The 115,343-nt window shown below is 50.9% G+C and carries 105 protein-coding genes, 1 tRNA gene and 6 pseudogenes (2 of these 112 cut by a window edge); 70 read left to right on the top strand and 42 right to left on the bottom strand.

Annotation, left to right across the window (positions count from 1 at the left end; genetic code table 11):
* From ubiH to HC231_RS21165, 12 genes and pseudogenes are all read left to right on the top strand, one after another.
* Positions 1-315, top strand: the 3' portion of a protein-coding gene (ubiH, locus tag HC231_RS21110) for a 2-octaprenyl-6-methoxyphenyl hydroxylase (RefSeq protein ID WP_208228629.1). Its footprint begins 864 nt before the window's first position; 315 of the gene's 1,179 nt are visible here — the last part of the coding sequence; its start codon lies off the left edge, out of view; its stop codon occupies positions 313-315.
* 28 nt (positions 316-343) lie between these two features.
* Complete coding sequence (ubiI, locus tag HC231_RS21115) at positions 344-1,555, top strand: FAD-dependent 2-octaprenylphenol hydroxylase (RefSeq protein WP_208228630.1); 1,212 nt, start codon at positions 344-346, stop codon at positions 1,553-1,555.
* 310 nt (positions 1,556-1,865) lie between these two features.
* On the top strand, positions 1,866-2,726 hold the full coding sequence (locus HC231_RS21120; RefSeq protein WP_208228631.1) for a YPO3983 family protein: 861 nt from the start codon (positions 1,866-1,868) through the stop codon (positions 2,724-2,726).
* Complete coding sequence (locus tag HC231_RS21125) at positions 2,723-3,193, top strand: DUF943 family protein (RefSeq protein ID WP_208228632.1); 471 nt, start codon at positions 2,723-2,725, stop codon at positions 3,191-3,193. Before HC231_RS21120 ends, HC231_RS21125 begins: the two co-directional genes overlap by 4 nt.
* A gap of 146 nt (positions 3,194-3,339) precedes the next feature.
* Complete coding sequence (locus HC231_RS21130) at positions 3,340-3,810, top strand: DUF943 family protein (RefSeq protein WP_246494598.1); 471 nt, start codon at positions 3,340-3,342, stop codon at positions 3,808-3,810.
* A gap of 146 nt (positions 3,811-3,956) precedes the next feature.
* On the top strand, positions 3,957-4,424 hold the full coding sequence (locus tag HC231_RS21135) for a DUF943 family protein (protein ID WP_208228634.1): 468 nt from the start codon (positions 3,957-3,959) through the stop codon (positions 4,422-4,424).
* 145 nt (positions 4,425-4,569) lie between these two features.
* Positions 4,570-5,037 carry a DUF943 family protein gene (locus HC231_RS21140; protein ID WP_246494600.1) on the top strand — a complete coding sequence of 156 codons (468 nt, stop codon included), beginning with the start codon at positions 4,570-4,572 and terminating at the stop codon, positions 5,035-5,037.
* 141 nt (positions 5,038-5,178) lie between these two features.
* Positions 5,179-5,634 carry a DUF943 family protein gene (locus HC231_RS21145; RefSeq protein WP_246494601.1) on the top strand — a complete coding sequence of 152 codons (456 nt, stop codon included), beginning with the start codon at positions 5,179-5,181 and terminating at the stop codon, positions 5,632-5,634.
* A gap of 78 nt (positions 5,635-5,712) precedes the next feature.
* Complete coding sequence (locus HC231_RS21150) at positions 5,713-6,183, top strand: DUF943 family protein (protein ID WP_246494602.1); 471 nt, start codon at positions 5,713-5,715, stop codon at positions 6,181-6,183.
* Positions 6,184-6,321: 138 nt separating this feature from the next.
* Positions 6,322-6,480, top strand: a pseudogene (locus HC231_RS21155) (FAD-dependent 2-octaprenylphenol hydroxylase); the annotation flags it as partial.
* Positions 6,481-6,744: 264 nt separating this feature from the next.
* Positions 6,745-7,053, top strand: coding sequence for an isochorismate lyase (locus tag HC231_RS21160; RefSeq protein WP_208228638.1), 309 nt, complete (start codon positions 6,745-6,747; stop codon positions 7,051-7,053).
* Positions 7,054-7,187: 134 nt separating this feature from the next.
* Complete coding sequence (locus HC231_RS21165) at positions 7,188-8,315, top strand: isochorismate synthase (RefSeq protein ID WP_208228639.1); 1,128 nt, start codon at positions 7,188-7,190, stop codon at positions 8,313-8,315.
* 109 nt (positions 8,316-8,424) lie between these two features.
* Here HC231_RS21165 and HC231_RS21170 read toward each other — a convergent pair whose 3' ends face one another.
* From HC231_RS21170 to mdtJ, 3 genes are all read right to left on the bottom strand, one after another.
* Positions 8,425-9,462, bottom strand: coding sequence for an NADP-dependent oxidoreductase (locus HC231_RS21170; protein ID WP_208228640.1), 1,038 nt, complete (start codon positions 9,460-9,462; stop codon positions 8,425-8,427).
* A gap of 189 nt (positions 9,463-9,651) precedes the next feature.
* Positions 9,652-9,981 carry a multidrug/spermidine efflux SMR transporter subunit MdtI gene (mdtI, locus tag HC231_RS21175; protein ID WP_208228641.1) on the bottom strand — a complete coding sequence of 110 codons (330 nt, stop codon included), beginning with the start codon at positions 9,979-9,981 and terminating at the stop codon, positions 9,652-9,654.
* A complete protein-coding gene (gene mdtJ, locus HC231_RS21180; RefSeq protein WP_208228642.1) occupies positions 9,968-10,321 on the bottom strand; it encodes a multidrug/spermidine efflux SMR transporter subunit MdtJ in 354 nt (117 codons plus the stop codon). Before mdtJ ends, mdtI begins: the two co-directional genes overlap by 14 nt.
* 646 nt (positions 10,322-10,967) lie before the next feature.
* Between mdtJ and HC231_RS21185 the strand changes: the two genes are divergently transcribed.
* The 6 genes from HC231_RS21185 (at position 10,968) to HC231_RS21210 (ending at position 18,862) form a co-directional block, all read left to right on the top strand.
* Positions 10,968-12,293, top strand: coding sequence for an APC family permease (locus tag HC231_RS21185; RefSeq protein ID WP_208228643.1), 1,326 nt, complete (start codon positions 10,968-10,970; stop codon positions 12,291-12,293).
* Positions 12,294-12,985: 692 nt separating this feature from the next.
* Positions 12,986-13,528, top strand: a complete 543-nt coding sequence (locus HC231_RS21190; protein WP_208228644.1) for a YagU family protein — start codon at positions 12,986-12,988, stop codon at positions 13,526-13,528.
* Positions 13,529-13,746: 218 nt separating this feature from the next.
* Complete coding sequence (locus HC231_RS21195) at positions 13,747-15,375, top strand: ABC transporter substrate-binding protein (protein ID WP_208228645.1); 1,629 nt, start codon at positions 13,747-13,749, stop codon at positions 15,373-15,375.
* Positions 15,353-16,315: an ABC transporter permease gene (locus HC231_RS21200; RefSeq protein ID WP_208228646.1), complete on the top strand. Its 963-nt coding sequence runs from the start codon at positions 15,353-15,355 to the stop codon at positions 16,313-16,315. The genes HC231_RS21195 and HC231_RS21200 overlap by 23 nt, the downstream gene beginning before the upstream one ends.
* A complete protein-coding gene (locus HC231_RS21205; RefSeq protein ID WP_208228647.1) occupies positions 16,305-17,171 on the top strand; it encodes an ABC transporter permease in 867 nt (288 codons plus the stop codon). Before HC231_RS21200 ends, HC231_RS21205 begins: the two co-directional genes overlap by 11 nt.
* Positions 17,168-18,862, top strand: a complete 1,695-nt coding sequence (locus HC231_RS21210; protein ID WP_208228648.1) for a dipeptide ABC transporter ATP-binding protein — start codon at positions 17,168-17,170, stop codon at positions 18,860-18,862. The genes HC231_RS21205 and HC231_RS21210 overlap by 4 nt, the downstream gene beginning before the upstream one ends.
* Positions 18,863-18,933: 71 nt before the next feature.
* Here HC231_RS21210 and HC231_RS21215 read toward each other — a convergent pair whose 3' ends face one another.
* From HC231_RS21215 to nikA, 5 genes are all read right to left on the bottom strand, one after another.
* Complete coding sequence (locus HC231_RS21215; protein WP_208228649.1) at positions 18,934-19,713, bottom strand: ABC transporter ATP-binding protein; 780 nt, start codon at positions 19,711-19,713, stop codon at positions 18,934-18,936.
* Positions 19,697-20,557, bottom strand: coding sequence for an ABC transporter ATP-binding protein (locus HC231_RS21220; RefSeq protein ID WP_208228650.1), 861 nt, complete (start codon positions 20,555-20,557; stop codon positions 19,697-19,699). The genes HC231_RS21215 and HC231_RS21220 overlap by 17 nt, the downstream gene beginning before the upstream one ends.
* A complete protein-coding gene (gene opp1C / locus HC231_RS21225; protein ID WP_208228651.1) occupies positions 20,557-21,384 on the bottom strand; it encodes a nickel/cobalt ABC transporter permease in 828 nt (275 codons plus the stop codon). Before opp1C ends, HC231_RS21220 begins: the two co-directional genes overlap by 1 nt.
* Before the next feature lies 1 nt (position 21,385).
* A complete protein-coding gene (gene opp1B, locus HC231_RS21230; RefSeq protein ID WP_208228652.1) occupies positions 21,386-22,318 on the bottom strand; it encodes a nickel/cobalt ABC transporter permease in 933 nt (310 codons plus the stop codon).
* A 134-nt stretch (positions 22,319-22,452) separates the two neighbouring features.
* Positions 22,453-24,054 (bottom strand): nickel ABC transporter substrate-binding protein, encoded by a 1,602-nt coding sequence (gene nikA, locus HC231_RS21235; RefSeq protein ID WP_208228653.1) that lies wholly within the window; start codon positions 24,052-24,054, stop codon positions 22,453-22,455.
* 1,091 nt (positions 24,055-25,145) lie between these two features.
* Here nikA and mgtA point away from each other — a divergent pair.
* Positions 25,146-27,854: a magnesium-translocating P-type ATPase gene (gene mgtA / locus HC231_RS21240; RefSeq protein ID WP_208228654.1), complete on the top strand. Its 2,709-nt coding sequence runs from the start codon at positions 25,146-25,148 to the stop codon at positions 27,852-27,854.
* 56 nt (positions 27,855-27,910) lie between these two features.
* Here mgtA and HC231_RS21245 read toward each other — a convergent pair whose 3' ends face one another.
* The 3 genes from HC231_RS21245 to HC231_RS21255 all read right to left on the bottom strand — a co-directional run bounded on the left by HC231_RS21245 (position 27,911) and on the right by HC231_RS21255 (position 31,665).
* Positions 27,911-28,441: an O-acetyl-ADP-ribose deacetylase gene (locus HC231_RS21245; protein WP_246494603.1), complete on the bottom strand. Its 531-nt coding sequence runs from the start codon at positions 28,439-28,441 to the stop codon at positions 27,911-27,913.
* Positions 28,442-28,819: 378 nt separating this feature from the next.
* Positions 28,820-30,433 carry a methyl-accepting chemotaxis protein gene (locus tag HC231_RS21250; protein ID WP_208228655.1) on the bottom strand — a complete coding sequence of 538 codons (1,614 nt, stop codon included), beginning with the start codon at positions 30,431-30,433 and terminating at the stop codon, positions 28,820-28,822.
* Between the two features lie 164 nt (positions 30,434-30,597).
* Positions 30,598-31,665 (bottom strand): alpha/beta fold hydrolase, encoded by a 1,068-nt coding sequence (locus HC231_RS21255; RefSeq protein ID WP_208228656.1) that lies wholly within the window; start codon positions 31,663-31,665, stop codon positions 30,598-30,600.
* A gap of 419 nt (positions 31,666-32,084) precedes the next feature.
* Here HC231_RS21255 and HC231_RS21260 point away from each other — a divergent pair, with 419 nt between their 5' ends.
* Positions 32,085-32,588, top strand: a complete 504-nt coding sequence (locus tag HC231_RS21260; protein WP_208228657.1) for a GNAT family N-acetyltransferase — start codon at positions 32,085-32,087, stop codon at positions 32,586-32,588.
* A 98-nt stretch (positions 32,589-32,686) separates the two neighbouring features.
* Here HC231_RS21260 and rraB read toward each other — a convergent pair whose 3' ends face one another.
* On the bottom strand, positions 32,687-33,112 hold the full coding sequence (rraB, locus tag HC231_RS21265; RefSeq protein WP_208228658.1) for a ribonuclease E inhibitor RraB: 426 nt from the start codon (positions 33,110-33,112) through the stop codon (positions 32,687-32,689).
* Positions 33,113-33,274: 162 nt separating this feature from the next.
* On the opposite strand from rraB, the gene argF reads away from it, so the two are divergent.
* A complete protein-coding gene (gene argF / locus HC231_RS21270) occupies positions 33,275-34,282 on the top strand; it encodes an ornithine carbamoyltransferase (RefSeq protein ID WP_208228659.1) in 1,008 nt (335 codons plus the stop codon).
* Between the two features lie 78 nt (positions 34,283-34,360).
* Here argF and HC231_RS21275 read toward each other — a convergent pair whose 3' ends face one another.
* On the bottom strand, positions 34,361-34,828 hold the full coding sequence (locus HC231_RS21275; protein WP_208228660.1) for a NanQ anomerase/TabA/YiaL family protein: 468 nt from the start codon (positions 34,826-34,828) through the stop codon (positions 34,361-34,363).
* A gap of 169 nt (positions 34,829-34,997) precedes the next feature.
* On the opposite strand from HC231_RS21275, the gene HC231_RS21280 reads away from it, so the two are divergent.
* The 8 genes from HC231_RS21280 to HC231_RS21315 all read left to right on the top strand — a co-directional run bounded on the left by HC231_RS21280 (position 34,998) and on the right by HC231_RS21315 (position 41,655).
* The gene (locus HC231_RS21280; RefSeq protein WP_208228661.1) at positions 34,998-35,345 is read left to right on the top strand and encodes a hypothetical protein; all 348 of its coding nucleotides are present in this window, start codon (positions 34,998-35,000) and stop codon (positions 35,343-35,345) included.
* A gap of 2 nt (positions 35,346-35,347) precedes the next feature.
* Positions 35,348-36,283, top strand: a complete 936-nt coding sequence (gene pyrB, locus HC231_RS21285; RefSeq protein WP_208228662.1) for an aspartate carbamoyltransferase — start codon at positions 35,348-35,350, stop codon at positions 36,281-36,283.
* A 17-nt stretch (positions 36,284-36,300) separates the two neighbouring features.
* Positions 36,301-36,765, top strand: coding sequence for an aspartate carbamoyltransferase regulatory subunit (gene pyrI / locus HC231_RS21290; RefSeq protein ID WP_208228663.1), 465 nt, complete (start codon positions 36,301-36,303; stop codon positions 36,763-36,765).
* 255 nt (positions 36,766-37,020) lie between these two features.
* Entirely contained in the window at positions 37,021-37,407 is a 387-nt protein-coding gene (ridA, locus tag HC231_RS21295; RefSeq protein ID WP_208228664.1) for a Rid family detoxifying hydrolase, read from the top strand.
* Between the two features lie 308 nt (positions 37,408-37,715).
* Positions 37,716-39,155: a circularly permuted type 2 ATP-grasp protein gene (locus tag HC231_RS21300; RefSeq protein ID WP_208228665.1), complete on the top strand. Its 1,440-nt coding sequence runs from the start codon at positions 37,716-37,718 to the stop codon at positions 39,153-39,155.
* Complete coding sequence (locus HC231_RS21305) at positions 39,149-40,078, top strand: alpha-E domain-containing protein (protein ID WP_208228666.1); 930 nt, start codon at positions 39,149-39,151, stop codon at positions 40,076-40,078. The genes HC231_RS21300 and HC231_RS21305 overlap by 7 nt, the downstream gene beginning before the upstream one ends.
* Complete coding sequence (locus HC231_RS21310) at positions 40,075-40,899, top strand: transglutaminase family protein (protein WP_208228667.1); 825 nt, start codon at positions 40,075-40,077, stop codon at positions 40,897-40,899. Before HC231_RS21305 ends, HC231_RS21310 begins: the two co-directional genes overlap by 4 nt.
* Positions 40,900-40,920: 21 nt before the next feature.
* On the top strand, positions 40,921-41,655 hold the full coding sequence (locus HC231_RS21315; protein ID WP_208228668.1) for a proteasome-type protease: 735 nt from the start codon (positions 40,921-40,923) through the stop codon (positions 41,653-41,655).
* 46 nt (positions 41,656-41,701) lie between these two features.
* Here HC231_RS21315 and HC231_RS21320 read toward each other — a convergent pair whose 3' ends face one another.
* From HC231_RS21320 to HC231_RS21345, 6 genes are read right to left on the bottom strand one after another with little or no spacing between them, the layout of a single operon-like run.
* The gene (locus HC231_RS21320) at positions 41,702-42,682 is read right to left on the bottom strand and encodes an ABC transporter ATP-binding protein (protein WP_208228669.1); all 981 of its coding nucleotides are present in this window, start codon (positions 42,680-42,682) and stop codon (positions 41,702-41,704) included.
* Complete coding sequence (locus HC231_RS21325; RefSeq protein ID WP_208228670.1) at positions 42,679-43,722, bottom strand: ABC transporter ATP-binding protein; 1,044 nt, start codon at positions 43,720-43,722, stop codon at positions 42,679-42,681. Before HC231_RS21325 ends, HC231_RS21320 begins: the two co-directional genes overlap by 4 nt.
* A gap of 4 nt (positions 43,723-43,726) precedes the next feature.
* Complete coding sequence (locus HC231_RS21330) at positions 43,727-44,896, bottom strand: M20 family metallopeptidase (RefSeq protein WP_208228671.1); 1,170 nt, start codon at positions 44,894-44,896, stop codon at positions 43,727-43,729.
* An 8-nt stretch (positions 44,897-44,904) separates the two neighbouring features.
* On the bottom strand, positions 44,905-45,735 hold the full coding sequence (locus tag HC231_RS21335; RefSeq protein ID WP_208228672.1) for an ABC transporter permease: 831 nt from the start codon (positions 45,733-45,735) through the stop codon (positions 44,905-44,907).
* Positions 45,735-46,697 carry an ABC transporter permease gene (locus HC231_RS21340; protein WP_208228673.1) on the bottom strand — a complete coding sequence of 321 codons (963 nt, stop codon included), beginning with the start codon at positions 46,695-46,697 and terminating at the stop codon, positions 45,735-45,737. The genes HC231_RS21335 and HC231_RS21340 overlap by 1 nt, the downstream gene beginning before the upstream one ends.
* A gap of 14 nt (positions 46,698-46,711) precedes the next feature.
* On the bottom strand, positions 46,712-48,097 hold the full coding sequence (locus HC231_RS21345; protein ID WP_246494605.1) for an ABC transporter substrate-binding protein: 1,386 nt from the start codon (positions 48,095-48,097) through the stop codon (positions 46,712-46,714).
* 1,178 nt (positions 48,098-49,275) lie between these two features.
* Here HC231_RS21345 and nrdD point away from each other — a divergent pair.
* Together nrdD and nrdG are read left to right on the top strand one after the other, a co-directional pair.
* Complete coding sequence (gene nrdD, locus HC231_RS21350; RefSeq protein WP_208228675.1) at positions 49,276-51,414, top strand: anaerobic ribonucleoside-triphosphate reductase; 2,139 nt, start codon at positions 49,276-49,278, stop codon at positions 51,412-51,414.
* Between the two features lie 185 nt (positions 51,415-51,599).
* The gene (nrdG, locus tag HC231_RS21355) at positions 51,600-52,064 is read left to right on the top strand and encodes an anaerobic ribonucleoside-triphosphate reductase-activating protein (protein WP_208228676.1); all 465 of its coding nucleotides are present in this window, start codon (positions 51,600-51,602) and stop codon (positions 52,062-52,064) included.
* An 8-nt stretch (positions 52,065-52,072) separates the two neighbouring features.
* Here the strand turns inward: nrdG and HC231_RS21360 are convergent, their stop codons facing one another.
* The 3 genes from HC231_RS21360 to HC231_RS21370 all read right to left on the bottom strand — a co-directional run bounded on the left by HC231_RS21360 (position 52,073) and on the right by HC231_RS21370 (position 55,570).
* On the bottom strand, positions 52,073-52,726 hold the full coding sequence (locus HC231_RS21360; RefSeq protein ID WP_208228677.1) for an NAD(P)H-binding protein: 654 nt from the start codon (positions 52,724-52,726) through the stop codon (positions 52,073-52,075).
* A 27-nt stretch (positions 52,727-52,753) separates the two neighbouring features.
* Positions 52,754-53,185 (bottom strand): YhbP family protein, encoded by a 432-nt coding sequence (locus HC231_RS21365; protein WP_208228678.1) that lies wholly within the window; start codon positions 53,183-53,185, stop codon positions 52,754-52,756.
* Between the two features lie 75 nt (positions 53,186-53,260).
* The gene (locus tag HC231_RS21370) at positions 53,261-55,570 is read right to left on the bottom strand and encodes a YgiQ family radical SAM protein (RefSeq protein WP_246494607.1); all 2,310 of its coding nucleotides are present in this window, start codon (positions 55,568-55,570) and stop codon (positions 53,261-53,263) included.
* A gap of 391 nt (positions 55,571-55,961) precedes the next feature.
* Here HC231_RS21370 and HC231_RS24195 point away from each other — a divergent pair, with 391 nt between their 5' ends.
* Positions 55,962-56,093 carry a hypothetical protein gene (locus HC231_RS24195; protein ID WP_281397356.1) on the top strand — a complete coding sequence of 44 codons (132 nt, stop codon included), beginning with the start codon at positions 55,962-55,964 and terminating at the stop codon, positions 56,091-56,093.
* A gap of 33 nt (positions 56,094-56,126) precedes the next feature.
* Here the strand turns inward: HC231_RS24195 and HC231_RS21375 are convergent, their stop codons facing one another.
* Complete coding sequence (locus HC231_RS21375; protein WP_246494609.1) at positions 56,127-56,807, bottom strand: bactofilin family protein; 681 nt, start codon at positions 56,805-56,807, stop codon at positions 56,127-56,129.
* Between the two features lie 395 nt (positions 56,808-57,202).
* On the opposite strand from HC231_RS21375, the gene HC231_RS21380 reads away from it, so the two are divergent.
* From HC231_RS21380 to HC231_RS21400, 5 genes are all read left to right on the top strand, one after another.
* Complete coding sequence (locus HC231_RS21380; RefSeq protein WP_208228679.1) at positions 57,203-58,138, top strand: aminoimidazole riboside kinase; 936 nt, start codon at positions 57,203-57,205, stop codon at positions 58,136-58,138.
* 193 nt (positions 58,139-58,331) lie between these two features.
* Positions 58,332-59,891 (top strand): carbohydrate porin, encoded by a 1,560-nt coding sequence (locus HC231_RS21385; RefSeq protein ID WP_208228680.1) that lies wholly within the window; start codon positions 58,332-58,334, stop codon positions 59,889-59,891.
* Positions 59,892-59,975: 84 nt separating this feature from the next.
* Positions 59,976-61,346 (top strand): sucrose-specific PTS transporter subunit IIBC, encoded by a 1,371-nt coding sequence (locus HC231_RS21390; RefSeq protein WP_208228681.1) that lies wholly within the window; start codon positions 59,976-59,978, stop codon positions 61,344-61,346.
* Positions 61,346-62,755 carry a glycoside hydrolase family 32 protein gene (locus HC231_RS21395; protein WP_208228682.1) on the top strand — a complete coding sequence of 470 codons (1,410 nt, stop codon included), beginning with the start codon at positions 61,346-61,348 and terminating at the stop codon, positions 62,753-62,755. Before HC231_RS21390 ends, HC231_RS21395 begins: the two co-directional genes overlap by 1 nt.
* Before the next feature lie 34 nt (positions 62,756-62,789).
* Positions 62,790-63,809, top strand: coding sequence for a substrate-binding domain-containing protein (locus tag HC231_RS21400; RefSeq protein ID WP_208228683.1), 1,020 nt, complete (start codon positions 62,790-62,792; stop codon positions 63,807-63,809).
* 171 nt (positions 63,810-63,980) lie between these two features.
* Here HC231_RS21400 and exbD read toward each other — a convergent pair whose 3' ends face one another.
* Together exbD and exbB are read right to left on the bottom strand one after the other, a co-directional pair.
* Positions 63,981-64,403 (bottom strand): TonB system transport protein ExbD, encoded by a 423-nt coding sequence (gene exbD / locus HC231_RS21405; RefSeq protein WP_208228684.1) that lies wholly within the window; start codon positions 64,401-64,403, stop codon positions 63,981-63,983.
* Between the two features lie 3 nt (positions 64,404-64,406).
* Complete coding sequence (exbB, locus tag HC231_RS21410; RefSeq protein ID WP_208231463.1) at positions 64,407-65,138, bottom strand: tol-pal system-associated acyl-CoA thioesterase; 732 nt, start codon at positions 65,136-65,138, stop codon at positions 64,407-64,409.
* Positions 65,139-66,298: 1,160 nt separating this feature from the next.
* Here exbB and HC231_RS21415 point away from each other — a divergent pair.
* The 3 genes from HC231_RS21415 to HC231_RS21425 all read left to right on the top strand — a co-directional run bounded on the left by HC231_RS21415 (position 66,299) and on the right by HC231_RS21425 (position 69,161).
* Positions 66,299-67,279: a TRAP transporter substrate-binding protein gene (locus tag HC231_RS21415; protein WP_208228685.1), complete on the top strand. Its 981-nt coding sequence runs from the start codon at positions 66,299-66,301 to the stop codon at positions 67,277-67,279.
* 69 nt (positions 67,280-67,348) lie between these two features.
* Positions 67,349-67,855 carry a TRAP transporter small permease gene (locus HC231_RS21420; protein ID WP_208228686.1) on the top strand — a complete coding sequence of 169 codons (507 nt, stop codon included), beginning with the start codon at positions 67,349-67,351 and terminating at the stop codon, positions 67,853-67,855.
* Between the two features lie 13 nt (positions 67,856-67,868).
* Entirely contained in the window at positions 67,869-69,161 is a 1,293-nt protein-coding gene (locus HC231_RS21425) for a TRAP transporter large permease (protein WP_208228687.1), read from the top strand.
* A gap of 127 nt (positions 69,162-69,288) precedes the next feature.
* Here HC231_RS21425 and HC231_RS21430 read toward each other — a convergent pair whose 3' ends face one another.
* The 3 genes from HC231_RS21430 to pepA all read right to left on the bottom strand — a co-directional run bounded on the left by HC231_RS21430 (position 69,289) and on the right by pepA (position 74,195).
* Positions 69,289-72,144 carry a valine--tRNA ligase gene (locus HC231_RS21430; RefSeq protein WP_208228688.1) on the bottom strand — a complete coding sequence of 952 codons (2,856 nt, stop codon included), beginning with the start codon at positions 72,142-72,144 and terminating at the stop codon, positions 69,289-69,291.
* A 12-nt stretch (positions 72,145-72,156) separates the two neighbouring features.
* On the bottom strand, positions 72,157-72,606 hold the full coding sequence (locus tag HC231_RS21435; RefSeq protein ID WP_208228689.1) for a DNA polymerase III subunit chi: 450 nt from the start codon (positions 72,604-72,606) through the stop codon (positions 72,157-72,159).
* Positions 72,607-72,683: 77 nt separating this feature from the next.
* A complete protein-coding gene (gene pepA / locus HC231_RS21440) occupies positions 72,684-74,195 on the bottom strand; it encodes a leucyl aminopeptidase (protein WP_208228690.1) in 1,512 nt (503 codons plus the stop codon).
* Between the two features lie 282 nt (positions 74,196-74,477).
* On the opposite strand from pepA, the gene lptF reads away from it, so the two are divergent.
* From lptF to HC231_RS21485, 9 genes are all read left to right on the top strand, one after another.
* On the top strand, positions 74,478-75,578 hold the full coding sequence (gene lptF, locus HC231_RS21445) for an LPS export ABC transporter permease LptF (protein ID WP_208228691.1): 1,101 nt from the start codon (positions 74,478-74,480) through the stop codon (positions 75,576-75,578).
* On the top strand, positions 75,578-76,648 hold the full coding sequence (lptG, locus tag HC231_RS21450) for an LPS export ABC transporter permease LptG (RefSeq protein WP_208228692.1): 1,071 nt from the start codon (positions 75,578-75,580) through the stop codon (positions 76,646-76,648). The genes lptF and lptG overlap by 1 nt, the downstream gene beginning before the upstream one ends.
* Positions 76,649-76,858: 210 nt before the next feature.
* Positions 76,859-76,943, top strand: a tRNA-Leu gene (locus HC231_RS21455).
* 200 nt (positions 76,944-77,143) lie between these two features.
* A complete protein-coding gene (locus HC231_RS21460) occupies positions 77,144-78,403 on the top strand; it encodes a tyrosine-type recombinase/integrase (RefSeq protein WP_208228693.1) in 1,260 nt (419 codons plus the stop codon).
* Between the two features lie 136 nt (positions 78,404-78,539).
* Positions 78,540-81,320: a type I restriction endonuclease subunit R gene (locus HC231_RS21465; protein ID WP_208228694.1), complete on the top strand. Its 2,781-nt coding sequence runs from the start codon at positions 78,540-78,542 to the stop codon at positions 81,318-81,320.
* Positions 81,317-83,044, top strand: a complete 1,728-nt coding sequence (locus HC231_RS21470) for a restriction endonuclease subunit S (RefSeq protein ID WP_208228695.1) — start codon at positions 81,317-81,319, stop codon at positions 83,042-83,044. The genes HC231_RS21465 and HC231_RS21470 overlap by 4 nt, the downstream gene beginning before the upstream one ends.
* Positions 83,045-83,047: 3 nt before the next feature.
* Complete coding sequence (locus tag HC231_RS21475; RefSeq protein WP_208228696.1) at positions 83,048-84,778, top strand: AAA family ATPase; 1,731 nt, start codon at positions 83,048-83,050, stop codon at positions 84,776-84,778.
* A complete protein-coding gene (locus HC231_RS21480) occupies positions 84,775-85,578 on the top strand; it encodes an HNH endonuclease family protein (protein ID WP_208228697.1) in 804 nt (267 codons plus the stop codon). Before HC231_RS21475 ends, HC231_RS21480 begins: the two co-directional genes overlap by 4 nt.
* Position 85,579: 1 nt before the next feature.
* On the top strand, positions 85,580-87,100 hold the full coding sequence (locus tag HC231_RS21485) for a class I SAM-dependent DNA methyltransferase (protein WP_208228698.1): 1,521 nt from the start codon (positions 85,580-85,582) through the stop codon (positions 87,098-87,100).
* A gap of 161 nt (positions 87,101-87,261) precedes the next feature.
* Here the strand turns inward: HC231_RS21485 and HC231_RS21490 are convergent, their stop codons facing one another.
* From HC231_RS21490 to HC231_RS21505, 4 genes are all read right to left on the bottom strand, one after another.
* Complete coding sequence (locus HC231_RS21490) at positions 87,262-88,284, bottom strand: YagK/YfjJ domain-containing protein (RefSeq protein ID WP_208228699.1); 1,023 nt, start codon at positions 88,282-88,284, stop codon at positions 87,262-87,264.
* Positions 88,285-88,485: 201 nt separating this feature from the next.
* Positions 88,486-88,752 carry a helix-turn-helix transcriptional regulator gene (locus HC231_RS21495; protein WP_343073007.1) on the bottom strand — a complete coding sequence of 89 codons (267 nt, stop codon included), beginning with the start codon at positions 88,750-88,752 and terminating at the stop codon, positions 88,486-88,488.
* 325 nt (positions 88,753-89,077) lie between these two features.
* A complete protein-coding gene (locus HC231_RS21500; RefSeq protein ID WP_208228701.1) occupies positions 89,078-90,022 on the bottom strand; it encodes a DUF6387 family protein in 945 nt (314 codons plus the stop codon).
* Positions 90,023-90,770: 748 nt separating this feature from the next.
* Positions 90,771-92,228 carry a YfjI family protein gene (locus tag HC231_RS21505; RefSeq protein ID WP_208228702.1) on the bottom strand — a complete coding sequence of 486 codons (1,458 nt, stop codon included), beginning with the start codon at positions 92,226-92,228 and terminating at the stop codon, positions 90,771-90,773.
* Positions 92,229-92,618: 390 nt separating this feature from the next.
* Between HC231_RS21505 and HC231_RS21510 the strand changes: the two genes are divergently transcribed.
* From HC231_RS21510 to HC231_RS21570, 13 genes and pseudogenes are all read left to right on the top strand, one after another.
* Positions 92,619-93,350 carry a YaaW family protein gene (locus HC231_RS21510; RefSeq protein ID WP_208231464.1) on the top strand — a complete coding sequence of 244 codons (732 nt, stop codon included), beginning with the start codon at positions 92,619-92,621 and terminating at the stop codon, positions 93,348-93,350.
* Between the two features lie 54 nt (positions 93,351-93,404).
* Positions 93,405-94,082, top strand: coding sequence for a helix-turn-helix transcriptional regulator (locus HC231_RS21515; RefSeq protein ID WP_208228703.1), 678 nt, complete (start codon positions 93,405-93,407; stop codon positions 94,080-94,082).
* Between the two features lie 97 nt (positions 94,083-94,179).
* Positions 94,180-94,545, top strand: a complete 366-nt coding sequence (locus tag HC231_RS21520; protein WP_208228704.1) for a hypothetical protein — start codon at positions 94,180-94,182, stop codon at positions 94,543-94,545.
* A gap of 42 nt (positions 94,546-94,587) precedes the next feature.
* A complete protein-coding gene (locus HC231_RS21525; RefSeq protein WP_116162565.1) occupies positions 94,588-94,995 on the top strand; it encodes a hypothetical protein in 408 nt (135 codons plus the stop codon).
* A 327-nt stretch (positions 94,996-95,322) separates the two neighbouring features.
* The gene (locus HC231_RS21530; protein WP_208228705.1) at positions 95,323-96,144 is read left to right on the top strand and encodes a DUF932 domain-containing protein; all 822 of its coding nucleotides are present in this window, start codon (positions 95,323-95,325) and stop codon (positions 96,142-96,144) included.
* 52 nt (positions 96,145-96,196) lie between these two features.
* Complete coding sequence (gene radC / locus HC231_RS21535; protein WP_208228706.1) at positions 96,197-96,670, top strand: RadC family protein; 474 nt, start codon at positions 96,197-96,199, stop codon at positions 96,668-96,670.
* Between the two features lie 39 nt (positions 96,671-96,709).
* Positions 96,710-97,045, top strand: a complete 336-nt coding sequence (locus HC231_RS21540) for a type IV toxin-antitoxin system YeeU family antitoxin (RefSeq protein WP_208228707.1) — start codon at positions 96,710-96,712, stop codon at positions 97,043-97,045.
* Between the two features lie 69 nt (positions 97,046-97,114).
* Positions 97,115-97,435 carry a TA system toxin CbtA family protein gene (locus tag HC231_RS21545; protein WP_130640181.1) on the top strand — a complete coding sequence of 107 codons (321 nt, stop codon included), beginning with the start codon at positions 97,115-97,117 and terminating at the stop codon, positions 97,433-97,435.
* A gap of 117 nt (positions 97,436-97,552) precedes the next feature.
* Positions 97,553-98,386, top strand: coding sequence for a DUF4942 domain-containing protein (locus HC231_RS21550; RefSeq protein ID WP_208228708.1), 834 nt, complete (start codon positions 97,553-97,555; stop codon positions 98,384-98,386).
* A gap of 109 nt (positions 98,387-98,495) precedes the next feature.
* Entirely contained in the window at positions 98,496-98,744 is a 249-nt protein-coding gene (locus tag HC231_RS21555; protein WP_208228709.1) for a CopG family ribbon-helix-helix protein, read from the top strand.
* Between the two features lie 3 nt (positions 98,745-98,747).
* Positions 98,748-99,023 (top strand): type II toxin-antitoxin system RelE/ParE family toxin, encoded by a 276-nt coding sequence (locus HC231_RS21560; RefSeq protein WP_208228710.1) that lies wholly within the window; start codon positions 98,748-98,750, stop codon positions 99,021-99,023.
* Between the two features lie 127 nt (positions 99,024-99,150).
* Positions 99,151-100,068, top strand: coding sequence for a hypothetical protein (locus HC231_RS21565; protein ID WP_208228711.1), 918 nt, complete (start codon positions 99,151-99,153; stop codon positions 100,066-100,068).
* Between the two features lie 232 nt (positions 100,069-100,300).
* Positions 100,301-101,096 (top strand): annotated as a pseudogene (locus HC231_RS21570) (helix-turn-helix transcriptional regulator).
* A gap of 608 nt (positions 101,097-101,704) precedes the next feature.
* On the opposite strand, the gene HC231_RS21575 reads toward HC231_RS21570, so the two are convergent.
* From HC231_RS21575 to HC231_RS24085, 5 genes and pseudogenes are all read right to left on the bottom strand, one after another.
* Positions 101,705-102,175 carry a hypothetical protein gene (locus HC231_RS21575; protein WP_343073008.1) on the bottom strand — a complete coding sequence of 157 codons (471 nt, stop codon included), beginning with the start codon at positions 102,173-102,175 and terminating at the stop codon, positions 101,705-101,707.
* 88 nt (positions 102,176-102,263) lie between these two features.
* Positions 102,264-102,643 (bottom strand): annotated as a pseudogene (locus HC231_RS21580) (transposase); the annotation flags it as partial.
* A gap of 324 nt (positions 102,644-102,967) precedes the next feature.
* Positions 102,968-104,609 (bottom strand): annotated as a pseudogene (locus tag HC231_RS24080) (class I SAM-dependent methyltransferase).
* 10 nt (positions 104,610-104,619) lie between these two features.
* Positions 104,620-104,877: a YjhX family toxin gene (locus tag HC231_RS21595; RefSeq protein ID WP_208228714.1), complete on the bottom strand. Its 258-nt coding sequence runs from the start codon at positions 104,875-104,877 to the stop codon at positions 104,620-104,622.
* 303 nt (positions 104,878-105,180) lie between these two features.
* A pseudogene (locus HC231_RS24085) lies at positions 105,181-105,313 on the bottom strand (DUF1349 domain-containing protein); the annotation flags it as partial.
* Positions 105,314-105,972: 659 nt separating this feature from the next.
* On the opposite strand from HC231_RS24085, the gene attM reads away from it, so the two are divergent.
* The 4 genes from attM (at position 105,973) to HC231_RS21615 (ending at position 108,596) form a co-directional block, all read left to right on the top strand.
* On the top strand, positions 105,973-106,764 hold the full coding sequence (gene attM, locus HC231_RS21600; RefSeq protein WP_208228715.1) for an AttM family quorum-quenching N-acyl homoserine lactonase: 792 nt from the start codon (positions 105,973-105,975) through the stop codon (positions 106,762-106,764).
* Positions 106,765-107,088: 324 nt separating this feature from the next.
* Positions 107,089-107,502 carry a CidA/LrgA family protein gene (locus HC231_RS21605; protein ID WP_208228716.1) on the top strand — a complete coding sequence of 138 codons (414 nt, stop codon included), beginning with the start codon at positions 107,089-107,091 and terminating at the stop codon, positions 107,500-107,502.
* Positions 107,495-108,187 (top strand): CidB/LrgB family autolysis modulator, encoded by a 693-nt coding sequence (locus tag HC231_RS21610; protein ID WP_208228717.1) that lies wholly within the window; start codon positions 107,495-107,497, stop codon positions 108,185-108,187. Before HC231_RS21605 ends, HC231_RS21610 begins: the two co-directional genes overlap by 8 nt.
* Before the next feature lie 43 nt (positions 108,188-108,230).
* Positions 108,231-108,596, top strand: coding sequence for a hypothetical protein (locus tag HC231_RS21615; RefSeq protein WP_208228718.1), 366 nt, complete (start codon positions 108,231-108,233; stop codon positions 108,594-108,596).
* Between the two features lie 36 nt (positions 108,597-108,632).
* On the opposite strand, the gene HC231_RS21620 is transcribed toward HC231_RS21615, so the two are convergent.
* Positions 108,633-109,397: a helix-turn-helix domain-containing protein gene (locus HC231_RS21620; protein WP_246494615.1), complete on the bottom strand. Its 765-nt coding sequence runs from the start codon at positions 109,395-109,397 to the stop codon at positions 108,633-108,635.
* Positions 109,398-109,554: 157 nt separating this feature from the next.
* Here HC231_RS21620 and cfa point away from each other — a divergent pair, with 157 nt between their 5' ends.
* Positions 109,555-110,703, top strand: a complete 1,149-nt coding sequence (gene cfa / locus HC231_RS21625) for a cyclopropane fatty acyl phospholipid synthase (RefSeq protein WP_208228719.1) — start codon at positions 109,555-109,557, stop codon at positions 110,701-110,703.
* A 33-nt stretch (positions 110,704-110,736) separates the two neighbouring features.
* Here cfa and HC231_RS21630 read toward each other — a convergent pair whose 3' ends face one another.
* Positions 110,737-111,840 carry a DUF1615 domain-containing protein gene (locus HC231_RS21630; protein WP_208228720.1) on the bottom strand — a complete coding sequence of 368 codons (1,104 nt, stop codon included), beginning with the start codon at positions 111,838-111,840 and terminating at the stop codon, positions 110,737-110,739.
* Between the two features lie 71 nt (positions 111,841-111,911).
* Here HC231_RS21630 and HC231_RS21635 point away from each other — a divergent pair.
* Positions 111,912-112,145 (top strand): annotated as a pseudogene (locus tag HC231_RS21635) (IS1 family transposase); the annotation flags it as partial.
* 22 nt (positions 112,146-112,167) lie between these two features.
* Here HC231_RS21635 and HC231_RS21640 read toward each other — a convergent pair.
* From HC231_RS21640 to fos, 3 genes are all read right to left on the bottom strand, one after another.
* On the bottom strand, positions 112,168-112,458 hold the full coding sequence (locus tag HC231_RS21640; RefSeq protein WP_208228722.1) for a contact-dependent growth inhibition system immunity protein: 291 nt from the start codon (positions 112,456-112,458) through the stop codon (positions 112,168-112,170).
* Between the two features lie 7 nt (positions 112,459-112,465).
* Positions 112,466-112,669 carry an RNase A-like domain-containing protein gene (locus HC231_RS21645; protein ID WP_246494617.1) on the bottom strand — a complete coding sequence of 68 codons (204 nt, stop codon included), beginning with the start codon at positions 112,667-112,669 and terminating at the stop codon, positions 112,466-112,468.
* A gap of 102 nt (positions 112,670-112,771) precedes the next feature.
* Entirely contained in the window at positions 112,772-113,194 is a 423-nt protein-coding gene (fos, locus tag HC231_RS21650) for a fosfomycin resistance glutathione transferase (protein WP_208228723.1), read from the bottom strand.
* A gap of 191 nt (positions 113,195-113,385) precedes the next feature.
* Between fos and HC231_RS21655 the strand changes: the two genes are divergently transcribed.
* Together HC231_RS21655 and HC231_RS21660 are read left to right on the top strand one after the other, a co-directional pair.
* The gene (locus tag HC231_RS21655; RefSeq protein WP_208228724.1) at positions 113,386-114,636 is read left to right on the top strand and encodes a hypothetical protein; all 1,251 of its coding nucleotides are present in this window, start codon (positions 113,386-113,388) and stop codon (positions 114,634-114,636) included.
* 229 nt (positions 114,637-114,865) lie between these two features.
* Positions 114,866-115,343 carry the start of a LysR family transcriptional regulator gene (locus HC231_RS21660; protein ID WP_208228725.1) on the top strand. It continues 518 nt past the right edge of the window, so only the first 478 of its 996 coding nucleotides appear in the window; it begins with the start codon at positions 114,866-114,868; the stop codon falls past the right edge of the window.

Here is a 115,343-nt window from a genome sequence, read left to right on the forward strand (position 1 = left end):
CAGACGCTGCATCCGATTGCCGGACAGGGATTCAATCTGGGGCTGCGCGATGTGATGTCGCTGGCGGAAACCATCGTCGATGCGGTGAACAAGCGGCAGGATCCGGGCGGTTATGCGGTACTTAGCCGTTACCAGCAGCGCCGACAGCCCGATCAGCAAACCACCGTGGCGATCACCGATGGCCTGGTCCGATTGTTCGCCAACCGCTATACCGCATTAGAAATCGGACGCAATCTGGGCCTGATGACCATGAATAATCTGCCGCTGCTACGCGATGCGTTGGCCCGCCGTACGCTAGGCTGGGTGGAACGTTAATTGAGTTCGCTAACAGGAAAATAGGTATATGCAATCATTCGACGTGGTTATTGCCGGTGGCGGCATGGTCGGTCTGGCGCTGGCCTGCGGCCTTGCAGGCAGCGGCCTGCGTATCGCCGTATTGGAACAGCGGCCGGAGGAATCCCGCCCGCTGGGCAAAGAACATGCGCTGCGGGTGTCGGCCATCAACGCCGCCAGCGAATGCCTGCTCCGTCATCTCGGCGTCTGGGAAAGCCTGGCGGCGCAGCGCGTCAGTCCCTATAACGAAATGCAGGTTTGGGATAAAGACAGCTTTGGCAAAATCAGCTTTAGCGGAGAAGAGTTCGGCTTCGCCCATTTGGGCCACATCATTGAAAACCCGGTGATTCAGCAAGCGTTATGGCAGCGGGCTTCGCAACTGAGCGATATTACCCTGCTGGCTCCCGCCGCGTTAAAGCAGGTCGCCTGGGGGGAAAACGAAGCCTTTATCACCCTGCAGGATGGCGGCATGTTAACCGCCCGTCTGGTCGTCGGGGCGGATGGCGCGCACTCCTGGCTGCGCCAGCATGCCGATATTCCCCTAACCTTCTGGGATTACGGTCATCATGCATTGGTCGCCACGATTCGAACGGAATCGCCGCATCAGTCGGTTGCGCGCCAGGTCTTTCACGGCGACGGCATTCTCGCTTTTCTGCCGCTCGACGATCCGCACCTCTGTTCGATCGTCTGGTCGCTGCCGCCTAATCAGGCGCAGACCATGCTGACATTGCCCGCCAGTGAATTTAACCGGCGGTTGGCCGTCGCGTTCGATACCCGGCTGGGGCGGTGCGAACTGGAAAGCGAACGGCAGCTTTTCCCATTGATGGGCCGCTATGCCCGCAGCTTTGCCGGCCATCGTCTGGCGCTGATCGGCGATGCCGCCCACACCATCCACCCGCTGGCGGGTCAGGGCGTCAATCTTGGTTTTATGGATGTGGCGGAATTGATTGCCGAGTTAAAACGCCTGCAATCGCAGGGCAAGGATATCGGTCAGCATCTCTACCTGCGGCGTTATGAGCGCAAGCGTAAACACAGCGCCGCCGTTATGCTCGCCAGTATGCAGGGATTCCGTGAACTGTTCGATGGCGATAATCCGGCCAAAAAGCTGTTGCGCGATGTAGGTCTGCTGCTGGCGGACAACCTGCCCGGCGTCAAACCGACGCTGGTGCGTCAGGCAATGGGATTAAACGACCTCCCCGAATGGCTGGAGAAAGGGGAATAGATCTCTGGGGGCCGGTCATCTTTGGAACGGAGGCATCCTGAATACCGGTTTTCAGCCCGCCAGCCCCGGCAATATTGTAAGCACGACGATGAATACGAGCGGATTATCAGGCCGAAGACGAGCATCAGCAGGAAAATGTTGCAGGGAAATCCAGCCCGTCGGGCTTGTGCATGTTCTGATTGCTTGTACCGGTAATGACGCTGCTGTACGTAGAGGGTAAACTGCGCGGGTGATTATTGTTTGACACGGAAGGAAGAGATGGCCCGCGCGGCGATGGCTCTTCACACATGGGTAAAAGGATTTACGAATAATGACTGAATCGACGATAAGACCTGTCGCGTTGCATTTTCCTCATCGCGTTTTTGAAAGCCAGAATAAAATGGATGACTATCAGGCGCCGGACATGCGCTATGGCGACCATAGCGAATCCACCCTCAAAAATATCTTCAGCCTCACGGACGTTTCTACGCGGGTTGATCCCTATACGCGGGCCGAGCTCAACCATCTCCAATGGACTTACCTGTATGAACTGGGCAGAAGGCCAAATATCAAACATCTCACCACCGACGAATGCCTGAACCACCTGTTCGCCGAATTTCACGATCTCGCATGGCCTTTCGCCATACACGGCCCGTACTCGCCCCTGATCCATCAGATGATCGACCATATGCGGTACGGCTACGGCGCGACCTTTCGCAGCCCGCTGCTTGATCAGGCGCTGAGAGAACAGCTTGTCGGCGATTTGTCGGAATACAGCACATTACTCAATATCAAGGAGTCTCTCCGTGAAAATATTGACTGGAAAAACAAACTGCTTCCGGCAGCGACGGAAATTGAAATCAAAAAAGCGATCATGAAAAGTAAATTGCCGAAGTTTAACAGACCGATTGACAGCGTAAACGGTATGGGCATCACCGTTCATGATATCTGGTCTGCCCATATCACCCTGAAATCTCTGCATATTGACGATAGCGACTTCCGGGCGGTGATCCACTACCGGGTACAGGACCATTTCGGGCTGGATGACGCGGATATTTTGAAGTGGGCATTTCGCCAGTTTCGTTTCTTTCGCATCTGGTTTGTTCTGCAACACTACGGCCCGCTGGCACAGCGGCCATTTATCAGCGAGATGGAAACCGAGGTGGAAATTAGCGATACGAGGGGTATATGAAGATTTTATCGAAAAAGCGTGTGATTGCCGCTTTGGCCGTGCTGGCCGCCGTCTACGGCATTATCTGGCTTTCCCGGCCGGTAAAAATCGTGGCTATTCATCAAATGCAGCATTTCAGCGATGTGTTGGTGCTGAACTTTCCGCTGACCAACAAGGGAAAGATCGACTGGTGGCTGAAGAATAAGGAAATGCTGCAAGAGAAATACGCTATCCCCAAACGCTCGTCTTATGGTTCTTTCAATATCACTTTCTGGGACTTTGGCGAGGGTTACAAGGAAAATGAATACGACCGTCTGTGCTTTGAGGATATGCAGACAGAGAAAAACTGCATTGAAAAACAACTTCTTTTTTCCATAAATGATAATGGCGCGGGTAGTATCACGCTCAGAACATCTAATCAACGGTATAGACTGCAACCGGATGGAGAGATCGTCCCTTATGAATCCCGCGTGCATATAGTCAGATGAATGTCGGCATAAGAGATGATGAGCGCCGCCAGTAGAAAAGGCGGTCCAGACTGGCATTGCACTGCAGGGCGTCTTGTCTGCCGCTACGCCCCACTGGCAAACCGGCCGTTTATCACCGAGATGGAAATTACCAGGGAATGGGCGTAATGAATATTTTATCGAAAAAGCGTGTGATTGCCGTTTTGGCCGTGCTGGCCGCCGTCTACGGCATTATCTGGCTTTCCCGGCCGGTGAAGATTGTGGCGATTCATCAACGCAGTGATTTCAGCCATGTGCTGGTGCTGAACTTTCCGCTGACCAATCGGGGCAAAATCGACTGGTGGTTGAAGAATAGGGAAATGCTGCAAGAGAAATACGCTATCCCCAAACGCTCGTCTTATGGTTCTTTCAATATCACTTTCTGGGACTTTGGCGAGGGTTACAAGGAAAATGAATACGACCGTCTGTGCTTTGAGGATATGCAGACAGAGAAAAACTGCATTGAAAAACAACTTCTTTTTTCCATAAATGATAATGGCGCGGGTAGTATCACGCTCAGGACATCTAATCAACGGTATAGACTGCAACCGGATGGAGAGATCGTCCCTTATGAATCCCGCGTGCATATAGTTAGATGAATGTCGGCATAAGAGATGATGAGCGCCGCCAGTAGAAAAGGCGGTCCAGACTGGCATCGCACTGCAGGGCGTCTTGTCTGCCGCTACGCCCCACTGGCAAACCGGCCGTTTATCACCGAGATGGAAATTACCAGGGAATGGGCGTAATGAATATTTTATCGAAGCGTGTGATTACCGTTTTGACCGTGTTGGCCGCCGTCTACGGCATTATCTGGCTTTCCCGGCCGGTGAAGATTGTAGCGGTTCATCAAATGCAGCATTTCAGCGATGTGTTGGTGCTGAACTTTCCGCTGACCAACCGGGGAAAAATCGACTGGTGGTTGAAGAATAGGGAAATGCTGCAAGAGAAATACGCTATCCCCAAACGCTCGTCTTATGGCTCCTTCAGCATCACCTTTTGGGACTTCGGCGAAGGCTATAAAGAAGCGGGTAAATACGATCGCCGATGCTTTGAGGATATGCAGACAGAGAAAAATTGCATTGAAAAACCGCCTCTTTTCTCTGTAGACGATAATGGCAGAGGCGATATTACACTTAAAACATCTAGCCAATTGTATGAACAACAACCGGACGGATATATCGTCCCTTATGAATCTCATATGGAAGTCAAATGAACGTCGGCATAAGAGATGACGAGCGCCGCCAGTAGAAAAAGGCGGTGCCTGGCATTGCTCGTCCGGGCAATCTTATCTGACGTTATGGCCCGCTGACAAACCGGCCGTTTATCACCGAGATGGAAATTACCAGGGAATGGGCGTAATGAATATTTTATCGAAAAAGCATGTGGCTGCTGTTTTGGCCGTGCTGGCCGTCATTTACGGTATTATCTGGCTTTTCCGGCCGGTAAAAATCGTGGCGATTCATCAACACAACGATTCCAGCTATGTGCTGGTGCTGAACTTTCCGCTGACCAGCCGGGGAAAGATCGACTGGTGGCTGAAGAATAGGGAAATGCTGCAAGAGAAATACGCCATCCCCAAACGCTCGTCTTATGGCTCCTTCACTATCGCCTTCTTGGATTTCAGCGAAGGTTATAAGGAAAGTGAATACGACCGTCTGTGTTTTGAGGATATGCCGTCAGAGAAAAACTGCATTGAAAAACAGCTTGTTTTCTCTGTAGATGACAATGGAAAAGGGTTTGTTTTTATCCAAACGCTCAATGGAACCTACGAACAACTGCCGGATGGAGAGATCGTTCCTTATGAATTTCACATAGAAGTCAGATGAATGCCGACATAAGGAAAGACGCTTGCCGCCAGTAGGAAAAAGCGGAGACTGGCATTGTGCGGCTGGATGTCTTGTTGACGTTATGGCCCGCTGACAAACCGCTGTTTATCACCGAGTTGGAAATTACCAGGGATGGGCGTAATGAAGATTTTATCGAAAAAGCGTGTGATTGCCGTTTTGGCCGTGCTGGCCGTCGTCTACGGTATTATCTGGCTTTCCCGACCGGTGAAGATTGTGGCGGTTCATCAAATGCAGCATTTCAGCGATGTGTTGGTGCTGAACTTTCCGCTGACCAACAAGGGAAAGATCGACTGGTGGCTGAAGAATAGGGAAATGCTGCAAGAGAAATACGCTATCCCCAAACGCTCGTCTTATGGCTCCTTCAGCATCACCTTTTGGGACTTCGGCGAAGGATATAAAGAAGCGGGTAAATACGATCGCCGATGCTTTGAGGATATGCCGACAGAGAAAAATTGCGTTGAAAAACCGCTTCTTTTCTCTGTCGATGACAATGGAAAAGGCAGCATCATGCTCAGGACATCTAGTCAACGGTATAGACTGCAACCGGACGGGGAGATTGTTCCTTATTGGAATTAAGATGGATGTCAGCATAAGGAATAATGCTGGCAAACCGGCCGTTTATCACCGCGAAAGGAATTACCAGGGATGGGCGTAATGAAGATTTTATCGAAAAAGCGTGTGATTGCCGTTTTGGCCGTGCTGGCCGCCGTCTACGGTATTATCTGGCTTTCCCGACCGGTGAAGATTGTGGCGGTTCATCGAATGCAGCATTTCAGCGATGTGTTGGTACTGAACTTTCCGCTGACCAATCGGGGCAAAATCGACTGGTGGCTGAAGAATAGGGAAATGCTGCAAGAGAAATACGCCATCCCCAAACGCTCGTCTTATGGCTCCTTCAGCATCACCTTTTGGGACTTCGGCGAGGGTTACAAGGAAAATGAATACGACCGTCTGTGCTTTGAGGATATGCCGGCAGAGAAAAACTGCATTGAGAAACAACTTCTTTTTTCCATAAATGACAATGGCGCGGGTAGTATCACGCTCAGAACATCTAATCAACGGTATAGACTGCAACCGGATGGAGAGATCGTCCCTTATGAATCCCGCGTGCATATAGTCAGATGAATGTCGGCATAAGAGATGATGAGCGCCGCCAGTAGAAAAGCAGTCCAGACTGGCATCGCACTGCAGGGCGTCTTGTCTGCCGCTACGCCCCACTGACAAACCGGCCGTTTATCACCGAGATGGAAATTACCAGGGATGGGGGTAAATGAACTGTTCGATGGCGATAATCCGGCCAAAAAGCTGTTGCGCGATGTAGGTCTGCTGCCGGCGGACAACCTGCCCGGCGTCAAACCGACGCTGGTGCGTCAGGCAATGGGGCTAAATGACCTCCCCGAATGGCTGGATGAACATCACTAACGCCGATACAAGCCGGGCGCCCACGATCGGCGTTGACCAAGGGTAAAGGCTTATAGAAAAGCGGCCAGAATACGCTAAAAAATAAAATGGGCTATTATAAAAAGATGAGGGAAAATCAACTCATATTTATTAGTAGGTTATAAAAAAGAGAGCGTATTTATTAATAAAATCAAGCAAATTAATTTATTAAATGGTTATCTAAATTCATTTTATATCAATATATTTATTTCATAGTAACAAACGTCACTAAAAAGGAGCATTATCATGCTGAGTCCTAATGAATGCCGCAACCTGCAAGACGTAAGGGAAGGTATTGATACGATAGACAAACAGATCTTTTCGCTTTTTCTTCAACGTCTGGAGTATGTTTATGCCGCCAGCCAATTCAAACCCGACGAAGCCAGTATCGCGGCACCGGACCGCGTGACGGCGATGCTTGATGAGCGCAGGCGATGGGCGAGAAAACAGCAGGCTAATGAAGACTTCATTACCTCACTGTATGAACATATTATTTATACCTATATTAGGGAGCAAACTGAATTTTGGCGCAAAAAAAACAATAAAACGGCATAGATAATATTTAATTATACATAAAAAACATTAGCTATTTTATGTAGTAAACATTCCTGGGGATTAAATGGTGCGGGTATAGACGACACCGAAATAACAAACTTTATTTCAGTTGTTTACCAAGAAAGGAATGCCATATGGAAAGCCCCTTTAAACATGATAGCTTTTTATTCTCCTCGGTGTTTCACAGCCTTTATACCGAAGGTATATTTAAAACCATTACCCAATCCGCGACCAGCCCAGCCGAGCTTTGTCGTATATTAACTCACGAGTTCGAACAGGCGCGCCTTGCCGGTATCACGCAACCGATTGTGGTAGGGGCAATCCCTTTTGATACGCGCCAGCCTTCTTCATTATATATTCCGCGAGCCAGCCATTTTTTATCACGAGAGGCATTTCGGCAAAAACTGCTCAAGATACAAAGGACTCCGCTGTTGATCACCGAACGTCAGCCCCTGCCGGATAAGGATCATTTTCTCGCTATGGTGGAAAAGGCGGTAAAGAAGATTCGTCAGGGAACGTTGCAAAAGATCGTCTTGTCACGTACGCAGTCAATAAGAACCGAACATCCGATCGAAACCATCGCGCTGCTGTCCACGCTGGCCGAGCAAAACCCAGACGGCTATCATTTCCGTTTGCCGCTGACGGAAAATCGTTATCTGTTCGGCGCCAGTCCTGAACTGTTGCTGCGGCAGGAAAAACGCACCATCGCCACCACCCCGCTGGCGGGCACGATCAAACGCGATGCGGATGCACAGCAAGATAGGGATAATTGCGATCGGTTGCTCGCCTCTGATAAGGATCGGCACGAACATCGTCTGGTTATCGAAGATATTCGCCAGAGACTGTCGGGCTACTGCGCCAAACTCGATATTCCGCAAACGCCCACGTTGCTGCCGACGCCCCAGGTTTGGCATCTGGCTAGTCCGATTACCGGCCAGCTAAAAGCGGACAACGTCCATCCTCTGTTTCTCGCCTGTCTGTTGCACCCCACGCCGGCGCTATGCGGCCTACCAATGGAAAAGGCCCGCAGCCTGATTAGTGAATTGGAGCCATTTGAACGAGGCGTATTTGGCGGCATCGTCGGCTGGAGCGACGCGGAAGGAAACGGGGAATGGGTTGTCGCCATTCGCTGCGGCGTCAGCCAGCATAACGCCGTGCGATTGTACGCCGGGGCTGGGATCGTCGCTGATTCTGAACCCGCGGCCGAATGGCGGGAAACGGAAGCCAAAATGCGCACGATGCTGGCTGCACTGGACCAGTAATCTAATCACACCTAACGCCTGAAAGCGTAAAGTTCCCTAACACGGCACAACGCCGGCCTGACCGCCCCCCCCCCGTTATTCGCCTGGCAAAACGGGGGGGATTAAAGCTTTATGCATCCGGCCCGACGCGCACGACCAGCTTGCCGAAATTGCGTCCCTGCAGCAGCCCGATAAACGCCGCCACGGCATTTTCCAACCCTTCCACCACATCTTCCCGGTATTTTATTTTGCCTTCGGCCAGCCAGGGGTTAATGGCTTTACTGAACTCATCGAAGCGGTGCCCGTAGTCATCGAAAATAATGAATCCCTGCATGCGGATACGCTTTTTCAGGATAGTTCCCATCAGCAGCGGCAGACGATCCGGCCCATCGGGCAGGCTGGTGGCATTGTAGCTGGCAACCAGTCCGCAGACCGGAATTCGGGCCGACGTATTCAACAATGGCAACACCGCGTCGAACACCTTCCCTCCCACGTTTTCATAGTAGATATCAATCCCATCGGGGCAGGCGGCCTTAAGCCGATCGGCAAAATCCGCCGCGCGGTGATCGAGGCAGACATCGAAACCCAGCTCGTCGACCGCATAGCGGCATTTCTCCTCCCCTCCGGCGACCCCCACCACGCGGCAACCCTTCAGTTTGGCGATCTGACCGACCGTCGCGCCTACCGGCCCTGTCGCCGCCGCGACGACCAGCGTCTCCCCGGACTTAGGCTGACCAATATCCAGCAGCCCCATATAGGCGGTAAAACCCGGCATGCCCAGCACGCCGAGCGCATAAGACGGATTTGCGGGCGCTGCTCCCAGGTTGGTTAATCCGCTGCCATCGGAAACGGCGTAATCCTGCCATCCGTTGTAGGACAACACCCAGTCCCCTACGTGATAATCCGCATGTTTCGAGGCGACAACCCTACAGACGGTCGATCCGACCATCACCGCGCCAACCTCGACCGGCTTGGCGTAGGACGGCGCATCGCTCATGCGACCACGCATATAGGGATCGAGCGAAAGGAAGACCGTGCGCAACAGCGCCTCGCCCTCTTTTACTTCAGGGATCGGCTGTTGCTCCAGGCGGAAATTATCATGCGAGGGAACGCCGTGCGGGCGTGAAGCCAGCACAATCCGGCGATTGTTTTGAACTGTTTGCGACATGACGACTATCCTCTGCAATAAGCGGATAAACAGGAGGCTGGCCGGTCAGCGCCGCGGCATCTTGCACATGACAACAGGAGAAAAGCATCCGGCATCGGCAACCAGCCTTAAGGACTTAATCATAGACTATGCGCCGATAGTTGAGTTCCTCTGATACCCGCGCAGGCGGCAGAGGAACAACCACCGCGATCAGGCAAATTTAATCAGCGTCATGCCGATCAGCAAAAGCAAAATGCCAAGCCAGCCCGTCGGGGTCAGACGCTGGTTATACATAACCCAGCCGGCGATCAGGGTCGCGAGAATGCCGAATCCGCCCCACAGCGCATAGGCGACCGCCAGATCGATGCCTCTTACCGCCTGGCTCAACGCGGCGAACGCGCCCAACACGCACAGTAAAGAAAAAATTCCCAGTTTACGGCGGCGAAACCCATCGGACTGTTTAAGCAGAATATTGGCCAGAATTTCCAGCATAATCGCCAGCGCTAAAAACAGCGCATGCGTCATATTAAAGGGCTGCATGCGCCGCCTCCCGCACGTTCTTGCGCACGCCGGCTTTTACCAACGCCACGCCGAGGATCAGCGTCGCCATTCCGCCGACTTTCAGTGCGGAAAGCGACTCGTCAAACAGCAACACGCTGAACAGCGTAATAAACAGAATGCCGAACGCTTCCCATAGCGCATAGGCAACGCCCAGCGCCACGCGTTTGACCACCAGCGACAGCAGCAGATAAGAGAAAGTAATGGCTATCATCATAATGACATAGCCCGTAATGCCGCCATAAAGGCTGGCGTATTTCATTGACAACGTACCAATAACCTCGGCGCCGATCGCCAGGCCAAGAAGAATCCAGGTAAGCATGATGCTCTCCGCAAACAACAGAAAACGGATACGCGACGTCCCGCATACGGCGGAAGACGGTATTCAACAGATTGAAAATAGGGGCGATTGCCCATTTGCGAAGAAAGGCGCTAAAGCTGGCCGGTCCAGGTATATTGGCTGGAAATGATCAGGGGAAAGAACAATAAAAAGGACGAGCTGTTAACAGTTCGTTGATTGGCTAACATGTTTTTTGCCTGGTCAAAGCGTTTTATTTTGACCTGCGGCACCTCTGGCAGTGTTTTCGATGGCGATATTTCTACCATGACGGATGATCGTTTGCAAATCCGCTTATCTTTTATTGCATAAGAAAAAATTGACACTTTCCCTTCATGCTGCCGCCGTTAATCCCGTATTACAGGAAATTATCTTCATACTGTGGATTGGATAGATTAATTTTACTTACCTGGGTTCTTTTTTGGTGCGCCCCAATGGGAAATTGCCATATATGAGTGCAGGTCTTCAACGGGCAACGTCAAGATTACTTTTCTAAATAAAAAAATTTTTTCACTCCTAACCAACTGTTATTCCGAAAACTTATCGCCAAGCAAAAATTTTAGAACGGTTATCTGGCATGAGCTTTGCTGCGATTGTTTCAGCGCCCCCAACCATGGCATAAGGATAATATATGGTGATGAAAACAATCAGCAGTTCAAAACTCTGTCTATGGCAGGTCGTAATCATCGGGATTGCCTATATGACCCCCATGACGGTGTTCGATACATTCGGCATTGTTTCCGGCATCACCGAAGGCAGAGTTCCACTCGCGTACCTGATTGCACTGATTGCCATACTGCTTACCGCGCTCAGCTATGGAAGAATGGTTCGGGCATTTCCCGAAGCCGGTTCCGCTTATACCTATACCCGCAAGACCTGCGGCAATAGCGCCGGTTTTATGGTCGGCTGGTCTTCGCTGCTGGACTACATGCTCCTGCCGATGATTAATTCATTACTGGCCGGCATCTACCTCAGATCGCTATTCCCTGCGTTTCCTCCCTGGATATGGATCGTCGGCTTCACCGCGCTGGTTACTTTCATCAACTGCCGTAATATCAAATTGCTGGCGAATCTGAATTTCCTACTCGTCGGCGCGCCCGTGGTTCTGATGGGCGTGTTCATCTATCTGGTGATTCAGGGCGTCAGCCATCAATCAGGCGTCGATGCCGTCTGGACGCTAAAACCGCTGATGAATGGCGACGGCAGCATTATTCCCCTCATCAGCGGCGCCGCCGTTCTGTGTTTCTCTTTCCTCGGTTTTGACGCCGTCACCACCTTATCCAATGACAGCCACGAGCCGCGCAAGACGATCCCGCGCGCCGTTTTTCTTACCGCGTTGCTTGGCGGTGTGATATTTTTCACCGCCGCCTGGTTTATTCAGCTCTATTTCCCCACTAACGCGCAGTTTAAAAATCCATCCGAAGCGATGCCGGAAATTGTGCTTTACGTCGGCGGCGCTTTTTTCCAGTCCGTCTTCCTGGTCGCCATTTTGGTTAATACGCTGGCTTCCGCGCTGGCGTCACACGCCAGCGCTTCGCGCCTGCTGCACATCATGGGCCGCGACGGCATTTTCCCCGGATCGTTTTTCAGTTATCTGCACCCGCGCTTCGGCAGCCCGGTATATTGCGTGCTGTTTGTCGGCGGGTTATCGATGAGCGCCGTCTTTTTCGGCCTGGATACGGCCGTATCGCTGATAAGTTTCGGCGCGCTGGTGGCGTTTACCGCGGTGAATTTCTCCGTAATCGCCCTGTATGCCATTAGAGAAAGAAAATTGGCTACCTGGAAAGATAAATTATTCAACCTGGTTCTGCCGTTGATGGGGATGGGAACGATTGGCTTTATGTGGGTCAATCTGGACAAAGACTCCATGGTACTTGGCCTGATTTGGGCGGTTCTTGGCGTAAGCTGGCTCGCCTGGTCCCGGCTTACCAAAAGGGAAGTGGTCTTTTCATCATGAGGGAAATGAGGGAAGCGCGCTGCAATCTGAGGCGGAGCCGGATGATAAAAATCAGCCGGTTTTAAATCAGCAATGCTAAATATGCGAACCACAGCACGGTTATTACATCTTTTGATCAAATAGTATAAATGTATGCAGCAAATATTCCGCATGATTGCCGGTGTATTAGTTTTTTCTATTAACGCCGGTAAATCGACAATAAATAGTGCATAGATCTATTCGGTTTACATAGCAGAATTATTATCTTAAACAGTTATATTATTAATAAAATCGCTCTTCTTTCCCTTCTATATAAAAACAAATTTACATAAATATACATTTTGAAATGTTATATTATCGAAACCTTAACCAATAGATTAATTATTACTCACCCCCTGTGCGTTAAGAGCGTTAATATAAAATCGATCATAATTACCGATAGGTGTAATATCCTGACTGAATAAGACGTTATCCCGCCAGATTGCAGGATGCATGGATAAAACCAATCCAGCGCCTTGCAAAAACGGGTTGAAAACAAGTGATTCGAGCATTCGGGAAAAGCCAGCTTTGCCCTGTCTATCGGAATCGGCGCTTATTCATTTTTAGATAGTGTTCTATTATTAGCTCATCAGTGTGATGTTTAGATCTGACTTAATTCCGAACAGGATTTGTACGGAATTAACCTGTTACCAGGTTATTTAGGAGAGAATAAAATGCAGTTACGCACCACAAAAGAAAAAATCCTGATGGCGATACTTATCGGGATAATTGCGGGCCTGGTTTGCGCCCTCGCTAAATTTGGCTGGGAGATACCATTTCCACCAAGAACACCGGCTCGTGATTTGACCAATCCGCCGCAGGAATTATTACAACAGCTTGGTATGTCTTTTGAAATGTCTCATATTACCTACATATTTAATGGTAATGCGAGACCAATCATGAGCTTTATCATGCACTTTGGTTTCTCTATCACCTTTTCCGTGCTTTATTGCATTATCGCCGAGTTTAATCCGAAAATTAAACTTTGGCAGGGCGCTTTTTACGGTCTGGTTCTGCACATTGTATTCCACATTTTCCTGCTGCCGCTGTTCGGCACCGTTCCAGCGCCGTGGGATCAACCGTTCGCCGAACACTTCTCCGAACTGTTCGGTCATATGTTCTGCTTCTGGCTGGTGGAAATCGTCCGCCGCGATCTGCGTAACCGCATCACACATGCGCCGGATCCGGAAGTCACCGCAGCCGAAGCCGCTCGTTAATTTGCCCGCATCGCATCACCAGGCCACCTCCACAGGTGGCTTTTTTCCCCGTACAGCATCCCGTTCCGTTTCTTCCTTATACCGCCGGTAACGCTTTCCGGTGTTATATATCTTTTTGGCATTAAAAAGTATTTTTTGTACTTTTACACCCTTACTTCAACTCTCCTAAAGTTACAGCAATATTAAGTTGGGCTAATGTAAATTCAAGGAATTAGGGAATGGAAAAAAAATCATCGGCCATGTGGTTTCCGTCGGCCAAACTCCTCTCCGTAAGCGCTTTATCACTGCTTTTTTCCTTAACCCCCAGCGCATGGAGCGCAGAGAATAGCGAGCAACCTGTTCAGGGCGGCGTACTCAACGTCGGGCTGGGCAGCGATACGCCGATCATCGATCCACACATCACCGCCTATGGCGTAACGGCCCTAATCGCCCGCAACGTGGTGGATTCGCTGGTCGGCCAGGCTGAGGATAACAGCTTCACCCCTTGGCTGGCCGAGCGCTGGGAAATCAACGACGACAATACGTCCTACACCTTCCATCTGCGCAAAGACGTTACCTTCAGCGACGGCACCAAGCTGGATGCCGAAGCGGTAAAATATAACTTAGAGCGTATTCTCGACCCGAAAACCACCTCCAGCTACGCCAAATCGCTGCTGGGGCCGATCGATAAGATCACCACCCCCGACGCCAACACGGTCGTGATTCATTACGCATCGCCGTTTGCGCCGCTGTTACAAGGTTTAAGTCTGCCGTATCTGGGCATTCAGTCGCCGACCTATCTGAAAAAGACGCCGAACACCAGTAACACCGTGGTGGGCTCCGGCCCCTTTATTCTCGACTCCTTTGTCAAAGGCAGCGGCAGCAAGCTGAGCAAACGCGCGGATTACAACTGGGGACCGGGCTACGCGAAACATACCGGCCCGGCGTATCTGGACGGCCTCACCTTTAAATATCTGCCGGAAGCCTCCGTCAGGTTAGGCGCGTTGGCCAGCGGCCAGATTCAGGCCATTGACGCCGTTCCGCCCGCGAATTTTCCCTCGGTGAAAAAGAATCCGCGTCTGGACGTGCTCACCTATGAAAACCCAGGCGTCAACCGCGTGCTCTACCTGAATACGACGAAAGGGCCGTTCCAGGACATCAAGGTTCGCCAGGCGTTCCAGAGCGCGGCGGATACCGCGACGGCGGTGAAAGTCGCCTATTTCGGCACGCTGAAAGCAGCGGATAACGTTGTCGGTCCGGCAACGCTTTATTACGACCCGACGGTAAAATCGCGCTGGGGATTCGACCTGCAAAAAGCCAATCAGCTGTTGGATAGCGCCGGCTGGAATAACAAGGACAGCGAGGGCTACCGTCTTAAAGACGGCAAACGCCTGACGGTCACTTTCGTCTACGCCACGACCAACGTCGAAGCCGCGGACGTCACGCTATTCCAGGCGATTCAGTATCAGGTCAAACAGGCCGGATTCGAGCTGAAGCTCGCCCCGCTGGATGTGGGCGAGTTCACCACCCGAACCAATGCCAATGACTATGATATCGCCTCCAATTTCTTCGTCCGCGCCGAGCCGGATATTCTGCGCACGGTGTTTGATTCCGCCTACGCGCCGCCCAACGGCAACAACTTCGCGCGGATCAGCGCGCTGGACGAGAAGCTGAGAAAAGCGGTGGGCGCCGGCGACGCCGAACGTAAACAGCTCTATACCGACATTCAGCGTGAAATTATCGATCAGGCCTATGTTCTCCCCGTCTATATTCCCGCTTACCAGCTTGGCCTATCGAAGCAGGTACAGGGAATAAGCTGGGCGACCAACGCAAAACCGAACTTCTATGATGTCTGGATTAAACGTTAATCTGGCGGGATACGGTAAACGTCTGTTAACTATTCTGGCCGTGCTCTGGGGCGCGGCCACCTTGACGTTTATCGCCGTCAAACTCATTCCCGGCGATCCCATCGCCATTCTCAGCGGCGGCGACAACGTGGTGGACGATGCTTACCGCACGGCGCTGGCCCAGCAATTCGGCCTCGACCAGCCGCTATGGATGCAATACCTGCGCTATTGCGCCCAGGCATTGCAGGGCGATTTCGGCATCAGCTACCAGTATCGGCAGCCGGTGCTGCAGGTTATCGCCGATGCCATGCGCGAAACGCTGCCGCTGGCGCTCGGCGGGGTGACGCTGGCGATGACGCTGGCCATTTCCAGCGCGCTGATCACCGCGGGACGCAACCACCGTCTGCGGCGGCTGAGCTCCTGGCTGGAACTCACGCTGCTCAGCACGCCGGTATACTGGATCGGCATCGTACTGCTGAGCATTTTCAGTTTTCATCTGCAATGGTTCCCGGTGACAGGCAACGACGGCCTGATTTCGCTGGTGCTGCCGGTGATCACGCTCAGCCTGCCGCTGGCGGCACTACTGAGCCAAGTGCTGCGGGATGGCCTGGAAGAAGCGCTGTCCCAACCGTTCGCCCTCACCGTGCGCACCCGCGGGGTGAGCGAAACCTGGCTGCGCATTCGCCACGCGCTGCGCCATGCGGCGCTGGCGGCGTCAACGCTGACCGGCACGCTGCTGGCCGGCGTGCTGGCCGGTTCGGTATTGACCGAAACGGTCTTCGGACGCGCCGGTATCGGGCAAATTACGCTGCACGCCATCGAAACCCGCGATATGCCGCTGGTATTGGGCATCGTTATGCTGTCCGCCTTCTTGTTTGTGGTGATCAACCTGCTGGTCGATGCCCTCTACCTGATTATCGATCCCCGCTTGCGAAAAAAGGCCAACATTCATGAGCAGTGATCCCATGATACTTCCCCGAACGCCTCGACGCGCCGCGTACCGCAACCCATGGCTGGCGCTCCCGACCCTGTTGCCGGCGGCCATTGTAGCGCTGTTGGTGTTGGCGGTGTTTTTCCCCTCGCTGTTTACCAGCCGTACCGCCGATGAAATGGATATGGCGGCGATCCTTCAGCCCCCCGATCGGGCACACTGGTTTGGCACCGATCCGCTGGGGCGGGATGTCTTTTCCCGGGTGATCCACGGCACCTCGCTGTCGCTGAGCATCGGCGTCGGTGCCATGTTGATCGCCTGTCTGGGCGGCATGCTGTTCGGCACGCTGTCAGTGCTGGCGCCGGCGCCGGTACGCGCGGTGCTGGTGCGTCTGTTGGATATTATGCTGTCCTTTCCCGATCTGCTGCTGGCGCTGCTGGTGATCGCGGTTCTGGGGCGCGGGCCGGAAAACACGCTACTGGCGGTAGGACTGGCCGGGATCGCCGGCTATGCGCGGCTGGTGAGATCGCAGGTGCTTCAGGTCCGGCTTTCGGGCTACGTGGAGCACGCTACCGCGCTGGGGGAACACCCGCTGTACATCGTCGCCCGGCATATCATCCCCAATACCCTGCGCCCGCTGCTGATCGTGGCGACCATCGGCGTCGGCCACGCGATCCTGTCCGCGTCCGCGCTAAGTTTCCTTGGATTAGGCGTGGTTCCCCCCACTGCCGAATGGGGCGCGCTGCTGGCCGACGGCCGCAACTTCCTGGATATCGCGCCTTGGGTCAGCCTGTTCCCGGCCACCGTGGTGGCGCTTTCCGTCATTGCCATCACCCTGTTGGGGCGGCGTTTACAAACTATTCTGGCGAAAGGCGGCGCATCATGAACCATCGCAACGCGAGTCACCCCGACACAAACTCCGCCGTCCAGCCGCTGCTGAACGTACAAGGGCTGAGCGTCACGTTTCCCGGCGGCGAACAGGGGCCGGTGGAGTCGGTAAAAAATCTCACGTTTCAGGTTAACCCCGGAGAAATTCTGGCGCTGGTCGGCGAATCGGGATCGGGGAAATCCGTCACCGCCCGCTCGCTGGTCGGGCTGGCGGGCGAACACGCCGATGTCAGCGCCGGCGCTATCGATCTGCGGCGTCATGACGGCAGCCGCTGCGATCTGCGCTACCTGACCGATCGCGACTGGCGGCATATCCGCGGCCGCGAGATTGGCTTTATTTTGCAGGATGCGCTGGTATCCCTCGATCCGCTGCGCAAGATCGGACAGGAGATCGCCGAACCGCTCCTCACTCACCGCCTGCTGCCGCGCGCTGAGGTTGCCGGCCGGGTCGCCGAGCTGCTGACGCGGGCGGGCATTCCCGATCCGGTCAACCGCGCGGCCCAATACCCGCATGAGCTTTCCGGCGGCTTACGCCAGCGGGCGCTTATTGCCTCCGCGCTGGCGGGCGGCCCGCAGTTATTGATCGCCGATGAGCCTACCACCGCGTTGGACGCCACCGTGCAACAACAGGTGCTGAAGGTGTTTAGCGAGCTGGCGCAGGCCGGACACGGAGTGTTGCTGATCACCCACGATCTGGCGGTCGTTTCCCAGGTGGCGGATCGCGTGATCGTGATGCAGAAAGGGGCGCTGGTGGAGAGCGGTACGGTCGAACAGGTGCTTGCGGCGCCCGAACATCCCTACACCCGCCGGTTGCTGGCCGCGATCCCGACCGCCGCAACGCGCGGGAAGTGGCTGGCGGGCGATAATCCGCTGCGCGAAATTCCGGCGGGCATCTTGTCATCGGTGCTCTCCGGCGACCGAAAGTTACCGGACGTCGCTCTGAAAGCAGAACGGGTATCCGTTGCCTTCACCCGTCCCGACGGCAGCCGAATGGATGCGGTCAAACAGGTATCGTTGCAGGTGGGACGCGGGGAAACCCTGGGAATCGTCGGCGAATCCGGTTCGGGAAAAACCACGCTGGGGAAAATTATTCTGGCATTGCAAAAGCCGGATCGCGGCGAGGTCTTGCTATCGGATCATCCCTGGAGTTCATTGCCGGAACGCGAGCGCCGGCCGTTGCGCGCCCGGATTCAAACCATTACGCAAGATCCGCTCGGTTCGTTCGATCCTCAATTCACCGTGGAGAAGATCCTGCGCCAGCCGCTGCGGTTACGCCGCGATCTCAGCCCGGCGGATCAACAGCAGCGGATCCTGACCCTGCTCACGCTGGTCGGGCTGACGCCCGATCTGCTGTCCCGGCGGCCGACCGCGCTTTCCGGCGGCCAGCGGCAACGCGTGTCGATCGCTCAGGCGCTGGCCTCCGAGCCGGATATTCTGATTTGTGATGAACCGGTGTCGGCGCTGGACGTGACCACGCAGGCCCAGGTGCTGGATTTGCTGGTGGCGCTACAGCGTCAGCTACGGCTTTCCATGCTGTTTATCTCGCACGATCTCGGCGTGGTGCAGCACATGAGCCACCGTATCGCGGTGATGAAAGACGGGGAAATCGTTGAAACCGGCGAGGTAGAGCAGATATTCAGCCAGCCGCAACATCCTTATACCCGGCTGCTGCTATCGACCATACACTAGCCGGCCGCTGGCGCGATCCCCGGAACAAAGGCGTTTCGGGGATCGCGCAGGGAAGCGCCGGCCGACGCGGATTAAAACGCCATTACCGCCTGTAAAAGATTACGGGCATAAGGATGCCGAACCTGCCCCAGCGCCGCCATGTCATCAACCCGTTCGATGATACTGCCTTGTTGGAGGAAAATAACCCGCTGACACAAATAGGTTATCGCCGTCAGATCGTGGCTGATAAACAGGTAGGTCAGGCCCAGTTGCTGACGCAGGTCGGCCAGCAAATCCAGGATCTGAACCTGCACGGTTACATCCAGCGCGCTGACCGCCTCATCCAGCACCATGAAATCAGGCTTGCCGGCGATGGCTCTGGCGATGCAGACCCGCTGCATCTGTCCGCCGCTGAGCTGATGGGGAAAACGCTCGTACACATCGTCCGTCAGCCCGACCTGTTCCAGCAGCGCGATAACCTGCCGCCGCACGTCATCGCGCCGGGTCATGCCCTGCACCAATAGTGGTTCAGACACAATGCTCGACACGTTCATAAAGGGATTGGCGGACGAGGTATAATCCTGAAAAACCGCGCTGACCCGCGCCGCTCTTTTACGCCGCGGCCGACAGAAGCGCGAGGGCGCATACAATGGCTGACCGGCTAACCTGACCTGCCCGCTTTTCGGCGCCTCCAGCCCCAGCAGAATACGCCCCAGAGTGCTTTTGCCGCTGCCGCTCTCGCCGATAATGCCCAGACACTCTCCCGCCCTAACGCTGAACGACACGCCATGCAGCACGGGTATCCATTTGCCGTCATCATCCTGGGAACGGTAGCTGTGATGGATATCGCTTACTTCAACCAACGCGCTCACTGACTGCCTCCCGGCTCTGCCCTTGATCCTCATCCTGCGGCATATTGACCAACGTCTGATAGCGCCGCTGCAACGCCTGGCGCGACGCCACCAGATAGCGGGTATGCGGGTGCTGAGGCTGACGCAGCACCTGCTGCGCGTCGCCTTGCTCCACCGCCCGCCCCTGGTGCATCACCACGACCCGATCGGCAATACGATTCACCACGCCGAAATCGTGCGAGATAAAAATCATGGTGGTGCCAAGACGTTCCCGGATCGCGCGGAATTCCTGCATGATGTCGAACTGCGTGACCGAATCAAGCGCGGTGGTCGGCTCATCGGCAATCAACAGCTTCGGCTCCAGCGCCAACGCGATGGCGATCATGATCCGTTGCAGCATGCCGCCGCTAATCTGGCTGGGATACTTATCGAATAGCCGAGCGGCGTCACGCAGCCGGACCAGCCGCATCATCTCCAGCGCCAGCTCGCGCGCATCCCCCTTGCCCAACGCCAAATGCGCGCGAAATGTCTCCACCATCTGGCTGCCGAGCGTTTGCAAAGGATCGAACGCGCTCATCGGATGCTGCAGGATGATGCCGATGGTTTTTCCCCGCAGACGACGCATCGCCTCCGGCGTCTGCGCCAATAGATCCGTACCATTCAACCAGGCCTGTCCTGACTGGGTAAACTGCTCGCCCAGCAACCCCATGAGGGCGCGGCAGGTCAGACTTTTACCGCTGCCGCTTTCGCCGACAATCCCGAGGCAGGCGTGGCGTGGCAGTGAAAAAGAGATGTCATGCAACAGACGTTTGCCGCCGGACACCAGCCCGACCTGCAAATTTTCTACCCGTAATAGATCGCTCATCAATGAGACTCCCGAGGGTCCAGCGCATCGCGCAAACAGTCGCCCAGCAGATTAAATGCCGCCACCACAATCAGGATCGCCAGCCCCGGCGCCAGCATTTGCGTCGGATGGCTCATCATCACTTTCTGCGCTTCGCTTAACATGGTGCCCCACTCCGCCGTCGGCGCTTGTACGCCAAGCCCGAGAAATGACAGCGCGGAGATATTCAGGATCACCCAGCCGGTGTCCAGCGTCGCCAGCACCACGATTTCCGATAACGTATTCGGCAGCAGATGGCGCCGCAGAATGAACCACAGCGGCGTACCGCTGGCGCGTGAGAACAGGATATAGCTTTTTTGGCTATGTTTGATAACGATCCCTCGTATCATGCGGGTATACCACGCCCATTTCACCAGAATATTGGCCAGGATCACGTTAAAGATCCCGACGCCGAGGATCCCGACAATCGCCAGGATCATGATCTGGCTGGGAAACGACAGCATGATGTCGCAACAGCGCATCATGACTTCATCCAGCCGGCCGCGAAAATAGCCGGATAGGAAACCAAAGATGCTGCCGATCATAATGGTGACGGCCATCGTCAGCAGCGCCAGAAAAAGCGTGGTCTGAACGCCGAACATCAAACGCGACAACATACAGCGCCCCAGATGGTCGGACCCCAACGGGAAGCGCGCGCTAAAGTCGGCATATTTACGCGCGATGTTGATTTTATTGGGATCGTTGGGCGCCAGCCAGGGCGCGAAAATACCGATCAACACCACCGTCACGATGGTGAACAAGCAGAGCAACGCAATTTTATCGCGCAGCAGTTTTTGATAAAACAGCATATTATCCCTCTTGCCGTAGAGCAGGATCCATCCAGCGCTGAATGATATCGACCAGCAGATTGCAGATCACAAACAGCACGCCCATCATCAGGATATAAGCCTGAATAACCGGATAATCGCGATTAAAAATCGACGAGATGCAGAGTCGGCCCACGCCCGGCCAGGCAAAGATATTTTCGATAATCACCGTTCCTGCCAGCAGTTGCGGAATACTCATCCCCAGTGCGGTAATACTGCTGTGCAGCGAGTTTTTCAGCACATGGCGCAGAATAATGCTTTTTTCAGCCAGTCCGCGCGCCCGCGCATAATAGACATAATATTGCTGCATATTTTCCAGCATATTATTACGAATCAGCCGGATATAAACGGCGATGTAAACCATGGACAGCGTGACCGCAGGCAGAATGAGATGTGAGAACGTGCCGCTGCCGCTGGTCGGCAGCAAGTCCCACGACAGGGCAAACCACCAGATCAGCAACAAGCCGAGCCAATAACTGGGCATCGCCGTGCCGAGGAACACCAACGCGCGGATCAGACGGTCAAAAAAGCTGTCTTTATAGACCGCGCTCAGTACCCCCAATGACACGCTGACGCACAGGATAATCATCAGCGACAATGCGGCAAGCGCCAGCGTCGCCGGTAAACAGCGGGCAAGCTCATCCAGCACCAGACGGTTATTAATGTAGGAATAGCCGAAGTCCAGCCGCACCACATCAAACAGCCAATAGAAGTAACGGATTAGGAAGGGACGATCCAACCCCAGTTGCCGGCGCATCTCGGCGATAGCCTCTGGCGTCGGGGTAATTTCATTCACCCGTAAGGCGACTTCCGCCGGGTCGGCGGGCACCAGATTCAATAGTAAAAAAGAGAAGAATGAAATCCCCAGCAAAATCGGTAATGTCAGCAACAGACGACGATAGAAATATTTTTTCACGCGGCAACCTATAATCTTGCAGGCAGAGTGATAAAAAACCCAAAGACATCCGTCATCTTCTTCCCAATTTGCAATCATCTCGCCAGGGCTTCCGTTGACGGATATATCAGGTTCGTCAGATAGCTTGGCGCCGGTTAATCGCGGTACATGCGATCAAACGGGATCTCAAATTGAGATGGATTGAAATCCACGCCTTTCAGGCTATTCACATAGACTGCCCGGTTACGTTCATAGGTCAGCGGAATATAAACCGCTTCATCATGCAGCGTGGTCAGCACGTAACGATATAATTCCTGTCGTTGTTGCTCATCCGTGGTCACCATCGCTTGTAAGATGCTGTCATCGATTTGCTTTTTCTGCGTCAGACCTTGCTGAGCGCCATAGTCGCCGTATGCCGGAAGTTTCATGGCCGCCAGGAACGATTGAGGATCGTAGGGGGTACCCCAGGAGATGTTAAACACGATATCGAATTTACCGGCTTTCATACGGTCGCGATAAGCCTGTTCTTCTTCGCCATAGGGTTTGAGCTCGATACCCAACTCGGCGAATTCGCTTTGCAGATATTCGGAAATAACTTTCTGCGAAGCGGTATTGTTATCGTAATAAATGCCGATGGAGAGCGGCTTGCCGTCTTTCTGACGCCAGGCCTGACCGTCTTTTCGCACCCAGCCCGCTTCGTCCAGCAGTTTTGCCGCCTGGTCCGGATCGTACGCATAAGGCTTCAGGCCGATATTGCTATACGGCACGTTTTTAGCCAGCAGCGTATCCGCCGGGACTTCGCTGCCGTTGAAGATACCTTCCGCAATGTCGGCTTTATTCACCGCGTGTTGCAACGCCTGCCGTACACGCACATCCTTCAGGTTTTCCGACTGAGTATTAATCAGCAGCATGCGGGTCGATATCAGATCGGAAAGCCGTGTAGTAAAACGCGGATCCTTGCTCAATTGTGCGAAGGCATCGGCGTCAATCATGTTTTTACCATAAATCAGCTCGATTTCGCCTTTCTTCAACGCCAGCAAACGCGTCTGATTATCCGGTATTACCTTCATCACCACGCGTTCCAGCCTGGGCTTCTCGCCCCAATAGTTCGGGTTGAGCGTAAACACCGCATACTTATCGGTTTTATGCTCGCTCATCACATACGGGCCAGTGCCGATGTAAGCGTTCACGCCTTGTTTCGTCCCGCCATCTTTCATCGCCGCCGGAGAAATAAAACGCATCGGCCGGGTGACCGCCAGTTCAATGAGGAAAGGATAGTAGGGCTCTTTCAGGGTAAAACGCAGCCGGTGTTCATCCAGCGCGTCCACCTTATCGATGACGCGCACCATCTCCAGCCAGCCGTGACGTTCCCGGTTCGCCAGTACCGCATCAATATTCAGCTTCGCCGCCGGCGCGTTAAACGGTACGCCGTCGCTGAATTTCACGCCGTCCCGCAGCGTGAAAGTGTATATTTTGCCATCCGCGGAGACGTCCCATTTTTCCGCCAGCCAGGGTTGGATCCCTTGCGAGGTCACTTTCACTAGTGATTCGAACAACATGTTCTGGGCCCAAATCTCGCCGGAGTATATGTGCGGATTGAGATCGCGGGTATCGCGGAAATTAGCAAATGTTAAAGACTGAGGCTCTTGAGCGGTAACCGGAGTGGCAAACAAAGGGGAAAGACAGAACAACAGGGAGGTAATGAGTCGGGAAGATTTGCTTTTTCCATCATGCATAGCTGACTTTAATTCAGACATAGTAATAATCCATTTACCAAATAAGCGCCGAAGCGCGGAAACAATGTATGTAAAACCGTCCATATCCAGACAGTGGAAAATGATACTTATTATCATTTTAAAAACCATGATTTTGCGCAGAAATTTTGTACGGAAATCGCGTCGGCCGCAGATTAAGCTCCCACCCGCTACCGGACTTATCTCCTGCCGCGCTCACGGCCAGGCAGCGCTGAGAAAATCCCGTCGCCAAGCCTTTGCGAAACGTTGAGGGTCGGTTTAGAAAACCGGGTTTACAAAATAATTTTACATGGATATAGTTCTGCCAGTTTTTTAGCGGAGAACCCTCTTGGACATACCAGGTTTTCGAACCCAAAGCCGTTTGCAAAATCCATCGGATTTGCAAACCAAATAACGGGCAAGCTAACACATCTCTTCTGATTTGTTGCTTGCCAAAAACTGGCGGGCAGCATCACTCCTTTTTTCGGGCTGTTGCATCCCCTGAATAATGCGGCGCCATTGCGGCGCAACAGCGGTCGCTGATATTGCGCCCGGTGTTTTCCAGCAAAAAAATACCGGCTCTCTCACTGAGCCGGCCACTATCCACTATACCCAATAGCTTTCGAGTTGCAGGAAGGCGGCAAGAGCGTGACAAATTCGTCGGGAACGAATTTGACCAGCCAACGGCTGGCCTCCGGTGAGAGACAGGATGTCTCTCATTAATCCCGATGAGCTTACTCAAGTCAGTGATTCGGGTGACAAATCTGCCTGAAGCAGATTTGAACGCCGCTTGCGGCGGCCCCGGAGGGGTGAGGCCCAGGGATGGGCCGAGTAATTAAACGCAGCCAACGCACCTGCGACTTGAAAGATGAAGGGTATAAACACGCGCTCACCCTGGCGGTGATAAGGAGACAACATGGACGAGCACCCCAGATTATCCGATAAATCGCGTCGGTCGGAATAACAGGCACCGTCTTTTCTAAGCCCTTTTCTGTTCGCCTCTTTTCCGTCCGCTACGCCTCATCATTTTCAATCCGCCTTTACGTCCCTTTATCCAGGGATGCGCGCCCGTGCGCGGCGGACAGACAAAAAATCAGCATGACAGAGATGATCAAATGACTGAAATGATCAATCAAACGGCAAACCGCCGTCATCAACCGAAAGCGGCGGCCGCATTCGCCATCGCCCGCGAAGCGCAAAACAGCCTCGATCAAACGCTGGCCAATATGAACACTAATCTTCATGGCCTGACTAATGACGATGTCGCCGATCGCCAACAAACCTACGGCGAAAACCGGGTGGCGCATGAAAAAGCGCCGCATGCGCTGGTGCAGTTGATATCCGCTTTCAATAACCCGTTCATTTACGTTCTGATGGCGCTGGCCGCCATCAGCTTTGTTACCGATTACTGGCTGCCTAAGCAGCGGGGAGAGGAGACGGAACTGACCGGCGTCATCATCATTTTGGTGATGGTGAGCCTGAGCGGTATGCTGCGTTTCTGGCAGGAATTTCGCACCAACAAGGCGGCGGAAGCCCTGAAATCAATGGTGCGAACCACCGTGACCGTACTGCGCCGGACGACGGAAAACGCCTCGCCGGTACTCCAGGAAATCCCGCTCCAGCGGCTGGTGCCGGGCGATATCCTGTTTCTTTCCGCTGGCGATATGATCCCGGCCGACGTGCGCCTGATAGAATCGCGCGATCTGTTCGTTAGTCAGGCGGTTTTGACCGGGGAATCGCTGCCGATTGAAAAATATGATGTTTTTAGCAATATCCACGCTAAATCCAGCCAACCGGAAAGCGTTGGCGAACATGACTTGCTGTCGCTATCCAGCATTTGTCTGATGGGCACTAGCGTCTCCAGCGGTACGGCGACCGCCGTGGTAGTCGCTACCGGCAACCAGACCTATTTTGGTTCGTTGGCCAAATCCATTGTCGGCACCCGCTCCCAGACGGCGTTCGACCGTGGCGTAAACAGCGTAAGCTGGCTGCTGATCCGCTTTATGGTGGTGATGGTGCCGGTGGTGCTGTTGATTAACGGCTTTACCAAAGGCGACTGGATGGAGGCTGGCCTGTTCGCGCTGGCCGTCGCCGTGGGATTAACCCCGGAAATGCTGCCGATGATTGTTTCATCCAATCTGGCAAAGGGCGCTATCGCCATGGCGCGGCGCAAGGTGGTGGTCAAACGTCTGAACGCCATCCAGAACTTCGGCGCGATGGATGTACTCTGCACTGACAAAACCGGCACCTTAACGCAGGATCGCATCATTCTTGAGCATCACCTTAACATCCACGGTCACAACGACGAGGAGGTGTTGCAGCTCGCCTGGCTCAACAGCGCCTACCAAAGCGGTATGAAAAACCTGATGGATAACGCGGTTATCTATTTCGGGCGCGATAAACCGGCGATCGCCGCACTGGGGCGCTATCGTAAAATCGACGAACTGCCGTTTGATTTTATCCGCCGCCGCCTGTCCATCGTGGTAGCGGATGAAAACAACCGTCAGCGCCTGATCTGTAAAGGCGCGGTGGAAGAAATGCTGGCCATTGCCACGCATGTGTCTGAAAACGGGCAGCGGTTTGAACTGGATGAATCCCGCCGCGCGGCCTTGCTGGCGCTGGCGGAAAATTACAACCAGCAGGGTTTCCGCGTCCTGATGATCGGCGTTCGTGAGTTCGGCGTCGTTGGCGGCACGCTGCCGCTAAACGCCGACGATGAGCGCGACCTGGTGATCCACGGTCTGCTGACCTTCCTCGATCCGCCGAAGGAAAGCGCCGCTTCCGCGATCCGCGCGCTGCATGAAAACGGCGTAGCCGTTAAGGTGCTGACCGGAGATAACCCGATTATCACCAGTAAAATCTGCCGTGACGTCGGCTTGGAACCGGGCGAACCGCTAACAGGGGCGGAGATCGAAACGCTGAGCGACCAACAGTTATCCATATTGGTGGAACAACGCACGGTGTTTTCCCGGCTGACGCCGCTGCAAAAATCCCGCGTGCTGAAAGCCTTGCAGGGCAACGATCACACCGTGGGTTTTCTCGGCGACGGCATCAACGATGCGCCGGCGCTGCGCGATGCCGATATCGGTATTTCTGTGGATACCGGCACCGATATCGCCAAAGAATCGGCCGACATCATCCTGTTGGAGAAGAACCTGATGGTGCTGGAGGAAGGCGTTATCAAAGGGCGCGAAACCTTCGGCAATATCATCAAATATCTGAACATGACCGCCAGCTCTAATTTCGGCAACGTGTTCTCGGTGTTGGTCGCCAGCGCGTTTATCCCGTTCCTGCCGATGCTGGCGATTCATCTGCTGATTCAAAACCTGATGTACGATATCTCCCAGCTGTCGCTGCCGTGGGACAAAATGGACAAAGAGTTTTTGCGTAAACCGCGCAAGTGGGACGCCAAAAACATCGGCCGCTTCATGTTATGGATTGGACCGACCTCGTCTATTTTCGACATCACCACCTATGCGCTGATGTGGTTCGTGTTCGCCGCCAATAGCGTGGAGCATCAGGCGCTGTTCCAGTCCGGCTGGTTTATTGAAGGGTTGCTGTCGCAAACGCTGGTGGTGCACATGCTGCGCACCCAGAAAATTCCCTTTATCCAGAGCACGGCGGCGCTTCCGGTAATGCTGATGACCGGCCTGGTGATGGCGTTGGGAATTTATATCCCCTTCTCGCCGCTGGGTACGCTGGTCGGGCTACAGCCACTGCCGTGGGAATATTTCCCCTGGCTGGCGGCGACGCTGATTGGCTACTGCACCGTCGCGCAGCTGGTGAAGCGCGCCTATATCCGCCGCTTCGGCCAGTGGTTCTAACCACATGCAATGGCGGGCATCACCTTGCCCGCCAGTAAAGAGCACGATTGCCTTTCTTAATACTCATTCATTTTCAGCAGATTAAAATAGATATCGTAGTTATCCTGTTCAAAACACACTAAATTAACCATTTCTATATCATTGTTTTTATGTAAACAGTCAGTAATCACCGTTAGTACGATCTTGGCAGCCGACGCTTTGGGGAATCGATAAATCCCGGTGCTGATATTGGGGAAAGAGACGGTTTTAATATGATATTCATCAATCAATTTGAAACAGCTGATATACGCCTTCCTTAGCAATTCAGCTTCCTGATGATTGCCATCGCTCCAGTGAGGCCCGACCGTATGTATTACATAATCAGCAGGTAAATTGCCGGCGGTTGTTATTACCGCATCACCAACTTTACAACCGCCTTGCCGATTTTTTATTTCTCGACACGCATCCAAAATCGCAGGCCCGCCGGCACGATGTATCGCACCGTCCACCCCGCCGCCGCCAAGCAAAGATGAATTAGCCGCATTGACAATCGCCTCCACGGGTATCTTTGTGATATCACCTTGTAATAACCGTATCCTGTTAATCATTAGTAAAAACCTTCAAAAACGTTTTCATTGATTTTCTCTGTCCCTCCGGCATCGTTTCCGTCAGCAGTTTGCGCGCGGCGTACTGTTGGTCATTCGGTTAACGAATAAAAGGCAGTTTTATACATGCATTATTACATCTTAAGCCTATGTCGATATATCAAGATAATTAACGTTCTCTTCTTAATAATCTTTTCAACATTCTAGTAAATAACCAAGAGCACATTGACCTGCTGGCAAAGAGGATGCGCGGCGAGGCTCCGAAAGAGCCGAGTAATGAGGAAGGCCAACGCGCCCACAACGTGAAGGATGAGGGGATAGCGCCTGTTTTCGCTATCGGGATGACCTTATCGAAAACAGGCGATGGGGCGATGTTAAGACTTAGCGGGCATCAACCAACGCGAGATTGTGACGCAACTCCGATACCGGAGCTTCCATCTTTTCTCTCTCAATCTGGAAACGGGTCACGGACTGTTGCAAGTTGACGACCTGTTCTTGCAGAGAACTGGCGGATGTCGCGACTTCCGATACCAGCGTCGCATTCTGCTGGGTCGCCGTATCCATTTGATTGATGGCGATATTAATCTGCGAAATGCCCCGGCTTTGCTCACCGGAAGCCAGCATGATCTCATCCATGATATCCACCACTTTTTTCACGTCGGTCAGGACTTCATCCATGGTATTACCGGCCACCTCAACCAACCCGGCGCCTTTCTCAATCCGGCTGAGAGAAGCATCAATCATCGTGCCGATCTCTTTCGCCGCCGTCGCGCTGCGTTGGGCCAGCGTTCTCACTTCGGACGCCACCACGGCGAACCCTTTACCGTACTGGCCGGCCCGGGCGGACTCCACCGCCGCATTCAGCGCCAGCAGGTTAGTCTGGAAAGCAATGCCGTCAATCACGCCGACAATGTCGGAAATCTTGGCGGAGCTCTGTTTGATCGAGCGCATGGTATCAACCACTTCCGACACGACATTACCGCCGCGGGACGCGGAATCAGAGGCTTTTTGCGCCAGGTCATTGGCTTTGCGGGTGTTGTCCTCGTTGTTTTTCACCGTCGCCATGATCTGTTCCATGCTCGATGCGGTTTCATCCAATGAAGCGGCCTGTTGCTCCGTACGGCTGGAGAGATCGATATTTCCCGATGCGATCTCTTCCACCCCGATGCCGATCGCGTCCGTCCCATTGCGCACCACCAGCACCATATTTTCCAGCCCATCGCGCATGCGCTGAACCGCCGAAAACAGCTGGGCGATTTCATTTTTCCCGTGGATATCGATTTTGGCCCGCAGATCGCCTTCGGCAATACGGTCAAAAACCGCAATCGCCTGATTCAGCGGCTTCACCACCAGGTTAGTCATAATGGACCAGGCCAGCGCCGCCAGCAGCACGGCGCAGGCAATAGCGCCATACAAAATGACCGTCATGCTTTTAACGCGATCGTTAGAGTCATCGTAGGCGGTATCAATGCTCTGCAGTTTGTAGCTCACCAGCGCTTTGGACGATTTATCGAATGCGGCGTAAAGCACCGTGGACTTGCCCGCGCGTTGGCGATACTCATCCAGGTTTCCAGCCTCAAGCGCGGCGACGCCGGGCTCGATAAAGTCTTTCATCAAGGTATCGCGATTCGTGGCCATCTCTGAAGAAATGACTTTTTCCTGCTCGGATTGCGGATACGTCAGGTATTGCTGCCATTTTCCATTGGCGCCGTTAATTTTGTCTTTAGCCCGCCCCAACGCTACCTTGGCCGCATCGGTGTTACCGCTTCCCATCAGCGATTCATACAGACGTAAATCCAGCCGGGCGCGCAGCAACAACTCAGAACTTTCGTTCAGTGCGACCAGCCCAGGCAGAACTTCTTTATCGACCTGACCAAATGATTTATTTCCCGACTGAAGAGCAACTAATCCTAAGACACCGACAAAAAGCAATAATGCGGCTAATGAAAAAACCATAATACTAAGTGCGGTACGGATCTTTATCTTACGAAACATAAATTATCCCTATTGCCTGATAAAAGAAAGAGGATGAACATTGCCCCTCGGCGGAGCCATTTAGTTATTCACACACATAACCGCAATAAAAATAAAGGGGGAGATTCAAAAGAATAATGACCGGTAGAAAAATTTCCATACCGGTCAATAATAATTATTTATTGTTATTTCTGAGGCGGATTATTTTCTAAAAAATCTTTCAGCTTATCTTTATAAAACTTTGCTGACATCATCGTACCATGTCCGCTGGTTTCTTTACTGGCAGGAATCAGAATTACCTCAGCCCGTTTTATTTTTTTCAGCTCATTATCCAGTATTCCTGTTTCAACAGGATTACGTTCATCATCTTCAGAATTAATAACCAAAACTGGGGCTTTAATTTTTCCTAATGCCGGCTCCGCATTATAATTAGCGGACGAACCCCAAATATAAATAAAGTCATTCGCATCGCTGGTTAGCGGAGCGGCCAGGCGTTCTGCCACCAGCTTATCGGCTTGAGCCCGGGTCGGCGCTTTATTCTGATATGCCAGCGTCCCGCCGGTGGTGGCGATGCTGAACATAATGCCGGCCGTCTTCAGCGCCGGCGGTTGCTGCGTGTAATTACCATTATTCCACGCCGGATCGTTTTTGATGGATTCAATTAATATACGCCGCATCATCCAGTTACGACCGGATAATTCATTCGGTAATGATGCCATCGGCACCAGCGCATCCATCATATCTGGATGTTTTTCACCCCATATCCACGTTTGCATACCGCCCATGGAATAACCCATTACCAGACGCAAATGTTTAATGCCCATTCCCTCTTTTAACAAACGATATTGCGCTTCCACCATATCGTTATAATCATATTGAGGGAATTTCATTCGTAATCCATCGGATGGTTTGGATGATTTTCCAGACCCAATACTTTCGGGCATAATAATAAAGTATTTACTGCTATCCAGCGCCTGGCCGGGACCAAATAACTCTCCGCCGAAACCGTTCGCTAATAACGCTTTAATCGGTTGATTGGTTCCATGCAGTAATAAAACGGCGGGTTTGTTGCGATCGCCGATGGTGTAATAGTGAATGCGGAGATTCTTAAGTTTCTCTCCATTATTGAACGTGAACTCGGGAACAATCCAGTCGGCCTCCTGGGGAGACGGGAAATTAGCCTCTGCGTGCGTTAAGAGTGATACCATTAACAGAAATACACCCATCAGCCCTGATACTATACGGTTATCCATAAAAACAACTCTTTGGCAATCATGGAATATGAGAACACTGATGTTAATGTTTTTTAGGAAAAATCCCAATAACGTAAGCACGCTAATAATGAAAAAACTATTATTATCCGGTATTTTTATTTATGACAAAATTTTATACAGCCAGTTTGTAATAGCATGAGATCTCTGACATTCATACCTCGTTCTTTTGTCCGAACATCCGCGCCGACAGCCTGACATATAACGCCCCATTTTATGCAACGCCGCGCAGCCGGCTCACAATCGTCCCGCGTCAGTTTACCAGCGCATCGCCAATATCCGCGATGGTTAACCTGCCCCCAACAACAGTAATCGGCCATTGCATCAATTTGGGATTAAATGGTATTACAATCCGCCAATAGCGATTCGATTCTCAATACCGTAAAACAAGAGCGAAGACCATGAAAACCGCCATTCCCGCCAACTATTTTATTCGTCCTATTACGGCACCAGACAATGCCGCTATTGCCGGCGTTATCCGCCGCGTTTCCGCAGAGTTCAATTTAACGGCGGATAAAGGCTACACCGTATCCGATCCCAATCTGGACAGTCTGTTTGAGCTGTACAATCAGCCGGATAGCGCCTATTGGGTACTTGAATATCAGGGGGAAGTCGTAGGCGGCGGCGGCATCGCGCCGCTGGTGGGCGGCGATGAAGATGTGTGTGAACTACAAAAAATGTATTTTTTACCCGTGCTGCGCGGCAAAGGCTTAGCCAGACAGCTAGCCTTACAGGCGCTGGACTTTGCCCGCCAGCGCGGCTTTCGCCGTTGCTATCTGGAAACCACCAGTCATTTAACCAGCGCCATCCGTTTGTACCAGTCATTAGGGTTTGAACACATCCCCTACGCCATGGGCAATACCCGTCACACCGATTGTGAAGTGACCATGCTGAAAATGTTGTAGCCCGCATCCCTTTTCACTAAAAAGCGGAGTAAAAGGCAGGCGGCGAAGCAGGCCGTGAGGTTATCGCCGTCACGGCCAAGGAGGCGGGAACTTAATAATTAATGACGTTTTCCGTCGTCATCTTCGTCATAAAAGTCTTCGTCGCTTCCTTCTTCGTCCGCTTCGCCATCGGGATCTTCAAAGTAGGTGCCCCAACCGTCGTAATTCACGCCATAGCGTTCAGCCAGCGTCACCATCTGTTCGACCTGGGCGTCGATCAATTCGGCGTTCAGCGCCACCTCGCTGATGGCGTCGCAGCACATCAGTAAAATGCCGTCTTCCACCTCAAGCTCTTCCGCATCCGTCACTTCATAGCCCAGTTTGAATGCCTCTACCGCAACTTTTTCCAGCACCTCAAACTTCTCGGCCGAGAAATGGTGCTCAATGGTATAGAGCGCATCCGGATCGCTGCCATCATCCAGCAATTCTTCGATGATCAGCCGTGTCTCTTCACGTTGTTCTTCCAGCAATTCGCGGTTTGCCATGCCTCATTCCTCATTAACCGACGTAATATTTCATCATTCTCCCACAGCCCTGCGACCGTCTCCACCATAAAGTTTGCCTCCGGCACTTGAAATTGAATAATTACACATATAAAGTGAATTTTAATTCAAACATCGAGGATGAGCAGCGTGGAGATATGCGTTATGAAATCATTTTATAAGCGCCATTTTTTAAGATTAATGGATTTTACGCCGGTAGAAATCGCCAATCTTTTGGCCCTATCAGCGAAACTGAAAGCCGATAAAAAAAGCGGAAAAGAGATCCGCCATCTGCAAGGTAAGAACATCGCACTCATCTTCGAAAAAGATTCGACCCGGACTCGCTGCTCTTTCGAAGTTGCTGCATACGACCAAGGGGCGCAGGTGACCTACCTGGCGCCGAGCGGAAGCCAAATCGGCCACAAAGAATCCATCAAGGATACGGCGCGCGTTTTGGGAAGAATGTACGACGGCATTCAGTACCGCGGCTACGGTCAGCAGATTGTTGAAACGCTGGCGCAGTATTCCGGCGTCCCGGTCTGGAACGGCCTGACGGATGAGTTTCATCCGACGCAGCTGCTGGCGGATTTGCTGACGATGCAGGAGCATTCACCGGCTAAGCCGCTGTCAGACATAAAGATGGCCTACGTGGGCGACGCGCGTAACAATATGGGCAACACCATGCTGGAAGCTGCCGCCTTGACCGGTCTGGATTTACGTCTGGTCGCGCCCAAAGCCTGCTGGCCGGAAGCAGGACTGGTGGCGGAATGCCAGGCCGCAGCCAAACAAACGGGCGGCGGCATCACCCTGACGGAAGATATTGCTGAAGGCGTAGCCGGCGTCGACTACATCTATACCGACGTATGGGTCTCCATGGGCGAACCCAAAGAGGCCTGGCAGGAACGTATCGCCCTGCTGAAACCTTATCAGGTGAACATGGCGATGATCGCCGCTACCGGTAATCCTCAGGTGAAATTCCTGCATTGCCTGCCGGCGTTTCATGATGACCAAACCACGCTCGGCAAACAGATGGCGGAACAGTATGGGCTGCATGGCGGAATGGAAGTCACGGATGAAGTGTTTGAATCCGCGCACAGCATCGTGTTCGATCAGGCGGAAAACCGGATGCACACCATCAAAGCGGTGATGGTGGCGACGCTAAGTCAGGATTAATCAGGCCGTTGATGCCATCTTCCAGTCATTCCCGCGCCGGCGGGAATGACGAACGGAGTCGGCGGAGATGAAAACGGATTACCGCACCAATGCCGCGTCAATCTTCACCACGGCTTTGCGCACGTGGGCCGGTTCGCCGACCGCGCACAGCGGCTTGTGAACATCTCCGGGGAAAAAGACCACAAAATCGCCTTCCTGCATTACCAGCTGCTTTTCCTGCTCGCCTGAAGGTAAAAAGGCGATATCTTTATCCGCCAGCCAGTCAACGTCGGGGGCGCCCGCCGGAAGATTGCTGAACGTCATCCCTTCCACGCCCGACAGCACAATCTGAATATCCAGGTATTTTGCGTGATACTCGGCGCGGCGCTTTTCCAGCGCTTCGGTGCTATCGTTGGAAATCAGTACGAACGCGTTATTGCCATCAATATCATACTTACCCAGCGGCGTATCCGCCGTTATGTTCTGCTTAACGTATTCAATCGCTTCACGCAGTTTCGCGGGCAGATAAGGAACCAGCTCAAGATGATGGATATTGCCAGTGATCATGATTACCCCTGATTAAAATGAAATGCTGTTTTAACTGACTTTATACGCTTCAATCCGCAGGCTCGCCAGCCTGTTATTCTGAAAAGATGACTTACGTCGTCCCTTATATTTTGCAATCAATCGCTAGCCTCTCCTGCCGCAAGTGATATTCATCCCGCAATCGATTGCCATGCGTAAAAAACCAAGTTTTCCGCTTGAATTAGCGTCATCGGCGCGTATAATTTCCGACAATTTGCCGGGAGGAGTCATGCGCTGCTGCATAAAAAAATCCGCTGTTTATGGTTACCAACCACAACTGCCGTCCGGCAGCCGGCAGGCGTTTTCCTTTCCGTTGCTTGTTCTATCGTTGATAAAAAAGCCCCTCGTTGAGGGGCTTTTTTTTGTGGCCAGCCATCCCTGGCGGCCCCCCTTCAGGCCGTCGCTATGCGGCGTCAAAAACTTCTCCTGGAAGTTTTTTGCCTGTCATTTGTTGCGAATATCTGTATATCTGGCGTCTAACCGTTGGGAGAAAATATAAAAATGGTCAATCCGCTTTATCAAAAACATGTCATTTCAATTAACGACCTCAGCCGAGAGGATCTGGAACTGGCATTGCAGGTTGCCGCCAGTCTGAAAGCGAATCCCCAACCCGAGTTGTTGAAACACAAAGTCATCGCCAGCTGTTTCTTCGAAGCCTCAACGCGCACGCGCCTGTCTTTTGAAACGGCGATGCATCGCCTGGGCGCCTCCGTCGTTGGCTTCGCCGACAGCAGCAATACCTCGCTGGGCAAAAAAGGCGAAACGCTGGCCGATACCATCTCGGTCATCAGCCAGTATGTGGATGCGATCGTTATGCGTCATCCGCAGGAGGGGGCATCCCGTCTCGCCACCGAATTTTCCGGCGGCATTCCGGTGCTCAACGCCGGCGACGGCGCCAATCAGCATCCGACGCAAACGCTGCTCGATCTGTTTACCATTCAGGAAACGCAGGGCCGCCTGAGCAATATCAATATCGCCATGGTCGGCGACCTGAAATACGGACGCACCGTGCACTCGCTCACCCAGGCGCTGGCGAAATTCGAGGGCAACCGTTTCTACTATATCGCCCCGGATGCGCTGGCGATGCCCGATTACATTCTGAAAATGCTGGAAGAAAAAAATATTCCCTACAGCCTGCACAGCAGCATTGAAGAAGTGGTTTCCGATCTGGATATCCTGTACATGACGCGGGTGCAGAAAGAGCGTCTGGATCCGTCCGAATATATCAACATTAAGTCTCAGTTCATTCTGCGCGCCGCCGATTTGCACAGCGCACGCGCTAATTTGAAGGTGCTGCATCCGCTGCCGCGCATTGATGAAATCACCATTGATGTAGATAAAACGCCATACGCTTACTACTTCCAACAGGCGGGAAATGGTATTTACGCCCGTCAGGCGCTGCTGGCGATGGTACTGAATCGCGAACTGGTTCTGTGAGAGAAAGAGGAATAGTCATGACTCACGATAATAAATTACAGGTGGAAGCCATCAAGCGTGGCACGGTTATCGACCACATTCCCGCACAGGTGGGCTTTAAGCTGCTGACGTTATTCAAGCTGACCGCAACAGACCAGCGCATCACCATCGGCCTGAATCTGCCCTCCAACCAGCTTGGCCGCAAGGATCTGATCAAGATTGAAAATGTGTTTCTGACCGAGCAGCAGGCGAACCAACTGGCAATTTATGCGCCGCAGGCCACGGTGAATCAGATCGACGACTACAATGTCGTGCGTAAGCTGGTGCCGACGCTGCCCGATCATATCGACGATGTATTAGCCTGCCCGAACAGCAACTGCATCAGCCGCAAAGAGCCGGTATCATCATCATTCAGCGTCAAGCTGCGTGAAGGAGAAGTACAGTTGAAGTGCAAATACTGCGAAAAAGAATTTGAGCGTCAGGCGGTATTGCAGGATCGTTAAACCTCGCAGGTTACGGGATGAACCGGCGTTTTTCTGCGGTTTGTCCCGCTCACGGCCATTGCCTCATCCGGCGCTTTTTTGAATAATGGCACATTCGCGTTTTTGATAAACAATACCTATATCCAATAGATTTCAAGGTGCAGGAAGGCGGCAATCGAACGAGTCCCAGGAGCTTACACCAGTAAGTGACTGGGGCAAGAGAGATCAGCCAACACGCCTGCAACTTGAAAGATGAAGGGTATACGAGGAGATTCTATGTCACGCACCATTAGCACCGAACACGCTCCGGCAGCCATCGGCCCTTACGTACAGGGTGTCGATCTTGGCAGCATGATCATCACTTCCGGTCAGATTCCGGTAAACCCGAAAACCGGTCTGGTTGAGGACGACATTACGGCACAGGCGCGCCAGTCTCTGGATAACGTCAAGGCCATTGTGGAAGCCGCCGGCCTGAAAGTTTCCGATATCGTAAAAACGACGGTTTTCGTTAAAGACCTGAACGATTTCACCACCGTTAACGCCGCCTATGAAGCCTTCTTTACCGAACATAAAGCGCCGTTCCCGGCTCGTTCCTGCGTCGAAGTCGCCCGCCTGCCTAAAGATGTAAAAATCGAAATTGAAGCGATTGCGGTACGCCGCTAAGCCCCATTATTGGGCGTAATGTCAAAAGACGCACCATTTAGTGGCGTCTTGTTGATGGCGGGTCATTTTTTGCCCGCCACGCCGCAGACCGTCGCGCAGCCTTTTTGAGAACCATTCTCAGCGTTTCCCCCTCCGACCGCTCCCTGCGCTTTCCCCGCCATCCCCCAATATTGTGCATCCACATAAAACTACGCACCATGAAAGTGCAAAAGAATGCGCAAAACCATAACATTTTCGGTTTTTTTTAATATGGCGCATTTTATGCATCATCCCATTATCACTTTTCAGCGTGATGCCAGAGGATGACAATGATAAAAATGACGCTTCCAACGCCGTCTTACTATGACGAGATGCTTTCCGCAGAAGGCGAACAACGCAAACACTACAACTCCTATTGGCAATGGCTGCAACAGACCGATCAACAGGCTATCAGACAGAAAAAGGAACAGGCCGAACTGCTGTTTCACCGCGTAGGGATCACCTTCAACGTCTATGGCGAAGAAGGCGGCACCGAACGTTTAATTCCCTTCGACAGCGTGCCGCGCATTATTCCCGCCCATGAATGGCGCCAGCTCGATCGCGGTATCCGCCAGCGCGTTCAGGCGTTGAATGCCTTTCTGTACGACATCTACCATCAACAACATATTCTTAAAGCCGGCATTATTCCCAGCGAGCAGGTGCTGGCGAACGAGCAATATCAGCCCTGCATGCAGGGAGTGAATTTACACAACGATATTTACGCCCATATCACCGGTATCGATATGGTGCGCAACAAAGACGGCAACTATTACGTCCTGGAAGATAACCTGCGCACGCCTTCCGGGGTTTCCTATATGCTGGAAAACCGCAAAATGATGATGCGGCTCTATCCGGATCTTTTCGCCAGCCAGCACATCGCCCCCGTTGAACGCTATCCCAGCTATCTGCTGCAAACCCTGCGAGAAAGCACGCTGGTTGATGACCCGACCGTAGTGGTGATGACGCCGGGACGATTCAACAGCGCCTATTTCGAGCACAGTTTTCTGGCTCAACAGATGGGCGTCGAGCTGGTGGAAAGCGCCGATCTGTTCGTTAAAGAAGGCGCGGTCTATATGCGCACCACCGAAGGCCCGTGTCAGGTGGACGTGATCTATCGCCGGGTGGACGACGCCTTCCTCGATCCGCTGGCATTCCGCGCCGATTCCATGCTGGGCGTTCCGGGGCTGTTGTCGGTATACCGCGCCGGCGGCGTGGTGCTGGCCAATGCCATCGGCACCGGCGTTGCGGATGATAAGTCCATCTACCCTTACGTACCGGAGATGATCCGCTTCTATCTCTCCGAAGAACCCATTCTGGGCAATATTCCGACCTGGCAGTGCCGCGATCCGAAGGCGCTCAGCTACGTGCTCGGCCGCCTGGACAGCATGGTGGTGAAAGAAGTTCACGGCGCTGGCGGATACGGCATGCTGGTCGGCCCGCGGGCGAGCCGCCAGGAGATCGACGATTTCCGCCAGCGCCTGTTGGCCAATCCGCACAATTACATCGCCCAGGAAACGCTGGCGTTGTCCACCTGCCCGACCTTTGTGGAGGACGGACTGGCTCCCCGCCATATCGATTTACGCCCGTTCGCGCTGTCGGGAGAAGAGATCCGCCTGATACCCGGCGGTCTAACCCGCGTCGCATTAACGGAAGGTTCACTGGTGGTCAACTCATCGCAAGGCGGTGGCACCAAAGATACCTGGGTCATGGAGGAGGATGAACAATGTTAAGCCGCACAGCCAGCGAACTCTATTGGATGGCCCGTTACCTGGAACGGGCGGAAAGCCTCGCGCGCGTTCTGGATGTGACATACAAGCTATCCATGATGCCGCGTCACAGCCAGCAGTTGCGCGATTTGGCGCTGCCGCTGAACCTAACCTATACGCATGAGTTGTTCCAGGAACGTTACGCCCGCTTCTCCATGAACAACCTGCTGAATTTCTTTGCGCTGGACAGCCAGAACCCCAGCAGTATCTATAGTTGCATCGAAATGGCCTGGAACAATGCCCACGCGGTGCGCGGCAGCCTCTCTTCCGAAGTCTGGGAATGCATCAACGCCACCCGGATTGATATCCGTAACCTGCGCGGTCAGGGCGTGGATAAAATCGGCATCGACGCCTTTTTTGACTGGGTCAAGGAACGCGCCCACCTGTTCCGGGGCGCGATGTTCGGCACTCTGCTGCGCGGCGATGCGCAGAGTTTTATTCGCCTCGGCACGCTGATCGAACGCGCCGACGCCACCGCGCAGTTGCTTAATCTGAAAACTCAGCAGTTGAATAGCGATTCGGATCCGGTACGCGAATATTATCGTCTGGATACGCTGCTGCGGGCAGTCAGCGCGCGGGAAGCCTATCACTCCATCTATCGTCAGCCGATCAGCCGCGAAACCGTCACCGAACTGCTGGTATTGCGCGCGGACGTTCCCCGTTCGCTGCACGCCTGTCTGGACGATCTGGTACAACAGCTGGAAGCGATTGGCAGCCAGCGGGCCAAGGTTCCCCACCGTCTTGCCCATCTGCTGCACGTGGAGCTGCGCTTCAGCACACTTGACGACATCATGGAAGAAGGGCTTGATACCTATCTGAATCATTTCCTAAGTAAAATCAATGAACTGGCTGACAGTATCCGTCACACCTATCTGGAGGCGCTATGAAACTTACCATTAATCACCTGACGCATTATCGCTATGATGAGGAAGTGAAATTCAGCACCCAGTATCTGCGCCTGACGCCGCAAAGTTCAGCCCGTCAACAGATTCACGAATGGAAACTAACGCTGCCGGCCTCAGCGGTGGCCACAACCGATGCCTACGGCAACATTTTGCATGTGTTGACCCTTGATGCGCCGCATCATGACATTACCATTCACGCTCAAGGCGTAGTGGAAATCGCCGATAACGCCGATGAACTTTACCAAGGCGGCGAAACGAACGCGCTGTCGCCGCTGGTATTCCTGCGCACCACGCCGCTGACGGAAGCCGATGGCAATATCCGCGAATTTGCAAAGCGTTATTACCGGCCGCAGGCTCCCGAAGAAAGCCTGAAGGCGCTGATGACGGAATTGCGGTTGAAAATGCCGTATACTCCCGGCGCCACGCAGGTGCAGGACACCGCCGCGGAAGCGTTCGCCATGCAAAAAGGGGTTTGTCAGGACCATACTCACGTTTTTCTGGCCTGCTGCCGCAGCCTGAATATTCCCGCCCGCTATGTCAGCGGCTATGTATACAGCGAGGATACGCAGCACGTGGCTATGCACGCCTGGGCCGAGGCGTGGCTGGATAATCGCTGGCAAGGTTTTGATATTACGAATGATACTTGTCAGCTCAATCAGCATTTGCTGTTGGCGGTCGGTATGGATTATCTTGATGCCTGCCCGGTACGCGGCACGCGCCTCGGCGGCGGATGTGAAGAGATGTTTTCGGAGGCTGAAGTACGCCTGTTTGAACGACAGCAACAGGTACAGCAGCAACAGTAAATTTTTAACAAGAAGGTACTTATGACGTACTGTGTGGCCATGCGTCTGTCTGACGGTTTAGTGTTTGCTTCGGATTCCCGCACCAATGCTGGCGTCGATCATATATCGACTTTTAAAAAACTTCATGTTTTTCATGATGATCAACATGTTCTAGTGATCCAGTCCGCCGGCAATCTGGCTACAACGCAAAGTATCATCAGCCTGCTCAGCGCCCGCATTGAGGCGCAGGAAACGCCGAACCTGTTGCAAACGAGCTCAATGTACGACGCCGCCATGCTGGTGGGAGAAACGATACGCGAAGTCATCTACCGCGACAGCCAGTCGCAGCAGAGCGGCAGCAACACCAATTTCGGCTGCAACCTGATCCTTGGCGGCCAGATCAGCGGAGAAGCCCCCAGGCTGTTCCATGTTTACCCTGAAGGCAACTTCATCGAAGCCACCAGCGACACGCCCTATTTCCAAATCGGCGAAAGCAAGTACGGCAAACCAATTATCGATCGGGTGCTAAGCATGGACACGCCGCTCGAACAGGCCATGTGCTGCGCGCTGATCTCCATTGATTCCACCCTGCGCAGCAACCTGTCGGTGGGCTTGCCGCTGGACGTGATGATTTACCGCGCGGACAGCTTTGACGCCAGCGAGCAGCAGCGCATCACCGAGCATGACGACTACTTCATCAAAATCCGCAGGGCGTGGTCGGAAGGGCTGCTGAATACCTTTCGCCAACTGCCGCCTTTCCCGGTGGAAGAACGCTAGGAAAAACCAGGCGTATCATTGCGGGCGCCCGATACCGGGCGCATGGCTACGCGCCGTAAAGGTGACAGGCGACCTGCCGTCCGTCGTCGAACACGATATCCGGTACGGGTTGATGGCAGCGCGGCGAGGCCCGATCGCAGCGGGAATAGAATGCGCATCCGGCGCTGCCTGACGGCAAGGCCGCGGCTTCACCGACCTGACTCACCCGTAGCGTTTTTTTCTCAAAGGGCGTCGCCGCCGGTATCGCCGAAAACAGCAGCCGGGTATAGGGATGCTTCGGCTCCCGGTAAATGGCGTCGCAATCGCCCATCTCCACGATCCTTCCCAGATACATCACGGCGATGCGGTCGCTAATGTAACGCACCACGCTCAAATCATGCGATACAAACAGATAGGTCAGCTCCAGCTCGGCCTGTAACCTTTTTAGCAGATTCAGGATCTGGGCCTGAATGGACACATCCAGGGCGGATACCGACTCATCGCAGATGATAATCTCCGGCCGCAGCGCAATCGCCCTCGCGATGTTCAAGCGCTGACGCTGACCGCCGCTGAATTCATGCGGATATTTTTTCATCGCGCTCTCATCCAGACCAATCAATGCCAGCAGCTCCACTACCGCCTGATGCACTTCCCGAACCGACAGTTTCTGGTTATGGATGATGAAAGGTTCGGACAAAATGGTTTTCACATTATGCCGCGGGTTCAGCGATGAAAAGGGATCCTGAAACACCATTTGCAGATTGCGCGTCAGCCGCTTGCGTTCCTGTTTGTCCGCCTGCTGAATATCCCGTCCGTGAAACCGGACATGCCCGCCGCTGGGCTGCAACAGCCCGATAATCATGCGGGCGGTGGTGGATTTGCCGCAACCCGACTCCCCGACTATCCCCAGCGTTTCGCCCCGGTAAAGAGTGAAGGAGACATTGTCGACCGCCCTGACTTCGTGCCCGCCTTTACCGAACAACGGCGTATTGCGGGAACGAAAAACCTTCTTTAAACCTTCTACTTCAAGGATTTTCTCAGCGCTCATTGCTCCTCCGTTCCAACCAGGAAACAGGCTACCAGGTGATCGTTATACCGTTCGCTGATGCGTGGACTTAGGGAAAACCGCGCCATCCCATCCTCGGGCCACTCACGGCCGCGCGCCAACGGAGTCAGCCTCGGCATACTCTCGCGACAGCGAGGCATGGCCTGATTGCAACGGGCGGAGAACTGGCATCCGCCCGAGCGGCGGGTCAGATCCGGCGGATTTCCTTCGATGGGGGTTAACATCCGCCCGACCCGCTCCAGCGTGGGCCGGGAATTCATCAGCCCCAGGGTGTAAGGATGACGAGGTTGGGTAAACAGCGACTCCACGCGGGTATACTCGACGCAGCCCCCGGCATACATCACCAGAACCTGTTGGCACAGCTCCGCCACCACGCCCAGATCGTGGGTGATCATGATAATGGTGATCCCCAACCGCTCATTCAGCTCGCGCAGCAGCGCCAGGATCTGGGCCTGGATCGTTACATCCACCGCCGTGGTCGGCTCATCGGCAATCAACAAACGCGGATGAGTGCTTAACGCCATCGCAATCATCACCCGCTGACACATACCGCCGCTCAGCTCATGGGGATACTGCTTCATACGCCGTTCCGGTTCGGTCATCTTAACCTGCCGCAATAGCGCCAGCGCCTGCTGAAAGGCCTCGGCTTTGGGGATCTTTTTATGCGCCAGGATCGTTTCCGTCAGCTGATCGCCGATGGTGTAACAGGGATCCAACGACGACATGGGATCCTGGAAAATCATGGCGATATCCTTGCCGCGCCGCTGCCGCATCATCGCGGGCGTTAACGTCAGCAGATCCACGCCGTCAAACAGGATCTGGCTGCCCGCGCCGACATGCGCCTGCGCAGGCAACAGCCCCATGACGCTCATCGCGGTGACGCTTTTGCCGGAGCCCGATTCGCCGACCACCGCCAGAATTTCCCCCTGCTCCACCGTCAAATTCAGCCCGTCGATCACCCGGGCTTGGCCTTTACCGGTCTCAAAATTCACCGTCAGATTACGGATCTCCAATAGCGGCATAGGATTACTTCCGTCGCCGTTCGAATTCAGCCTTCACCTGGGCCAGCAATTCGGCATCCTGCATCATTTCCAGACCGGATGCCGCCATCACCCGCGCCGCGTCGAGAATCGCCCGATCGCCGGTTTCAGAACCGGCCGCCTTGGCAAACGACAGGGTGTGCGTCGCCCCCGCCTCTTTGCCGATGCCGATATAGGATTGCACCGCCGGAATTTCATGCGTCACGTTCGCCATGTCGGTAGAACCAATGCCTTGAGTCAGGTCACGTGGAATATGCTCTACGCCGAAGGTATCGAAATATTTCCCGACCAGCGAGACGATGGTCTTGTTATTGCGGATCTCTTTATTGCCAAGCCCCACCTGAGTAATGGCGACCTCGGTGCCGGTCGCCAGCGCCGCGCCTTTGGCGCAGTTATGCACCTTCTCAATAATGGTTTTCAGCGTCTCGCTTTCCAGCGCGCGCAGGTTAAACACCGCTTTGGCGCTGGCGGGAATAATGTTGGAAGCCACCCCGCCTTCCGTGATGATGCCGTTGATGCGGCCATAATCGCGGATATGCAAACGCATGGCGTTGACCGCATTGAACATCTCGATGACCCCGCTCAGCGCGTTGCGGCCTTCCCAGGGATAGGCGGCCGCATGCGCCGGACTGCCGGTAAAGTGATATTCAAAGCTATAGTTGGCGAAGGAGATATCATCGGACATGGCGATATCGGACGGGTGCATCAGCATCGCCGCATCGACGCCGGCGAATACCCCGGCTTCGATCATCTTGATTTTACCGATGCCGATCTCTTCCGCCGGCGTGCCGAAAACCTTCACCGTGCCGGAAAGCCCCAGTTTGGTCATCATCTGCTTGGTGATAATGCCGGCGCCGACCCCGGATGTGCCGATGATATTGTGGCCGCAGGCGTGACCGATGCCCGGCAGCGCATCATATTCGCACAGATAGGCGATGACCGGCCCCGGCCCGGTGCTGAACTGGGCGACAAAGGAGGTTTCCAATCCGGCGAGCCCGGTTTCCACCTCAAAACCATAGCGGCGCAGCAGCTCCACCAACGTCGCCTGAGCCTTTTTCTCTTCCAGACCCAGCTCCGGATTGGCATGAATGTAATGCGCCGCCGTTACCAGATCGTGATGGATGCTTTTCCCGATGTTGTTAATCTCTTCAATCATGACTCGCCTCATTTTTTTAATTTTGGATCGAGGGCTTCGCGAAAACCGTCCCCAACCAGATTGAACGCCAGTACGGTCAGCAGGATGGCTATACCGGCGGTAATTGTCATTGTCGCGTCGACACGCAGGAACTCCTGTCCGTCGCGCAGCATATTCCCCCAGGTCGCGGTGGGCGGCTGTACGCCCAAACCGAGGAAACTCAGCGCCGCTTCAGACAGAATGGCCCCGGCGATACTCATGGTGCCGTAAATAATCAACGGCGCGATGGTGTTAGGCAGCACATGAAAAAAGATGATGCGGGCATCACGCGCGCCCAACGTTTTAACCACTTCGATATAGCTCTCTTTTTTGATCGCCATCGCTTCCCCACGGATAATGCGGGCGAAGTTGGGCACGTTAACAATGCTGATGGCGATAATCAGGTTGACGATGCCGTCGCCCAGCACCGTCATCAGGGCGATGGCCAGCAACACGGAAGGGAAAGCGAACAGCGCATCCATCAGACGCATAATCACGCTGTCAATCCAGCCGCCGTAGTGACCGGCGATCAACCCCAGCACCGTTCCGCTCAATCCGCCGATGGCGATCGCCATGAACGCGATGAGAATGGAAATGCGCGAGCCATAAATAATCCGGCTGAGAATGTCGCGCCCATAGTTATCGGTGCCCAACAGCGAACCGTCGGAGCCCGGCGATTTAAGCGAAAAGTCGAGATGCATTTGATTGGGATCGTGGGGCGCCAGCCACGGCGCGAACAGCGCCATCAGAACAATCAGCGCCACGATGATCAGCCCGAACAACGCCATCCGGTTGCGGCAAAAACGACGCATCACATCCATCAGGCTTCTCCCTGGCTATTGTTAATATCGATCTTGGGATTCACCACCGCGTAAAGCAGATCGATACAGGTATTCACAAAGACAAAAATCAGCGCGGCAAACATTACCGTGCCCTGTACCACCATAAAATCCCGCTTTTCAATCGAACTGATGATGAGCCGCCCCATCCCCGGCCAGGCAAAGATGGTTTCCGTCAATACCGCCCCGCTGAGCAACGTCGAAATCTGGATGCCCAACACGGTAAGGATGGGATTCAACGCGTTGCGAAAAGCGTGTTTACCGATAACGGAAAATTCAGACAGTCCTTTTGCCCGTACGGTACGGATGTAGGGCGCGTTGATAACCTCCAGCATGGAGGTTCGCGTGATCCTGACGAAGGTGGCCATAGGAATGGTGGAAAGCGCGATTCCCGGCAGGATCAGATGGCGCAGGATGTCGCCCAGCCCGTTGTCGATATCTCCCATGCCGGTTGCCGGCAGCCAGGCAAGATGAACGGAAAACAGCAGCACCAGAAGTAATCCCAGCCAGAAAACCGGAACGGACACGCCGATCAGCGCCATCAGCACGCTGATATAGTCGAACCAGCTATGCTGACGCACGGCGGAGAAAACGCCTACCGGGATCGCCACCAGCAAGGAGAGGAGCAAGGCAAAACCGCCCAGCAGCAGCGTATTGGGCAACCTTTCCAATATCAGCGCGCTGACCGATTCGCCGTAATAAATGGAAAACCCCAAGTCGCCATGCAGCAGGCTATTGAGGAAATAGCCATACTGCACCAGCAACGACCGATCCAAGCCCAGTTTGACGCGCAGATCGTGCACTGCCTCGACGGTGGCCTGAGGGCCCAGCATAATCGCCGCCGGATCCCCGGGAATAATGCGGGTGATCAAAAAGACCACCGTCGCCACCAGAAACAGCACGATAACCGTTTGCAGTATGCGATTAACCAGAAAACGGATCATCGTGACGAGCCTCCTTACTCAGCCAGCGTGACGTGCGTATCGGGCGTGATGATGCGCAACATGCCGTCGGAAGAGACTTGATAGCCCTGTACCTTTTTGCTGACGCCGTTAACAAAGTCTTTGGTCCAGCCTTCAATACGCGGATAGTCGGCCAGTATTTTCTCCTGGGCCTGAACGTAGAGTTTGGCGCGCTCCTGCTGGTCGCCGCTCTTGCCTACCGCGTCAGTCAACAGCCGATCGACTTCAGGATTGCTGTAACCCTGCCCGTTGCCCAGCGAGCCAATCTGTTTGCTGGAGAACATCTGATACAGGAAGAAGTCTGGATCGGGATACCAGGACCAGCTCAGGTTGTAGAACGTCGGCTCGCCCTTGGACACCATTTCGCTGAACGATCCCCACTCCATGCTTTTAACCGAGACTTCGATACCGACCTTCTTCAACTGCTGTTGCAGGATAGTGCCGGCCTTAATTCGGTCGGGATCTTGCGGAGTCACCAGCGTGGCCTGAAAACCATTAGGGTAGCCTGCGTCCGCCAGCAGTTTTTTCGCTCCTTCAATATCGGGTTGAACGGCCAGCTTCTGCGCATCGGCATCGTATCCCCAGGAACCTTTAGGCAACGGCGACCATGAACGGCTGGCCCCGCCCCACTGGAAAACCGAGCCGACGATGTCGTCCATATTGACCGTTTTCAGAATAGCTTCGCGTACCCGGATATCTTTCGTCGGCCCAACGCGCATGTTCATGGCGCTAAAGGTGACGTTCATGCCCGGCGTAGCAAGCAGGGCGGTTTTGTCGCCGCTCTCTACGGCCTTACGGTTCGGACCATCGATATTGCTGGCTATATCGATCTCGCCGGTCAGCAGGGAGTTGGTCATCATGTTCAGGTCGGGGATAAACTTCCAGACCACCTTATTCAGCTTGACCGCTTTATCGTAGTATTTGTCGTAGTGCGCCAGAACGATCTTCTCATCCTTGCCCCACTCTTTCATAACGAACGGGCCGGTCCCCACCGGGTTCAGCGCAAAGGCATTTCCCTGCCCTTCGACTTCTTCTTTCGGCACAATGGCGTTGCCGATATCCGTCAGTACCGCAAGGAAAGCCGCATTCGGCTCGCCGAGCGTCACTTTTACCTGCGTTGGAGAAATAACCTGAACATCGGAAATCATGCGGGCGCGCTTCATTACCGACTCTTTTGCCGAACGCAACAGGCTATATTTCACATCTTCCGCCGTCATTTTACGGCCTTGCTGAAATTTTCCCGGTTGAAAATAAATATCGTCGCGCAGGTCAAATATATATTCGCGCAGGTCCGAACTTACCGTCCATTTTGTCGCCAGACCGGGAATAATATTTTTCAAATCCTTGTCGTAATAGACCAGGGTATTAAAAATATTCATCATTATATTGGACTCATAAGTTCCGGTATATTTAACCGGATCGAGAGTTCTTGGCACGGCTTCCAATCCTATCGTCAGCGTCGTCCCTTGAGCGCTATTATCATTACATCCTGAAACCATTAAACTACACAGAACACAACAAATTGAAATAGAAGATAATTTTTTCACATTCACCCCTGATCCCTTACATTATAAGAAAGGTATGCTTCTGAATTCGACATGCCTAAATCGAGGAATAAGAAAAACAAACTTTATTCCCCTCCGCGCACCATCTTGGTGCTTTTAATTGCTATTTTTTCTGATAGTCACTATCAGATATTTGTATATTTATCGCGAAAGTTCCATTTTTTGGAACTAAGTTCCATTTGCACTTTTAATAAAATATGACAGCAAACAAAAAAGCGTCAAGATGTTTATCGCAATCTTTTCAGGCGATATTTTTTCTATTTATAAAAAGGTTTTTATCTAAAAGAGAAAATGGAGGAAGCAACTGAATTACCGGCTATTCACAGCCGCGGGAATAGGATTGACGACCGGCGACTCTTCGGTTTTATGGCTGCGTTTTCTCTCACTGCCGGATACGTTCCCAAAGAAAACAGCCGTTCCCTGAGCCTGGGGCGGGTCATATCGAGTAGCGATCGCCCGGCCGATCATGGCATATCCATTATAGTGCCGGACCAATAGCCAGGGTGCGCCATCGTGGCACATCGGGCGCGCTGACGCACCATGAAGGGGCGCGTCAGCGTAAAAAATCGCCTGGCGCGCCGCCGGCGGGAAAACCCGGCAGGAAAATTTTCGGGAGACATTTTTAACCTGACCGAACGGCGGCTTGCAGAGAAGCATCACCAGAATATGACAAGTAAAAAAACGTCAAGCATATTTTCTCAATAAATGCCCCGTATTCTCAATAAATGCCCCGTAAGCCACGCTGAAAAAATAACGAGGAAAATCAACCGGCTTTATCTGTACAAAAAATATGCGCCGAACACCCTTTCGACTGAGTTCTTACTTCTTTGTCCTAGATCAATAAAATATCTACTTTCTCAAGCCAATAACTACATATGGGGTCTATTATATTAAAAATACCCACATATAGTGGTTATCCACAACATCATCCACAGCTTCCTCCGCTAGCGGCAGCTGTGATTTACCTGTGGATAACATTGACAGAGGAACAGATCGTGAAGCCAGTAGTGATTAAACGGGATGGTTGCCAGGTACCTTTTGATGAAATACGCATCAAAGAAGCCGTAGAACGAGCGGCGCAGGCCGCAGGTATCGACGATTCTGATTACTGCGCAACCGTTGCCGCCGCGGTCGCTCAACAAATGCAGGATAAACGACGCGTCGATATTCGCGATATCCAGAATGCAGTTGAAAATCTGTTGATGTCCGGTAAATACAAACAGCTGGCGCGCACCTATATAGAGTATCGCCACGATCGGGATATCGCTCGTGAACGCCACGGCCGTCTGAATCAGGAAATCCGCGGGCTGGTGGAACAGAGCAACATGGCTTTGCTGAACGAAAACGCCAATAAAGACAGTAAAGTCATCCCTACCCAACGCGATCTGCTGGCGGGCATCGTGGCCAAGCACTACGCCAAACAGTATATTCTACCGCGCGATGTCGTGCTCGCCCACGAGCGCGGCGAGATTCACTACCACGACCTCGACTATTCCCCCTTCTTCCCGATGTTTAACTGCATGCTGATCGACCTCGGCGGCATGCTGACCAAGGGATTTAAAATGGGCAATGCGGAAATCGAACCGCCGAAATCGATTTCTACCGCCACCGCCGTAACGGCGCAGATCATAGCTCAGGTCGCCAGTCATATTTACGGCGGCACGACGATTAACCGCATTGATGAAATTCTGGCTCCGTTTGTCGCCGCCAGCCATAAAAAACATCAGGCCGTGGCAAAAGAGTGGAATATTCCTCAAGCCGAAGAGTATGCCCACACCCGGACGGTAAAAGAGTGTTATGACGCTTTCCAGTCGCTGGAATACGAGGTAAACACGCTGCACACCGCCAACGGTCAGACGCCTTTCGTCACATTCGGCTTTGGGCTGGGCACCAGTTGGGAATCCCGGCTGATCCAGGAATCCATTCTGCGCAACCGCATCGCCGGACTGGGCAAAAACCATAAAACGGCGGTTTTCCCCAAACTGGTGTTCGCCATCCGCGACGGGCTGAACCGCAAGCCCGGCGATCCGAATTACAGTATCAAACAACTGGCGCTGGAATGCGCCAGCAAGCGCATGTATCCCGATATCCTGAATTACGATCGGGTGGTTGAAGTCACCGGCTCTTTCAAAACCCCGATGGGCTGCCGCAGCTTCCTCGGCGTTTATGAAGAAGACGGCAAACAGATCCACGATGGCCGCAACAATCTGGGCGTAATCAGTTTGAACCTGCCGCGCATCGCGTTGGAAGCCAACGGTGATGAAACCCGGTTCTGGGAACTGCTCGACCAGCGTTTGACGCTGGCGAAAAAGGCGCTGATGACGCGTATTGCCCGGCTGGAAAACGTGAAGGCCCGCGTCGCTCCCATTCTGTACATGGAAGGAGCCTGCGGCGTGCGTTTAAAAGCGGACGACAGCGTAGCGGAGATCTTCAAAAACGGGCGCGCTTCCATTTCGCTGGGCTACATCGGAATTCATGAAACCATTAATGCGCTGTTCGGCAATGAAGTCCATGTATTCGACAATGAAACGCTGCGTGAAAAAGCCGTGGCTATCGTCGCCCATCTGAAAAAAGCCACCGACAGTTGGAAAGAAGAGACCGGTTACGGCTTCAGCCTGTACAGCACGCCGAGCGAAAACCTGTGCGACCGCTTCTGCCGCTTAGACACCGCCGAATTCGGCGTGGTCAAGGGCGTAACGGACAAGGGTTACTACACCAATAGCTTCCACCTGGACGTAGAGAAAAAGGTCAACCCGTACGAGAAAATCGATTTTGAGGCGCCGTATCCGCCGTTGGCCAGCGGGGGCTTCATTTGCTACGGCGAATACCCGAATCTGCAACATAACTTGAAGGCGCTGGAAGACGTCTGGGATTACAGCTACAACCACGTACCTTATTACGGCACCAACACGCCGATCGACGAATGCTACGAATGCGGCTTCACCGGTGAATTCGAGTGTACCAGCAAGGGATTCACCTGCCCGAAATGCGGTAATCACGACTCGTCCCGCGTCTCCGTCACCCGCCGGGTTTGCGGCTACCTCGGCAGCCCGGATGCGCGTCCGTTCAACGCCGGCAAGCAGGAAGAAGTAAAACGCCGGATCAAACATTTAGGCAACGGACAGCTCGGTTAAGTTAACGCAGATCTGCGCGGCCGGCCGATATCGCCGGCCTTGTAGATCCCTCATCGCGCCGGCGGAGGCGAGAGCGCTTTCCCGACAAACAGGTATCGCTGGGGGCTTCCCCACGCAGGCGGGAACCTGCGGGCATGACAAGCTGAGATACATTGCTATAAGCCCATTACGACAGTAAAAACGCCATGAATTATCACCAGTATTACCCTGTGGATGTGGTCAACGGACCGGGAACGCGCTGCACGCTGTTTGTGTCCGGGTGCGTACATCAATGCCCCGGTTGCTATAACAAAAGCACCTGGCGGCTAAACTCCGGGCATCCGTTTACTCAGGAACTGGAGGATCGGATCATCGCCGATCTTCAGGATACCAATATTCCCCGGCAGGGTATTACGCTATCCGGCGGCGATCCGCTTCACCCGCAGAACGTTCCCGATATTCTGCGGTTGGTAAAGCGGATACGCGCGGAGTGTCCGAGTAAAGACATTTGGGTCTGGACTGGCTATGTGCTGGCCGAATTGACCGAACAACAACAACAGGTTGTATCCCTGATTAACGTACTGGTCGACGGAAAGTTCGTGCAAGATCTCAAAGATCCGTCGCTAATCTGGCGAGGCAGCAGTAACCAGGTCATCCACTACCTACGTTAACCTTTCATCTACAGGAATGAATTCTGCTTGCCCAGCGCACGTAGCTGCTTTGATTCCAAAACCGTCACTCTTGCTTTGGGCTCGGGAGAAAAGGCCTGATTCAATAATGCCTGAGCCACCGTTTTCCCTTCGATAGCCTGCCATTTTGCCGGGAGAATACGAAATAACGGCGCAGTCAGACTTTCCAGGGGACGGCGGACCTTTCTTTTTCCCAACAGGATTGAAGGCCGGGCCAATGTCAGATGCTGCCACCCCTGCTCGCGTAAAACCTTCTCGGTTTCGCCCTTCACCCGTGAGTAAAAGAAAAGCGAATTCGTACTGGCGCCGAGCGCGCTAACCACCAGAAAATGTTTCGCGCCCAGCGCTAAAGCCGCTTTCGCGCCATCCACCACCAGCGTGTAGTCCACGTGTCTGAACGCCTGCTTACTGCCGGCAGCCTTGATCGTCGATCCCAAACAGCAAAATGCGATATCGATCGGATCCGTAACTTGGGAAAGCGCCACTAAAAGATCTGGATCATGTGGATTAACCACGTTTTCTGACGGGGCCAGCGGCTCTCGGGTCGGCGCATAAATCGTTTCCACCCGGTTGTTGGCCTTTAATAGCCTTAACAACGCATTCCCAACCAGACCTGTCGCACCCAATAGCAATATCCGGCTCATACTTCTCCCCCTGTTACTCTCTTTCTTTTAACGCTGCCAGTGATGCTTTTTGCCAAATCCCAGCGTATTGTCCGTCATCTTCAATTCCGTCAATTGCAAGCGCCAGATCGGTGCATGTGCCGCTTTGGCGATCGGGAAACGCCGATTGTAAAGCGCCCTCGCCCGTTGCTCTTCTTCTCCCTCCAATAGTTCGGCCAGCGCACGAAACTGTACGCCTTTAATCAACATGACGCTTTTCGGCTGACCGCTTACCGTCCCGGCTACCAACGGCTGCCGGGACATTAGCTCGCCGTGACGCGTATGTAGCTCCGTCATCAGATAAAATGCGACCTGCTGTTCGTCATAAGTGTAGAAGCAACTCGCACACCATAAATCCGAATTTTCACCCACGCATAACGTCAGCACATGCAGCTTTTTCAAATAACGGGAGATGGCCAGAAGCGTATTCTCTGTATCCACATATCCTCCGCCCCTGTTTCGGGCTCTCGGCCAAGGCGCTGAACGGACATATCCTGTTACCGTTAAGCCGCGATATTAAGCCGGTTTTTTATGGCGGGCTTTCCCTGCCCGCCCCCCTCCGGGCCGCTGCGGATCGGCTTTAAAAAACGCGCCCGACGTCTTTTTATTCCGATTAACCGATGACGGCTGACCAGCATGTTTACCGCTCTTGATGCCTTTAGCCATAGGAGAATTTCCCGACGTCTGTTTTTTTTCGGATTTATCGGATGACTGGCGGACGATGGCCGGCGAGGTAAAACGGGTCAACGCCGGACGGCTGGACGCGCGTCCCCGCGAGGCGGCGCGTTCCCCCGGCGCCTCCGCCGGGATCAGGCAGCCGGGCCGGTTGCCAATCAGGCGTTTCATTCCCATCGCGGTCAACGCTTCGCGCAGCAGCGGCCAGTTCGCCGGATCGTGGTAACGAAGCAGCGCCTTATGCAGGCGGCGCTGCCGTTCACCCCGCGGCACGACGACATCCTCGCTTTTGTAGCCCACTTTGCCGAGCGGATTCTTGCCGCTGTAATACATGGTGGTCGCATTCGCCAGCGGGGAAGGATAGAAGTTTTGCACCTGATCCAGTCTGAAACGGTTCTCTTTCAGCCATAACGCCAGATTGACCATATCTTCATCCCGGGTTCCCGGATGCGCCGAAATAAAATAGGGAATCAAATATTGCTGTTTTCCCGCCTGCTTTGAATAACTGTCAAAAAGCGTTTTGAAACGGTGATAGCTTCCCATTCCGGGCTTCATCATTTTTGACAGCGGCCCGCTCTCAGTATGCTCCGGCGCGATCTTGAGATATCCGCCCACATGATGCTCGGCCAGCTCTTTGATATAGCGCGGATCTTTGACGGCCAGATCGTAACGAACGCCGGAAGCGATGAGGATTTTTTTGATGCCTTTCAGACTGCGGGCGCGCCGGTAAAGTTTGATCGTCGGCTCATGGTTGGTATCCATATGCGGACAGATCTCAGGATAAACGCAGGACGCCCGCCGACAGCTCTGCTCGGCGCGCGGCGATTGGCAGCGCAGCATGTACATATTCGCCGTCGGTCCGCCCAGATCGGAGATAACGCCGGTAAATCCGGGCACATGGTCACGAATCTCTTCGATCTCTTTGACGATCGACGCTTCCGAGCGGCTCTGAATGATCCGTCCTTCATGCTCGGTGATCGAACAGAAAGAACAGCCGCCATAACATCCGCGCATGATATTGATCGAAAAACGGATCATATCGTAAGCGGGAATGACCGCCTTACCGTAGGAAGGATGAGGGACGCGCTGAAACGGCAGCGCAAACACGGCATCCATTTCCTCAGTGGAAAGCGGGATGGCCGGAGGATTGATCCAGACATAGCGATCGCCATGTTTTTGCATCAATGCTCTGGCGCAGCCGGGGTTGGTTTCGTGATGCAATATCCGCGACGCATGGGCGTACATCACCTTATCGGCTTTCACCTTTTCAAATGAGGGCAGAAGCACATAGGTTTTCTCCCACGGCTTGGGTTTCGGCGCCCGCACGCTGATCGGCCGAGCCGCATCCGGCGCCGGGCTCTCCCCTTCCGAACAAGGTAAATCTTCGCCATAAGGGTTCAAGATCGGCTCAATGCGGCCGGGCTTATCGAGCCGGGTCGAGTCCACGCCCGTCCAGCCGGGCAGCGCCGTTTTCCGCATCACCGCGGTATTGCGCACATCCTGAATATCGCTAATCGCTTCACCCGCCGCCAACCGGTGCGTAACCTCCGCCAGCGGACGTTCGCCATTGCCATAGACCAGCATATCCGCCTTGGAATCCACCAACACCGAACGCCGCACGGTATCAGACCAGTAATCATAGTGCGCGATACGCCGCAGGCTGGCCTCGATGCCCCCCAGAATCACCGGGACGTCGTTATAGGCTTCCTTGCAGCGCTGGGTATACGCCAGCGTGGCCCGATCCGGCCTTTTCCCGGCAATATTGCCGGGCGTATAGGCATCGTCATGACGTAGTTTTCGATCCGCCGTGTAACGATTTATCATCGAGTCCATATTTCCCGCCGTGACGCCAAAATACAGATTAGGCTTGCCAAGCCGCAGAAAATCGTCTTTCGACGTCCAGTCGGGCTGAGAAATGATGCCGACGCGAAACCCTTGCGCCTCCAGCATTCGTCCGACAATCGCCATGCCGAAACTCGGATGATCCACATACGCATCGCCGGTAACGATGATGACATCACAGCTATCCCAGCCCAACTGATCCATCTCTTCGCGCGACATCGGAAAAAACGGCGCGGTGCCGTAACACTCGGCCCAATATCGTGGGTAGGAGAATAGCTCGCGTTCGGGTTGGATCAGACTGATTGGCATAGAAAAATTCTTCGTTGTAAGAAAATGGGGTTTATATAACCCTGGCTAATAGCTGATAGTTTATTAATCAGGGAACAGAGGAGTGAATTATACGTGGACAAAAATAAAGCTGCTGGTCAGAGTCACGCTGATATGCGGCGGATCAAGACTTTCGCCCTATAACTGCGCTTAATATGCGAGAACGTGCATTATTTCAGTGAATTTCCCCCGCTAAATCGCGCTTTTCTATCGTAACCCCGTTAATTTAGCGTTTTCCAAAGAACGCGAATGGCGATGGTTTAGCGCGATTCGTTCGCTGGCAGGGAAAGCGGATTGACGTGATATTGATTACTCAGGAACTCACGGGGCGGCTTAGCAGCGTTAATGCCGCTGCCGGTACAAGGAAAAAACGATGATTTCAGTCACAGCCAATATGGCAGAGCAATACCGCCGCACACCTTTCGGCGTTCTGGCGCTGCGCGGATATCAGGAAAGCGTTCAGATATCAATCCGCTACGGCCGGGCGGGAACCGTTCGTCATTGATACCCGCCCGACAAGATTATTCTCCGCTTTGCCTTACGCCAGCGGCGTGTTTCCCGCCATCGTCACAATATCTTCCTGTTCGGTCTTATCCACATAACCCAGCTTTTCCTGACCCTGCGACTCCTGTTGCAACGTATTCGACTGGCCGATGAAGACGCCGCCTTTCTCAATAGAGAGCTCATCAGAAAAGATATCCCCGACCATCTTTCCCTGCGCCAGTATGGATACCGCGCCGGCCTCAATACGGCCTTCAACATGACCATCAATAATAATCCGCTGCGATTTCATTTCACCTTTAACGCTGCCGGAGTGCTCCACTTTAATGGTATTTTCGCAAAACAGATCGCCGACGACATGACCTTCAACGGTGATATTTCCCTCCGTCTTCACCTTGCCGGTTATCTGCGCCTCCTGAGAAATAAAAGTGTCTTTTTTCACTCGCACAGGGCTTACTGAATTAATCAACTCCGCCGGGTTGTTTATTTCACTAATCTCTTGTTGCTTTTCGATGGATTTTTTGTTTTTTTCAAATGAAAACATCGGCTTGTCCCTTTTAAGTTTATAAAAAACCGCCATTAGCCCCATTCCCAACATGGCGGCCAATGCCTTCCCATAAAACAGAGCGGGTAAATCCAGATAGATATCAACCAGCCAGAGCAGCACCAATAAGGCCCATACCGCCCATAGCCCCCATAACAGATTGTAATTACGCACGGTTATTGCACCGATCGGGTTGCTGGCGTGTGGCAACGATGCTTATCTTGGGTAGCGCGTACGTGAAGGTATTGGATTTAAGATCGGCGATATCACCGATATCCGATCGAATTTGGCAAGAGGTGCAGCCGCGCATATCCCTTCTCCTTTTCGCCATGGTTCCTGATGCGATGCCTGTCAGACTATTCCTTATTTGGTATCGGACGGAATCCGTTTTTATTTAACGGATATGGCGCGCTAAAAGGCATAAACCGCCTGCTTAAAGGGTGAAAATATGATGCCGCCATCACTTTTTTTACAACTTACGACTAACATGCCCCCTTAATAAGTTGCGTAGCTAAACCGATTCTTCTATTTTAGCAAGCAATTCTAATATCCCTGATAAGAGTAATTTTATGGCACACAAAATTTGGGTGATGGGTGACGCCGTGGTTGATCTCATTCCAGAAGACGCAGAACGTTATCTCAAATGCCCGGGAGGCGCGCCTGCGAATGTGGCGGTGGGTATTGCCAGATTAGGAGGCCAAAGCGCCTTTATCGGCCGGGTAGGCGATGACGTCTTCGGTCATTTTCTGCGCGACGTGCTGGCTCGGGAACAGGTCGATACGCATCGCATGATCGGAGACAGCGAGCATCGGACTTCCACCGTGGTGGTCAGCCTGGACCATCAGGGCGAACGTTCATTTACCTTTATGGTTCGCCCCAGTGCCGATCTGTTTATACAACCGAGTGATCTGCCCCAGTTCAAACAGGGCGAATGGCTGCACCTCTGTTCCATTGCCTTATCCCAGGAGCCCTCGCGCAGCACGGCCTTCGAAGCGATGCGGCGTATAAAAGCCGTAAACGGATGGGTTAGCTTCGATCCCAATATCCGTGAGGATCTCTGGTCCAGCGAACAAACCTTGAAACAGTGCCTGAACCAGGCTCTGGAACTGGCGGACGTGGTTAAATTATCGCGTGAAGAGTTGGCTTTTCTCAGCACAACCGACGATGTGGAACAAGGGGTCGAGCAGCTTATGCAACGCTACCCGATTAAACTGCTGTTGGTCACCATGGGCAGTGAAGGCGTTTGGCTGCACGACCGTCAGCAGCGGCGACACTTTCAGGCGCCTTATGTAACGCCGGTGGATACCACTGGTGCTGGCGACGCTTTTGTCGCCGGGTTATTGCAGGGATTGGCCGAATATGACGACTTATCGCAGCCGACTTCATGGGATAATGTGATCGAACAGGCGCAGCTTTGCGGCGCGCTGGCAACGACGGCGAAAGGCGCGATGACGGCCCTGCCTCTTGCGCAACAACTCCATTCAACCTCTCTGGCCAGACCCTAGCCCCAGCCGTTACTCCCGCTTATCGATCCTGTTTTGTAGCCAGGATCACAGTTACTGAAACAGGTTGGTAAAGTTCCTTGCCAACCTGATATCCCCCCTATTATTTTCCCTCGGGAAAACCGGTTTAGCATTTTAGCAAAAACGGATTTTTAGCATATAAAAAACTCCTTTAAGAATAAGAAGAGATAAAAAAATGAAACCAAACCGACTCGCTATAGCAATTGGATTGTTACTCTCATGCCCGCTCTATGCTTCCGCCGCCAGTACAGACAGCATTGAAGCCCGTCTGAATGCGCTGGAGCAAAGACTGCAACAGGCTGAACAGCGCGCACAGATAGCTGAAGCCAGAGCAGAAGCCGCCGAAAAACAGACTCAGCGACTGGAGGCCCGCACCGCGCAAACCGAACAAAAGGCTCAGCAGGTTGAGCAACGCACCACCGAACTGGCCAACCAGAAATCGTTCGCCGACGGTTTCGAATTTCACGGTTACGCCCGTTCCGGGTTATCCATCAATGATTCGGCTACCAGTTCCAAAACCGATATCGGCCCTGGGATGTCGCCGGCGGGTAGCACAGGCGGGCATATCGGCCGCTTAGGCAACGAAGATGACACCTATGTTGAACTGAAACTGGAACACAAACAGAAGCTGGACAACGGCGCGACCACCCGCTTCAAGGTGATGATGGCCGACGGCCAGCGCAGTTATAACGACTGGACCGCCAGCAGCAGCGACCTTAACGTACGTGAAGCCTTCGTCGAACTGGGCTCGCTGCCGACTTTCACCGGCGCGTTGAAAGACACCACGCTGTGGGCGGGCAAACGCTTTGACCGCGATAACTTTGATATCCACTGGCTGGATAGCGACGTGGTATTCCTGGCCGGTACCGGCGGCGGTATTTATGACGTGAAGTGGACGGACGGCTTCAAAAGCAACTTCTCCCTTTACGGACGCAGCCTGGGCGAAATCACCGCGCTGGATAACGACATCAAAAACTATATCTTCACCGCCAACAACTTTGCCGGTCCGTTCCAGTTTATGCTGAGCGGGTTAAAAGCGAAAAACAATGATGTTGATGAGGCGAGAGCCAGTGACATAGCAAGAGCGGGAACCGATAACAATTATTCCACCTGGATCAGTAACCCCAACGCCGGCGATAAAGGCTTCCACGCCATGGCGGCCTGGCATGGCGATAGCTTCTACGGGCTACGTGAAGGCAGCGCGAAGGTCGCCGTGCTCTATGGTCACGGCCTGGGCGCAGAGGTTAAAAACGTCGGTTCCGACGGCAACCTGAGCAATGAGGCCAATACCTGGCGCCTGGCTACCTACGGCACCACGCCGCTGAGCAAAAACTGGAGCTTTGCGCCGGCAATTCTGGCTCAAAGCAGCAAGGATCGTTACGTTAACGGCGACAGCTATGAATGGGTAACCTTCAATGCTCGGCTGATTCAGGAAATCACCGAAAACTTCGCTCTGGCCTATGAAGGCAGCTATCAATATATGGATCTCGATCCAAGTGGTTACAGCGATCTGAATAAAGTCAGCGGCGGATTTTATAAGCTGACCTTCGCGCCTACCTTTAAAACCGGCGATATCGCTAATTTCTTCAGCCGTCCGGAACTGCGTCTATTCGCCAGCTACATGAACTGGGACAAACGGCTGGATAACTACTCAAGCAGCGACACCTTTGGCTCTACCGGTTTCACCGCCGGCGGAGAATGGAACTTCGGCGTCCAGATGGAAACCTGGTTCTAAGAATCATATAGCGACAAACGCCGGCTAGCTCTTCGCCAACCGGCGATGAGGATTACCTCATAGCCAATAATAAAAGGGAATAAAATGGACATTAACGCCACAGCGAAAGCACTGATCCCCCTGTTGGGCGGGAAAGGGAATATCGCCAGCGCCGCCCACTGCGCCACCCGTTTGCGTCTGGTGCTTAACGACGATAGCCTGGCCGATAAAAAAGCAATTGAAAATGTCGAAGGAGTCAAAGGCTGCTTTCACAATGCAGGCCAGATCCAGATAATTTTCGGTACCGGGCTGGTGAACAAGGTTTACGCCGAATTTATCAAAGTCGCCGGAGTCAGCGAATCCAGCAAGTCTGAAGCCGCCACGCTGGCCGCACAGAAGCTAAACCCGCTGCAACGTCTAGCCCGCCTGCTGTCAAACATCTTCGTTCCCATCATTCCGGCGATTGTGGCGTCCGGTCTGTTGATGGGGCTGCTCGGTTTGATCAAAACCTATGGCTGGGCCAACGCCGATAGCGCAATCTTCATTATGCTGGACATGTTCAGCTCCGCCGCCTTTATCATTCTGCCTATTCTTATCGGCTTCACCGCCGCGCGGGAATTTGGCGGCAATCCCTACCTTGGCGCGACGCTGGGCGGCATTCTCACCCACCCTGCGCTCACCAACGCCTGGGGGGTTGCCGGCGGCTTTCAGACCATGAATCTGTTCGGTCTGGACATCGCCATGGTGGGTTATCAGGGTACGGTATTCCCGGTGCTGCTGGCGGTCTGGTTTATGAGCCTGGTGGAAAAACGCCTGCGCAAAGTGGTGCCCGATGCGTTAGACATCATCATCACGCCATTCCTGACCGTGGTCATTTCCGGCTTTATCGCCTTAGTGATCATCGGCCCGGCCGGTCGTATGCTGGGCGACGGTATCTCTTTCGTACTGAGCACATTGATTACGCACGCAGGATGGCTGGCCGGGCTGCTGTTCGGCGGGCTCTATTCCGCGATTGTCATCACCGGCGTTCACCATAGCTTTCACGCCATCGAGGCAGGCCTATTGGGGAACCCGAACATCGGCGTCAATTTCCTGCTGCCCATATGGGCAATGGCCAACGTCGCTCAGGGCGGCGCCTGCCTGGCGGTTTATTTCAAAACCAAAGATGCGAAGATTAAAGCCATCGTCGTCCCTTCATCATTCTCCGCTCTGCTGGGCATCACCGAAGCGGCTATCTTTGGTATCAACCTGCGTTTTGTAAAACCGTTCCTGGCGGCGCTGGCGGGCGGGGCGTTAGGCGGCGCTTGGGTGGTATTCAACCACGTCAATATGACCGCGGTAGGCTTAACCGGTATTCCGGGGCTGGCGATCGTTCAGGCCGGTTCAATGCTTAGTTACCTGATTGGTATGGTCATCGCCTTTGGCGCGGCATTTACCATTTCATTACTGCTGAAATATAAAACGGATAGCGAATAATGATGGAAGTCCACTTGTTAAAACGTATGGCTCACGCCCTGATGTCTAACCAGCCGCGTACCGGTGAGGATCCCTATCGTCCGTATTGGCATCTTTCACCAAACGTGGGGCTACTTAACGATCCGAATGGATTTATTCATCACAACGGGCGTTACCATCTGTTTTATCAGTGGAACCCTTTAGCCTGTGCCCACGGAGCAAAATTCTGGGGGCACTGGAGTTCAGCGGATCTGGTTCATTGGCGGCACGAACCCGTCGCGCTGGTGCCCGGTGAAAGCTACGAAACCCATGGATGTTATTCCGGCTCCGCCGTCGTTGATAATGGCGCGATCGTTCTGATTTACACCGGTAACGTGAAATACGGCGATGGTTCGCGCACCGCATTTCAGTGCCTGGCCAGAGAAAACGCCGACGGCGAGTACGACAAACTGGGGCCGGTGCTGGATCTGCCCGATGGTTATACCGGTCACGTGCGCGACCCTAAAGTATGGAAACACGGCGCGCACTGGTACATGGTGCTGGGCGCGCAGGATAAACAGCTACAGGGCAAGGTACTGTTGTATCGCTCAGGCGATCTCCGCAGTTGGGATAAAGTAGCCGAGATCGCCGGCTCCCGGCTTGGCGGGCTGGGTGATTTTGGTTACATGTGGGAGTGCCCGGATTTATTCAGGCTAAACCAACAGGATGTTCTAATTTGCTGCCCACAGGGCATCCCCGCGGAAGAGGAACGTTATCTAAACACCTTTCAATCGGGTTATTTCGTTGGGAAGCTGGATTATCAGAACGGCGTTTACCAGCATCATGGATTCAGCGAACTGGATCTTGGCTTTGAATTTTATGCCCCGCAGACCACAGAAAGCGAGGATGGGCGGCGTTTGATGTTTGGCTGGATGGCCATACCTGATGAGAACGAGTTTTTTGAACCCACTATCGCCCATGGATGGATCCATACCATGACCTGCCCGCGAGAACTAACGTTGCGCGAAGGCAAGCTCTATCAGCATCCCGCGCGGGAGTTGCAGCAGTTGCGCACGCAGCATTATACCTGGCAGGGCGTGGCGAGCTATGCGCCGCAATTACCGGTGAATAGCGCCGAGGTTATATTAACCACCCAGGGAGAATTCCAGCTTGATATCTCCTCCATACTGGTTCTTTGCTGGGACGGCGAACGCCTGACCCTGAGCCGGCGGAATCGGCGTACCGCAGAACCGGAACATCGCTACTGGCGCGGAGAATTACACCAGTTGCAAATCCTGTTCGATCGTTCGAGCGTCGAAATCTTTATCAATGATGGCGCGGCCGTCATGTCCGCCAACTGTTTTCCTGACGGAGAGGCGACGCTTTCATTCAGCGGGCCGGGGCGATTGGCATTGCAGCACTGGCTGTTAGCGCCATGCGTGATAGAATGACATCCCTTTTCTCTGACGGCAGATAGCTCAAGCGGTGAAACAGACTAAACGCGTAACAATCAGCGATATTGCCACCCTCGCCGGCGTATCAAAATCCACGGCCAGCGTGGTGCTCAATGGCCGCAGCAAAGAATTTCGCGTTTCCGATGTAACCCGCGATCGCATTCTGGCCATCGCCCACGAGCAGCGTTATCAGCCCAGCATTCATGCGCGTTCGCTGCGTTCATCCCGCAGCAATACGCTGGGCTTGGTCGTGCCGGAAATGACCAACTATGGTTTCGCCATTATCTCGCGCGATCTGGAAATGCTGTGCCGCGAAGCGGGGCTACAGCTTCTTATCGCCTGTACGGATGAGAATCCCAGCCAGGAGATGATGGCGGTCAACAGTTTGGTACAGCGTCAGGTCGACGGGATCATCGTCGCGTCCAGCATGCTCAACGACATCGAATATCAGAAAATCAATCAGCAATTGCCCGTTGTGCAATTTGACCGGGTGATCGGCGAATCTGAATTACCGTTGGTAATAACCGAATCGGTGGAATCGACCGCCGAACTTGTCGAACGCGTCGCCCGCCGGCACAGCGATGAATTCTATTTTATTGGCGGCCAATCACGCATTTCTCCTACCCGCGATCGTCTGGCCGGCTTCCAGTTGGGATTACAGCGGGCAGGTATTGAGTGCCGTCCTGAATGGATTATTCATGGTAATTATCATCCCAGCTCCGGCTATGAAATGTTCGCTCAGCTCTGCGCCGAGTTGGGGCGGCCGCCCAAAGCGCTCTTTACCGCCGCCTGCGGCCTGTTGGAAGGGGTGTTACGCTATCTGAGCCAGCATAACCTGATGGAGAGCGATATCCATCTATGCAGCTTTGACGATCACTACCTGTTTGATTGTTTACCGTTGAAGATTGACACCATCGCACAAGATAGCGAACGTCTGGCGGGGAACAGTTTTGATATGATCACTACGCTGATCGAAGAGCGCCCGCTGCAACAGGATAAGCGTTATCTCCCGCCGATGCATATCCACTGGCGGCACCCCGAATCACGCTAATGCGCAACCGCTCCCCGACAATGATTTTCCCGGTCGTTCCTGCTTCTTAGGGCGTGGCGAACGGCACTCGGATCGCCGCCTGCATGACTACCCCCCTTAACGGACGAAACCGTCATTCCCGCCGGCGCGAAAATGACGGTCGCAAGGTCGCCAGCAATCTGAGTCGATTGTTTATTTAGCCGCTGACTCGGCGCCGACCAAACCCACTTTGAGATATCCGGCTTTGCGTAGCGCATCCATCACTCTCATCATGGTTTCATAATCCACGCTTTTATCCGCCTGGAAGAAGATGGTGGTTTCTTTATCGCCGCTGGTTGTCGCATCCAGCGCCTGGGCCAGCGACGCTTCATTCACCGCATCATCGCCGACATACAGCTGTTTGTCGGCTTTCACCGTCAGATAGACCGGCTTTTCCGGACGAGGCTGGGGAGCCGCGGATGAAGCCGGCAAATCAACGCGGATATCGACGGTGGCCAGCGGCGCGGCGACCATAAAGATGATCAGCAGAACCAGCATGACATCAATAAACGGCGTCACGTTGATATCATGCATTTCGCCATCTTCATTTACACTATCATTCAAGTGAATAGCCATAACTTAGCCCACCCGCAATTTCTGCGCCGATGAAGTGTTTCTTTCGTTGTTGCTGGCGGCGACATCCAGGTCGCGGCTCAATAACAGCAATATCTGCGCGGCGACATCGCCGACCAGAGCTTTATATCCGGCAATCCAGCGGGCGAATACGTTATAAATCACCACCGCCGGGATTGCGGCGACCAGACCAATCGCCGTCGCCAGCAACGCTTCTGCAATGCCGGGAGCGACAACCGCCAGGTTGGTGGTCTGCGTTTGCGCGATACCGATAAAACTATTCATGATGCCCCATACGGTGCCGAATAATCCGATGAACGGCGCAACCGCCCCCACCGTGGCCAAATAACCATTCCCGCGTCCCATGAAGCGGCTGGTCGCGGCGACCCGGCGTTCCAAACGAAACGCGGCGCGCTCTTTAATCCCTTCGTCATTATCCGAAAGGGCGGACAGTGATAGTTCATTCTGCGCATCAGCCAACAGCTGTTGCGCCACGCTGCCGGTCTTAAACGCGCTGGCCGAATCCACGGCGTCATCCAGGGTTTTTGCTTGTTCCAGCGACTGATACTCACGACGCAGACGGCGTTTGGCGCCAGACAGCTCCACGCTCTTGCTGAAGAAAATCGCCCAGGTAATCACAGAAGCCAGCAGCAGACCGATCATAACGGCTTTCACCACGATATCCGCATGCTGGTACATGCCCCAGAAGGACAGGTCCGTTCTCATCAGGTTATCCATGCCTGGCGCCGCATTGGGCGGTAAAGAAAGCGACGAGCCGGGAGCCGACGCTTCCGGCGCCACCGGCATTGGCGCCGCGGCGGAAGCGTCAGAACCAATAGCAGGAGAGCCGGGCGCAGCCGATGCCGCAGCATCGCCCGCGGGAGAAGTCGGAGCGGCAGATGTCGATGTCGCAGCATCACTGGTATTTTCACCGGATAAAGGCGTCGTCGCAAGCGCTGCCAGCGCATTTCCACTTAGTCCCGCCGTCACAAGCAGGATAACCAACGCCCTACGGGAAAATACGCTAAATGCGCCACGTTTTTTTTGCCAGGTTGATGATACCTGTTGGGTAATGTTACTGACAGCCGTATTCACGCTGTGCCTCCACCGTTAATCCATCACAATGACACAATAAGTCAGCCTGAAATGATACCAAACCCTGAATTAATTGATAGTCGTTCTCATTATTATTTATATGCACAAAGTCATTTCCCTGCGGTATCGCATGATCTACAACGACATTCGTATCAGAACGAAATTAACAAAAGGTATAAGCGGCCGTCAGATAGAGGAGATGATGGAATAAAGACTTATATTTCATCATGTAATAACCACATTATTCATGATCCTATACGCTAAATAATTCGAGTTGCAGAAAGGCGGCGACGCAGCGGGACGAAGCCCATGGATAGACCGAATAACAAAGCCAATAGACCGCTTGAAGTATGGCGAGTAACTCGCCCCGTATGCTGCTAGCTATACCTTCAAAAGAATACTACCGCTGCGGTTTTCCGTTATGTGATCAACATTAAGTTATCACACCATTTTTAGACATATTCGCTAAAGTGATCTGACAACATCAGAAAGGTAAATATAGATTAAAACCAATAAAAACAAAGTATTATGATTATTTTATTTTCTTGAAGTTTGTAATTATATAAATAAAACGGCATTTCACATCATGTATTGCTTTTGTGATATGAGTCATTCTTAAAAGTTGTATAATAGGTTAGCTTATCCCTGAGAATTAAGAGGGACTTCAGCAAAGATAATAGCCTATAACGGCAACCCTCTCGTCTTTCGCTATTAGCTCCTCGTCTTTCCGGATCTAATTTTAATAAAAATAATCAGTTACACCATTAAATACCACTCTACCCACCACTTCTGGAGATAACTCAATGAAGCTGTCAAAAATATTGATCAGCCTTTTTCTGGGTTCTGCCTCACTATTATTTACGAGCCAGACAATACAAGCGCAACAGATAAAAGCCTCAGACGTTCATCCCGAAGGTTACCCCAATGTCGTTGCCGTACAAAAAATGGGGGAAAAACTGAAAGCCGCCACAAATGGAAGACTGGAAATAAAAACGTTTCCCGGCGGAGTGCTCGGCGATGAGAAACAGATGATAGAACAGGCGCAGTTGGGCGCTATTGATATGATCCGCGTCTCTATGACGCCGGTTGCGGCAATATTGCCAGAGATAGAGGTATTCACCCTGCCCTATATTTTCCGCGATGAAGATCATATGCACAAAGTGCTTGACGGCCGAATCGGCGAAGAGATCAGGCATAAAATTACCAATAACAGTAAGTCGAGATTAGTTTTCCTGGGGTGGATGGATGCAGGCACCCGTAATCTGATAACCAAAGAGCCAGTAGTAAAACCGGAAGATCTCAAGGGAATGAAGATCCGCGTACAGGCCAGCCAGGTTGCCCTGGCAACCTTAAAGGCCATGGGCGTCAACGCCATCGCCATGGGAACCAGTGAAGTCTTCAGCGGTATGCAAACCGGCGTAATTGACGGTACGGAGAACAACCCGCCGACCTATATTGCGCATAACTATATGCCGGTCGCCAAAAACTTTACCTGGAGCCGCCACTTTATCATCCCGGAGCTGTTTCTTTATTCCAAAACCAAATGGGATAAACTTTCTAAAGAAGATCAAAATATTATTTTAACACTGGCTAAAGAAGCGCAGCAGGAACAGCGCATATTATGGCAGGAATATACGCAACAATCCCTGGATAAAATGAAAGCCGGCGGCGTTCAGTTCTATGAAATAGACAATGATTATTATTTCAAAGCAACGCAACCCGTACGCGATCAGTTCGGAGCCAAATATCAGGATCTGATTCAATCCATTGCCGACGTTAAATAATACGGTTATTACGCGGGTAAATAATAAAAATTATTTACCCGTTATTACCGATGGTAAACAGGTGAAAATATGGCCCGTAAGTATATCTCCATCATGGATATTCTCTATCTTATTGCCATGTGGGTTTCCGGCCTGGCGTTATTATTGATGACGCTGCTTATTCCCGTAGGCATTTTCGCACGCTATGTGCTTAATGCCGCGTTATCCTGGCCTGAGCCAATATCCATTATTTGCATGGTGACATTCACTTTCGTCGGCGCTGCCGTCAGTTACCGCTCCTGTTCGCACATTGCCGTCAGTATGCTGACCGACCGCTTGCCTGACTCAGGAAAGCGAGTCTGTCTACATTTGGCCAATATGCTGATGCTGTTAATCAGCGTCTTCATTCTTTACTACAGCACCCTGTTATGCATGGAGCTATGGGAACAACCGGTAGCGGAGTTTCCTTTACTTTCCGCCGGTGAAAGTTATTTACCTTTGCCCATCGGCTCGCTGATCACCCTCCTCTTTATTATCGAAAGAGTTTGCTTTGGTCCCCAGGATAAACGCCCTGTGGTGATGCTCGGCAGCTCTTAATTCGGAGCCCATAATGGATGCATTCATATTAGTGGCGGCGCTGGCGGTATTATTGGCCGTCGGCGTTCCGGTCGCCTATGCCGTAGGGCTAAGCGCCATCGTCGGCGCTTTCTGGATAGATTTGCCGCTCGAAGCGGTGATGATCCAGATTACCAACGGCGTGAATAAATTCTCTCTGCTGGCGATCCCCTTTTTTATTCTGGCGGGAGCCATCATGGCTGAAGGCGGCATCGCCCGCCGTTTGGTCAGCTTCGCCTATATTTTCGTCGGATTTATCCGCGGCGGCCTATCGCTGGTCAACATTGTCGCCTCAACATTTTTCGGCGCGATATCCGGCTCTTCGGTGGCAGATACCGCCTCGATCGGCTCCGTCATGATCCCGGAAATGGAGAAAAAGGGCTATCCGCGCGACTTTTCCGCCGCGGTAACCGCCAGCGGTTCCGTTCAGGCGATTCTAACGCCCCCCAGCCATAACTCGGTTATCTATTCGCTGGCAACCGGCGGAACGGTGTCCATCGCCTCGCTGTTTATCGCCGGGATCATGCCCGGCTTGCTGCTGAGCCTGACGATGATGGTCATGTGCGTGGGGTTTGCCCATAAGCGCGGTTATCCCAAGGGCGAACGCGTTCCTTTTCGTCAGGCGCTGAAAATTTTTGTGGATACGCTATGGGGACTGATGACGGTCGTCATCATTATGGGGGGGATCCTTTCCGGTATTTTCACCGCAACCGAGTCTGCCGCCATCGCCTGTCTATGGTCTTTCTTCGTCACCATGTTTATCTATCGGGACTACAAGTGGTCCGAGTTTCCCAAGTTGATGTATCGCACGGTGAAAACGGTCACTATCGTGATGATCCTGATCGGCTTCGCGGCGGCATTCGGCGCCATCATGACCTATATGCAGCTCCCAAGCCGGATCACTGACTTCTTCACCTCCATTTCTGATAATAAATACGTCATCCTGATGTGGATTAACATCATGCTGCTGCTGATTGGCACGCTGATGGATATGGCGCCGCTGATTTTGATCCTGACGCCCGTGCTGCTGCCCGTGGCGCTCTCCCTGGGGATCGATCCCGTCCACTTCGGCATGATCATGCTGGTTAATCTGGGGATTGGCTTGATTACCCCGCCGGTGGGCTCGGTGTTATTCGTCGCCAGCGCGGTCAGTAAACAGAAAATCGAACAGGTGGTTAAAGCTATGCTGCCGTTTTATTGCGGGCTGTTCGCGGTGCTGATGCTGGTGACCTATATTCCCGCCATTTCGCTATGGCTGCCGAAATTATTTGGCGTGTATACAGGGTGATTGCCGGAAGAGACGGTCTATTGAAAGCCACGCCCGATGAAGATACATCGGGCGTGTTGGCTGATATCCGTAAGAAAAAGGGCAACCGATATCAGCGTTGCCCAATACAAACGTGAATCAATACAAACTACAGCGCGGCGATGGTGGCCTGTTGCTCCAGCAATTTCGCTTTGGCCGCCGCATAGCTATCCAGTTTTTCACGCTCTTTCGCCACCACCGCTTCCGGGGCGCGAGCCACAAAGCCTTCGTTGGACAGCTTGTTTTCGATGCGGCCGATTTCCGCTTCAATCTTGGCCACTTCCTTCGCCAGACGATCCAGCTCCGCGGTTTTGTCAATCAAACCCGCCATCGGGATCAACAGTTCGGCGCCGCCCACCAGTTTGGTAACGGAAACCGGGCCTTTATCCCCCGCCGGCAGCAGCGTAATGCTCTCCAGACGAGCCAGCGTCTGAATAAAACCGCGGTTCTCTTCCACCCGGCGCGTCGCCTCGGCGTCGGCGTCACGCAACAGCAATTCCAGCGGTTTGCCCGGCGCGATATTCATTTCCGCACGGATGTTGCGCACCGCGATAATCGCCTGCTTGATCCACTCCAGATCGTCCAACGCCTGCGTATCTTCCTGCGCAGCATCAAACTCAGGGAAAGGCTGCAACATGATCGTATCGGCGCTAATGCCTTTCAGCGCTTTAACCCGCTGCCAGATGGTTTCGGTGATGAACGGGATGATCGGATGCGCAAGGCGCAGCAGCGCTTCCAATACGTTCACCAGCGTATGACGCGTACCGCGTAATTCCGCTTCCGTTCCGCCGTTCATCACCGGCTTAGCCAGTTCCAGATACCAGTCGCAGAACTGATTCCAGGTAAACTCATACAGAATATTGGCGGCGATATCGAAACGATAGCTATCCAGCGCTTCACGATACGCTTTAACCGTGCGGTTAAATTCCGCCAGGATCCAGCGATCGGCCAGCGACAGCACTTTATCTCCGCCGTTGAAGCCGCAATCCTGCTCTTCGGTGTTCATCAGCACAAAACGGCTGGCGTTCCACAGCTTGTTGCAGAAGTTGCGATAACCTTCCAGACGCTTCATATCCCAGTTGATATCGCGCCCGGTGGAAGCCAGCGCCGCCAGGGTAAAGCGCAGCGCATCGGTGCCGTGCGGCTCGATGCCGTTCGGGAACTGCTTCTCGGTACGCTTGCGAATTTTTTCCGCCAGTTGCGGCTGCATCATGTTGCCGGTACGTTTTTCCAGCAGCGCTTCGAGCGAAATGCCATCCACCATATCCAACGGGTCAATCACGTTCCCTTTGGATTTCGACATCTTCTGGCCTTCTTCATCACGGATCAGGCCCGTCATATAAACGGTATGGAACGGCACCTGCGGTTTGCCGTCTTCATCTTTGATGAAGTGCATGGTCAGCATGATCATGCGGGCAATCCAGAAGAAGATAATATCGAAGCCGCTGACCATCACGCTGCTGGGATGGAACGCTTTCAGCTCCGGCGTCTGTTCCGGCCAGCCCAGCGTGGAGAAGGTCCACAGACCGGAAGAGAACCAGGTGTCCAGCACGTCTTCATCCTGATTCAGCGCTACGTCGTCAGACAGGTTATTTTCGCGGCGCACTTCCGCTTCGTCATGGCCGACGTAAACCTTACCTTCGGCGTCATACCAGGCCGGAATACGGTGTCCCCACCACAGTTGGCGAGAGATACACCAGTCCTGAATATCGCGCATCCAACTGAAGTACATATTTTCGTACTGCTTCGGTACGAACTGAATTTCACCCTGCTCCACCGCTTCAATGGCCACTTTTGCCAGCGGCGCGGTACGCACATACCATTGGTCGGTCAGCATCGGTTCAATCACCACGCCGCCGCGATCGCCGTAGGGAACGGTCAAATCATGTGCTTTGATCTCTTCCAGCAGCCCCAGTTCATCAAACGCCGCGACCACCGCTTTACGAGCGGCGAAACGCTCAAGGCCGCGGAACTGGGTGGGGATATCGCCGCTGTAGGCGGTACTGGCTTCGCCATTGGTATCAAAGACTTCGGCTTCCTGGCGGATATCGCCGTCGAAGGTCAGAATGTTGATCATCGGCAACTGATGACGCTTGCCGACTTCGTAGTCGTTGAAATCATGCGCCGGCGTGATCTTCACGCAGCCGGTGCCTTTTTCCATATCGGCATGTTCGTCGCCGACGATCTTGATGCGGCGGTTAACCAACGGCAGGATCACGTCTTTGCCAATCAGATCTTTATAGCGCGGGTCTTCCGGGTTTACCGCCACGCCGGTATCGCCCAGCACGGTTTCAGGACGGGTGGTGGCGACCACCAGATAATCTTTGCCGTCAGCGGTTTTAACGCCGTCGGCCAACGGATAGCGCAGGTGCCACATGGAGCCTTTGGATTCGCGGTTTTCCACTTCCAGATCGGAAATGGCGGTACGCAGTTTCGGATCCCAGTTGACCAGGCGCTTACCGCGGTAAATCAGGTCTTCTTTATACAGCCGAACAAACACTTCTTTCACCGCGTTGGACAGACCTTCGTCCATGGTAAAGCGCTCGCGTTCCCAGTCCACGGAATTGCCCAGACGACGCATCTGACGGGTAATGGTGCCGCCGGATTCGGCTTTCCACTGCCAGATTTTATTGATAAAGCCTTCCCGGCCGTAGTCGTGGCGGGTTTTGCCCTCTTCCGCCGCGATTTTACGCTCCACCACCATCTGGGTGGCGATACCGGCGTGGTCGGTACCCGCCTGCCATAGGGTGTTTTTCCCCTGCATACGCTGATAGCGAATCAGCGTATCCATAATGGTTTGCTGGAAAGCATGGCCCATATGCAAGCTGCCGGTGACGTTGGGCGGCGGGATCATGATGCTGAAGCTTTCTTTGCTCGCATCGCCGTTCGGCTTGAAATAGCCTTGCTCTTCCCAGTGCTCGTAAAGAGGCTGCTCGATATCTTGCGGGTTATATTTCGTTTCCATTATGCTCAAAATTCAGTGAGTTGGCGGCTTAGCCGTAGTCAATTGAAAGCCGACGCTGCGATAGGCCTTATAGCGGTCGCGCGCCAACTGTTTCAGGGATTCTTCGTAAGGGACAAAGTCTATCACTTCATGGAAAGCGGTGGCAAAATCTGCGAAGTACGGCAGCAGGCTGATAAGCAGCTCCCGGGGGGCGTTTCCCCGCCGCTCCGGCCATGCCAGTTCGACCGGCGCGCCCTGACGCGGCCCCTCGCCGGCCAGATTATGCGGCACGAACGAATGGGGATCGCGTTGCCACAGCGCTTCATCCAGCCGTATGGCCTGCTGTTCATTCTCACAGGCGATCAATACGCGCTTTCCCGCGCGCCAACGTTCCGCCGCCAGATCGCATGCCAGCGCCTCAAAGGCGCTGAGCTCATCGCTTTTTCTGTCATGTTCGAGAAGATAGAACGTTGCGTTTTTCATTGTTTACACTATTGATAAGGGCCGGAAACACCGGCCCGTTTGTTCAGGTACGATTCGCCGTGCCTGACGGATTGCCATCACTCTACATCGTTCAGCCCGGCGCGATTAAGCAGGAACTGAGACAGCAGCGCCACCGGACGTCCCGTCGCGCCCTTGGCTTTCCCTGATCGCCAGGCCGTACCGGCGATATCCAGGTGCGCCCAGCTATATTTGCGCGTAAAGCGGGACAGGAAGCAACCCGCGGTGATCGCCCCGCCGGGACGACCGCCGATATTCGCCATATCGGCGAAGTTGGATTCCAGCTGTTCCTGGAACTCATCCGTTAACGGCAAGCGCCATGCCCGATCGCCGGACTGCTCGGAAGCGCCCAGCAGTTCGTGCGCCAACGGATTATGGTTCGACATCAGCCCGGTAATATGATGACCCAGCGCGATCACGCAGGCGCCGGTCAACGTGGCGATATCAATCACCACCTCTGGCTCATAGCGCTCCACATAGGTCAGCGCATCACACAGCACCAGACGGCCTTCGGCGTCGGTGTTCAGCACTTCCACCGTCAGGCCCGACATGGTGGTCAGCACATCGCCGGGACGATAAGAGCGCCCGTCGACCATGTTTTCACAGCCGGCCAGTACGCCGATAATATTCAGCGGCAGCGCCAGCTCCGCCGCCATGCGCATCACACCGTAGACCGTGGCGGCGCCGCACATATCGTATTTCATTTCATCCATGCTGTCGGCCGGCTTGATCGACACGCCGCCGGAATCAAACGTCAAGCCTTTACCGACCAACACTATCGGCCGGGCATCCGGCGACGGATCGCCCTTGTATTCGATAACCGACATCAGGGATTCATTCTGGGAACCCTGGCCGACCGCCAGATAGGCATTCATGCCCAGCTCTTTCATCTGCTGTTCGCCAATCACCCGGGTGATGATGTTCTGGCTGTAGGTATCGGCCAGTTGGCGCGCCTGAGAAGCCAGATAGGCGGCATTACAGATATTGGGCGGCATGTTGCCCAGATCTTTCGCCGCTTTGATGCCGGCGGCGATCGCCAGGCCGTGCTGAATGGCGCGTTCTCCGCTGGTCAGCTCGCGGCGCGTCGGCACATTAAACACCATTTTACGCAGCGGACGACGTAACTCGACTTTATTGCTTTTCAGTTGATCAAAGGTATAGAGCGACTCTTTCGCCGTTTCGACCGCCTGGCGCACTTTCCAGTAAGTATTACGGCCTTTAACGTGCAATTCGGTCAGAAAACAGACCGCTTCCATCGACCCCGTCTCATTTAACGAGTTGATGGTTTTCTGAATGACCTGCTTATACTGACGTTCGTCCAGTTCCCGCTCTTTGCCGCAGCCAATCAGTAAAATACGCTCTGAAAGGATGTTGGGTACATGATGCAATAGCAATGATTGCCCCACTTTGCCTTCCAGTTCACCGCGGCGAAGCAAGGCGCTAATATAGCCGTCGCTGATTTTATCAAGCTGTTCGGCAATCGGGGACAAGCGACGCGGTTCAAACACGCCGACGACAATGCATGCACTGCGTTGTTTTTCCGGGCTACCGCTTTTTACGCTGAACTCCATGTACTCTCCTGAATCTTAAAGACAAAGACGGGATCAACGGCTAGAATGTGACACTCCGTAATACTTTCCCGCCGTTGCGTTAACATAACCTGTGTTAATCTTAACGACGTAATGAATCTGCTTAGATGAGTATAAGCAGGTTCTGATAAAACAACCCAAACACAGTATGTTGTAATACAGTTTTAGCTACGAAGGTTGCCACAAATGAGTATAAATGGCGAGTTAGCGAAGAAACTATCGACTTTCCTGCAAAAAGACAAGTTTTCACAGGCGTAATTAAGCGTGATCATCACTCGATATCTGGTACGGGAAACATTTAAAAGCCAACTGGCCATCCTTTTCATTCTGTTACTAATTTTCTTTTGTCAGAAATTGGTGCGGATACTGGGCGCCGCCGTTGATGGCGATATCCCGACCAATCTGGTTATTTCCCTGCTGGGATTGGGCGTGCCTGAAATGGCGCAGCTCATTTTACCGTTAAGTTTGTTTCTCGGATTACTCATGACATTCGGCCGCCTATATGCGGAAAGCGAGATCACGGTGATGCATGCCTGCGGTCTCGGCAAAAGCGTACTGCTTAAGGCGGCGCTGGCGCTAGGGGTGCTGACGGCGGCGGCGGCGGCGGCCAATGCATTATGGCTTAGCCCCTGGTCTTCCCGCCATCAGGAAGTGGTGATGGCCGAAGCCAAAGCCAATCCCGGCATGGCAACGCTGGTGGAAGGCCAGTTCCAGTCCGCTCAGGGCGGCAATGCCGTACTGTTTGTCGGCAACGTCAAAGGCTCGGAATTTGAACACGTTTTTCTGGCTCAGCTAAGGCCCAGAGGCAACGCGCGGCCTTCGGTCGTCGTCGCCGATCGCGGCCACGTCACGCAGAACGACGATGGAACCCAGATCGTGACGCTGGACAACGGCGCCCGCTATGAAGGCACCGCGCTGCTGCGTGATTTCCGCATCACGGACTTCACCAACTATCAGGCGGTGATTGGCCATCAGTCGGTCACGCTCGATAGCAGCGACGTGGAACAGATGGATATGACCACGCTGTGGCGTTCAGATAGCCATGACGCCCGAGCCGAGTTTCACTGGCGTTTGACGCTCATCGTCTCCGTGTTGATCATGGCGTTGATGGTCGTACCGCTGAGCGTCGTCAATCCGCGCCAGGGCAGAGTGCTGAGCATGCTGCCCGCGATGCTGCTCTATCTGATTTTCTTCCTGCTGCAAAGCTCGCTGCGCTCCAACGCCAGCAAAGGGAAATTGGATCCCATGATATGGATATGGATGACGAATCTGCTGTATCTCGGCATTGCCGTGCTGTTGAATCTCTGGGATACCGTGCCAATGCGCAAAATTCGGTCCCGTCTGACGTTGAGGGAGGCGGTCTGATGTTTGGCGTACTAGACCGTTATATCGGTAAAACGATTTTTACCACCATCATGGCGACGCTGTTCATGCTGGTATCGCTTTCCGGCATCATCAAATTTGTCGATCAGCTGCGCAAAGTCGGCCAAGGAAGCTATTCGGCGCTTGGGGCCGGACTTTATACGCTGCTCAGCGTGCCGAAAGATATTGAAACCTTCTTCCCGATGGCTGCGCTGCTTGGCGCGCTGCTGGGTCTGGGGACGCTGGCAACCCGCAGTGAACTGGTGGTGATGCAGGCCGCGGGATTTACCCGCTTACAAATCGCGGCCGCCGTGATGAAAACCGCTATCCCGCTGGTACTGCTCACCATGGCGATTGGCGAGTGGGTATCGCCAAGAGGCGAACAGATGGCGCGCAACTACCGCTCGCAGATGATCTCCGGCGGCTCCATGATCTCCACGCAGAATGGTCTGTGGGCCAAAGATGGCAATGATTTCATCTTTATCGAGCGGGTGGTGAACGACAAAGAACTATCCGGGGTCAACATCTACCACTTCGATAATCAAAACAAACTGCTGTCGGTCCGCTATGCCGCATCCGCGTTGTTTGAGGATAACCAGTGGAGGCTTTCCCAGGTTGATGAATCCGACCTCCGCGACGGAAAACAGATTGGCGGCAGCCAGACGCTGAGCGGCGAATGGAAAACCAACCTGACCCCCGACAAACTCGGAGTCGCGGCACTCGAACCGACCGCCCTTTCCATCAGCGGACTATACGACTACGCCAACTACCTCAAGCTAAGCGGACAGGAACCCAGCCGCTACGTGCTGAGCATGTGGAGCAAGATATTTGCGCCGCTATCCGTCGCCGTGATGATGCTGATGGCGCTCTCCTTCATCTTCGGCCCGTTGCGCAGCGTTCCCGCCGGGGTACGTATCGTCATCGGCATCAGTTTCGGTTTCCTGTTCTACCTGCTAAATGAAATCTTCCGGCATTTGAGTCAGGTATACGGCATTCCCCCGATATTGGGCGCGATTCTGCCAAGCGCCGTGTTCCTGGTAATCAGCGTAGCGCTGCTGCTAAAACGCCGTTAGGCCGAAACGAATACGCACGCAAAGGCGCTGAGCGGGAATCCCGCCCAGCGCCTTTTTCTATCCGGCAGAAACGCGCGTCCCCGCTCCGAAAGCGCGATAACGCCTTGCCAAAGATGATTTTTTCAGCACTTAACCCGGCACAGGGCGGAATAGAGTTGCGCACCGGTCGGCAAACGGTATAATGCACCCGTTTTCCGCATACCTCTTCGTGCCGAAGTGGCGAAATCGGTAGACGCAGTTGATTCAAAATCAACCGTAGAAATACGTGCCGGTTCGAGTCCGGCCTTCGGCACCAACAGTATGTAAATAGACGTCTACGGACGTCTTTTTTTATGCCTGAAATCCGCGCCACACAAGGCCTTACCCGAATTTTCTGTCAACGGAAGTCAATCTGAGTCCACCCACATCAATCTGCTTGTGAGTATAGAACCGAGTATATATGCTGGTTCGATATTGCTTATATACTCACAGCAGGATTATGGAAGGATAACCATTATGGCCCTGACAGATACTAAGGTACGTTCTGCTAAACCCGAGGAAAAAGAGTATTCGCTGGTCGATGGCGACGGCATGTTTTTGCTAGTTCATCCCAATGGCTCAAAATACTGGCGCTTTCGTTTTCGCTTCGGTGGCAAACAGCACCTGATGGCGTTTGGCGTCTATCCCGAAGTTTCACTGGCGGATGCCAGACAGAAGCGGGAAGACGCCAGAAAGTTGGTTGCTGCGGGCATTGATCCGCGTGAGCAAAAACGTGCGGTACAAGAAGAACAGGCGAAGGCGGTATTCACTTTTGAGTTTGTAGCCCGAGAGTGGCACGCTACCAATCAAAAGTGGTCGGAAGAGCATAGCCGCCGCGTGCTGAAAAGCCTGGAAGATAACCTCTTCTCTGCTATCGGTAAACGCAACATTGCCGAACTCAAAACGCGAGACCTGTTAGCCCCTATTAAGGTGGTTGAACAATCAGGCCGTCTTGAAGTGGCATCACGACTTCAACAACGCACAACCGCAATAATGCGCTACGCGGTACAAAGCGGGTTAATCGACTACAACCCGGCGCAGGAAATGGCGGGCGCTGTGGCATCAAGTAATCGGCAGCATCGTCCTGCACTGGAATTAAAGCATACTCCCGAGCTGCTTCAGCGCATCGATAGCTATACCGGCAGGCCATTAACGCGTTTGGCGGTAGAGTTGACGTTATTGATCTTTATCCGCTCCAGCGAACTGCGCTTTGCCCGTTGGTCGGAGATCGATTTTGAAACCTCAATGTGGACTATCCCTCCTGAGAGAAAACCGATAGAGGGTGTGAAGCACTCTCATCGTGGCTCAAAAATGCGTACTCCGCATTTAGTGCCCCTTTCCCGACAGGCGTTAGTTATTTTGAAGCAAATACAGCAATTCAGCGGCAACCATGAACTGATCTTTATTGGCGATCACGATCCGCGTAAGCCCATGAGTGAAAATACGGTGAACAATGCCTTGCGGGTAATGGGGTACGACACCAAGGTTGACGTCTGCGGTCACGGCTTCAGGACAATGGCCTGTAGCTCGCTAATTGAATCGGGGTTATGGTCGAGGGATGCAGTGGAGCGCCAGATGAGCCATATGGAACGTAACTCGGTACGGGCGGCGTACATCCACAAAGCGGAGCATCTGGATGAACGCAAGCTGATGTTGCAATGGTGGGCGGATTTTCTGGATGCGAATCGGGAGAAGGCGGTGAGTGCGTTTGATTTTGGGAAGTTATTGGCTGACTAATTCATAATAAATAACAGGTTGTAACTCTGGAAAGCGTTACAACCTAATAAAGTAGAATTATTAAAAGAGCTATTTTTTTGAACATGATTTTGACCTATAAGACTGTATACACACGCGGGTAAAGGAGGAGGCACGTATGACGCCAGAAGCGAAGGCGCGCCAGATAATCGATTCGAGGCTAGAACAAGCCGGTTGGATTATTCAGGATATGAAGCAAGTTAACCTGTCGGCAGGCCTTGGCGTAGTGATACGTGAATTCCCCACAGACAGCGGACCTGCGGATTATGTGTTGTTCATAAACCGGGATATGGTCGGCGTCATTGAAGCTAAAAGGGATAGCGCTGGTGAAAATATTACAGTGACCGAGATCCAGTCCGACCGTTATGCTTCGGCCAAACTGAAATGGCGCAAAGACTCGGCTCCTCTGCGTTTCCTATTCCAAGCTACGGGGCAAATCATCCGCTTTACTGATAATGCTGATCCCTCCCCGCGCTCGCGCGAGATCTTCCACTTCTTCAAACCGGAAACCTTGGCAACCTGGCTGGATCAACCAGAGACCCTACGACGCCGTTTGGCCGAGCAGATGCCTGCCCTGCCAGAGCGTAACTTACGCGACTGCCAAATTAGTGCAGTAACTGGTCTGGAAGCATCATTGGCCCAGAATAAGCCGAGAGCTTTAGTACATATGGCTACTGGTGCGGGCAAAACCTTTACGGCGATCACTTCGGTGTACCGACTGCTTAAATTTGGCGGTGCTAAGCGTATTCTCTTCTTGGTGGATACTCGTAACCTCGGCAAACAAGCACATCAAGAGTTCATGGCTTACACTCCGCCGGATGATGGGCGTAAGTTTACTGAACTCTATAACGTACAACGTTTGAATTCTCCGAATGTCGATCCCCATGCTCAGGTATGTATCAGTACCATTCAACGGATGTACTCCATCTTAAGTGGCGAACCTATAGACGAGTCGGCTGAAGATGTTTCTCTCAATGAGGTGCAACAAACCAGTCGGCAAGAAAAGTTTGTTCGCTACAATCCGCTTGTTCCGATAGAGACTTTCGACTTCATCATTATCGATGAATGCCATCGAAGCATTTACAACCTTTGGAAGCAGGTTCTCGATTACTTTGACGCCAGTTTGGTAGGCCTGACCGCTACTCCTGATAAGCGTACCTTTGGCTTTTTTAACGAAAACATTGTTGCTGAATACACTTATGAACAATCAGTCGCTGATGGCGTCAACGTCGGTTACGACGTCTACGAAATCGAAACGGAAATAACCAAGAAAGGTTCTGAACTTAAAGCTAAAGAATGGGTGGATCATCGCGACCGGCAAACGCGCAAAAAGCGTTGGAGTGAAACTGAGGAAGATACGATTTATTCAGGGAAAGAGTTGGATCGTTCAGTAGTTAATCCCAGTCAGATTCGCAAAGTGATCCTTGCGATGAAGAATGCAGTTGAAAAACAGATCTTTCCATCCCGGCAAGAGACACCCAAAACGCTTATTTTTGCTAAAACAGACAGCCACGCTGATGACATCATCAATATAGTGCGTGAAATCTATGACCAAGGGAATGCATTTTGCAAGAAAGTCACTTATCGATCGGACGAAGATGCGGATAGTGTCCTCAGTAGTTTTCGTAATGACTACAACCCGCGTATCGCTGTGACAGTGGATATGATTGCCACTGGTACTGATATCAAGCCGTTGGAAGTTCTGCTGTTTATGCGTGATGTTCGTAGCAAGGGTTACTACGAGCAGATGAAAGGCCGAGGTGTGCGATCGCTCGATAGCGATAGCTTGAAGCGTGTGAGTAACAGTGCTGATGGCGATAAAAGTCGTTTCGTGCTGATTGATGCTGTTGGGGTGGAGAAATCGCTTAAAACTGAGAGCCGCCCACTAGAGAAAAAGCCGAATATTGCGTTGAAGGATCTCCTTCAGGGCGTCGCTATGGGGTGTCGGGATGATGACACCGTTTTGTCATTGGCTAATCGTCTCATCCGACTTGCCAAACAGTTGGATGGCAAGGCCAAGGCTCGAATTGAAGAAGCTTCAGGGGGACTGAGTATTGGTGAGCTCGGTAAAGGTTTAATCACTGCACTGGATCCCGATGCTATTGTTGCGACAGCGCTTGATATTGCTCTCGCACAGGGGCTTATCCGTAACGAAGAGACCTTATTGCCTGAGGAGATCGCTGCTGCTCGTGCTGGCCGTGTCGCTGAAGCTTGTGCTCCTTTTGATAAACCATCATTGCGTGATGCTATTGAGAACGCTCGTCGTGAGCGAGAGCAATTGATTGATCATATCAACCTGGATCAGGTCATCTTCTCTGGCTTCTCTGAACAGGCTGAGAGCCAAGCTAAAGCTAATATTGCTGAATTTGTGAGTTATATTCAGCGGCATAAGGATGAAATTGCCGCACTTAGCTTCTTCTATCAACAACCTTACCAGCGACGGGCATTGACCTTTGACATGATCGAGGAATTGCACGAACATCTCGCCAAGCCGCCATTGATGCTGACCACTGAACGACTATGGAGTGCCTATGCGCGGGTTCAGACCAACCAGGTCAAAGGCGTTGAGCGCAAGCGCCAACTCACCGATCTGGTCTCGCTGGTCCGTTTTGCCCTGGGGCTAGAGAGTGAGCTCAAACCTTTTGCCGATGAGGTAGATAAGCGCTTCCAGACCTGGATTTTCCGCCACAACGCTCAACGTGCCAGTGCCTTTACCCCGGAACAAACCGAATGGTTGCGCCTGATCAAAGAGCATATTGCCAGCAGTTGCAGCATTCAGCGCGATGATTTTGACTACGCCGAACTGGCCGATAAGGGCGGGTTGCAGAAGGCATGGCAACTATTTGGTAAGGAGTTGGATACCTTGATAACAGAAATGAATAAGGAATTGGTGGCGTGAGTACATTGCCAATCGGATGGGCTCGGGTTGATTTTGATGAATCGGTTGATGTCGTATCAGATCGTGGATTTCGAATAAAACAAAAAGACTATCTAACGTCAGGAAAACTACCCGTAATTGATCAAGGTGAAGGATTCATCGGGGGCTACACAAATGACCTTGATGCTCAAGTCATATCACCAAGTCCGCTGATCGTTTTCGGCGATCATACACGTCGTTTCAAACTAGTAACATTTCCGTTTGCTGTTGGAGCCGATGGCGTAAAACTCTTTTCACCAATCCCTGTTTGGGAACCAAAATTCCTATTTTTACAGCTACAAAATCTCTCTATCGAAAATAGAGGGTATGGTCGTCACTTCCAGCATTTACGCAAAAAATCACTTTTTCTTGCCCCTTTCCCAGAACAAATCCGCATCGTAGAAAAACTCGAAGAGCTGCTAACAGGTCTCGATTCTGGTATGGCCGAGCTTAAAGTTGCACAGAAAAAGCTTTCTCAGTATCGCCAGTCATTGCTCAAAGCCGCCGTCGAAGGGGCTTTGACAGCAGAGTGGCGAGAGAACAACCCACCGATCGAGAGTGGATCACAACTGTTGGAACGCATTCTGCTTGAGCGCCGCGCGCGCTGGGAAGCCAAGCAGTTGGCCAAGTTCACCGAGCAGGGCAAAAAACCACCGAAGGACTGGCAGAATAAATACCCTGAGCCGGTTCAGCCCGATACCACTGATTTACCGCAACTGCCGGAGGGGTGGGTTTGGGCGAGTGTGGAACAAATTGCTTCTGATGAACAATACAGCCTTGCTATAGGACCATTTGGCAGCAACCTTAAAGTTTCTGATTACCGTGCTTCAGGTGTGCCTTTGGTCTTTGTTCGCAATATTCGCTCCGGCAATTACGGTGGTGAGAACACCAGGTTTGTATCACAGATAAAAGCAAACGAGCTAAGTGCGCATGGTGTAATGCCGGGTGATGTCGTAGTTACAAAAATGGGCGAGCCACCAGGGGATGCAGACGTATATCCAGACGATCAGCCTCCTGCGATTATCACGGCAGATTGCATAAAAATTCGATGCTGTGGCGAATTAATGAACCCATTATTTTTGAAAATAGCGATCAATTCGAATGTTGGAAAGCGTCAAATTGAGCCAATGACTAAAGGTGTAGCCCAAAAAAAGGTAAGCCTTGGTCGATTCAGTAAGTTAGCGGTCCCTGTACCACCAGCCAATGAACAATCTCTAATTGTGCGGATGGTTGGCGAAGCAGACAACGATGCTTTTGTACAATTAGCTGCCATCGATTTATCGCTCAAACAATGCAGCGCCCAACGCCAAAATATTCTGCGTGCCGCATTCTCTGGGCAATTAGTAACGCAGGAGCCTAATGATGAACCTGCCAGCGTGCTGCTGGAACGCATTCGCGCCCAGCGGGCGGAACAGGCTAAGCAGCCTAAACCTCGCATGACTAAGAAAAAGGAGAGCACCACAGTGGCTCGCAAATTAATCGATGTACTCACCGAGGCTAGCGACTGGCTGCCAGCACAAGAGGCCTTTCGCCGCTGTGGGATTGCTGATGGAGCGCAAACCGAAGAGATTGAAGCGCTGTATGCCGAATTGCGCACATTGGATAAGAGTCAGCATCTATCATTCAAGGCGGTCTTCGACTTGGTTGACACACCGGAAGGCAAAAAACACCGCAAGGTCGCCGACCATTTAAAGTGGGTTGGCTAAACCATGCGTTTAGATAAGCTCACCATAGGTAGCGCCAAAGACAGCCCAACCCACCAGTTCAAAAACCTGAAGAATGTCACCATCGACTTTGATGAAGAACATTGGGTCACCGTGGTAATTGGTTGGAACGGCACCGGAAAATCTAATGTGCTGGAAGCATTGGCTATCATCTTTCGAGATTTGATCGCCAAAAAACGCACACCCTCTTTTGCCTTTCAACTGGCTTATCGCATGGGTTCTGACGAAAAGTTGCTCCACATTCACATTGATGCCGACCCAGATCGTGACAAAGAGCCTTTCGTAATTCATGTTGCGACGGACTTGCAGGCCCGTGGTGAGGGAACTCTGACTCCATTCATCGAAGGTGAGGAGACAGTATCAGCCTTACGTGGTAACGCCATTAAGCTCACAGCCTTCTTGAAGGCAGACAGCGATTTTCTGCCTCGTTATGTGTTCAGCTACTACTCTGGCGAAAGCCCGCGTATGCATGAGATATTTCGTCCCTACCTGGAAAGCTACGATAGCAAACTGCGTAACGGCGAAGACCCAGGTTTAAAACGGTTGTTCTATGCCATGCCGGTGCATAGTCAGTTCGTTTTGCTCGCATTTTTGATTCAACAATCAGACATCGTCAGAACCTTTCTGGATGAACACCTGGGGCTAGACCCTGATGAGGGTATTGAATCCGTACTGTTTGTACTACGTCAACCACCATGGAAATCCAAGGCTACCGATGGCGATCCTCGTTTCTGGAATGCGCGTGGTGTAGTGCGTGACTTCTTATCGCGTCTCTATGACATCGCATTGGCTCCGATTGAAGTGTCTCGACAGGTATCGACATCAATCTGGAACAAAACGACTCTGCAGTTTAAGTATCTCTATGTGAAGGATATTGAGGCACTGCGGCGCTTGGTCGGTGATCAAGTCCCGGCCCAGTTTTTTCGGGATTTGGAGAGCACCTATGTTTCAGAATTAATTGAAGAAGTTCGCATTAAAGTTCGTCTTAAGAAAAACGATGGTAGCGTGACCTTTCGCGAGCTAAGTGAAGGTGAGCAGCAGCTGCTCACCGTCCTCGGCTTGCTTCGCTTTACCGCAGAAGATGAAAGCCTATTTCTGTTGGATGAGCCTGACACGCACTTAAACCCCCGCTGGAGTGTGGATTACATATCGTATCTCAAGCAGTTCATTGCGAGCGGTACTACCCATGAAGAGACCAGTCACATCTTGCTCACAACTCACAATCCTCTAGCCATTGCCGAACTGGACCGAGAGCAAGTACAAATCTTGCGGATGAGCAAGGAGGATGAACAGCGTCGGATTGTGGCCTGTTACCCAGAGATGGCACCTCGAGGAATGGGCTACGCAGCAATCGTGACCAGCGATATGTTTGGAATTGCTTCATCACTGGATCAACCTACACAGTTGCTGTTGGAAACACAGAGGGCTTTCGCCGCCAAATCACACCTCTCGGTAGAGGAACAGCAAGAACTGGATATCATCAACGCTCAACTAAATCGCCTTGGTTTTCGGTTTTTCCATCCTGATGACGAATACTCACGATATTTGCGACTTCGCAATGAAATCCTTATGGCTCGTTTTACGGTTACAAAACCAAGAGAGCTAGCGGATAGAGTGGTTGCTATGAGTCGGAGCGAGCGGGAGGCGCTTGCGACCGCTCTGATTGAAAAGCTGATGTCTGATGATGATGAGCAGATGGATAAGGTCGATCCATGAGATATATTGATATTGATGAATTAGAGTTGCCAGATGGATGGTTAGAAAAAGCGGCTACCGCCTCTGCTGCTGTTGCTGCGGGTGCTAAACCAGACGATCATTCAGCCGTTTGGCGCGAACTCAAGGATGCTTTGGCTGACCTATTTCCCAATAAAAAATGCTGGTACTGCGAGTCTCCAGTTGATCGCGCGGACAATGCAGTCGATCACTTTCGCCCTAAAGGAAGAGTGAGTGATGCAGCACACCCACATAACGGATATCGCTGGTTAAGTTTTGAACCTAAAAATTATCGTTATGCGTGCACGTTCTGTAACAGTCTGCGCAAAGACGTTGAAAGTGGGACTGTAGCAGGCAAAGCAGATCGTTTTCCACTGATTGTTGAAGCGAACCGTCTTTATGCTCCAGGCCCATTGACACAGGAAAAACCCACCTTACTCGATCCCTGCGAACTGAACGACTGGGAATTAATAGGATGCAAACAGGAAAATGGGAAACCGTGTCCGACAAGCACAGACCAATTAAAAAAAAACAGAGCTGAAGTATCTATTTCTATTTATCACCTCGACTATGAACCCACTTGCAAGCAGCGACATGCTGCTGCAGTGAGTCTTATGGCTGACATTGCACTAGCAAAGCAATTTTTTGGGCAACCGGGAATGGATGATTTCTTCACTAACGTTGCGAAAAAAATAAAACGAGCAATCAGCCTTAAGGCTCCTTTCAGTGGGGATATGATTTTTCTCTTGAGGGGACAACGAGACGCAGCTCATCCCTGGATTCAAATGTTGTTGGAACTCTGATATGAACGCAAGCACCCTAGTCCAGAAACTCTGGAACTTCTGTAACACTCTGCGCGATGATGGCGTCGGTTATGGCGACTATCTGGAGCAGCTCACCTATCTGTTGTTTTTAAAGCTGGCACACGAATATGCACAAGAGCCCTATAACCACGCCACCAAAATCCCCAAAGGCTATGGCTGGAGCAGTTTGAGCAGCAAAACTGGCGAGCCGTTAGAGGCGCATTACCTATCTACTCTGCACAAACTGGGGCAGGAGCCGGGTATGCTGGGCGCTATCTTCTTCAAGGCACAGAACAAGATTCAAGATCCAGCCAAGCTTTCTCGCTTGGTACAACTCATTGATGCGGAAAACTGGATCAGCTTGGATGCCGATACCAAAGGCGATCTCTACGAAGGTCTGCTGCAAAAAAACGCTGAGGACACCAAGAGTGGTGCCGGTCAGTACTTTACCCCCCGAGCCATCATTCAAGCTATGGTCGCCTGTATGCAGCCCGAGCCGATGAAAACCATCGCCGATCCTGCCTGTGGCACGGGGGGATTCTTTCTGGTCGTCAATGAATGGTTATCAGGTACAGGTCACTGGCTGCAAGAAAACGCCGATTGGTTGCAGCGTGAAATTCCCAAGCTCAATAGGACACAAGCGCGCTTTTTGCGTGAGGGGACCTTCTACGGTAACGAGATAGTTTCCAGCACGCGCCGCATGTGTCTGATGAACCTGTTTTTGCACAATATTGGCGAGCTGTATGGCGAACCAGCGATAGAGCGTTCCGATGCCCTGATTTCAGAGCCAAAAATCAAGGTTGATTATGTGCTGGCCAATCCACCGTTTGGCAAAAAGAGCAGCATGACCATCACCAATGAAGAGGGTGATGAAGATCGTGATGCGCTGACTTACGAGCGCCAGGATTTCTGGGAAACTACCTCCAACAAGCAGCTTAACTTTCTACAGCACATCGTCAGCATGCTGAAACTGGATGGCAAGGCTGCAGTAGTACTGCCTGATAATGTATTATTTGAAGGTGGGGTAGGGGAAAAAATTCGACGGAAATTGCTGGAAAATTGTGATGTTCACACCATACTGCGTTTACCCTCAGGTATTTTTTATGCACAAGGCGTAAAAGCTAACGTTGTGTTCTTTGACGCAAAGCCCAAAGATGGGAAAATTCATACAAAAGGAATTTGGTTCTATGATCTGCGTACTGGCAAGCATTTTACGTTAAAGACTCGTACGCTAAAACTAAATGACTTGCAGGATTTTATCGCTTGCTATAACCCAAAAAATCGTCACAAAAGACAAGAAACTGAACGTTTCAAGTTCTTCAGCTATGAAGAGCTTGTAGCTAGAGATAAGGCTAGCCTCGATATTTTTTGGTTGAAAGACGACAGCCTGGATAATCTTGAGGATTTGCCTCCACCAGATGTTCTACAGCACGAAATTATTGAACATTTAGAAGCGGCGTTAACCGCTTTCCGCGAAGTGGCTAATGAGTTACAAGTTGTATCTAAGCAGACAGATGGCTAAGTGAAAAAATCAAGGTTAGCTATCTAGAATAACGTAGTAGCTAACTTTGAGATTCAACTTTAGTGGCTCTAGACTAGAGCACGGAAAGTCTTATGAGTTATGAACTTGCTGTTTATCAATTGGTTAATAATGGTTGGCTAATTATTAATCGTTGTGGGGTATTATCTAAAGTTGGATTGACGAGGACGACCTCGTTTTTTCGATTGATTCTTTATCATTTCTCCTCGACCAAATATTCTGGAGTTATTTGGCAGCGTTAATCGTATTATACTATCGGTTTTTGTTAAGTATTTTATGGCTATTTTTAAATTATTTCTTTTCTTGTTATCTGAGTAATGTACATTGCCGATTCCTGACCTATCGTCCTGATGATAGGCTGCATTGCAGTTGAAATAGAGCCCCATGCCATCAGTTATTTTTTGTGACCAATATACTCCAACAAGTCTAGCCAATAAAATATCATTGCGAACTTTATTGCCATCAAAAAAAAAGCAAGTATGGTAATGAAATCCTTTAATGGAGCCAAATTCCATTTTCCACAAGTAACCTATACAATACTGAAATAATGAGTGTGATTGTACGCTTTTCATTAATTTTTTACGATGGATTTGAGTAGTCGCCGCTGTTATTGAATTGTATTTCGACTTTAGATACGAAAGATCAACTCTGAGCACTAAGATTTTGCTATAGTTTTCAAAAAGTTCGTCGATGTAAGACAATGAACTTAAATAGTTTTTTTTAGCTGTTCGATGAAAGTTCCGTAGTTTTCTTTTATATTTTACTGAGTTTGATTCAACCTGAAATTGGTGTAGTAAATTATTTAGCGTAATTATGTCCGCCGGGGTTGGATTTGATTCCCCTAGCGTTCTATATAGGTTGTTATTTTTTTTAATATGAAAAAACAACTCTATTAGCGGATGGGGTTTATGATATTCGCACATGGAGTTTTTAACCTGTTCAATACAACTTATTGCTTCTAATAAAATACGGGTTGTATATTTATTATTTACTGTCGCGTTAGTGTTTAAGGATGTGTTTTCCTTTCGTACGAGTTGGTTTAATATTGACAGTATTCGTACCTGTGATTTAATGTAATCATAATCTTTTGTTATCAATAATGTTGTGTCATTGATTGCGTCGTGTAAGCATGATGATTCTAATAATGACCATTCTTTATCATTCATTGTAGTAACTCTTCTACTCTCTCAAAAAGTAATGTTTATATGGATGGGTCGTGATTAAGTTATTATTTATAAGCAATTAGTATATAATAAAATCCTAAATGCTTAAGTTGAGTATTTAAGTGGGTAATAACCATTGGAGGGGTTTCATTACAGATCTCTTACGTATAGACGGTATTCCCGGGATAATACCGTGATAGCAAGTTAGTGATCTGTTAGTGATCTGTTATCATCAGGATAATGGCTATTTAGCCATCTTAGATAAATTCTTAGTTCCCAACGACTGCGGTTGCCTATTTTTATTGGCTTAGGGAAGAGACCACTAGCCATAAGCTTGTAGAAGAAGGCCCGAGAGAGTCCGGAGTGCTGACATAGATATTTCATGTCAACTAAGCGATCTGCCGGGTTTTCGTCAAGAGAGATTGCGTTCATTTTATTCACCTCGCTGTTTTTAAATTCGAGATGAAGCATAAACACTGGTAGTAAAAATTACTTGGTAAGAAATTTATCCAAAAAACTTACTAACTACATCAGCGTTGATTGCACAGTGATGTTGCGTGACTATGATTCAGGTCGCAGAGGCTTTAGCAATAGTTCTAACCATGAAAAAATTATGAAAACCGATATGATAGAAAGTGTATGTATTGCCTGAATAACTTATTATTATGGTTTCGTTAATTTTGTAGTTTTTTTGATAAAGCCGTAAAGTAGCCTATGGGATGGACTCTTACTCTAACCGCGAAGAGAACTGCGTAAATCATGTATCTATGGAAACATGAATATAAATTACTTTTACCTACTTGGTGTTTTTTATTAACTCCTCAATAGTCATCGTTTTAAGATTTTCATTTTTCTGAATTGCTATTGATAGTTGTTCTAGCCTGCCATCGTTAAAAGTAAGATCAAAAGTTTTAAGTTTTGTTGCCTTGAAATTAGAACCATCAAATTCGACATATTTATTTGGCGTATCTATATCTTCAAGACTTAATAGTTTGTTGACTTGAGATAAGGGTATCTGAATGCCATTAATTCTTTGCCAAATTAATAGGTCAGCAATAGGTATTACTTGGTTTCTAAATATATCAATTATTTTATTTTTAGGGAGCGGTTTTTCCGTGTAATTGAATTTTTTTTCTATTTTATATCTTTCTCGTAAAGTTGAAATTGTGTTTTTGAATGAATCGATTAATTGTGCATCTGTGTATCCTTCTAAATCGACATATAAATAAACATGGTCGACATAAGGCTTTTGAAGGCTTGTTAATGTATCTGCTTTATTTGGCTCATCATCGTCTGTAATGTGTTTAATATAAGGAGAATGAAAGTCACGTAATTTTAGATTTTGATAAATATTCTCAATGTGCGATACCGTTAATTCATATACTGGCGATTTAATTTCTATGGTTCTATTTTCTATATTAAAGCATAATGATTTATTTTCTTCTTTTGATATATCTTCTAGTTGGGAGGTTTCTTGATAAGTGTTTTTTCTTATTTCTGGTTTTCCAGAGATAATATCAATGTATGATTTTTTTATGCCAGGGAAGTCAATAAGTTCCTCATGCGAAGAAAATCCGATAAGCTCAAGACGAGCGTATAATTCATCTAACATATCCGCGATGGTTAATTTCCGAACAAAGTTGTAATTTTTTATATTAAACCAACTCACATCCTCTCGTGTGGCCTTATGTTTCTTTGTAGTGGGGGATGTTAACATTTTCGTATATATGTTTTCTTTCATTATTCTTTCCCTTTTTTATCATTTAAATATATTATTGAATTAATGTCTTGTTTTTTAAATTCCTATCTTTTGTCTAGCATTGGAGTGAACCTGTTTTTTCTGAATTTAATTTTGACTGTTGTTTTATCGCTTGATTGAGGCAGCAAATCCATAAATCATACCGTAAATACAATTTAGTATCTGCTATTTCTGCTATTAATAGCAGAAATAGCAGATACTGAACAGCATACACCACGTATGATTTAAGAGTCTATACCAGTACAGGCTATGATGCTGTCAGTTTGGACACGAACAGCGTGCAGAAACTGGAGCATACTGGTAGCACATGAGAATGTTGAGTAAAATGAAATAGGCTAAATGGGATAGCTTCTATGTCTATCACTATGTTCTTTATGTAATGAAAAAGAGATTATAATCATTGAGTGTACGGTTGAAAGTATTCGATGATAATTGGTAAGTGATATTTTCCTCTTGGTGAAATATAACAAATTTGCGAATTTTGATATATGTACCCACCGTTTTTTTGATGATTAGCTCATCAATGTAAAATATAGTTTTGTTTTTTATTGGAAAAAATAAATACACCATTTAGACGTAATTATCAACACGGATTTTTATTATTTTATGGCCTTTGAGTTAAATAAAAAATATAAGAGTGGTGTTGTAAGTCGTGTGGTTATCTTCTCTTTGGTGAAATAAAACGCGCCTTCATTGAAGGCGCGTTTTTACTATTGCTACGTATGGTAAGTCAAAATACTGATTTATTTTGTACTTTATAGTAAACAAAAATTGTTTTTCCATATGGTGCTACTTGAATTTTTCCAGTGTCATGCAAGTATCTAAGCGCGGATTCAAAGCGTGTGTATTGGCGTAATGAGTTTGGGCCGTACTGACGTATATGGTTTTTTTTAATGGGTTGAAAGTTATTCATATGAAAACGTTCTATCAACCATTCATAGAGCACATTAGCATCTGAGATGTACTGTGGTTCTGGGGTTAGGATTCGTAAAGCTTCACTTAGATACCACTGGCAGACGGCAACAGCATTTTCCACGTTTTCTAATGTTATATCTCCATCTTCGTTGCTAAAATAATGAAAGAGAGCGGCCATGCGAGCTATTTTATTTCCTTCTTTGCTTGCAAAATCACGAATAGAGAAATAGTCACCATTAACACCAACTCTACGTTCAATCTGATCACACAAATATATCCATCGATTTTTAGCGTCAGGAGAGAAATGTAATAATGTGCGATTTTTATTCTTGGATGTAAGTGTTCCTAAATAATGGTTTAACATCTGGTTAAGACGTGAGTAATAAGGGAGAATAAGATTGTGGTAGTTATTATTCATGTTTCCTATACGGGTGCCAATTGTTGATATCGGAAAGGAAAAGAAAAAACGAGCTAAAAAGCCACTGCCCCTAACTTGTTCGTGCGCATGTTTAAGGTACTTATGCAATGGCGCATTTTGCACCATTATATTTGCACTCAGCCGAGATCCGAATATTTTATAGCTCTCAGAATGACGACGTGTGACAGAAATCGGCATTCCATCCCATAACTCGTTGAGCAATGCCAAATTTTTAAACGCTTGGCTGTTTATTATTTCTCCACCTTCGGATGAGTGTAGTGCTAATGATCCTCCACCTGTGTGTAATAAATGTTGCAAGGCCGCCGGTGTTATATCGTTAGCTAATAGTTGCACTTTTCTCGGTAGCTGTGGTTCATTCTGAAAATGCTCCATTAGCTGTGCTTTTACATCATCTGTTGGCAATTTTTTTCTTGTATTGTTTTTGAGGTTGTTTTTTATTGCGCTTAATTCCATTTCCCAAATATCTAATTCAAATTTGTATTTTTTTAAATCTTCTTGATGTTTTAAATAAGCGATTTTTTCATGTTCATGAATCGGCTGCATAAATATTTTATCAACCGTTGATTTCCTTTCCCCCGATTCTGCAACTGTTAAAAAATTGCATGAGACTGGGAATGTAAGCCCATCCTTAGGGCTTACATCAATCATCCCTTGAGCTAATAGTGCTATGGGGGCCATTGCCGAAGCAAAGATAAGAGGTATTGGTGCTTGGGTTTTACTACTTACTGCACTAATAGCATCTCGGAGCACATCTGGAATTTTTTCTGAAGGAAAAGTTGGATTTTCTAAATGAGAGTTAGGGGCTACCATATTGGTATTCGCTAAATAATTCATTTTATCACCTTTGTTTTGTCACAATGATTTATTTCGGAGTTTATTAATAAATGAGATTTCATTTTTAATCAAAGTGTTATTAATCAAGTTTTCAGGGGAGGACATAAGTTGACTTCAGTAGACAATGGTGAACATATATGGAATGGGGGGCAGTAAGTGGCGAGTCAGGTATTGATGTTAATTCTGTGTTTTTATCTATGAATCAAAAATAAAATAACAATATATTATTTTATGGATATCGCGCATAGGCTTTGGTCATCAGGTAATTTATATGACATATCCTGTCGTCTTGGTGGATTTTATGTATAAAAATCAATCATATTAGTCGACACATCCTGTCTGTTCTACCCATTACAGTAATCGCTCCTAAACGATTATTGAGGATAGATGATGGCAGTTTATCGGCTAGATCCTGATTTGGCTTTGCTAAGCCAATGCAGTAATGAAGACCTTCAACTGCTGGTTGAATTGTTAACCATTGATAGTAAGGACGGTGAAAAACGCTGGTCGGAGACGTTAACCAGCTCAAGCGAATATCAGCGTTTTTACCCGGATCACAGCAAATACTGGACGTCGATTGGCGCAGAGTTACAAACTTTTGGCGCAAACACGTTAGTCAGTTTGGTGCGCGGTGGACAGGGCGTTCTTTACCGTGAAATTTTGTGCGATGTCTGTGACAAGCTGGATGTTAATTACAATAAAAACAGCACGACGGAGTCGATTGAACTTAATCTGCTCATGAAAGTACTGGAAAAAAGTCTGGACAACATGACACCAGATGAACTAGCGATGTTGTCTAAAAATATGCAACTCGATTTAACCAGCCCAACACCACAACTCATTCTTATCGCTATACAGGCAGCCATTCGCACCTCTTCTGTTGCCGCTTTGGAACTCGCAACAACATTGGCAGCCAGCGTGATCACCGCACTCGGCGGGATCGCGACCTGGGGTACCGTGTTCGTTGCGTCTCGCGCCCTTTCAGTTCTCGCTGGCCCCGTCGGTTTGGCGCTCAGTTCAGCCTGGATGCTGTCGGATATTGCGGGCCCTGCATACCGTGTCACGATCCCTGCCTGCATCGTTATCGCCTGGCTACGTCAGAAAAATCTTACCCAATATTGATTTATTCCGTGTATGCCAAAAGGGATGCACGGAATTTATACAGGAATTAAAGCCATGCCTGAACAGGGAAAACGTTACGACCGGCTCGCCAGTCGCCTGGCTATTTTAGTCAGCAGGCTCTTCATGGGGGAGTCTCTGTCAGTCAAACAACTGGCTTTGGAATTCAATGTCTCGGAAAGAACGATTCAGAGAGATTTACGACAGCGGTTACAATATCTGGATACCGAATTAAAAGATGGATACTTGCGGCTTTCTGATGCCAGGGGGCCATTTCGTACCGATCACGATATCATTACGTTTGCGCGTATTACCCATGTAGCACAATTTTTCCCTGCACTGGATAAAAAGTTGCTTTCCGTTTTGCTGGATGCAGGACAGGACTCTCCCTATATCGTCTATAACGCGCCGCCACGAAATGTTCCTTCTTTGTTCGGTGGGTTTTATGCCATCACACAGGCTATAGTTAAAAACCGCTTAATCAACTTTTTACATAATGGTCGCAGACACATCGCCATTGCCCCCTATCGCCTTATTTACTTTGATGGGGAATGGTATCTGGCGACAGAAAAGCAAAACCACATAAAAGTATTTAATCTGGTGGCAATTACGGATGTAGCGATGACCATTAGTTCATTTAGTAAAAAGGAGAAAATGAGACGAATTTTCCAAGATAAACGATTCATTACAGCGTTACCACACTTTCAATATATCTGTGAACTTATATGTGAATAAATAAGATGAACAATGAGTATCGTTAAACTCACTCACACTTATTAAATCACCACTTTACACAATGAGATATTATACGCGTTTTATAAGGAGTTATTGCATGAATCATTCAAAATGGTGGTTACCAGTATTATCATTACTCTTTTCTGGAGTGGTCATCGGTGCGCAAACACCGGTACCAATAACGGTAATGACATATAACAATGTCCATGTGGCGGGAAATCGCTACGTTGATGTTGTTGTCACGGCTAAAACGGATACTGTTCGTATCAATAATATCAGTGTCAATCGTGGAAATTGCCGTATTGGAAATCTGAAATACTTCGGCACCAGCAACAAGGAAACGATTATCCCGGCCACACTTCGCTATGGTGAATCGGTGAAAGTCCCTTTTTACAATGATTGTGTTGCCTCAGAAGTCCAGGTGGATACTGATAAAGGCGGTTGGACATTCACTTTTGATTGAAATAACACTTCAATATCTCACTGAAATATAAGGATACGCCACATGAAATACTTAAAAGGTGCCGTATTGGCGGCGCTGTTGTTACCCTTGGGTAGTGCTGTTGCGGCTGAGTGGACATACTGGTCATTGCAGGGATATGCAGGCGTTCATCTGAGTAATGACGATAAGCATTATCTTGAAATCAGTTGTGAATTATATTCCTCGAAACCACCTGTTTTACGTGTGCAGGCCGGGTTTAGCGGTGATTATTCTCAGCTACAGGTTGATGGGCATGAAGTATCACAACCCTTTCACTCGTTAGAACGGATAAAAACAGAATGGGAGGCATTACGTCAGGCGAAAGTCATTCGTGTCAGTGATGCGAATGGAAAGTCATACACATTTAATGTTACAGGCAATAAAGACTTCCCCCCCTTTGGTTCTGAGTACTATCCCTGTGATAAGGAATGACTTTCAAATATTATCGATAAAGGTCAGGCATTATGTCATTACTTAAAATGTTAATTGCTGCATTAGGTAAAGTAAATTACCTGGTATTCAAGTGCTCAAGCTCAGGATTTTGTAGCTGAGCACTTACGGCAGGCAGGTTATAATGACGAAGAAGTTGAAGCAGCCCGGGAGGCTGCTTTTTTATTGATAGGTGCAATAACCACTACAATAATGAATTTTATTCTTCGTACTGCTTTTACTGCCTGAAAGATGAAATCCATTCTTTCATTAATTATCATTTCAACAAGATGTGCCAGGGTCATTCACTCTGGCACATAAGGAGTTTTTATGCCCAAGTTAGCCTCGCGCTTTGGTACGGTAAATATTATTCGCCGCGACCGTCCATTAACCCGTGACGAACTGGCGCACACGGTTCCCAGCGTATTTAGTGAAGACAAGCATGGCTCGCGTAGCGAACGGTATACCTATATTCCCACCATTACCCTGTTGGATAACTTACAGCGTGAAGGCTTTCAGCCATTTTTTGCTTGCCAAACCCGTGTACGTGATCCGGAGAAACGGGAGCATACCAAGCACATGCTGCGCTTGCGCCGGGAAGGTCAAATTACGGGCAAACAGGTGCCAGAGATTATTTTGCTTAATAGTCATGACGGCTCCAGCAGTTATCAAATGTTGCCTGGTCTTTTTAGACAGGTTTGTCACAATGGTTTAATTTGTGGTGAATCCCTGGGTGAAGTCCGTGTTCCCCATAAGGGTGATGTGGTTGGCCGTGTTATTGAGGGGGCTTATGAGGTAGTAGATACCTTTGAGCGTATTGATGAAAAACGTGATGCCATGCAGTCATTATTATTACCACCACCGGCACAGACTGCGTTGGCTCAGGCTGCGTTAACCTACCGATTTGGTGAAGAGTATCAGCCAGTGACAGAGGCTCAAATCCTGTCGCCTCGCCGCTGGCAGGACGAAAGCAATGATCTGTGGACCACTTACCAGCGTATTCAGGAAAATTTGATTAAAGGTGGACTATCAGGCCGTACAGTTCAAGGTAAACGAGCCAGAACCCGTGCTGTCAAAGGGATTGATGGTGATGTAAAACTTAACCGCGCCCTGTGGATACTGGCCGAAAATATGCTGGAACTGGCATCCTAATTTCCCTCATTTTGTTTCATTCTCCCTTATTACCTCACTTCAAGGACTTATCATGTCATGTAATTCATTGGCAGGAAGCATTGCGTCCAGAGAGCAGCGCATCATCCAGATGGCGTTGTGCCTGCTGGAAAAACGCGTGCGTAAAAATGCGCGGCAGTTCAAAACCTCGGAGGACACCAAAAGCTGGTTAATGCTGGAGCTCAGCAGTCTGGAACGCGAAGTCTTTATGGTGCTGTATCTGGATAACCAGCATCGCCTGATAGAAAAGGAAATTATCGCGCTGGGCGGTATCAACAGCACCGAAGTGCATCCGCGTGAAATCCTCAAAGCCTCACTGCGCCATAACGCCGCTGCTGTGATACTGGCACATAACCATCCATCCAACTGGGCCGAACCCAGTCAGGCCGACCGCAACATTACTGACAGGCTGAAGGAATCACTGTCACAACTCGACGTCAAAGTACTCGACCATCTGGTGATCGGCGGCACTGAGGTGGTGTCGTTCGCTGAACGCGGCTGGCTGTGATGACCACACTTACCACCGTGTTTTTATAAGGAGGCGATCATGCCATCGTCTGATACCCCGGAATGGGGACTAAAACGTGCTGTCACTCCGCAATTCGGAGCCAGGCTGATTCAGGAAGGTAACTATCTTCATTATCTGGCAGACCGGGCCAGCGTTGTCGGTACGTTCAGCGAAACGGAAGCCCGTTATCTGGAACAGAGCTTTCCTGAGCTGATTAAGCAGTTGGAACAGAAGCTACGCACAGGGGAACTGAATCCCCGTCAGCAGGGCTGCATCACGCTGCATTGCAACGAATGGACCTGCGAAGCCGATACGCAGGGCAGTTTTGGCTACGTGTATATTGCTATTTATCCCTCTTCGGCGGCAACACAATAATCCGCTGCTTCTCTCCCCATCCTGAACATTTCCCTGATTTTATCGACCTAACTTGAAGAGAATATTTCCATGCAAACATCACCTGCAATCCCGCCACGGGAGGATATCCCTTGCCCGTCACCTGTAGTCGTCTGGCAGCAACTTCTGACCTATCTACTGGAAAAGCACTACGGCCTCACGCTGAACGACACACCGTTCTGCGAGGAAAACGTGATTCAGGAGCATATCGATGCTGGCATCACGTTGGTCAATGCGGTGAATTTTCTGGTGGAAAAATACGAACTGGTGCGTATCGATCGCAACGGCTTTAACTGGCAGGAGCAATCGCCGTTTCTCACTACTGTCGATATCCTTCGCGCCAGACGTGCAACAGGTTTACTTAAGGCATAAAGATCCCGAGCTATTTTCCAGTAACACTACACCAAACCTATTTATCTCTCTCCCCGATGCATAATGCGCCAGCCCTCACCGGCTGGCGCATTTGCTTTTATGTATGGACCACAAACTATGCAAATTGAACCCGAGGTTTTGATCGAACACACCGAGCTGATTTGCTCGACCAATATCGAACGCATCGTCACCGGACGTGATGCCGCGCTGCAACAGATAGAACAACTCCTTAATCAGGTACGAGCGATCTCCACGCTAACAGCGACTATTGGCGGCGGCACCGCTGAAGACTGGGGGCTGAAGCAGGGGCACCGCTACGATTGCTGGCTGACAGAAACGCCTGACAAGGCGATACCTGCCATCATCCGCACGTTGGATCGCAATATCTGGCGTGACCTGATGCTGAAATCAGGCATGTTGTCGCTGATGGATGCTGAAGCACGTAGCCAGTGGCATAAAAATCTGGAGGAGGGTGAGCTACCGGCCATTAGTGCAGCCAATATCTTCAGCACATTTGAGCAACTCCACCAAAGTAAGCAGGAGGTATTTGAGCGTGGGGTGATCAATGTGTTTAAAGGGTTGTCGTGGGATTACAAAACTAATCACCCTTGTTACTTTGGCAAGAAAATCATCATCAATAATCTGGTGACATATAACCGTTGGGGCTTTGGTCTGAACTGGGGCTGGCGACGCGATCAACTGGCCGATTTGGAAAGAATGCTGTATCTGCTGGACGGCAAACCGATCCCCGACAATCGAGGAGATGTTACCATCCGTTTGATGGACCATATCCGTGATAATCCCCATCAGCAGGAATATGAAGATGAGCATTTTAGTGTGCGTTACTTTCAGAAAGGCACCGGGCATCTCACTTTTAAACGTCTCGACCTGATCGAAAAGATGAACGACATAATCGCTAAACATTATCCGGGGATGTTGGCGGCCAGGTGAGCGCATGATGTAGCAGGGATGCTGATGTTGTGCTTGCCACAGGTAGTGACGCTAATAAAATCATGCTATTTTAATAAATGTTATTAACTTCTATTAAAAGGTGATGCTCATGGGACAATCCGCGAAACAGACGATCAGTGCTCAGATACCCGCCGAGCTTGCTGCTGCGGTTGAAAGCCTGGCTATTGAACTGGATAGATCCAAAAGTTGGGTGATTAAAGAAGCGCTGACCGCAATGATTGAAGAGAGAGAGCGGCGGCATCAGCAGATTTTGAAAGGTCTTGCTGATGTCGATGCGGGAAGGGTGGTAAGCCATGCAGATGTGATCGACTTCGCCAACAAACTGAAAAAGTCATAATCAATGGAAATACGCTGGACGCAAAAGGCACAGGATGACCTGGAACGTATTTATGGGTTTGCCAGTCAGTACAGTCGGCAACATGCTGACGAGGTGTTAGATCGCTTGATTATCGGCACCACGGGGCTTGCTGACCACCCGAGAATCGGCGTATCTCAGGCAAGATATGAACCACGCGAGGTGAGAAAGATTTTGTTTGATGATTATGAAGTTCACTATGAAATTCAGCATGATACGATTTATATCGTCGATCTTTGGCATACACGAGAAGATCGCTGAATTATAATTTCATAGTGAATATCTATTTATGTAATAAAATGCCCCGTCTTAAAATCTGTACCAACGTTGCTCATGATGGGCGATCTGGCATCCAATAAACTGAATATCTGATGAATATGGAGGGGATGTGGCAGAAGGTTTAAAAATGTTTTACGCTCGTCATGAGCAAAAAAATAAAAAGATCATACATATATCTGAAATTAAACCGATAGACCGAGATTTTCTACTATGTCAGTTTTGTGATGCAAAAATTACCTGGGTAGATTCTTATCAGCGGATGGGAAGAACTATTCCATCCTATCTCAGATTATGGCCTAAAGCTATGCACGGTGCCGAGTGCAAAAATCGAGTAAAATCAGCAGTAGATGCACTTGTCGCCCAATCTAAAAATGTTGAAGATGATAAAAGTATTTTTTTAGATAATAACACTGGCTATATATTTCGTATGAATATACTTACTGATGCCAGTTTTGATGTCCACAGAGCTAGAACCGAGTATAACGATGCGACAGATTCCAATGATAAAAAACGTAAGATAATTCAATATATTAGCTCAGAAAAAAAGTTAGCCGACTATTTTAATTCTGCCGCTGGAATAGCAAAAATTAGAGCCAAAATTGAAGATAGCGCAGATAGAAGAGGGCTAAGTGAGCTAATAAAAATTGCACTTCATAAAAAGAATATTAGTTGGAATAACTTTTTTTATGATGAAGATAGATATCCTGTTCTTTTTAAAAATGCAGATAAAATTAACCACCCGGTGGCGATTGCATTGACGGTTAAAAGCATCAAAAATATAAAAGCCAATTTTATTAGCTTGAAAGGTGAGGAGTGCCATGTTGAAACTAGTAACCATCTGAAAGATTACTTTTCTCCTGAAATAAATACAAATATTGAAGCGGTGTTTGAAGGCATTCATCTTGGTGATGAATTAATTGTTGTTGGGTGGATAAAAACCTCCGTAAGAGAATGGAACAATATTACCTATAAAAATATAACGTTTAGACTCTCGCATAAAAAACAGTTTAGTAAAATCAATGAGTAACTTCATTGATATAGGAGGATCGTTTCATCGCTAATGCGATTAGCCTACAACAATATGATGCAGTATCTGGTTCAACACCCTCTATTGTACCTGTATTCCTGACGCGGGTTTGCCTTCGGTTGAGCCTGTGCAGTTGAAACTACAATGTGGTTGCATATTAACCTTATTTGGTGTTTATAACACTATTACGTGTCTTAATGGTGTTTGCCGATTTCATGTAGGGTATTGCGACATGTTGCAAAACAAGATCAAACAGTTTCGTACCCAGCTATCTATCACTCAGCGTGGGCTGGCAGAAAGTGTGGGAACCAGCCAGCAACAGATTCAGCGCATAGAGACAGGGAAAGTTGCCGCAAAGCTAGGCTTAGCGCAGATGCGCTGTTTTGAATAAGCCGTTAAGCGCAGTGTTTCCCTACGGTGATGAAGTGCTGAAGGAATTCCGTATTTACCGTACTCAGGCTGATGAAGAACTGGATAGCTGTGCTGCCAATGGCATTGAAATAGATAACGGTATTTGGTCCGTAAAGATCTATCTGCGAGGACATCACGAGCCACTCTGGCTGCCAATATCTGCGGCTGATAAGCGTCGATTCTTTGCCTATTTTCAAGAGAAAACAGATCCAGAAATTGAGCGATTTTTTATATTCGATTCAGAACAGCATCGCTATGCGTTAAATACCCGCGAAGTGGCTTTTCACCAGTTTCTGTTTGAACCACTTACTCCTATTTACTGCGATGGGGATGAGCATGGGACTGAAGATATCTATTATAATGTCCACATTACGCTGGAAAACGGTGGCCCGATTATCGGACTGAGTGTCGAATCGGATGAACCTGAGAACGAAGAGACAGGAGTTCTCGGTCAGTTAGACGGATTCTTTGATATGCTTGAGTCTGGTCCTGAAAAAACAGCACGTTATGTGATCACCGATATGGATGGCGAGGACGCCTTTATCCGTATTGGCTCAATCGCTATGGTGAAGGTTTCGCTTGAAGCGCTAGATCCTGTTGAAGATGACGAAGAATAATTTTAATTAATTGATTTATATCGTTTTTTAAAATAAACAAGGCTGAGTATATATGTGAGTATACAATCTAATATCACTGGTTTTTAAAATTTTATTTATCAGTTGCTTACGTTGCAAAATTCGGTCCGGCCTTCGCACCATCGTATGAAAATCAAGTCACCTCAGGGTGGCTTTTTTATGCCTGAACTCATTGAGTACCTCATTTCCGCTCATTTTTCATTCTCTTCATATCTGTTGGTATATCGTATAAAGCGGAATACCAATACATATATCGGAAGTTCGGTTTTGAGCGGTATACGGTTTTGATCAATGTGAGTCGTTAAATGAGGTTAAATCCTGGAAGGTGGCGGTATCCGTGTATGTGCCAAATGCGGACTTCACGCCCGGATCGGGCCGCTATGTGATGTGCTACTTACGGTTGATACTTTCCTAATGCCACATCGAGGTGTATCACCTACTGTGGGGCAATAAGCAGCCCTCATGAACCCCACTGGCGTTTTCTGTAATACTCTCAATTGACGTTAATCACCGGGCATTCGATAAAACGCCTACAACTCCGAATTGAGAGAAAGTTTGGTATCAAACGATACCAAAAAATTTCATGGATCTTACCGTTCTCCCGTATTAGCTTTTTGTTGTAAACGAAGTTTAACCAATACTTGGTGCAGTTCACCTACCGTCAGGTCACGAACAGTCGAACCAGGAATTCCTCGTAACCATTCAAAAAAACGGAAAATCCCAAAGGGGTCAAAACCTTCCGAGGTAAAAAGGTACTCATTGTCTTTCATTGAAAAGAGGGTCGCTAAATTATGATCCTCAGTTTCAAAACATACTCCAAAAACCTTCTCGGCTTCTTCTAAAAGTTCGACCCCGTCATCACCGGTGATATGGAGATCTTCTTCAATATAAGTATTCTCATCGATATGCTGTTTACGCAACGCTGCATGCTCACGTATAAAGCTGATAACTTCTAAAAGGGAGGGGCTCATTGGTAATAATTCATGATGAAAGATACTCTGAGGATACTCGTAAGGCAGGCCTTGATTCAAGGTCTGAATCATCATGACTTTGGTCGTCATCTTTCAATCGGCAGTTTTAACCACTAATGACCGTTACCAATTTCCTCTCTTTGCTCAAAGCAGCCCGCGTTACTGCCAGGGAAATTAAGTGATTATAGCTGCTGCGATGAACACCGAACACGTGGCAGAGTGTTGTCACAGGATAATGTGCTCTGAGTTTCCCGATTATCGAGAACTGTTCAGGGAGTCTGACATCAAGAGCGCGGTAGACTTTTTTAATATTTCATTCTAAATTTCAATACGTTGTAGTTTTTTCTTCAACTCGCGAATTTCAATTTGCTCCGGGGTAATGGGAGAAGCTTTCGGTGTTTTTCCCTGTCGTTCGTCCCGTAATTTTCTGACCCATCGGGTCATTGTTAAAAGGCCCATATCCATGGCTTTTGCTGCTTCAGCAACGGTGTAGCTCTGATCGACAACCAACAGAGCCGCGTCACGTTTGAACTCTGCACTAAAATTTCTTTTTTTCATTGGATCACCTGTTGGATCACCTGTGTTGTTCTGAGGTAAGCATATCACCTCTGTTCAGGTGGCCAAATTCAGTGTGCCACTTCATACCGCTAAGCCTCGCGAGAAAGCCTGTAAGCTCGCGGATGCGCATGGCCTGTATCTTTTGGTGAGCCCTGACCGCTCTAAGCGCTGGTACCCTACCAGATGAATAACCCACTACGTCAATATGGTTCTGGCTGGACGCTTACCAGTGTAATACGACTTCCGGTTTACTTTGCATGATGGTTCCCAACATCATGTCCTGAGCGATGGAAAACGCCATAAATTTATGCCATTTTCCTCGCATTACCTCGCCATTAGCGCGAACACCCCCATCCCAAATATTCACGCGTGTACGTGACGTGGCGTTTAGGCGATATCGTCAATTGTGTCCGGACTTCTTGCGCGAGGTCGTCGTCGGGGTTTGCCTCTAACCATCGGCGCATGGTAAGCCACTTAGCCGCTTCGTATCTGTCCCAGCCTTCCTGGTCGGCCAGAACCATTTCCACAACGTCATAGCCGAGCCCGCCGAAAGAGGCGACAAGTTCAGGGAGCGTGAGAAAGTCGGAGATAGAATTGGCACCGCATTCTCTAGCCACATCTTCAGTCGGCGGCAACTGACGCCACCAAGGCTCGCCGATAAGGATAATCCCGCCAGGCTTAAGACTCTTTGTCAGAAACTCGATGGTTCCGGCGACGCCTCCGCCAATCCAGGTGGCGCCGACGCAGGCTGCCACGTCGCATTTTTCGTTAGCTACATAGCCGGTGGCGTCACTATGAATGAAATCGACGCGATCGGCGACACCAAGCTCCTCTGCACGTAATTTGGCCTGCTTACTGAATAATTGGCTCATGTCTATGCCGACACCGGTAATGCCGTGATCGCATGCCCAGGAGCAAAGCATCTCGCCCGAGCCGCTACCGAGGTCGAGCACGCGCGTGCCCGGTTCCATGCGTAACACGTTGCCGAGAGTGGCGAGCTTCTCGGGTGTGAACGGGTTATGGATGCGGTGAGCGCTTTCGCTGATATTGAAAATACGTGGGATGTCCAATTCAGAATTCCTTCTACTGAGTTATTTAATAAGGGGTTATCCCTCAGTGGCTGTGGTCACTTCTTTTCCGCCAGCAGTGCAAACATTTTTCCTTCAAACGTCTCACTGACCGGCCATGCCGTAGTGTCCGGTCGAAGGATCACCGTGTAACCGCAATCACTGAGAAGACTGACATACTCTTCATCATGCCAGGCCGTCATCTGGCTACCGAAACGCGTGGCGTTACCGTTTTCTTCTATGGCCCAGAACAACGTTGAGCTGGTCTGGGTCCCTTCATCCCAGGCGTGTTCCGTCAATAGCAGATGAGGGCAGGCAAGGAACAGCCCCTGCGGGCAGCGTTGCCAGCCCGGTTCGGCCATACCCTGGCGCTTTACTTCATCGAAGGTGTGCACTTCTATGAGCAATTTGCCGCCCGATACCAGCCACTGTACACAGCGGTTGATGAGTGTGCGGACATCCGCCGCGCTAAAGACATTCAGTTCGCCAAAAGTCATCATGATGAAATTGAACTGATTCTCCGGGAAGTACGTCCGAATATCCTGTTGCAGGAATTCAATGCTGAGCTCTGCGGACCGTGCCTGCTGACGGGCCCAGAGGATGGAGGCTGGCGAAAAATCCACGCCCGTGCAGCAAAAGCCGCGTTCCGCCAGCAAGCGGAGGTAAAAACCGGGGCCGCAACCGAGATCCAGAATGCGTGCGCCAGCCGGTAGTCGGCTGGCGATCCACGCTACCTGTTGTTCAATTACCGCCAGCTTGCGGCTGGCCCAGTCATGATCCTGCGACAGATGGTTCGCCAGCATGCGCCGGCTAAACGCCGGATCGTCCCAGGGAATTTTGCTTTCATCGGGTGATAGCCTTATGGGGCTGGAGCCAGAAACAATCGTGCTTATATCCATGACACACTCCTTAGCGATTATCCAACTGGGCACGAACGTTGTTCAGCCCGGTGGTATTGATGCGGTACGGCTGACCATTGACGGATTTAATCAGCTTTTTAGTTTTGAGTTTTTTGAATACGGCTAGCGTGCAGTCGGTGAGCAATAAGCCTTCGCGGCTGTAGCATTCAACGGAGGTAACGCGGCCTGAAGCATCGCGGACGTGCGCAATACATCCACCTTTAGCGAGAACGTGTAAGGTACGTTGTTCCTGGCGGGATAAATTCATACTGGAAGAACCTGTTAATCATCATGTGCAAAACGTGCAAACACACAGCGGTGTCCGCATTCGATTTCGGCGCATTGATAACCAGTCCGGCCTGAAAAGGCCGACAAGCTGATTATCGGATGATTACATTCTCCAGCATCAAAGCCTCGGTATGAGTTGACAGGTATTTACGGCGTGAATAATAACACGTGGTATTTATGCGGGAATAAACAAGCCTGAAAAATGTGATCTGAAAAAGGAAATCGGTGACAAAAACCCACGGTAAGAAAACACCCTGCAAAAATCGTAGTAAACAAACGCCAATATGCCGGTCGCCCAGTCTAAGTTCTCCAGCGTCAGCACGCTGCCGATCGCGGGTGCGCCATCGCTGAACCCGATTCCCGCCTTTAACCAGTCAGTGCTGGTTGTCAGACATAAACATGATCCCGGCCGAATCAAGAGCCCACCGTTCGTGAGTAGATCAACGAAAAACATGAACCTTTTGCATGTTTTTTCAGTTCAAAATACGCGCTCTTTCACAAAGCCGCCGCAAAAAGAGCGCCGGCGGCTGCTATAATATAAGTAAAAAATACAAATACCTGTCGGTCAGAAAAAACCATTCCGTTTCGCGCTGTATTTGTGCGTTTTTCACGATAAAAAATCACGGCGCACAAATCTTATTCTTGTCGCCTTGTGGATTTAGCCTTTTTATTAACAACAATGAATTAAATACAAAGAGCGAGGAAACCGATGTAATTATGATGCACGATCACATCGGCATAGTTAATCAGTAATGCTTTTAACACACTGAAATTGATAATTATTATCTGGCGTGATTTACGCCGTGAATTTCAGGATGTTTTGGTTTTTATGTTTGAACAATAATTTTTCAGAAAGGTTATTTAACTAAACATATACCCGATAGATTTCAAGTTTCACCAAGTCAGCGACCAAACGACAAATTCATCGGGAACGAATTTGACCAGCCAATGCAGATGTAGTTTGAAAGATGAAGGGTATAACCATCAGGACGATAAGTTGCAATTGTATTTATTGCTGATGTGAAGACTCTATTTTATTTATATGAAAATCAACAAGCACTAAAAGGATAATAGTATGAATGAAATACGCTTGTACATGTTTCAATCCGGTTCGCTGAAATGTAAGCTTCATAATATAAAGATGAACCAAGGCGCCAATACTGATTACGAAATTCCGGTCCCATTTTTCCTGTTAACCCATCCTAAAGGGCATACCTTGATTGACGGCGGAAACGCCGTAGAAACCGCCGTCAATCCCCGCGACTACTGGGGCGATATTACGGATGTTTACTGGCCGGTGATGTCGGAAGAACAAGGCTGTGTCGCCCAGTTGGAGAAACTCGGCATTGATCCGCAGGATGTGCGATACGTTGTGCAATCTCATCTACATCTTGATCATACCGGCGCTATAGGACGTTTTCCAAATGCGACGTATGTGGTGCAACGGCGGGAATATGAGTATGCATATACGGCGGACTGGTTTGCCGCCGGGGGCTATATCCGCAATGATTTCGATCGCCCTGGGTTGAAATGGGAATTTCTCGATGGGGAAATTAATGATTTCTACGATCTGTACGGTGACGGCTCATTACGTACCATCTATACGCCGGGTCATTCGCCGGGACATCAATCAGTGCTGCTTACTCTGCCGCATAGCGGTTCGTTTTTGCTGAGTTGCGACGCAGCCTATACCACCGATCACTGGGAAGAGCGCGCGCTACCTGGTTTCCTGACCTCGGCAATAGAGGCGGTACGCTCAGTACAAAAATTACGGAGGCTGGCTGAAAAGGCTGAAGCCACCGTCGTTACCGGACACGATCCCGACCAATGGTCAACATTCAAGCATGCTCCCCAATATTATGATTAATGCGCCAACGGGCGAGGCCCAGGGAAGGGCCGAGTAATCAGGCAGCCAACGTGCCGGCGACTTGAAAGATGAAGGGCATAAGTAACTTGTCCTTAAATAAACAGAGAATGTCTCCATTTAATAAAAAGAGCCATATCAATTAGTTGATAATGAACTCTGGTTCAAGGGAGACGGTATTCGCGTTGTGTAATTCGAAATCGCACGGCGCGTTATTACACCCACCTGAAAACCTATCCGGGGCGGTTACAGCAGAACCATCGGGAATCATTCTTGGGATTGCCGCCTGTTTGCCCCATTACACATTACCTTTTGTAGAAGAACGTCATGCATCCTTTCATCACCGGTATCTGGCATCAGGCGCGAGCCTTTTTGCTGATTTACGCTTGCTTATTTCTTGGAATCGGTATTGCGGCGCTGCTGCCGATAACCCTGCCGGGCAGTATTGTCGGTATGCTGATTCTGTTTACGCTGTTGTCCTTACAAATCATCCCTCCGGTATGGGTAAAACCGGGGTGTCATTTACTGATCCGCTATATGGCTTTGCTGTTTGTGCCAATTGGCGTAGGCGTCATGCAATATTTTGATTTATTGCGGGCGCAGTTCGCTCCGGTGGTCATTTCATGCGCCGCCAGCACCCTGATTGTGCTTATCACGGTAGGTTGGTGCTCACACGCGGTGCACAGAGAGAAAATATCGCTCAATAACACGGAAGAAAAGAAAGGAATAAAGCATGCTTAATGATATCTGGTGGTCGCTGCCGGCAACGCTGATAGTCTTTTTTCTGGTGCGTTGGGCGGCGATAAAGCTGAACAATCCGCTATTCAATCCGTTATTGATTTCGATGGTCGTACTGATTGTTTTATTGAGTCTTACCAAGATGCCTTACCCGCGTTATTTCCAGGGGAGCGAGGTACTCAACAGCCTGCTGCAACCCGCCGTGGTGGCGCTGGCCTATCCGCTGTACGAGCAGTTGCATCAAATTAGAATGCGCTGGAAGTCAATTATCAGCATCTGTTTTCTCGGTAGTGTGGTGGCGATGGTTTCCGGTACATTGATAGCATTGCAGTTGGGCGCCACGCCCGCGATTGCGGCGTCCATTATGCCGAAATCCGTCACCACGCCGATCGCGATGGCCGTCGGCGGCAGTATTGGCGGTATTCCCGCTATCAGCGCGGTTTGCGTGATCTTCGTCGGGATCCTGGGAGCGGTCTTCGGGCATATTATCCTGAATGCGTTGCATATCCACACCAAGGCATCGCGCGGTTTGGCGATGGGCTCAGCCTCCCACGCATTGGGAACCGCCCGCTGCGCCGAGTTGGACTACGAAGAAGGGGCGTTCAGTTCCCTTGCGCTGGTCATTTGCGGGATTATTACTTCGTTGATTACGCCTTTCCTATTCCCGGTTTTGATAGCAATGCATTGAGCGATATGAATATGACAGTATAGAAATTAAAGGCAATAACACGATGTCTTCCCCAACGGCAGTAAAAATATTAATCGCACAGGCCGAAACCCTGACCAATGCAGGGCTTCACCGACGGGCTGTCCGCCTGTGGCGTAATATCGCCATCCATCCTGACGCCACTGAAATGCAACGGGAGCAGGCCTGGCAGCGCGTGGAAAAGATTCAGATGGCGATTGCCGAAATCCAGAAAATCACGGCGCAAAAAAAGCATCAAGAAATGGAGATGAAAAAAGAGCGGCTGGAAAAAGACCGGCTGCGCATTCTGGATTTGTTTTCTCAGGGCTACACCCCGGTGCAAGTGCGGATGATGACGGGGCGATCCCGCTCTTTTGTTTCCGAGTGCCGTAAGAAAGTACGCCGCATCTGAGATAACGTCCATCCGCCCTCATCGGCTGGTCCCCGTTTAATACCGGGTCGGCGGCACGCCGAACATCTTCCTGAACGCATTAGAAAAAGACGAAGTGCCGGCATAGCCAAGATCCAAGGCCACCTGGGTTACGCTGCGGTTATTTTTCAGCATAATCACCGATTCCAACAGCCGCATGCGCTTCTTCCACTCGCTGAAAGCCAATCCCGTTTCCTTTTTGAAGTGGCGCGAAAAGGTTCGTACCGACATCCCGGTTTTGGCCGCCCATTTATCAATACTGTGGTCTTCATCCGGCGTTTCCTGAAATTCCCGGCATACCCGCATCAAGGTCGGCGACGTGGGCCACGGCACCGAAAAACCGGCGTCCGGCAATTTCTGTATTTGCGCGATCAGGACATTGACCAGCATGCCGTCATCCCCGTCGCTGTCGTACTGTTCGGGCACATGTTCGGTCGCATAATGGATGAACTCCCTGATGAAGCTGCTAATCAGCACCACTCGGCAACTGTTGTGATTGAGTGCCACGGAATCCTGTTCGATGTATAGGCTTTCCAATAATACATCGCTGGTGGTCAGAATACGGTGCGGCACATTCGCCGGGATCCATATGCCGTAGAAAGTCGGCACGATCAGCGTCTTCCCTTCAATCTCTACCCACATCCCGCCTTCGTATGCATACAGAAACTCGACAAACGGGTGCTGATGCCGGCTGACAAGAACGCCCTTTTCCAGCAAGCAAGTACGAAAATAGACGGAACGCGGCAGCGCCTGTCGTTCTGGTACCGAAACAAGCTGGCTCACCGCATCCTCATTGAGGGTTAATCGGGACATGCGTGACATAGTGTGGCCGTTAATCAACAGAACTTGTCCTTTTATGATAACAGCGGTCGGCTTAATTTGCCCGATAATAAGCCACCTTACTTGAGGCTCGAAGAAAGAACAGGGATTGGAAGATATTATGAGTAATGTATGTGCGGCCGAAGGCTGTAGTGACAAAAGCGAATGGCTGCGTATCGCCGATGATATGCTCACTCAGGCCGGTATCACCATTAATGGCTCCGAACCCTGGGATATTCAGGTTAAAAATCCGCATTTTTTCAAACGAGTATTACAGCAGGGGTCGATTGGGCTGGGGGAAAGCTACATGGACGGCTGGTGGGATTGCGACAGGCTGGATATGTTCTTTCAGCGCATATTATGCGCCCACCTCGATGAAAAAATGCCTTCCCGCATTAATGACATCCTGCGCGTCGCCCTCGCCCGGCTAACCAACCTCCAGTCGAAAAAACGCGCCTGGATTGTGGGGAAAGAGCACTATGACCTGGGCAACGACCTGTTCTGCCGCATGCTTGATCCTTACATGCAGTATTCCTGCGGCTATTGGAAGCAGGCCGACAACCTGCACAATGCCCAGCGGGATAAACTCGATATGATTTGCAAGAAGCTACAGCTCAAACCAGGCATGACGCTGCTGGATATTGGCTGCGGCTGGGGCGGACTGGCGGCCTACGCGACGCAGCACTATGGCGTGACCGTTCATGGCGTAACCATCTCCGCCGAGCAGAAAGCCTTTGCGGAAGCGAGCCACAAAGACCTGGACATCCATATCCTGCTGCAGGATTACCGCGACCTACAGCAGCAATATGACCGCATCGTATCCGTAGGCATGTTTGAACACGTCGGCCCGAAAAATTACGCCGCTTATTTTGACGTGGTTGACCGCTGCCTGAAGCCGGACGGCATTTTTCTGCTGCATACTATCGGCTCCAATAAAACGGCGCATAACGTCGATCCGTGGATTAATAAATATATTTTTCCCAACGGATGTCTTCCCTCAATAAAACAGATTGCCGGCACGAGCGAAAACCATTTCGTCATGGAGGATTGGCATAACTTCGGTTCAGACTACGATAAAACGTTAATGGCCTGGAATGAGCGTTTTCTCGCGGCGTGGCCTGAGATAAAAGATAATTATTCCGAGCGCTTCAAAAGAATGTTTGTTTATTATCTTAACGCCTGTGCCGGGGCATTTCGCGCCAGAAACATTCAGTTGTGGCAAATCGTCTTTACCCGCGGTCTCCAGAATGGATTACAGGTGCCTCATTAACCGGCGAGGGTAAATCGAGGCGCCATCTCAGTTTTATTGCGCTCTGCCCAAACACCGCTGACGGCGCTCATCGACCCGTTTGGCGAACCAGGCCGTCGTCAGCTTCCGGGTGATTTTGGGGCTTTCCAGCGTGATGCCCGGCAGGATTTCTCGCGGCGCTCTTCCGCCTGCGTTACGATCCGCCAACGCATAGACGCGTTCATATAATCCGGTTTTCTCAAAATCCAGCGTATCGCCCTTCTCCAACGCCCGACGGATCGCGCTGTCGCTCATATCCAGTTTTTTCCCTAGCGAACGCACCGCCAGTTCGGTCGCGCCCGCTTTATCCGATCCGTAATTGATTAAATCGCCATCCAGCGCCAGAGAAATACCGCTCAGGCGGCTGACCGCCCGCTGAAACGCCGCATTGCGGCTGGCGTACCATCCGGCATTGAAATCCGCAAAGCGGTAAATCGACTGTGGATAATTGGCCGGATAGCCCAGCAGATGCATAATGCCGAAATACATCCCGCCGCGGCGGCTGAACACTTCACGGCGAACGGAGCCGTCTATCGTATATGGATAGCCTTTGGCGTTGGCTTCGGCAAAGGCGATGCTCACCTGCATCGGCCCGCCGGTATGCACCGGATTCAAACGCCCGAATAGTCTTTGCCCCATCGGTACCATCTCGATGAAATCATCAAAGATGGCGCTTAATTCTTTCTCGCTACGCACTTTGTCCAGCCGTTCGCTGTAACTCTTGCCGTTAGGGGATTTGATCAGCAGCGCGGTACGCACCAGAAAAACCGGGATATGCAGTTGCCCGGCGCGGCGCTCGATCTCCTGCCAGGCGATTTTCGATAACCCCGGCACCTGCGGATCGGCCTTGAACGTCGATTCCTGTTCGGTGACCGCCAGTACCGAACACAGGTTTTCATTGTTGGGCTCAAGGCCTTGCGCGGAAAACGCCGCGGCGATATCGGTCGCCCAGCCCTGACGATCGCTGACGTTGGCAGGCAACAATTTCAGCAACTGCGCGCGAACATCCGCCGGACGCGGCTCCGGCGTTTGAGAGGTTTTGTCGGCGCAGCCGGCCAATACGAATAAAGCAATCAAACACAGCGGACGAAACAGGGAGGAAGGACTCGTTTTCGGCATCTTATTTCAAATTAGCAACATATGGGTAGCCAAGACGTTAACGCACCCAGAGTAGATGATCCAGTCTGGTGGTTGGCTTTTTCACCATCGATGACCGAGGCCGCTACACACGAAAAATAGCATCACTGCAACATCTGACAGATAAGATTTTCACGCTGCGAATTGAGCGTCATAATCTTAATTTACGGCACCACATTAAACGTAACGCAAGGAAAACCCTCTGCTTTTCCTGTTCCTTTGCAATACATGAAAAAGTGATTGGGGCTTACATTGAAAAACACAATTACGACGTATTTGAGTCATAACCCTTTTTAGCGGGCGTTAGCGCTATACGTTACGTTTCGACTGTATAATTGCCCGGAAGTCGGCAAAAAACTGGCTGACATCGTCGATTTCCACCTCTGGATGAAACGTCTGCATAAACGCATCGTCCAGTTCACCGGGATGCCGCGCCTCAAATTCATCCATTTCAGCAATCAGCGCGCACAGGAAACCCTCTGATGCATCGGCCAGGTAATATTCTACTTGCCCTTCAAAGGAGTCCGTGCCGGCAATAATGTCAATATCCTGATTGAAATAGGCTCCGATGAGATTGCTTAGTAATGGGTAATCATCCATATAGTCACTATGTAGGGTATGCGGTCAGAATATAATATGGCTTACCATGATACGTCTGGTATTCCAGCACGACTTTAAATGTGGATGTCCGCACAGTTTCCGTCGAGCCCCGACGAATATAGATGCCAACGGGATAGTTTACAGCATGAGTAATGTCCAGCGGACGATGTGGATAGTGACTCGATAATCCCCCTACTTTTGCGAACCGCATTCCAAAAAGCGTTACAACCGTGCTGTAAATCCATCCAGCCTCTTTTGCGGCTTACGCCGTCCCGTTTCAACAACAGAAAGCGGGAACAGCCGTTGAGCATGGTTATGACGGCGGATAAAACAGCATCCCCTGATAAGGCTTCTTCCGGCAGGCGGCCAGCCGCTGCCGGATATCCCCTACATGAATTTCCAGCTTATGGCCGTCGGGATCCAGAAAATAAAATGAATCCCCTTCGCTGCGGTTCACTTTCCACACGGTGACATTCACAGCGTCAAGGCGGGCGCAAAACACGGCAAAATCCCGCTGTTCGAGACTGAACGCATAGTGCGTATAGTCACTGCAATCCGCCGATAAACGCTGGCGGCTTTCATCGTAGGAAAGGCATAGCCATAGGTCGCCGCACGTCAGATACGCGCCGCTATCCCAGCGTGCATGCAGCGTCATCTGCAATACGTTTTGATAGAAATCCACACTGACCGTTAAATCGGTTACGGCTAACGTCAAATGATTCAGGCCTTTAAGCATAGGGGCACCTTACGAAGATTCGACACGGGTTATTAGCTTACCAAGTTCTTCATCGCAGGATATTACGACTATTCCTTCCGGGTAAAAAACGCCAAAATACCATACGGTTATCCAAACCATCGGCATAACAAAAAGCATAATTTATCTATTACACTGAACAGGTTGTCTCATCTTTAACAAGGAGGTACGGTATGACAATTGAAATTGAAGAAAAAAACGCCGAGCTTGTTACCACGGCGAAAAAACTTTTACCCCTGGTATTCAAGTCTTCATTATCCATAACGGTGTGTTCTGTTTTCGTTATCTGGTTTTATCTTTCTACATTAGGCCGGCTGGATGTGTTCGTAGAGGCCATTGGATTTGCTACGTTATTAGGTATCGTGTTCGGCTTTACTATCGTAGCGTTTGCTGTGATCTGCATCTTGATATTTATATCATCGCTTATGCTCGTGAGCATTGTTACCGGATACGAAAACACAATATGTAATTATTCACTTTTGAAACATAACATTATCAGAATTTGTCTGTTAAACGGCTATTTATTCGGTCCAATAGTTATCGGTTTCTTTTACCTGTATGATTTAGCGGGAAAAAATGGGGTTTATTTTTTCTTGGCTGGCTCTGCCCTGATAATTATAGTTTCTTATTTAGCAACCTATTTTCTTTTTCATCGGTCTCAATATAATCGCAACAACCACACCAACCTCAATAGCGCCCCTCTATTGAATATTCTGATGCCGCTGTCCCTTATCATTCCCGCACTGACACAAATCATCCCACTTTCTCTCTTACTATCAAAAATCAGTTTTCAAGCACAGGATGGCGATCTTGAACAAGGGGTTTCGACTGCAATAATCTCTATTATTTTCGCGATAATTTCATTTTTACCCGGCATACTTTTCATTAGCGGATTTAAGAAAGGCAATTTGCTGAAAAGCACAATATTAGCCTTCATGATCATTCCCTTCTGCATTATATTATTAACTTTCTTTATTCCCATCCTACCATTGATGATCACCAATATGGCGATGAACCTGGCGGGTATTGCCGACTGGCGCACCCATCAGTACACAATGAGAAACGAGGTTTACCCACACAGTATGTTTCCCGGCCAACAGTGGAACACACGCTATTACTCTGACATCCCCGACCGCTTTTTCATCACCGGTATTGCCATGTTTTCTTTTGGCGATATCAAACTAATCTGCCCGACATCAATCCGGCAAGCGCAATTAGAAAATATGACGTTCAATTTCAAAAACCAACAGGAAAACCGGAAAAAGAGCGAAGCCTTCAAATCCGCCGCCATGCCATGTTTTCCCATTGATAAAAAAGATATTAAACAGTGGGATATCCCATTGAGTTCACCGATTTATTATGAAAAGGTTCGCTTAACCACGCCGCACTCACCAACCGATATCTTTCAATATCTAAAAAGATAACCGTCGCCTTGTCATCCGGGGCGCAGCGTAGCCAGCGCGCCCCATCCCCTACATTCAGATTCGCTAAACCTAGTTATAAGAAAATATTAATCAGTGACAGGCTTTACATTTTTTCCGAGCCCGGATCACTAATCTTGCGGCAGTTATCGCGTCTGCCGCCCTGTATTATCGGGTAAACTTTATTTCAAAGTTTCAATAAGCGCGTATCTTGCGCCGCAGGCAATAGCATATGGTTAAACGAACAATGTCAGCCAATAAATCGATCGACATGTACGCCGTCCACGTTTTTGTAACGATGGCAGAAGCTGGAAGCATGACAGCGGCTGCGGCGCAGCTAGGCCTGACGCCGTCGGCGGTTTCGCAAACGCTCAGGCTGTTGGAAGACGATTTCGGCGTCATGCTGATCAATAGGGCCAGGCGTCCCTTTGTATTGACGCCTTACGGCATCGCGTTAAAAAACCGGGGCGAGGTGCTTACCGAGGAGATCGCGAACCTGAAGGCGCAGGTGCTGGAAGCGGGACGAGGCATAAAACCCGATCTGCGCATAGGATTGGTTGATTCCTTCGCCATCACCTGCGGCTCCGTATTTACGAAACGTCTGCTGAAAAGCTCTTCTCAACTGCTGATCCGTACCGGATTAAGTCCACAGCAGGGCGAAGCGCTGATGCGGCGCGAGTTGGACCTTATCGTCACCAGCGATCCGCTGA

It is taken from the genome of Brenneria izadpanahii, from assembly GCF_017569925.1.
GTDB classification, from domain to species: Bacteria; Pseudomonadota; Gammaproteobacteria; order Enterobacterales; family Enterobacteriaceae; genus Brenneria; species Brenneria izadpanahii.

Coding starts and splice junctions, on each gene's coding strand:
- ubiI (WP_208228630.1), top strand. CDS start 344: ATGCAATCATTCGACGTGGTTATTGCCGGTGGCGGCATGGTCGGTCTG.
- HC231_RS21120 (WP_208228631.1), top strand. CDS start 1,866: ATGACTGAATCGACGATAAGACCTGTCGCGTTGCATTTTCCTCATCGC.
- HC231_RS21125 (WP_208228632.1), top strand. CDS start 2,723: ATGAAGATTTTATCGAAAAAGCGTGTGATTGCCGCTTTGGCCGTGCTG.
- HC231_RS21130 (WP_246494598.1), top strand. CDS start 3,340: ATGAATATTTTATCGAAAAAGCGTGTGATTGCCGTTTTGGCCGTGCTG.
- HC231_RS21135 (WP_208228634.1), top strand. CDS start 3,957: ATGAATATTTTATCGAAGCGTGTGATTACCGTTTTGACCGTGTTGGCC.
- HC231_RS21140 (WP_246494600.1), top strand. CDS start 4,570: ATGAATATTTTATCGAAAAAGCATGTGGCTGCTGTTTTGGCCGTGCTG.
- HC231_RS21145 (WP_246494601.1), top strand. CDS start 5,179: ATGAAGATTTTATCGAAAAAGCGTGTGATTGCCGTTTTGGCCGTGCTG.
- HC231_RS21150 (WP_246494602.1), top strand. CDS start 5,713: ATGAAGATTTTATCGAAAAAGCGTGTGATTGCCGTTTTGGCCGTGCTG.
- HC231_RS21160 (WP_208228638.1), top strand. CDS start 6,745: ATGCTGAGTCCTAATGAATGCCGCAACCTGCAAGACGTAAGGGAAGGT.
- HC231_RS21165 (WP_208228639.1), top strand. CDS start 7,188: ATGGAAAGCCCCTTTAAACATGATAGCTTTTTATTCTCCTCGGTGTTT.
- HC231_RS21170 (WP_208228640.1), bottom strand. CDS start 9,462: ATGTCGCAAACAGTTCAAAACAATCGCCGGATTGTGCTGGCTTCACGC.
- mdtI (WP_208228641.1), bottom strand. CDS start 9,981: ATGCAGCCCTTTAATATGACGCATGCGCTGTTTTTAGCGCTGGCGATT.
- mdtJ (WP_208228642.1), bottom strand. CDS start 10,321: ATGCTTACCTGGATTCTTCTTGGCCTGGCGATCGGCGCCGAGGTTATT.
- HC231_RS21185 (WP_208228643.1), top strand. CDS start 10,968: ATGGTGATGAAAACAATCAGCAGTTCAAAACTCTGTCTATGGCAGGTC.
- HC231_RS21190 (WP_208228644.1), top strand. CDS start 12,986: ATGCAGTTACGCACCACAAAAGAAAAAATCCTGATGGCGATACTTATC.
- HC231_RS21195 (WP_208228645.1), top strand. CDS start 13,747: ATGGAAAAAAAATCATCGGCCATGTGGTTTCCGTCGGCCAAACTCCTC.
- HC231_RS21200 (WP_208228646.1), top strand. CDS start 15,353: ATGATGTCTGGATTAAACGTTAATCTGGCGGGATACGGTAAACGTCTG.
- HC231_RS21205 (WP_208228647.1), top strand. CDS start 16,305: ATGAGCAGTGATCCCATGATACTTCCCCGAACGCCTCGACGCGCCGCG.
- HC231_RS21210 (WP_208228648.1), top strand. CDS start 17,168: ATGAACCATCGCAACGCGAGTCACCCCGACACAAACTCCGCCGTCCAG.
- HC231_RS21220 (WP_208228650.1), bottom strand. CDS start 20,557: ATGAGCGATCTATTACGGGTAGAAAATTTGCAGGTCGGGCTGGTGTCC.
- opp1C (WP_208228651.1), bottom strand. CDS start 21,384: ATGCTGTTTTATCAAAAACTGCTGCGCGATAAAATTGCGTTGCTCTGC.
- nikA (WP_208228653.1), bottom strand. CDS start 24,054: ATGTCTGAATTAAAGTCAGCTATGCATGATGGAAAAAGCAAATCTTCC.
- mgtA (WP_208228654.1), top strand. CDS start 25,146: ATGACTGAAATGATCAATCAAACGGCAAACCGCCGTCATCAACCGAAA.
- HC231_RS21245 (WP_246494603.1), bottom strand. CDS start 28,441: ATGATTAACAGGATACGGTTATTACAAGGTGATATCACAAAGATACCC.
- HC231_RS21250 (WP_208228655.1), bottom strand. CDS start 30,433: ATGTTTCGTAAGATAAAGATCCGTACCGCACTTAGTATTATGGTTTTT.
- HC231_RS21255 (WP_208228656.1), bottom strand. CDS start 31,665: ATGGATAACCGTATAGTATCAGGGCTGATGGGTGTATTTCTGTTAATG.
- HC231_RS21260 (WP_208228657.1), top strand. CDS start 32,085: ATGAAAACCGCCATTCCCGCCAACTATTTTATTCGTCCTATTACGGCA.
- rraB (WP_208228658.1), bottom strand. CDS start 33,112: ATGGCAAACCGCGAATTGCTGGAAGAACAACGTGAAGAGACACGGCTG.
- argF (WP_208228659.1), top strand. CDS start 33,275: ATGAAATCATTTTATAAGCGCCATTTTTTAAGATTAATGGATTTTACG.
- HC231_RS21275 (WP_208228660.1), bottom strand. CDS start 34,828: ATGATCACTGGCAATATCCATCATCTTGAGCTGGTTCCTTATCTGCCC.
- HC231_RS21280 (WP_208228661.1), top strand. CDS start 34,998: ATGCGTAAAAAACCAAGTTTTCCGCTTGAATTAGCGTCATCGGCGCGT.
- pyrB (WP_208228662.1), top strand. CDS start 35,348: ATGGTCAATCCGCTTTATCAAAAACATGTCATTTCAATTAACGACCTC.
- pyrI (WP_208228663.1), top strand. CDS start 36,301: ATGACTCACGATAATAAATTACAGGTGGAAGCCATCAAGCGTGGCACG.
- ridA (WP_208228664.1), top strand. CDS start 37,021: ATGTCACGCACCATTAGCACCGAACACGCTCCGGCAGCCATCGGCCCT.
- HC231_RS21300 (WP_208228665.1), top strand. CDS start 37,716: ATGATAAAAATGACGCTTCCAACGCCGTCTTACTATGACGAGATGCTT.
- HC231_RS21305 (WP_208228666.1), top strand. CDS start 39,149: ATGTTAAGCCGCACAGCCAGCGAACTCTATTGGATGGCCCGTTACCTG.
- HC231_RS21310 (WP_208228667.1), top strand. CDS start 40,075: ATGAAACTTACCATTAATCACCTGACGCATTATCGCTATGATGAGGAA.
- HC231_RS21315 (WP_208228668.1), top strand. CDS start 40,921: ATGACGTACTGTGTGGCCATGCGTCTGTCTGACGGTTTAGTGTTTGCT.
- HC231_RS21320 (WP_208228669.1), bottom strand. CDS start 42,682: ATGAGCGCTGAGAAAATCCTTGAAGTAGAAGGTTTAAAGAAGGTTTTT.
- HC231_RS21325 (WP_208228670.1), bottom strand. CDS start 43,722: ATGCCGCTATTGGAGATCCGTAATCTGACGGTGAATTTTGAGACCGGT.
- HC231_RS21330 (WP_208228671.1), bottom strand. CDS start 44,896: ATGATTGAAGAGATTAACAACATCGGGAAAAGCATCCATCACGATCTG.
- HC231_RS21335 (WP_208228672.1), bottom strand. CDS start 45,735: ATGGATGTGATGCGTCGTTTTTGCCGCAACCGGATGGCGTTGTTCGGG.
- HC231_RS21340 (WP_208228673.1), bottom strand. CDS start 46,697: ATGATCCGTTTTCTGGTTAATCGCATACTGCAAACGGTTATCGTGCTG.
- HC231_RS21345 (WP_246494605.1), bottom strand. CDS start 48,097: ATGATGAATATTTTTAATACCCTGGTCTATTACGACAAGGATTTGAAA.
- nrdG (WP_208228676.1), top strand. CDS start 51,600: ATGAATTATCACCAGTATTACCCTGTGGATGTGGTCAACGGACCGGGA.
- HC231_RS21360 (WP_208228677.1), bottom strand. CDS start 52,726: ATGAGCCGGATATTGCTATTGGGTGCGACAGGTCTGGTTGGGAATGCG.
- HC231_RS21370 (WP_246494607.1), bottom strand. CDS start 55,570: ATGCCAATCAGTCTGATCCAACCCGAACGCGAGCTATTCTCCTACCCA.
- HC231_RS24195 (WP_281397356.1), top strand. CDS start 55,962: ATGATTTCAGTCACAGCCAATATGGCAGAGCAATACCGCCGCACACCT.
- HC231_RS21380 (WP_208228679.1), top strand. CDS start 57,203: ATGGCACACAAAATTTGGGTGATGGGTGACGCCGTGGTTGATCTCATT.
- HC231_RS21385 (WP_208228680.1), top strand. CDS start 58,332: ATGAAACCAAACCGACTCGCTATAGCAATTGGATTGTTACTCTCATGC.
- HC231_RS21390 (WP_208228681.1), top strand. CDS start 59,976: ATGGACATTAACGCCACAGCGAAAGCACTGATCCCCCTGTTGGGCGGG.
- HC231_RS21395 (WP_208228682.1), top strand. CDS start 61,346: ATGATGGAAGTCCACTTGTTAAAACGTATGGCTCACGCCCTGATGTCT.
- exbD (WP_208228684.1), bottom strand. CDS start 64,403: ATGGCTATTCACTTGAATGATAGTGTAAATGAAGATGGCGAAATGCAT.
- exbB (WP_208231463.1), bottom strand. CDS start 65,138: ATGGATAACCTGATGAGAACGGACCTGTCCTTCTGGGGCATGTACCAG.
- HC231_RS21415 (WP_208228685.1), top strand. CDS start 66,299: ATGAAGCTGTCAAAAATATTGATCAGCCTTTTTCTGGGTTCTGCCTCA.
- HC231_RS21420 (WP_208228686.1), top strand. CDS start 67,349: ATGGCCCGTAAGTATATCTCCATCATGGATATTCTCTATCTTATTGCC.
- HC231_RS21425 (WP_208228687.1), top strand. CDS start 67,869: ATGGATGCATTCATATTAGTGGCGGCGCTGGCGGTATTATTGGCCGTC.
- HC231_RS21430 (WP_208228688.1), bottom strand. CDS start 72,144: ATGGAAACGAAATATAACCCGCAAGATATCGAGCAGCCTCTTTACGAG.
- HC231_RS21435 (WP_208228689.1), bottom strand. CDS start 72,606: ATGAAAAACGCAACGTTCTATCTTCTCGAACATGACAGAAAAAGCGAT.
- pepA (WP_208228690.1), bottom strand. CDS start 74,195: ATGGAGTTCAGCGTAAAAAGCGGTAGCCCGGAAAAACAACGCAGTGCA.
- lptG (WP_208228692.1), top strand. CDS start 75,578: ATGTTTGGCGTACTAGACCGTTATATCGGTAAAACGATTTTTACCACC.
- HC231_RS21460 (WP_208228693.1), top strand. CDS start 77,144: ATGGCCCTGACAGATACTAAGGTACGTTCTGCTAAACCCGAGGAAAAA.
- HC231_RS21465 (WP_208228694.1), top strand. CDS start 78,540: ATGACGCCAGAAGCGAAGGCGCGCCAGATAATCGATTCGAGGCTAGAA.
- HC231_RS21475 (WP_208228696.1), top strand. CDS start 83,048: ATGCGTTTAGATAAGCTCACCATAGGTAGCGCCAAAGACAGCCCAACC.
- HC231_RS21480 (WP_208228697.1), top strand. CDS start 84,775: ATGAGATATATTGATATTGATGAATTAGAGTTGCCAGATGGATGGTTA.
- HC231_RS21485 (WP_208228698.1), top strand. CDS start 85,580: ATGAACGCAAGCACCCTAGTCCAGAAACTCTGGAACTTCTGTAACACT.
- HC231_RS21490 (WP_208228699.1), bottom strand. CDS start 88,284: ATGAATGATAAAGAATGGTCATTATTAGAATCATCATGCTTACACGAC.
- HC231_RS21495 (WP_343073007.1), bottom strand. CDS start 88,752: ATGCTTCATCTCGAATTTAAAAACAGCGAGGTGAATAAAATGAACGCA.
- HC231_RS21500 (WP_208228701.1), bottom strand. CDS start 90,022: ATGAAAGAAAACATATATACGAAAATGTTAACATCCCCCACTACAAAG.
- HC231_RS21505 (WP_208228702.1), bottom strand. CDS start 92,228: ATGAATTATTTAGCGAATACCAATATGGTAGCCCCTAACTCTCATTTA.
- HC231_RS21510 (WP_208231464.1), top strand. CDS start 92,619: ATGGCAGTTTATCGGCTAGATCCTGATTTGGCTTTGCTAAGCCAATGC.
- HC231_RS21515 (WP_208228703.1), top strand. CDS start 93,405: ATGCCTGAACAGGGAAAACGTTACGACCGGCTCGCCAGTCGCCTGGCT.
- HC231_RS21520 (WP_208228704.1), top strand. CDS start 94,180: ATGAATCATTCAAAATGGTGGTTACCAGTATTATCATTACTCTTTTCT.
- HC231_RS21525 (WP_116162565.1), top strand. CDS start 94,588: ATGAAATACTTAAAAGGTGCCGTATTGGCGGCGCTGTTGTTACCCTTG.
- HC231_RS21530 (WP_208228705.1), top strand. CDS start 95,323: ATGCCCAAGTTAGCCTCGCGCTTTGGTACGGTAAATATTATTCGCCGC.
- radC (WP_208228706.1), top strand. CDS start 96,197: ATGTCATGTAATTCATTGGCAGGAAGCATTGCGTCCAGAGAGCAGCGC.
- HC231_RS21540 (WP_208228707.1), top strand. CDS start 96,710: ATGCCATCGTCTGATACCCCGGAATGGGGACTAAAACGTGCTGTCACT.
- HC231_RS21545 (WP_130640181.1), top strand. CDS start 97,115: ATGCAAACATCACCTGCAATCCCGCCACGGGAGGATATCCCTTGCCCG.
- HC231_RS21550 (WP_208228708.1), top strand. CDS start 97,553: ATGCAAATTGAACCCGAGGTTTTGATCGAACACACCGAGCTGATTTGC.
- HC231_RS21555 (WP_208228709.1), top strand. CDS start 98,496: ATGGGACAATCCGCGAAACAGACGATCAGTGCTCAGATACCCGCCGAG.
- HC231_RS21560 (WP_208228710.1), top strand. CDS start 98,748: ATGGAAATACGCTGGACGCAAAAGGCACAGGATGACCTGGAACGTATT.
- HC231_RS21575 (WP_343073008.1), bottom strand. CDS start 102,175: ATGACGACCAAAGTCATGATGATTCAGACCTTGAATCAAGGCCTGCCT.
- HC231_RS21595 (WP_208228714.1), bottom strand. CDS start 104,877: ATGAATTTATCCCGCCAGGAACAACGTACCTTACACGTTCTCGCTAAA.
- attM (WP_208228715.1), top strand. CDS start 105,973: ATGAATGAAATACGCTTGTACATGTTTCAATCCGGTTCGCTGAAATGT.
- HC231_RS21605 (WP_208228716.1), top strand. CDS start 107,089: ATGCATCCTTTCATCACCGGTATCTGGCATCAGGCGCGAGCCTTTTTG.
- HC231_RS21610 (WP_208228717.1), top strand. CDS start 107,495: ATGCTTAATGATATCTGGTGGTCGCTGCCGGCAACGCTGATAGTCTTT.
- HC231_RS21615 (WP_208228718.1), top strand. CDS start 108,231: ATGTCTTCCCCAACGGCAGTAAAAATATTAATCGCACAGGCCGAAACC.
- cfa (WP_208228719.1), top strand. CDS start 109,555: ATGAGTAATGTATGTGCGGCCGAAGGCTGTAGTGACAAAAGCGAATGG.
- HC231_RS21630 (WP_208228720.1), bottom strand. CDS start 111,840: ATGCCGAAAACGAGTCCTTCCTCCCTGTTTCGTCCGCTGTGTTTGATT.
- HC231_RS21640 (WP_208228722.1), bottom strand. CDS start 112,458: ATGGATGATTACCCATTACTAAGCAATCTCATCGGAGCCTATTTCAAT.
- HC231_RS21645 (WP_246494617.1), bottom strand. CDS start 112,669: ATGCGGTTCGCAAAAGTAGGGGGATTATCGAGTCACTATCCACATCGT.
- fos (WP_208228723.1), bottom strand. CDS start 113,194: ATGCTTAAAGGCCTGAATCATTTGACGTTAGCCGTAACCGATTTAACG.
- HC231_RS21655 (WP_208228724.1), top strand. CDS start 113,386: ATGACAATTGAAATTGAAGAAAAAAACGCCGAGCTTGTTACCACGGCG.